The following is a 115,343-nucleotide window of genomic DNA, read 5'->3' on the forward strand; positions in this document are numbered from 1 at the left end:
CCATCCTGAACCGCAAGGACGGTGAAGCTTCGTTCCGCACCACGCGCCTGCAACTGGTATGCTTCGACCAGGATCGCTTCGAGCTCGATGTCGAGCGCAAGGCTGGGACCGGTGCGACGCTGGCGATGGTGAGCGGCGATCTCAGGCTCAACTTCCTCTCGCCGCCGCGCCGCGCCGGTGATCTCGAACGATGGGGTCTCTTTCTCAACGGCAGCCAGATGAAAGCATTGGCGTCGGCGCCCGGAGCGGGTCTGAGCGATGCGCCGCCGAATACGGTGGGTCCCGGCGTGTCGACGTTTCCGGTCGGGAGCGAGGGCCTGCAGAATGCGCTGAAGAAGCTGATGGAGAGCTGTCCACCATCGAAGGCCGTCGTCTATCCGTCCGGGCTTCCGGTTCCATGGACTCAGTCCTCCTCGCCGCAGGCGTCGGCGCGCTGAGCCTTCACGAGGAACAGAATCTCATCCGCGACATGAGAGATTTTCATGCAGATGCATGAAAATCTCTGCTAATCATCGGGCATGACATCCGCTCCCTCGACATCCGGCCAGACCCCGCCGCCCCTGGCTCCGACCGCACTGATGCTCGGCAACATCATCACCGGCTGCTCGGTGCTGGCGCCTGCCGGGATGCTGCCCGAGCTCGCTGCCAGCCTAGGCGTCGGCGTTCACACCGCAGGTCTGCTGATCACTTTCGGCGCGGTGGTGCTGTGCATCGGCTCGCCCCTGACGGCCTGGCTGACCAGCCGCTTCGACCGCCGCCACCTGCTTGCGGCGACCCTGCTGGTGCTCACGCTCGGCAATCTCGCCTCCGCCTTCGCGCCGGATTATGGGAGCCTGCTCGCGATTCGGCTGGTGATGCTCGCGGTCGGGGCCCTGTACACGCCGCAGGCCGCCGGCACCGCTGCCTTGATCAGCCCCGTGGACAAGCGCGGCAGCACCATCGCCTATGTGTTCCTCGGCTGGTCGCTGGCCGCCGCCGTCGGCCTGCCCCTGATCACCTTCATCGGCAGCCATTCGGGCTGGCGGGCGGCCTATCTTGCGGTCGGTGCCGCCGGGGTGGTCAGCTTCGTGCTGCTGACCTGGCGGCTGCCGTCGGGCCTGAAGGGGGCGCCGGTTGAGCTGAAGACCTGGATCGCGCTCGGCCGCAACCGGGTGGTGGTGCTGCTGCTGATGGTCACGATGTTGCAGATGTCGGGGCAGTTCGTGATCTTCACCTTCATGGGCCCGCTCCTGAACAAGCTGACCGGCGCGGACGCCAACGCGGTGGGACTGGTGTTTGCGATCTACGGCGCCTGCGGCTTCCTCGGCGTCGTGATCGCCACCCGCATCGTCGACGGCTGGGGCGCTTATCGCACCTCGCTGCTGTTCACCTGCCTGCTGCTCGCAGGGATCGCGGTCTGGACGGTCGGCGCAGGCGTCTACCCGGTGATGGCCGTCGCGGTGGCAATCTGGGGGTTGGGGTTTGCGTCCACCAACTCGATGCAGCAGGTCCGCCTGGTTGCTGCCGCTCCGCCGCTCGCGTCGGCCTCGGTCTCGCTCAACACCTCCGTGCTCTACGTCGGCCAGGCCGTCGGTTCCGCGGTTGGTGGCAGCCTGTTCGCGCGCGATGCTCTGGGCGCCACGGGCTACGTGGCCATCGGGTTCGTGATGCTGGCGCTGCTGACCATTCTGGTGAGCCGGCCGCGGGCGCCGGTCGCCGCGCTGGCGTGAGGTCCACCGCAAACCGCGGCTTGACGCTTGGCAAAACCGGTCCGACCGGATTAAAGCCGCTGGGGTGGGTGGCTGTCGGGCGAAAGATCCATCGCGGCGCGCGGTCTAGGCCGCGCGCGGTCCCGAGAGGTTGATCTTTCTCGCCCGCGGTTTGGATGAAAGAGACATGGCATGAAAAAAACGATGTTGAGCGTTGCCGCAGTGCTGTTTTGCACCTCTGCGCTGGCCCAGAGCGGCGCGCCGATGGTCGGAGACCGCCCGCTGGTGCAGGTCAAGCCGAAGGGGATGAAGACCGCAGCCGCCGCGCCGGCCAAGCCGCAGTCGATGGCCGTCAAGCTCCAGGCGTGCCTGGAGATCGACGACGGAACCAAGGAGCGGCTGAACTGCTACGACGCGGTCATCCCGCCCGCGGCCAAGCCCAAGGCGACGAAGGCCAAAGCGGTGGCCGACTGCAAGTTCACCAAGGAGGAGGACGAGCGGCTCGCCTGCTTCAACGGCTTCGTCGAGAACATGCCGAAGCTGCCGAAGAGCTGAGAACCCATTGGTCTCAGCGGCTCGATGAGCCGCCAAGCGCGCTCGGGGCACCGGCAGCAATCCGGATCGGCGGCTGGGCGGCGGCCATCTTCGTGAGGACGTCCCTGATAGGGTGGCGCGTCCAGGCTTGTGTGACGTAGTCCCGGTGAGTGATGCCCTCGTCGGTCTCGACGAAGACGACGCTGCCGGGGCGGAGCGGCCGGTCCATGTCGTCCGTGATCTCGATGCCGCGGCTCCGCAGCATCGTCATCAGCTCTCGATCGTGGCGCGCAGTGTAGCGCGTGTAGGAGCTGACGAAGAAGCCGGAGCGGTTGCGCTCGATCCAGCCGGCGAACTTGTCGAGTTGACCATAGACCGCATCGAGCAGCACCACGCCGCGCACGCGCTCGCTGATGCCGCCGACCTCGAGGCTCCACGCTGCGGGAAGAAAGCCACCGCTGTAGCCGACGATGACGATCGGCATGCTCGCGAACGTCCTCGCGCTTGCGGGATCGCCGGTCAGGCGGGCCAGATTCGTCGCCGCCTCATCCATGAAGCGCTTGAAGCCGCCCGGCTGCCAGAACTTGCCCGCGCTCGAATCGGCGGCATCGACCGCCATCTGCGGCGCGAGCAGCACGGCATTGACGCCGGAGGCGGTGATCTGCTGCGGCACCATCTGCCGGTCGCGCACGTCGCGCTCCAGCGTGGCGCCGTTGCCATGGAAGAACACCACGATCACGCCGGGCTTGCGGGCATCGAAGGCTTCCGGAACGTGCACCAGCACGCGGTTGTCATTGTAGGTCTGGTCCTGCCAGTAGACGCGGCCCGAGAAGCTGCGGTGGCCGCGGCGCTCGCCATCGGATACGTTGAGGAACGGCGCGTCCGACGCGGGATTGTCGCCGAAATACGGAAAGGCCGACGACTTCATGCTGACGAGCGTCGTGAGATCCTCGCGCGTCCGGCGTGCCGGCCCTTGCGGCTCCAGCGATGCGAGCCGAGGGGGCGGCGGCTTGGGCGCGAAGTCCGCAGGCGTGCGCAACGGCAGGCTCTCGCCGACGCTCGGAAAACGATCACGGAACTCCGGTGCAGGGAAACGCTCCTCGAAGGTCAGCCCCTGTGCCGGCGCCGCATTGGCGGCCAGTGCTGCCGGATCCGGTGTCTGGCCGCACTGAGCCAACGCCAACGAGAGCGTGGCCGCAGCCAGAGCATGGGCCGCGCGTCCAGATCCACGGGGCGGCCTCAGCGCGGGCCGATGCGGCCGCGGCCAACGGCGCAGCCCACGACAGCTCGACAATCTCAGACCGATCCCGATCATATGTCCCCAAGACGAGCAGGACCGCAGCGAAAGGTCCCACTTCACAAATCGGCTCGTTTCAAACTGCGCCACCGACGTTGAGGTCGCGTTAAGGATGGCGCCTGGCGAATTCCGGTGCAGCAGCGGACACAGCACGCGATCGTGTCGCGATTGTGAGACCCAGCATCGCCCGACGCAACGCTGCGGAGGCTAGATCGCATGAAAAAGGTCTCATATTACCATCTTTCCAAGGCCTTATTTAGCGCGCGTTAACTATGATTGAATGGTTCGGCCGGAACATGAGCCTGTGACGAAGGGAAGGGGTGGCGCGTGCCCCTCAACGGTATGGCTGCATCCGAGGCAGGCGACACGACCTGGGCGGGCGGGTCACGCAGTGCCGTGATCCCGTCCGTGTCGCTGCCGGTCGCGATCACCATCGTGATCGCCGACATGATCGGCGTCGGCGTGTTCACCAGCCTCGGCTTTCAGGTCAAGGACATTCCCTCCGGCTTCGCAATCCTGCTCCTGTGGGCGGTCGGCGGTCTCGTCTCGGTGTGCGGGGCGCTGTCCTATGCCGAGCTCGGCGCGATGTTCCCGCGTTCGAGCGGCGAGTACAATTTCCTCAACCGCGCGTTTCACCCGGCGATCGGCTTCATGGCCGGTTGGGTCTCCGCAACTGTCGGCTTCGCGGCGCCGGTGGCGCTCGCGGCAATGGCGTTCGGCGAATATGGCCGTGCGGTGCTGCCGGACGTTCCGCCGATGCTGCTTGCGGTCGGCGCGGTGTGGCTCGTGACCGTCGTGCAACTCGGTGGCATCCGGCAATCCAGCCGCTTCCAACTGCTGTCGACCGTGCTGAAGCTCAGCCTGATCGTCGCCTTCCTGGTTGCCGGCTGGGCCATCTCGGCGCCGCAACCGGTCAGGTTCCTGCCGGCCGTGTCCGACCTCGGCTATGTCACCAGCGCGGCCTTCGCGACCAGCCTCGTATTCGTGATGTACGCCTTCTCGGGCTGGAACGCGGCGACCTACATCATCGGTGAACTGCATGCGCCGGAGCGAACCCTACCGCGGGCGCTGCTGTTCGGGACGCTGATCGTGCTCGTGCTCTACATTGCCCTGAATGCGGTGTTCCTGCGGGCGGCGCCGACGAGCGAGCTGGCCGGTCAGCTGCAGGTCGCGAGCATTGCCGGCACGCACATCTTCGGCGAAACCGGCGGGCGCTTCGTCGCCGCGATGATCTGCGTCGGTCTGGTGCCTTCGATCGCCGCGATGATGTGGATCGGCCCGCGCGTGCTGATGACAATGGGGGAGGACATCCCGGCGCTCGCGGTGTTCGCCCGCCGCTCGCGCAATGGCGCCCCAGCCTATGCCGTGCTGTTTCAACTCACCGTGGCGACCTTGATGCTGTTCACGGAGAGCTTCGAGGCGGTGCTCGACGTCGTCCAGTTCTCGTTGCTGTCGTGCTCGTTCCTGACCGTGCTCGGCCTGTTCAGGCTGCGTCTCACCCAGCCGGACATCGAGCGGCCGTATCGCGCGTGGGGCTATCCGGTGACGCCCTTGATCTTCCTCAGCGTGACCGGGTTCATGATGTACTATCTGGTCGCTGCGCGGCCGTGGCAGGCCGCGGTCGGCGCCGTGGCGATGCTGTCCGGATTGCTGATCTATTGGTTCGCTCACGCGCGGTCGCGCCGGACCGCTGCAACAGCCATGTCGGGTTCGGAGTGAAATGCTGTTGGTGTCGAGACTTCTGCTGTCGAAAGTGTGGCTCGCCGTTGCCTGTCTCATCGTCGTGACGAGTTGCGAGGTCCGCGGACAGACCATTACGCCGGATGACACGGCGCGCGTGCTGGCGGGGATGACGCCGCAGCCCGGCTCGCCGCTGGCAGCGCTGACGCAGGATCCCGGCTGGCGGCGCCACGCGGCGTTCTTCGACAATGCCTTCAGTCAGCTCGAGCAGCGGCAATTGTCGAAGATCCGGACCTGGACAGACACCAATGTCGCGGCGCCGCGGCCCACGATGTTCTATTTTTTCTCGGGGCCCGACTTCCTCTATGCCGACGCGTTCGCCCCGAAAGCCACCACCTATGTGATGGCTGCGCTCGAGCCGACCGGACCGATCCCCGATCTTGGCCGGTTGCCGCGCGGCAGCATCGGGCCCGCGCTGGCCTATGTCGAACGTTCCCTGCAGTCGATCCTCAGCTTCTCGTTCTTCATCACCAAGAACATGAAGGTGGATCTGCGCGAGGGCGAGATCGAGGGAACGCTGCCGATCCTCTATGTCTTTCTGGCGCGCACCGGCAAGACCATCCACAGCGCGAGCCTGATCTGGTTGGATGACAATGGCGTGGTGCATGCGGCGAACGAGCCGCCGGCGCGCAACGCGACCAGGGGCGCCCGCATCGTGTTTGCCGGCGCCGACGGCGTCGAGAAGACGCTCTATTACTTTTCGACGGATCTGTCCGATTCCGGCGTGAAGGCCGGCGGCTTCCTCAGGTTCTGCGAACCGCTGGCTCCCGGCAACAGCCTGCTCAAGAGCGCATCCTATCTGCTGCACGAGAGCAGCTTCTCCCAGGTTCGCAGTTGGCTCTTGAAGAACAGCGCCACCATCGTGCAGGACGATTCCGGCATTCCGCTGGCGAGCTATGATGCGAGAGCGTGGCGCTTCTTTCCGTTCGGGCGATATGCCGGGCCGATCGACAAGTTTCCGGGCATGTACCAGATGAGCTACGCCAGATTGTTCGAGCGGGCACAGCCGCTGGAGTTCGGCATCGGCTATCGCTGGCGCACGCGGGAGTCGAACGTCCTGCTCTCGATGCGATCGCCCTCTGCCGATGCAACGATTTCAGCCGAAGCCACAGGACCCGGCGAGACCGCTCCGCCGCCCCGCGCGCGGCGCGCGCCGCGGGTGCCGGAGCCCATTCCGGTCTATCCGCCACCTCCGCGCCGCGACGAGTTCTTCCTGCTGCCGCGCTGGTAGGGACGTCGATCGTCCCGGTGAGAGAGCCGCGCTTGCGGCCGCGTTACCAATGCACGCTTTGGCTCGGCACGATGTAGGAGGTCGTCGTCGGGGGCAGGGTGGTGCTGTCGGCAAGATAGCGCCAAGCGCCGATGATTGCGATCAGCAGGGCGAGGATGCAGAGCAGATCGATCTGTCTGGCGTCGTGGCTGATGTGACGGTCGCCGCCCTGATCGGGGCCGATGCCTGTGCGGGATCGGCGCGATCTCGGGTTGATCGTCCAGCGCATGGTTGTTCCTCCCGAAACGGAAGTTTCAACATCAATGCAAGGTCCGCAGCACCGTTCCTTCGAACGACCCGCTCCACATGAGACTAATCCTAGCTCGAAACTCTTCCAGTCCGATTTGCTTCAAATCAAATGATGCATACGCTCGCTACGTTGCGCTGCATCAGCCCGGTCCGTTGACGCCGCGCCAGCGCGCGTAACGCCACGGCAGATACCAACGCGCCTGCGCAGGTATCTCGGCTGGGACGTTGTCGATGCCGGACGTGCCGAATGGCTGGCAGCGCAGCAGCCGCGCAAGCGTCATCCATCCGCCTGCCCAGAGTCCGTAGCGCGAGATGGCTTCATCGGCATAGACCGAGCAGGTCGGCAGATGCCGGCAATTATAGCCGACGAGGGGCGACAGCGTGTGGCGATACAGCCAGATCAGCGCGCGGGCAGCGCGTCGCGGCATAAGCGACAGCGACCCTGACGGGATGTGCGCAGAATGGCAGTTCTGATCGGAGCATGAGTGCTTCATGGGCGCAGTGCCGGACTGATGTGCGCCTTGTGATCGGTTCCTCGGCAGGAACAGCGATCTCGCGCGCTCGTGTGATGATGTGATGCAACAATGGCCGGTTTTCAGCGGCGCTGCGGTGCGGCACACCTGGACGCTCGGGGATTGCCCGGATACGTTTCCAGGCAAGGATGTGACAGACTCATAACGGATTTGAGGCTGATTTGTCAGGTCTTGCCGCGACGACGACGAGGGACTGCGTACCGAGCTTGACGGGGGGAACGGAGTGCAGGTGAAATTGCTGCGGTCGCGTGGATTGCGCTGGATGCTTCTCGGTGTTGGAGCGCTGGCTGTGGTGCTCGGGGGCACTGTCTCCATCATGTCCAATTCGGCGCGCGCCGGTGGCGCGCTCGAAGAGCGCAAGCTTCCGATGCGGTTCAGCTGGGTCGCCTGCGAGCCGAACTGCGGCTGGGTCAGCGCGGTCGGAATTGTCACCGGCGACAGTCCGAAGGATTTCGAGGAGTTCGCACGGGATCGCGACCTGGCCGGCGCGACCCTGGTCCTCGACTCCAGCGGCGGCTCGGTCAATGACGCGATCACCTTGGGCCGCCGGTTCCGCGCCCTGAAGATGCGCACCACCGTCGGCATGACGCAGCGCCCGAGCCGGGCGACCGAACGACCGAGGATCGTGCCCGAGGCCTATTGCGAGTCGATGTGCGTGTTCCTGCTGCTCGCGGGCACCACGCGCTATGTGCCCGACACGGCGCATGTCCGCGTTCACCAGATCTGGATGGGCGACCGCGCCGACGACGCCAAGGCGGCGAGCTACTCGGCGCAGGACCTGATGATCGTCGAGCGCGACATCGGCCGCCTTGCCAAATACACCTTCGACATGGGCGGCGCCGGCGACCTCCTGCTGCTCGCCCTCAACGTACCGCCGTGGGAGGACCTGCACGAGCTGTCCCGCGCCGAGCTTCGCACCACCAACGTCATGACCACCGAGCTGCTCGCCGACGTGCTGCCGCCGAAGGGCGCGATGCCCTTGGCCGAACTGGCGTCGAAGCGGACGGAGCCGGGCCAGGCCAAGCAGCAGGACCGCTTCTCGGTGTCCTACGAAAAGCCGCTGTCGCGCACCGCTGAAGCGCTTCCGCCGGCCACCGTTGCAGCGACGCCGCAGCAGTAGGCGGTGTCGTCGGGCAGATGCGTCGAGCGCAAGCGACCTCCTCGGCGTGTGGCCTGTCCAGTGGACCTGAAGAACGCTCGGACGTTCGCTGCTTGCTTGCGGGCCAATCTCATTCCAGCCGTGAGCCGGAATCACGTGCCCGACATGCCTTTGCGGATGCTGTTCGCCATGGTGGCCGTCAGCGCCACGACGTTGCAATCGGTCGTAGCCCTTGGGGCGTGTCATACGATTCTGCGCGGAGAATTGGTTCCGGACTCCCGGCCGCAAGATCCGCGCGTCCGAGTTGTCCCGCAAAAGCTTCTGTTCTTCTCGCTCGACGAAATCAGGAGGGACAGTGGCCACCCGGTCGCGACGGCGTTTCAGTCGTTCGCGATCCCGAACGACAGGACGAGCTTTCCTATCCCGTTCGAGCTGGCGGTGCATTCGTCGCGGGACTGCCCGCGAGAGCTGAGCTTGTACGTCTCCGGTTCCAATCGCGAAGGTTTTCACTACGAGTATCCATTGCGGGGCTGGGCGGAAATCAGCCCGGACAAACCGGAATTCCTCAAAGTGATCGTGTATCGGCTGACCTTCTGAGCGCCGGCAGCGCGAGGCTGGGCCGGCCTCAGCTCTGGGCTATGGCGGCCGCCGCGCCCTGCGTCTTGGCCCCCGTCCTGGCCTCGATCTGGCCGATGGCATCGACCACGGCGTCGAAGGTCAGCAGCGTGGAGGCATGGCGAGCCTTGTAGTCGCGGACCGGCTCGAGCAGGGCGACATCGGCCCATTTGCCGTCCGGAGGGGCGCCGTTTTCTTTCAGCATGCGGCGGACGGTGTCGCGCAATTCGCGCAGTTCGGCAGCAGTCGAGCCGACCACGTGGCGGGCCATGATCGAGGAGGAGGCCTGGCCCAACGCGCAGGCCTTCACGTCGTGGGCGAAATCGGTGACGACGGGGCCGTCCATCTTCAGATCGACCTTGACCGTGGAGCCGCACAGCTTGGAATGGGCCGTGGCAGTCGCATCCGGGTGCTCCAGCCGTCCGAGGCGCGGAATGTTGCCTGCGAGCTCGATGATGCGCTTGTTGTAGATGTCGTTCAGCATGTGGCTTCCGTTCCGGAATTCCCGGCGGGTCGGCCTTGGCGGCCGGGTTTCATCGCCCTATATTGCGACTATATGGAAACGATTGGCAGGAATTCCAGCCACATCCACAGGCGTGCGGTGCCAGAGACCTCAGGTCTGCTCGCGCTCCGTCTGGGGGAAACACCTGAGTTCGGGTGACGCTCTGCCGGTGACACTCCGGTCGGGACCGCCGACCGGTCGAACGGAGACGAGATGGACGCTTTGATCAAGACGCTGCGTGGCACCAAGCCGGACGGCAAGCCGTCCGATCCGAAGCTGGCTGGGGAGCGCCCCGCCGAGCTCGATCCAGCCGAATTCCTCGCTGCCGCCGTACGGCCCGACCGGCCGCGCCCGTCGCGGGCCGAGGCCGAAGCCGCGGTCTATACGTTGCTCAACTACATCGGGGAGGATCCGACCCGCGAGGGCCTGATCGATACGCCCCGCCGCGTCGTCGAGGCCTATGACGAGCTGTTCCAGGGTTACCACCAGTGCCCCGCCGAGGTGCTGGACCGCACCTTCGGCGAGACCGCCGGCTACGACGATTTCGTGCTGATTCGCGACATCGAGTTCACGTCGCAATGCGAGCATCACATGATGCCCTTCTACGGTCGCGCGCATATCGCCTATACGCCGGTCGAGCGTGTCGTCGGACTGTCCAAGCTGGCCCGCCTGACCGACATCTTCGCCCGCCGGCTGCAGACCCAGGAGCATCTCACCGCCCAGATCGCGGCTGCGATCGACGAGGTGTTGAAGCCGCGCGGTGTTGCCGTGATGATCGAGGCCGAGCACACCTGCATGTCCGTGCGCGGCGTCGCCAAGCACGGCGCCGTCACCTTCACCAGCCGCTTCACCGGCATGTTCCGGGACAATCCGGCGGAGCAGGGGCGCTTCCTGTCGATGGTGCGATCGCCGCAACGGTAAGCCCAGCAGCATCTTAGCGAGAGTTTCGTGTCCTCATCCTCAGTCGAGCGCGAGGAAGGCCTGGCCTTCCTGCCGAAATTCGACGCGGCCGGGCTGGTCACCTGCGTGACCACCGATGCCGCCAGTGGCGACGTGCTGATGGTCGCCCACATGAACGACGAAGCGCTACGGAAGACCGTCGCAACCGGCGAGGCCTGGTATTTCAGCCGTTCGCGCAATGCCTTGTGGCGCAAGGGTGAGAGTTCGGGTCAGACCCAGCGCGTGGTCGAGATGCGCACCGATTGCGACCAGGACGCGGTCTGGCTGCGCGTCGAGCAGCGAGGAGCGGCCTGTCACACCGGCCGCCGCTCCTGCTTCTATCGCAAGGTGGAGCAAGGCGAGGGCGGTGCCCGGCTGGTGTTCGTCGAGGCCGACCGGCTGTTCGATCCGGCTGCGGTCTATCGCAAGTAGGTCAGAGACCTGCCTCCGGGAATATCCGGGTCGTTCATTGGCCCTGCTCCGGGCGCCGAATTAACTCGCCATTAACCATACCCGCCGCACTTTGCCGGAGATTTCCGGCGCGTTCGTCTGCCAGCGAATCTGCAAACAGCGGGTCTTCACATGTCGGTCGACGCTTCCAACTCCTCACCTGCGGGGCTTCTCGACAACGTCCGGGCGAAGGTCGCCGGGGTCATCAAGCAGGCGGCCGATACCGTCGGCACCAGCTTCGAATATCTGTTGTCGACGGCAAAGATGGAGTCGGACTTCAACCCGACCGCTGGCGCATCAACGTCTTCGGCCCGGGGGCTCTACCAGTTCATCGACCAGACCTGGCTCGGCACGGTGAAGCAGGCCGGCGCCGATCTCGGCTATGGCCAATATGCCGACGCCATCACCCGGACATCGTCCGGCGACTACACCGTCGCTGACCCCGCGATGCGGCAGGCGATCATGAAGCTGCGCGATGATCCCAAGGCGTCCTCCGCGATGGCTGCGGCGCTGACGCAGTCCAACAGCTTCCAACTCACCGGCATGATCGGCCGGCGGCCGAGCGACGCCGAGCTCTATATGGCGCATTTCATGGGGGCGGGCGGCGCGGCCAAGCTGATCACCAGCGCCCAGGATACGCCGAATGCTTCGGCCGCCCGGCTGTTTCCGAGCGCGGCCGCCGCCAACCGCCCGATATTCTACGATCGCGACGGCCAGGCCCGCAGCGTCTCCCAGGTCTATTCGGTCCTGAGCACGCGCTATTCCGGCGCAGCCAATTCTTCGACCACGCGCGGGGCGCTCGCGCTCTATGGCGGGGCAACGACCAATGTCGCTGCCAACGCCGCCGGCGGAAGTGCGTTGCCGACGACGGACACCGCGACCTTTCTCTCGATGTTCCCGGACGCGCGCGGCTCGACCCAAGCGGCAGCCGTGACCGCCACGGCATCGACCGCCAGCCGCCCGGCCGATCCGATGTTCCGCTCGCTGTTCCAGGTCGACGGCCAGTCGGAGTCCACCGTGTCGCCGACGGTGCGCGAATTGTGGGGGCGCTCCTCGGTGGCAAGCGCCGGGTCTGCCGACGTCAGCAGCAACAATGCCGGCAGCAACAACAATGGCAGCGGCACTGGTCAGCGCAGGCTCGACCTGTTCAGCGACCCCCACGGCACCTTCTCGGGCTGACGCCCCAGCGGAGCCAGGTCCGAGTCATTGATCCAAAAGATCTATTTCGAGCGTTCGGCCGCGGCTCTTGCGGCCGGACGTCGCCATGTTTTGTCCGTTGGACTACGGCGAATTGGATAGGGTAGAGGTATCATAGTATGTTTTTCATTTCCGACCTTAACAAAACATCAACAAAACCAGCGACTTATGGTGAACGCTTTGTTAAGCGTCGTGGTTTATTTTCGGTGCTGTTGAGGCCCTCGTGGCCTTGTTTGCAAGTTGCGTAAGCCGGAAAGACCATGATCGTTCGGCAGTTTCTCAGTTGGGTCAGAACCGCGCCCGCCGGTGAGCGGGCAGAGGCCACCAGGGCTCTCGCGCGGGCGTGGTTGTTGTCGGATCTCTGCGATGAGGATCGCGGCGCCGCCGAGGGCGCGCTCCTCATGCTGCTGGATGATCCGTCGCCGCTGGTGCGGCAGGCCATGGCGGAGGTGTTTGCCCGCTCGGAGGAGGCGCCCGCCGCCATCGTCCAGGCGCTGGCCACCGACCAGCCATCCGTCGCAGCCATCATCCTCGAACATTCGCCGCTGCTGATCGATGCCGACCTCGTCGACATCGTCGCGACCGGCAACTCCGAGACGCAATGCGCCATTGCCCGCCGCATCGGCCTGCCGGCGCCGGTCTGCGCCGCGATCGCCGAGGTCGGCAGCGCGGCGGCTGCGCTCGAGCTGATCGAGAATGCCTATGCCGAGCTTGCGCCATTCTCCTGGGATCGCATCGTCGAGCGGCACGGCCATCTCGCCGCGATCCGCGAAGCCATGCTGGTGCTGGACGATCTGCCGGCAGCGACGCGGGCGGCGCTGGTTGACAAGCTCTCCGAGACGCTGGCGCAGTTCGTGGTCGCCCGGAACTGGCTCAGCGCCGACCGGGCAGGGCGCATCACCAGCGAGGCGCGCGACCGCTCGACCATCAACATCGCATCGCGCTCGCGCGGCGAGGAGTTGCGCGGGCTCGTCGCGCATCTGCGCGCGACCTCGCAACTGACTGCCGGTCTGATCCTGCGGGCGCTGCTCTCGGGCAATGTCGAATTGTTCGAGATCGCGCTGTCGGAGCTTGCCGACATGCCGCGGGCGCGGGTGTCCGCGCTGCTCAACGATCGCGGTCGCGCCAGCCTGCAGGGATTGCTGCGCAAGGCCGGCATTCCCGACACCACGTTCGATGCATTTGCCGTCGCGCTCGAGGTCTGCCGCGAGAACGGTTTTGCCGACACGCTCAGCGGCGCGGCCATCCTGCGCCGCAAGATGGTGGAGCGCGTGCTCACCCATTGCGCGACCGACCGCGATGCTGCCGCACCGTTGCTGATCCTGCTCCGAAGGTTCGCTACCGAGTCGGCCCGCGACGAGGCCCGCGAATTCTGCGACGAGGTGATGGCCGAGGATTTCGTGGCGGGGCTGGAGTTCGGGCTGATCGCAGCGTGACGCGCGATCCGCGGCCCCGCGGCGACTACGTCAGGAGGGCGGGCCCCTATCTCAGGGTCATTCCGGGGCGCGCGTAGCGCGAGCCCGGAATCCATCACCCCGAGCGGGCGGGTGGCGAACACACGCGCGACCGCCACCTCGTATCACACATCCTCCTGTAGCTATGGATTCCGGGCTCGCGCTACGCGCGCCCCGGAATGACGCGGAGAGAGTGCGCTCGAAGTTTGCGGTGGGGTTCGCAGTCAACGCTATTGAAGAGCGTCCGTTGTTTCGCCGCGTCTTGAGCGCCAACCCTTCGCGATTACGGCTGGTCGCTCGGCACCAGGCTCGGCGCCAGGATCGCTTCGAGATGCTCCGGGCGGTTGCGGTTGACCTGAACCAGGTAGTCGTCGGCGACGCGGCGCAGGCGCCGGCTCAATTCGCTCGCCACCGTCGCACTGTCATATTTCGTATGATCGTGCACGATGGCCTGGATGGCGTTGACGTGATGCTCGAACAGCTCGGCCGGGACCTTGTCGAGATCGGGAGCATGCTCGATGATCCGGCACAGGCTGTCGGCCACGGCCGCGGCCGCGGGATAGCCGAAGGTCGCGGCATCGCCCTTGATGTCATGGGCGGCGCGGAACATCTCCTCGCAGGCGTCGTCGTCGAAGCCATCCTTCAGGACGGCCGCGTAGGCCTTCGACAGGCGCTCGGCCTCGGTGTCCATCCACGACTTGAACTCGCCGGACAGCCCGGCGAGGGCTGCTTCCGCCCGTGCGATGGGATCGTCGAGATCCTTCTCCTCGGCGCGGCGCAGCACCTTCTTCAGCGGATTGGGTTGCGTGATCACATGGTGCGAGGCGTAGGTCTTGACCTGGATTGCCGGGGCCTTGTCTTTCGCCATCTCGATATCCTCAGGTGATGCCGACCAACGCAAACTTGTGGACGTGAAGACTCATAGCCGAGGAGCCGGCCGTGCTGCTCGGCGATTCCAGGACGACGTTAACAACGGCTCACTGCTGCGCGCCTAAACTGCGGAGCGCGCTTTATCCAGAAGTGACGGCTGCTGGAAAATCTCGGCCTCGCCGCCGATGCGGCGCTCGGGGCCGATATAGGCGGTGTTGGTGTTGCGGCGCCGGTCCGGGCCGAAATAGGTTTTCGTCTTGATGAAGGGCCGGGGATTGGCGACCACGTTGAGAATGCGCTGATAGAGGCCCTTCGCCGAGATCGGCTTGGCGAGAAATTCGGTCACGCCGGCGTCGCGCGCCACGGTCACGCGGCGCTTCTCGGAATGACCGGTCAGCATGATGATCGGCGCGTAGGGATTGCCCTTGGCTTCCGGCTGCCGGATCATCTGCGCCAGCTCGAGGCCGTCGAAGATCGGCATCGCCCAGTCGGTGATGACGATGTCCGGCGAGAAGTGGGTGTACATTTCGAGCGCGGTGGCGCCGTCCTCGGCCTCGTTGACCTCGCGGGCGCCGAACGAATGCAGCAGCGTCCGCAGGATGCGGCGCATGTGCGGATTGTCGTCGCAGACGAGGAAGCGCAGCTTGTTGAAGTCGATGCGATACATTGGGCCGGCCTGAAGGCATCACCGGTGATGGTGGTCAACGCGCATTAACCATACGGAGCGCCGGGTTAACAAAGCGTTGCGGAGTATGGTGTTTCGAGCGGACGTGCCGCTGTCTCCGCATGTCATTCCGGGGCGCGTCGCGCAGCGGCGCGAGCCCGGAATCCATAACCCCGAGCGGGGGGTGGCGAAGGCAAGCGCCACGACCTGTGCCTCACACCATCCTGTGGCTGTGGATTCCGGGCTCGCTCGCCGCCTTCGGCGGCGCGCGCCCCGGAATGACGTCGGAGAGAGCGGGGCATCGTCCCGCGACACACTGGCGGCGGTTAGAAGAAAAGTTCTAATACCCGAACTGCTCGCTCAGGATCCGCTCTTCCAGGCTGTGGCCGGCGTCGAACAGCATCCGCATCGAGATCGTCTTGTCGGAGAGCACCTCGACGCGCCTGACGTTGCGGACCTCGTCATGGTCGGCGACCGCCGCGACGGGCCGCTTGTCGCCTTCGAGCACCTCGACGATCACATAGGCGGTGTTCGGCAGCAGGGCGCCGCGCCAGCGCCGCGGCCGGAACGCGCTGATCGGCGTCAGCGCCAGCAGCGCCGCGTTGATCGGCAGGATCGGGCCCTGCACCGAGAGATTATAGGCGGTGGAGCCGGCCGGCGTCGCCACCAGCACGCCGTCGGCAATCAGCTCGGGCATGCGCTCGCGCTCGTCGATCAGGATGCGCAGACGCGCGGTCTGCGCGGTCTGGCGGAACAGGTAGACCTCGTTGATGGCGTGGTGAATGTGGACCACGCCGTCGGCGTCGGTTGCCCGCATCAGGAGCGGATGGATGACCGACTCCTGCGCCGCCTCGAGCCGGCCGTGCAGATCGATCGTGCTGAACTCGTTCATCAGGAAGCCGACGGTGCCGCGATGCATGCCGTAGATCGGCTTTCCCGACCGCATGTGATCGTGCAGCGTCTGCAGCATCAGTCCGTCACCGCCGAGGGCGACCACGACGTCCGCGAGGTCCGGATCGGCGTTGCCGTACAGGGCGCTCAGCTGCGTCAGCGCCGCCTGCGCTTCGGCACTCGGACTCGCGACGAAGGCGATCCGCTCGTATCGCTTGGGCGTGGTCATGCGTCGCTCGGGCTCGCTGGTCGGTTGAAGCGCCGTGTCGTCTAGCCGACCTTGGCCGTGCTTGTCCATCGCGGCCGGTATGGTGGGGCAATGGGGCCGGGATGAGGGCCGATCTCGCTCGGAAATGGGCTGAGGATGCGGCATTCGTGACGGATGATGTCTGGCGCAAGCAGCCATTGCCTTGGCCCGGATGAGCGCAGCGATGTCCGGGTTCTCCAGAGGGACTGAGATGACCCCGCATGTCGCTTGCGCTCATGCGGGCGGCGAGACCGTCATCGTCAGGTCATTTTTCCTGCAAGCTGCGGATGGGATCCCAGTCGACGGTGCCCCCTTTGAGGGCGGCGGCGACGCGTTGGGCAAACAGCGCGCTGGGGGTGTCGCGCGCAACTGCCGGCGCGAAGCAATCGGCGGCCTGCGGCAGCTCGCCGGCCCGCCAATGCGCGAGGCCAGCCGCGTAGCCAGCGAGCAGAGCGTGCTCCGGCGCGGAGAGCTCGGCAGCACGGCCATGCAGCTCGTAGATCCTCAGCGACTGCTCGCGGCCCTTGACGCGGATGGTGTCGAGCTCGCGCCAGGCAAACTCGTCGCCGGCGCGCGCGACCGTGCTGTGGGAGCCGATGATCGTGGTGCCGTAGAACTTGTTGGCGCCTTCGAGACGCGAGGCCACGTTCACGGCGTCGCTCATGACGGAATAGTTGAAGCGGCGTTGCGAGCCGAAATTGCCGACCAGCGCCGCGCCGCTGTTGATGCCGATGCGTTGCGCCACCTTGATGCCCTGGAAGGCCGTCGACGTCAGGTTGAGCTCGGCGAGCTTTGCCTTGCAATCGAGCGCCGCGCGCGCGGCGCTGCGCGCATGGTCGGGATCGTCGAGGGGAGCGCCGAACACGGCGACGACGGAGTCGCCGATATATTTGTCGACATAGCCGTCATGGCTCTCGATTACGTCGGTCATCGCTGACAGATATTCGTTGGTCAGTGCCATCAGCTGCTCCGGCGACATCTGCTCCGCGATGCGCGAGAAGCCTTCGATGTCGGAGAAGAACACGGTGACCTCGCGGGTCTCGCCGCCGAGTTGCGGCAGCCGGCGCGAGGCCAGCATGCGGTCGATCTCGCGCGGTGCGAGATAATAGGCAAAGCTCTTCTGCAGCAGCCGGCGGTCCTTGTCCGTCACCATGAAGCGATAGAAGGTGGTGGCCGCCAGCGCGAGCACGCCGGCGGCCAGAGGTTCTGCAATGGGCAGCACATGGGACTGGTTGAAGAGGGCGGTCGCGATCGCTGTGTAGAGCACGGCCAGCGCGGCCAGGATGGCTGCTGCAAAGGTCGGCCGCAGCAGGCGCGCGAGCAGCGCGGCGGCGAGCCCAAGTGAGGCCGTGATGGCGAAGATGGCGGGCCGGCTCAGCTCGATCGCGGCGTCCTGCCGCACCAGGTTGTTCACCGCTGTCGCATGGATGTAGACGCCGGCGATCGTGCTGCGCGCGAACGTCTTGGCGACCTCGCGCGGTTCCAGCACGCAGCGCGGGCGGCGCGCGCCCTCGGCGCGGGTCGCGAAGCGCTTCGAGGTCAGCCGCCGGTCCTCGATGCCGACGGTGCCGACCAGGACGACCTTGCCGGCGAACTCGCGGCGGAAATAATCCTTGTCGCCCTTGAGGGCGCAGGCGCGCAGATCGGCGAAGGAGTAGGTCGGAATGTCCTGGGCGCCACCGGCGAAGTTCAGCGTCATCGTGCCGGGTACGCTGCCGGGAACGCGGTAGTCGCCGAGCGTCACGCCATCGGCGGCGATCACCGGGGATCGACCGGTCGCCCGCGCGGCCAGCTCGAGCGCCATGCTCGGGATCGTCTTGTTCTCGGCCGACAGGGTCAGCGGATGGCGCCTGACGACATCGTCGTTGTCGGTGTAGGTGTTGAGCGGCCGCAGATTCTGCTGCTGTCGCACGGCGATGCGTTGGCCGGGGGCGGGAAGGATGGGTGGCTCGCCGAAGATCTCGCCCAGCACCACCTTGCCGCCGGCGGCCGCTGCCGCCAGTGCGCGCAGAAACTCGCGGTCGAAGCCGCGCGTCTTCTCGCCCAGCGTCGAATCGCCGAGCGGAATCTCCGACTGCTCGATCGAGGTCTGAAACACGATGTCGAAGCCGACGGCCTTGGCGCCACCCTCGAGCGTGGCCGTCAGCACCCGGCCGATCTCGCCGGTCCAGGTCAGGAGCGGCGCGCCTTTGAAGGGCGCGGCCTGGTAGCTCTCCTCGTCGATCGCGATCACGACGGCCGGACTGGTGACGGCGTCGTGGCGGTTACCGAATGTCTCGAAGCGCAGCCATGTCAGCGCATCCAGCGACAGGCCGCGGCCGCGCTCGAACGCCGGCGACGCGAGCAGGCCGGCGCAGGCCAGCGCAATGGCGATGACGGCAAGCGCGTCGCGCGTCCGGCGTCCGATCGCCACCGCAAGCTGCTTTCGGTCTCAGTTGAGCCGGATCAATCGACCGACCGCGGGGCCGGGGCCCGCTTTGGCCTGTGCGTCGACCTTGAAGACGAGGCGTGCTGCGCCGAAGCTCGCGACGTAGATGCCGCCCGGCGTCAGTGGATGGCTGGTGCCGGCGAAATCATAGAATCGTCCCTTGTATTGCCGCCCCGTCAGCTCGATCTGCTGGCGCTCGCCGGGCTGGTCGAGCCGCTCGACGATCAGCGTGCCGCGCCCCTTGGCCTCGACGATCGGCGAGGCGCCGTAGATGACGGCCTGCGCCACCGGCGCCGAGTCCGGCCCGATGCTGCGCACGATGGTCGCTGCCACCTCACTGGTCTCGCGGGTGGTCGCCTGAGCATGGCTGGCGTCGCAATTGACGATGTCACTCTTGAGCGCCGCGCCATCCACCTTGCTCTCGCCGGGCCCCACCGTGACGCTGCCGGAGCCGCTGACGGTCTCGCGACGGCAGGACTTGAGGTAGCTCATGACGACGGCCCCATCGGGACCGAGCTTGATCACCTGGCCAGGCGCGACATAGTCCATCAGCTCGGCGCCGGCGACCTCGCCCTGAACGTCCTCGACCAGCGCAGCGGGCGGTCCCGCCAAAGCCGCCGACGGCCCGACGAGCGCCAGGGCGGCGAGCCCGGTCAGGGCTGCGGCGAAGAACGTCCGGTATGTCATGATGAACTCCGTGATCGCACCCGGCGGCGCGCCTTCTGTCCCATGGATAGGACGTCGGACCGGATCGAGAGGTTCGAGCCCATAGCACAACTGGCCGCACCTCGCACCCGCTCCTCAGTGATCTGGATCACGGAAGAGTTGGTTGAGCTTGCGGGTGCGCCGCGGTTCATGCCCTACAGAGGGGTGCTTTCGACCGAGCGGGTCCGGCGCGGGCAGAGGAGTGGGTGTTGATGGCAGGTCTGAAGTCGTTCGTTGCGAGGCGGAGTCTGGCGGCCCTGGTCCTGACCGCACTGGTCGCCGGTCAGCCCGTCCGCGCCCAGGACGCGCCGCCAGCGGCGCAGGATGCCGTGCCGCCCGGCTCGTCCCGCACCAATGCTGCCGGCACGCGCCCGTCCAGCCCTGCGGCGTCGCCGTCGACGGCCGAGCAGCATCGGCTGCCGGCCGATGCCACCACCGCGCAGACGCTCGAGCTGCCCGGCCGCAAGCTGTCGTTCAGCGCCACCGCCGGCTCCATCCGCCTGTTCGATGGCAAGGGCGAGCCCCAGGCCGACATCGCCTATACCTCGTATCAGCTCGACGGCGCTGAGCGCGGCAGCCGTCCGGTGACCTTCTTCTTCAATGGCGGGCCGGGCGCGTCCTCCGCCTATCTGCAGCTCGGCAATGCCGGGCCGTGGCGGATCGGAATCGATGCCGCCCGAGTGACGCCGTCGTCGCAACCGGAGCTGTTGCCCAACGCTGACACCTGGCTCGACTTCACCGATCTCGTGTTCGTCGATCCCGTCGGCACCGGCTACAGCCGCTTCGTGGCGTCGGGCGACGAGGTCCGCAAGCGGTTCTTTTCGGTCGACGGCGATGTGCGGTCACTGTCGCTGGTGGTGCGGCGCTGGCTGGAAAAGCACGATCGCCTGGCGTCACCCAAATACATCGCGGCCGAAAGCTATGGCGGCATCCGTGGGCCGAAGATCATCCGCAATCTGCAGCACGACCAGGGCATCGGCGTGAGCGGCCTGATCCTGCTGTCGCCGCTGATGGACTTCCGCGACTATTCCGGCTCGAGCCTGGTGCAATATGTCGCGAGCCTGCCGAGCTATGCCGCCGTCGCCAGGCAGACGAAGGGGCCGGTGACGCGGGCCGACCTCGCGGACGTCGAGCGCTACGCGAGCGGCGACTTCCTGCTCGATCTGGTGAAGGGCGAGGCCGATGTGGAAGCGACCAACCGGCTGGCCGACAAGGTCGCCAGCCTGACCGGGATCGATCAGGCGGTCAGCCGGCGACTCGCCGGCCGCTTCGACGTCTCCGAGTTTCGTCGCGAGTTCGACCGCAAGAACGGCCGCGTCACCGGCCGCTACGACGGCTCGGTGCTCGGGATCGATCCCTATCCGGATTCGAGCCATTCACGCAGCTCCGATCCGTCAGGCGAGGTGCTGAATGCGCCGCTCACCAGCGCCGCGGTCGAGCTCACGACGCGCAAGCTGAACTGGCGCCCCGACGGCTCCTATCAGTTGCTGAGCGGGACCGTGAACATGAGCTGGGATTTCGGCCGCGGCATTACTCCACCGGAATCGGCCAGCGACATCCGCCAAATCCTCGCGCTCGATCCCAAGCTGAAGCTGCTGGTCGGGCACGGCCTGTTCGATCTCGCCACGCCGTATTACGGCTCGAAGATCCTGCTCGACCAGTTGCCGGCTTTCGCGCGGCCGCCGCGGGTGAAGCTGGTGGTCTATCCGGGCGGGCACATGTTCTATTCCCGCGATGATGCCCGCAAGGCGTTCCGCAGCGAGGCTGAGGCGCTGATGAAGTAGGGCCGCGCGGCGCGATTTTCTGCACGCGTCGTTGCGATCAGGTCGCGGCTACTCACTGTCTATGCGTCCTTCCTCCGGCGCCCCTTCGGATATTTCCGTTCCATCTCCGCCCTGACCACGCGTTCCGGGCGCACGCGTGCTCCGGCGAGCCAGATCTCGCTGACACCGGATTTGGTGCGGACGCGCCTGACGGCTTCGCCATGACTGGCGTAGCCGGCTGCCTGCACGATGTTGCCGGTGTCGCGCCCGGTCACCTCGATGCGAGCGGCATCGATGAAGGGGTTGAGGAAGACGGGATTGGCGACCATGACCTGCTCGCCGAACGGGACGAGATCGATGGCGCCCCACAGCGTCCACCAACGCCCGGTCCAGTCACGCGTCCGGCGTGACGGCGCGCCGTGGGTGGCGAAGGCCTGCAGGATGAACTTGATGCCGTTGGCCCAGCCCGGCGCCCAGCCATCGACGGCGTTGGTCAGCACGGTGATGGTGATCTCGCGAGCCGGAATCACCGACGTCCGCGAGATGTAGCCCTGGAAGCCGCCGCCGTGGCCGAACCAGTCGAAGCCGGCGGTCGTGCCGCTCATCAGCGCCAGACCGTAATGGGCTTCTTCGACGTCCTGGGGGACGCGCCACTGCCGGCGGATCATCTCGCGTCGGCTCGCGACCGTCAGCAGACTCTTTTTGGAATTGGGCGCGAGCTGCGCGAAGAACCGCGCGGTGTCGGCTGCGGTCGCGACCATGCCGGCCGCAGCCATGATGGCGTTGGTCGGGTTGTCGCCGGGAATCACGACGCGGCGTCCCACCGGCACGACGCGGGAATGGCCGCGCGCGAACGGCACCGACTTGCCGAGCAGCGTCATGTCCGGCGCACTCTCGCGCAGGGACAGCGGCGTCATGATCTCGCGCTGCAGCCAGGACGGGTAGGGCTCACCGGTAATGGACTCGATGACCAGGCCGAGCAGGCCGTAGCCGTGGTTGGAGTATTTGAAGCGGCTGTTCGGCGTGATCGCCGGCGGCAGCTTCAATTCGGCCAGCAACTCGTCCTTCCCCAGATAGGGCCGGCCATCGGTGAACTGGCCGGAATCCTTGCCGTCGCGGATCAGGCCCGCCGTGTGCGAGAGCAATTGCCCGAGGGTGGCCGCGGCGACGTCCGGATGCAAATCCGCGACATGATCGCCGACGGGATCGTCGAGCTTCAACCGCTTCTGCTCGCGCAGACGCATGATGCCGGCGGCCGTGAATGCCTTGGTGTGAGAGGCGATGCGGAAGCGATGCCGCGGCGTCAGCTTCTCGCCGCTGTCGAGATTGGCATGACCATAGGCCGCCTCCAGGACGATCTCGCCGCGATGGGCGATCGCGACGATGCAGCCGGGCTGTCCGGAGACCTCGACCTGGAATGCCAGCCAGTCCTTGATGTAACCAATCGCTGCGCCAAGCCAGGGCTCCACGACGCCGTCTCCATCTGGTGGCGCGAACGGTCGTGCGCCGATGCATCATCATGACCGGAGCACCGGCGCTGGACAAGGAGGGCAACGAGATCAACGAGATCGGCGCAACGAAAATGGCGCAACCCTTTCGGGTTGCGCCACTGTCGAGATCGGATCTGATCCGATCGCGCGTCAGTAGACGAGGCCGGTGCCCGGCTGCTTCTCGAGCGCGTCGGCCAGCGAGCGATATTCGGCGCTGTTGGTGCCGGCGAGCTGCGCCACCTTGTCGAGGTGGTACTTGGCCTGCTCGCGGTTGCCCTGCTCGAGCTGCCACAGGCCGTAATACTGCCAGGTGCGCACGTGGTTCGGATCATCCGCCAGGGCCTGCTCGTAGTACTGCTTCGAGGCCTGGTAGTTGCCGAGCTTGCGGTAGGAGTAGCCGATCAGGTTGGCAACGTCGGCAACGTCCTCGCGGTTCAGCGCCTTCAACTGCTGGATCGCAGTGGCATAGTCGCCGCGATCATAGATCGAGGTGTAGGCCGTGCGATAGGCGGCGAGGAACTTCGGATCTTCGATGCTCGAGCTCTTGTCCTTCTTCTTCTTCGAATCCGAGGCGGGCGGCGCTGACGGGGTCTCGCTGCCAGCCGCGTAGGCCTTCGACAGAAGCAGCGGCCCGGAGGCCACGGCCATGGAGAACAGTGCCAGCGTGGCGATCCTGAGCGCAGACTTTTTCATTCGTATCTCCCGAGTTGTCGATCCAACAGGTGACTGCATGCGGAGAAGAACTTCCGCAGCTGCGAAATATTCCCGGCCCTTTGCGCGGATTTTGCGCCGCGATCGGTGCATTATACTGGCCACATAATGACAGGCTAGTCATCTCGATGACTATCCCTTCATCTCAATGAACCGAAAGCCCCGCTTTACTTCAGAGGGGGTTCAGTCCCGGTTCCTTATGGTCGTCGTCATGATCACGAGCCCATCCACTCTGGATGGTGCCTCGCAGATCCTCTCACCACGGAGACGACCATGCTGAAGTCAATGTCCGTTGCGCTGCTCGCCGCGTCGATCCTGGCTGCGCCCGCTTTCGCCGCGGGCCCTGCGAAAACCGAGACGCCGGCGAAGCCGAACCAGATCACCGGCTCGACCACGGGGACCGGGAAGGCTGATGCGACGAAGACCGATGCGACCAAGACCGATGCGACCAAGTCGGATGCGACGAAGCCGGGCGGCATGCAGTCGGGCAACAAGGCCAACGAGATGAAGCCGGCCGACGGCAAGGGGAAGGGCAAGCCCCACGCCTCGCTGCGCCGCCACACGCACCGGCATACCGCGCATCTCCGCCATCACGACAAGGTGAAGGTCTCGCATGCGATCAGCCACAAGAAGGTGAGCTTCAAGCGCGTCACTCCGGCGACCCGCCGCGGGTGAGCTCGCGTCGCCTGCGATCGCCGACGCCTCGGCGCGTCGGCGATCGCGACACGCTGTCCCTTGCCGCAGTCACCGGTCGTCGCATCCGCCATTGTCCTTCGCAGCTTCCACGTCCGCTCCTGCGGGCCGATTTCCCTCATTGGCCGCTTTGAGCTAGAAGCCGGGTGACGCGAGAGGGATCGGGCGAGACGGGCGCGTGGCGATGGGGACGAAGAGCTGGTGGCCGGCAGTTGCGCTGGTGCTGTTGCTGGCAGGTTGTGCCAGCGGAGGGCCGGCGGCCTTCGTGAGCGAGGACAATCGCAGCATTTCCTACACGGGTGATCGCGGAGTGTCGGGCCAGCCGTTCCCCGCGAACTACCGCAGCGAGGTCTTGGCCTATCTGCGCACCTACCTGAACAATCCGGTCGGCGTGCGCGACGGCGTCATGGCCGAGCCGGTGCAGCGGACGGTCGGCGGCCGGCTGCGCTATGTCAGCTGCCTGCGCTACGCGGCCCGTGACTCTGACGGCAGCTACCCACCGGCAAAGGACCGTGCGGCGATCTATGTCGACGGCCGGTTTGACCGGCTCATCGAGGACGCCGGCGAGCTGTGCGCCGGCTCGACCTATGCGCCGTTTCCCGAGCTGGCCAGCCTGACGCGGTAGGTGTCGGGCCCTGCTTTCCGCACACCTGCCACGACGTCGCAGCGGGTTGCGGAGGCGTCGCGGCGATCACAAGTCAGGGATGGGTTCAAACGCTTTGCCGCCTCACTGCGACCAAATGTCGGGCGATGCGTGCAGCTTCACGAAATCTTCGGGAAGCCTATGGAACAAAAGGCCTTTGTTGCTCGCTGGTGACACGCATTGGTTAATCACAGCTGCGTCACCGCCATCGGGCAACCCAAATGCGGCCACGATGTTCGATAGATGTCGCAAATGAATAACGGGGACGTCCCATGAAACGCGTTTTCTCGAGTGCAGTCGCTTTGAGCGCTCTCGCTTTGACGGCGGGCGCCGTTCCGGCTTTCGCCGCCGACATGCCCGCGCGCACCTACACCAAGGCGCCGCCCATGACGCCGCCGCAGGCGATCTACAACTGGACCGGCTTCTATGTCGGTGGCCATCTCGGCGGCGCCTTTGCCGGCGGCAACGGTCTCGAAGGCAACGACGGCCGATTCCTCGGCGGCGTTCAGGGCGGTTTCGACTACCAGTTCGCGCCGAACTGGGTGTTGGGCATCGAGGCCCAGTACAGCTGGATGGACCGCAACACGACCAATTTCGGCTTCCCTGGCGCGACGACCGTGACCTCGACCGGCGCCAACCAGCTCGGCTCGGTGACCGGCCGTCTCGGCTACACCTGGGGCCCGGCGATGGTCTATGCCAAGGGCGGTTATGCTTGGCGCGACGGCAACGCGCTGGGCGTGAACGTCGCAGGCGTTCCGGCTGGCTTCACCACATCGGGCAATGCCAAGGACGGCTATACTGTCGGTGCCGGCCTTGAATACATGTTCGCGCCCAACTGGTCGGCCAAGGCCGAGTACCAGTACTACAATTTCGGCAACACCACCTTCACGGGTGGCCCGGCTCCGGTCGTGGGCAGCCGCTTCAACAACGAAGACCATACGGTCAAGGTCGGTGTGAACTACCGCTTCGGCTGGGGTGGTCCCGTCGCCAGCAAGTACTGAGCAGTCGGCCGGTCTGGCCGGCGAACGACAGTTTGTCACACGCCCGCGCCTCGGTGCGGGCGTTTTGCTTTGAGCGCGGTGAGGACGGAGTGGTTTCGAGACCGCTCACGCAGTGCAAAAAAATTTTCAAACCTTCGTGAAACTTTCGCCATCAGTCGTTATTATGAGTCCGCCGGTTTGATGGATCATCCCACATGCGTATCTTGTTGTCCGTGCTGTTGTTGTCGGCGGCTGTTTTGCCGTGCTCCGCCCAGACCGTCCTGAAGTCCGAACCGTTGATGCTTGCCCCTTACGAGGTTGCGCTGGTGCAGACCGCGTCCTGCCCGTCGGGAAAGGTGCTGAAGGTGACCGGTGCGATCCGCGGCGTCAGCCGCAAGCGCGCTTGTGTCGCACTTCCGTCCGAAACCGCCTCGCTGGCGACGGCAACGCCGTAAGTCAACTCGGACTTCATGACAACGCGACAGCGAGCAGCCTCCGGCTGCCCGCTGAGCGCCGTCCGTCGCTAGATCATGTCGTCAAGAGCCTGCCGCAGGGGCCTGCCTTGGGCCATGGCAAGGCCTCGGTCGCAGTTGCGCAGACAGACAGCGAGTCTGGTGATCGACCGCATCCCGGATGACCTCGCCCTCCAATTGAAGCGATCGCCCACGGTTTTTCGATCGCGACCGCTGCGCGAAATCCCCAGGTAAGGGCCCGCGGCCTGCTTCTGCGATCACGACGCGAACGGGATGTTGAACTCCTGCTCGGCTTCCGCACGGTTCCGCCAGGGATCTTCCTCAGGCTCGGCGGCGCAGGGGCGAATCTCATAGTCGTTGTCGAGCTGTAGATACCCGGCCGAGCGCCGCGCATTGATCATCACGTCCACCACCAGCCCGCTTTGCCGCGCCAAGCGCCAGACATCACCCTCGGTCGGATAGGCCTTGCTCAACTTGGCCTCATTGCAAAACAGGGCATAGGGCATTCCAAGCAGCTCCAGAGAAGCGAAGGATGAACCGACGATGAACAGGGGTTGTAGCGAGACACAGGCGGGTTCGCGGCCGGAAAGCGGCCTTTTCGGATCGGTCGAGTCGTAAACGAGTCCTAAATTTTTGGAAAAAGAATCCGTGGGACTCCGGGGCTAGAATCGCCAGATGGTTAAGTCATGGGAACCGATCTCCACATCTTTTGCGGGCGGATCCAGCTGACACTCACCTGTGGATTGCTGCTCGCTTTCGTCGCCAATGTGGCGCTGCTGTGCGCCTGGCTGTGAGCCGGCATGTCGACTTGCCAAGACACTCGACCATCCGCGGTGGCGCTCCGGCGCTCAGTCCTCGGGGAGCACCGTACCCTCGGCAGAGGCCTTCAGACGGGCCAGCGTTGCGCTGAAATATTCCTGGCGCTCACGGTTGAAGCGCTCCTGATGGGCGCGGAAGCGGGCGACGCGGGCGCGAATCTCGGCCTGCATGTCGCGCTGCAGATCAAGCTGGGAGGCGATGCTGGTGAAGCGCTCAGGGGCGACCGGGCCGGCTCCGGCGACAGCGGTTTCTGGCATTGCAGGCGCTCGCGGTCTGTCGGCCACGGTCGGGGACGCGATTGCCGGTGGCGCCGTTCCTCCGCGCGCGAACGCCGTTTGCTGGGCCGGAGTCACGGCCGGAACGGCAGGCAGCTCGAACTGGGAGAAATCCGCCGGCTTCCCGGTGACCGACTGCACGAAGGCCATGGTCTGCGCGATCAGCGCATCACGCTCTTCCTTCCACGTCATGGCCAGCATCCCCCAGAAGCCGCAATTGCAACAAATGCTCGTTGTGAAATCAAGCTGTAAGACCAGTGACTTCTGGGGATAAGTGAGAGTCCTGGTTGAGATGTGGCAACAATATTGCCACAGTCTGGGCCTGTTTCGTCCCGCCCCCGGAAATCGATACCGTCAATCCGCAGCCGCGGAGAACGTTCCCAGGGCAGGTCGACCGAGCCCGGCTTGACAGCGCGGGGTAGCTCCCGCCTATGACGCCACGGCAGCGTCGGCGTCCGGCCTTCACTGCTTGCAGCCCCTGTACCGCCCCGCGAGATCTCGCAGCTTCTGATGGACAATCCCTCGCGCTCCGAGCGGTCCCGCAAGGCCGCCCTCACTGCCGCCCTTGCGATCATTGCCAGGGATGGTCCGGGGCGGTTGACACTCGACGCCATCGCGCGCGAGAGCGGACTCAGCAAGGGCGGGCTGATGCACCAGTTTCCCAACAAGGAAGCGGTGCTCAAGGCTCTGCTCGAGCAGCAATTCACGCATTTCGACGAATTCGCCAGCAGCTTCAGGGTCGAGGCGGGCAGGGCGACAAGCCAGCCTGAGCTCGCCACCCAGATTGCGATCTCGCGCGAGCTGATTGCGCAGCAGAATTCGGTCGCGCAGGCGATGCTCGGCGCACTCGCTCAGGAGCCTGGCCTGCTGGCCGATGCCCGCGCCAAGGACGCCGAACGGGTGCTCGAGATTCGTGATGAAGCCGTCGACGCCGATCTCGCCGTCTTGCGCTGGGCCGCCGCGCGCGGATTGGCGCTGATGACTCTGCTGCGCGTCTCGCCGCTGGAGCAGGGTGAGATGGATCGCCTGTTCGCGCGCCTGCTCGACGATCGCCAGTGGACCGGGTTCGAGCACAAGACCTGAGCCCGAAATTGGCCCGGGGCCGCCGTCCCTTTCTCGAGCCGCGCTCGCCCATCGTCTCGTCTGAAGCTCTCGCCTGAAGCGCCACTCCCGCGGCGCCGCTCGGCGTTAACCGCACCTTCATCAAACCTATTTACAAACCGTCCGGTCGGTTTTATTTAGGGCTGCTTGTGGCTCGCAACAACCAAGGACAAGCGAGGAGAAGGTGATGACGGTCCGATTTCGGGCGGTAGGCTGTTTGGTGATCGTTGCGGCCGGGCTTTGCGCCGGCTGCAACACGGTGACGCCTGTCGCCTATTCCGAGGTGGCCTCGGCGCGCTATCTGGCCCCCAACACGTCCGACGCGTCCGGACGGATGCCCTACCGTTATGCTGCCGTCGCGGAGTGGCGCAGCTACGACAGGATCATGCTCGATCCGGTCGTGGTCTACCGTGGCAGGGATCACCAGTTCGCCGACATGTCCGATCAGGACAAGGCAAGGCTCGCGCTCTACATGCGCTCGCGCTTTCTGGAAAGCCTGTCGGCGCGCTTTCAGATCGTCAATCAGCGCGGGCCGAACACCTTGCGCGTGCGGCTTACGTTGACGGGGGCCGTCGCCAACACCCCGGTGCTCGGCACCGCCTCGCGCTTCGATCTTGCCGGGGCCGTCTACAACGGCGTGCAGACTGCGCGCGACGGCGAGGGGCTGCTGACGGGCTCGGTGTTCTATGCCGCAGAGATATTCGATGCCGCCAGCGGCCGGCTGCTGAAGGCCTTCGTCAGCAAGCAATATCCCGCGCCCTACGACATCAAGGCCAGCGTCGGTGCGCTCGCGGCTGCCGAAGCGGGGATCGACAAGGGCGCCGACGCCCTGGTCGCACAACTCCAGTGAGCAGGCGGTGCGGATTCCCGCGCCGGGGGCGCGGACGCCACGGTGGGACACCGCCCTTGCTCGCTCGCTTCGGAATCGAGGGCACCGGCGAGCGCCGGGCTGCCGTCAGCGTCGTCATCCCCGCCGCGCGAGCGCCTGGCTCGAGGCCGTCGAGACAACGAGGTCCCTGGACATGACAATGAGATTCGTTCTGCGCGTCGGCTTGCGCATCGTGGTCAGCCTGGTGCTGACGATCACCGAAGGCCGCGGTCACGCCGCTCCCCTCGGCGATCCGCTCGGCACCTGGCTGACCGAGGACGGCCGCGCCCGCATCCGGATCGAGCGCTGCGGCGCGACCCCCGACCGCATCTGCGGCTACGTCGTGTGGATGAAGGAGGCCGCCGATGCCAAGGGGCAGCCGTTCCGCGACCGGCTCAACCCCGACGCAAGCAAGCGTGGCCGCCTCCTGCTCGGACATCAGATGCTGCTTGGTCTGAAGCTGAACACCGACGGCCGCCATGCGGGCGAGGTCTACAATGCCGAGGACGGCAAGACCTATGGCGTCTCGATCTGGCGCGACGGACCGAGGATGCTCGCCGTCAAAGGCTGCCTGATGGGATTGTTCTGCGCCACCCAGGGCTGGGTGCAGGTCACGGATCTGTTGCCCGGCCAGCTCGTGGGGGCAACCGGCCAGGGGGGTGGGCCGGTGCCGGATCCCGAATGGGCCGCGCCCAAGCCGGCAGCCGGGGCCGAGGCGCCGGCGGCAGGAATCAAGACGAGGGCAAGATGAGCAGCTATGCGCGCCGCCGCGACGGCTCGAAGCGCTGCGATCGAGAAAGAGAAACTTGACGGTCGATGGTGCCGGCTGAGGGGATTGAACCCCCGACCTTCGGTTTACAAAACCGCTGCTCTACCGCTGAGCTAAGCCGGCGAATGCCCCGCGAGTGGCGGCGGAGCGCGGCGAGTTGCTCCGAGGCGCGGTGTTCCTACCAGAGTTGATGCGGTGAGGCTACTACCGTCGCAGCTCCCGGCCGACAACTCTGCAGGCGCAAAAAGGGCGGCCGTGGGGCCGCCCTTGTCGACGAGATCGAGGTCCGAGCTTACTGGCAGATGTGCATTGCGCCGTCGCTGCCCTTGAACATGGTGCCGGGGCGGCAGACCAGGCCGTTACGGGTGGCGTAGCTGTTCCAGTCGCCGTAGTAGCCGAGCTGACCACGATCATAGGTCGGCTGGCCATAGCGGTAGGGACCGGGATCGTAGGCATAAGCATCGGCCGTGCGGAACGGTGCGGTCGCGATCGCGCCGGCGGTGCCGATCGCGGCGCCAGCGACGCCCGCGGCAGCGCCGACCGCGCCGGCGGCAACGTCGGCTGGCCAGAAGCCGGTGCCGCGGCGGTTCCAATCATTGTTCCAGCCGTTGTTGTTCCAGCCGCCGTCCGCGCGGTGCTGCATCATCGCGGCGTCCTGGCGGGCCATGTGGTGGCGGTGGTGCATGTCGCGCGCCATGGCCGGGCCGGCCAGCGCGGTTGCGAGCACGGCAGCCCCGAGAATTGCAGATCTGATCATGAATCACTCCGTCGTTGCGCCCCGAACCTTAAGTTCATCCAGCCCGTGCCGTTCCGCCGCGCCGCGGATGTTTTTCCGCGCGCATGGGCTTGGGCAGCTCATCTGGCCTGCGGCTTGCTGTGACCGCGAAGACTGGTAGGCTCGCGAGCAGGGCAGGCGGGGTTGATGCTGGCAATATTGTCTCTGGGTTTTCTGTTGGGCTTGCAGCATGCGCTGGAGGCCGATCACATCGCAGCGGTGTCGAGCATCGCAGCCCGCCGCAGCAAGGTGGGTGACATCGTCAGGCACGGTCTCACCTGGGGCCTCGGCCACACGCTGACGCTGTTCGGCTTCGCCGGTGCCGCATTGCTGCTCGGTCATGTCATCCCGGAGGAGCTGTCGCGCCGGTTCGAGGGCGCGGTCGGCGTGATGCTGGTCGGGCTCGGCGCTCACCTGCTGTGGCGGTTGTGGCGTGAGCGCATCCATTTTCACCGCCACAGCCATCGCGACGGCTCGGCTCACTTCCACGCCCACAGCCATGCCGGCGAGCGGGGATCGCATGGGCGTGCGCCGCACGACCATGTCCACGGGTTTCGCTGGCGCAGCCTGCTGGTCGGCCTGATGCATGGCATGGCCGGCTCTGCGGCACTGCTGCTGCTGGTTGTCGCAGAGGCGCCGACGCCAGCCGCGGGTCTCGCCTATATCCTCCTGTTCGGCATCGGCTCGATGATCGGCATGGGTGCGCTCTCGACCCTGATCGCAGTGCCGATTGCGATCTCCGCGCGGGGGCTGACGATGGCCAATCGCGCACTGCAGGGCGGCGTTGGACTCGTCACCGTCGCGATCGGGCTGCGCACCATCGCTGCCACCACGCTCGGATGATGAGCAGGCGTTAACTGTCCCGTGTGAACCCGTCCGGCGTCTTAACCCGAACGAACGACCTGCGCGTTAGCCTTACCGTCAGATTGACCCGCGCGCTTAACCCATGGCGGGACGCGTTGCGGTATTAGTAGGTTGGCAACCGGGGCGTGAATTCATGCGTTTTGCAACAGCTCTCGCGATTCTGATCGGGTCGACGTCGGCCGCGCTGGCTGCCGAAGGCTTCGAAATCGTGATCCCGCAGCGGCCCGGCGTGCCCGTCGTCATCAACGGCATCGATGCCTCCTATGCCGTCGTGGAGGGCCAGTACGGACTCGGCAAGGGGCACCATATCCAGCCCAGGGTCTATGGCGGTCGCCCGGTCGAGCCCGAGCTCTATGTCGGTCACTACTATCCCACGCTCGGCGCCAAGCCCGGCTATGGCCGCATGGAGATCGAGCCGCCGCCCGATCGCAAGCTGCCGAAGCCTGCCGAGAGCTTTTCCCGTTCTTGGGGCGCTCAGTCCATGATGCAGCCAGCCGAACCCGAGGTGCCGATGTATCCGCCGGCGGTGATCGTCGCACCGCGGGACGGCGGTCCCCGCAACTATGTCAGTCCGCCGCCGGCCTATCGCTAGCGGCCATCCTCGCCAACGAGACCACAATAAAAAACCAGATCATCAGGAGAGAGTAATGCGTGGAGTGATTTCAGGACTTGTCGCCATTGCCGGCCTCGCCGTCGCGGGCAGTGCGCCCGCCGCGGCCTGTGGCGCGACGGCCTGCGCGCCTTGCGGCTATGCCAGCCCATGCGCGCCGACCGTGACCTATCAGCCGGCCTATACCTATCAGCCCGGCTACAGCTACGGTCACGCCGGATGCGGCGGCTGCAGCGCCCATTATGAGCGGCTGCCCGAGCCGACCCGGCAGTACTACTACGTCAACCAGGGCCCGACCTACAGCGGTCCCGGCGCGTTCGCACCGTACCCGGCCTATGAGGAGCGCGCGCTCCCGGTCTATCGCTATCACCATCGCCACCACGCCTATGAGGCGACCCGTGTCGCCCCCGAAGTGGTCTACGCCCAGCCGCACGGCGGCTATCGCTGGGGCGCTTCGTCCTATTATCACGGCCGCCGCGTGCTGCGCCGCTACTACTGATCGATCGAGCCAGCCTTCGTCGCGAACGCCCGTGCGCATCAGCGCGCGGGCGTTTCGTCATCTGGACATCAGCCCGAGCCGGCTCGCGCCGACATAGAGCGCGAGCACTGCGGCGTTGGAGACGTTGAGGCTCTTGATCGCGCCGGGCATGTCGAGCCGGGCCACCACGCTGCAGGTCTCCCGGGTCAGCTGGCGCAGACCCTTGCCCTCGGCGCCGAGCACGAGCGCCAGCGGCTCGCGGAGGGTGACGGCGGCGATGTCCTCAGCACCGGCGCTGTCGAGTCCGACCGTCTGGAAACCGCGCTCGTCGAGCCGGGTCAGCGCGCGGGCGAGGTTCTGCACCGTGATGATCGGCACCAGCTCCAGCGCGCCCGAGGCGGACTTGGCCAGCACGCCGGTGGCCTCCGGGCTGTGGCGGGCCGTGGTCACGATCGCCTTGACGTCGAACGCGGCCGCCGAGCGCAGGATGGCGCCGACATTGTGCGGATCGGTGATCTGGTCGAGGACCAGGATCATGCCCTCCGGTTCGAGCGTGTCGATGTCCGGTGAGGGCAGGGGATCAGCCTCCGCCAGCAGGCCCTGATGCACCGCATCGGGACCGAGCCGCTGGTCGATCTGGCCAGGGCGGACGATCTCCGGTGTCACCTTGGTTTCGATCCGCTCGTCAGCGAGCCGGCGCGCGGCGTTCTCGGTGACGTAGAGCTTGCGAATCCTGCGCTTCGGATTGGCGAGCGCCAGGGTGACCGTATGCCAGCCATAGAGAATGACGGGACCGTCGGGACCGGACTCGCGCTCGCGCCAAGCCTGCTGCCGCTCGAAGCCGCGCGGCTTGCCGGAGAATTTGCCGGGAGATTTGCCGCCTTGGCGGCGAAAAGGGGGCTTACGGTCGCGTTCGCTCATGCACGAGCTTCTGTCACGCCTTCCGGATTCTGGCAATTTGGCACCGCCGAGAGGGGAAAATTCGTCGTCCCTTGGTTGACTTTGAGGGGCCGGTTCGATCATAAGGGCCCCGGTCGCGCGCGCCCCTTCATCCGGGCCCCCGCGGTCTTACCGTCTCAATGGCGCCGCTGGTCGCTCAACCGCTGTTCTCGCGGCCGATCGTCGACTGCCATCGATACGGGGGAGTGTCCCGAGTGGCAAAGGGAGCTGACTGTAAATCAGCCGCCTCATGGCTTCGCAGGTTCGAGTCCTGCCTCCCCCACCATCGGCTTCCCGCGATCTTCTCCCTACTTTCTTGATCGAGTTTATGAATTTTCCGGAATGTGGCAGGGAGTCGCCATTCTGCAACATCGGGTCGATTTTTCGCCGGAAGTGTGGCGAGCTCCATTGCGAGCTGATCGCGGCTTTGTTACCGATACTGTATGTTGAAGATCATACATTCACTCGGTTTCATTTGTGTCGTGGGAATGGGCTTTAGCCCGGCGTTTGCGGCGGAACCCTTCACGATTCAGGACGCCATCAATCAGGCGGTGAAAACCAATCCGGGCGTCGGCGAGGCGGCAGCCAACCGTCGCGCGACGGAATCGGAGCTTCGCCAGCAGCAGGGAACCCTGCTCCCGCAGGTCCGTCTCGATGCGAGCGCCGGCCCTGAAATGCTCAAGCAATATGTCACGCCTGCGCCGAACAATAATGGCCGGTACCTGCGCGGCCGTGAGGCCAGCGTGGTCGTGCGCCAGCTGCTGTTCGATGGATTTTCCTCCATCAACGAGGTGTGGAGACAGGCTGCGCGCGTGGATGCGGCTGCGTTCCGCGTGCTCGAGCGCACCGAGCTGATCGGGCTCGATGCCGCCGAGGCCTATGTGGACGTGGTGCGCTACACGACGCTGGTCGGCCTCGCCGAGAAGAATCTCAAGGTCCATCTCGAGCTGCGCAAGAACGTGCTGGCGCGCTTCCAGGGCGGCCGGGCCGGCGAGGGTGATACCCAGCAGGCGGAAGAGCGCGTCGCTGCAGCCCAGGCCGTGCTCGAGGAATTCCGCCTCAGCCTGGAAGTCGCGCGGGCGAAATATCGCAAGGTCGTCGGCGTCGAGCCGTACAACCTGCGTTTCCCTGGCCGTCTGCCGGACCTGCCGCGTGACAAGGCGGAATCGCTCGACATCGCCTACAAGTTCAATCCGACGCTGCGTGCGGCCGCGGCGGACGTGACCGCCGCCAAGCGCGGCTTCGACGCCACCACCGGCACCTTCCTGCCGACGGTCTCGCTCGAAGGCCGCGCGACCACCGGCAAGGAGTCGATCACCTACAACAACCGCTACGACGAGGTGAGCGGCAAGGTCGTGGCCTCCTGGGATATTTTCAACGGCGGCCAGAATTCGTGGCGCCGTGAAGAAGCCGCGCAGCGGATGATCCAGGAGCAGCAGAAGCACGCGCGGTTGCAGCGCGATGCGCTGGAGTCGATCGACAAGGCCTGGGCGGCCCGCATCATCACCGCCGATCGGGTTGCGGCCCTGGTGCGCGACGTCGAGGCGGCACGCCGCACCTTCATCGCCTACAACAAGGAATATGAGCTCGGCCAGCGCACGCTGATCGACCTGCTGAACTCGCAGAACCAGTACTTCAATGCCAACGTGTCGCTGGTGTCGGCGCGCGGAGTCGTGGTGTTCGCGGACTATCAGCTGCTCGCCGCGATGGGGCAGATGCTGGCCTATCTGAAGACCGGCCATCCGCCGGAGACCGTACCGCTCGACGTCTCTGGCGGCTTCGTCGGGTACCGTCTGCCGCCGCTGCGGCTGAGCGCACCCTCGCCAGGTCCGGCACCGCTGAGCGCCGCAGGTCCGGTGCCGCTGTTCGGCCTGGAAGACGGTGGATCTAAGCAACCTACGCCGATCACCTTCGGTGATCGCTGGGCCTCGAGCGATCCGGCTGATACGTCGCTGTTCGTCGTGTCCGGAAAGTATGGCGGCATCGGATCGGGCGGGCCGGCACCGAAATGAACCTCGCGAAAAGCTGGCGCATACCGCGCCAGCTTTTTCGCATTTACTCTGCGACGATATTGTCACCCTGCTACCGGCAAAGACCCCGAAAAATACGGGTCCTGGCCACAGAATTGGGCTAAACGAAAATCATTAGCAGAATGCGCTGGGTGCAGCCCCGTGTTGCCTGGTTGGCCCGCTGGATTTCCGAGGCATCGTTGAATATTCGTCCGACCAGGTTCGAGCTGGAAGAGGCGCCCGTGCTGCCACAGGCGAGCGCGGCTCCCCCGGCATCCGATCCGCTCAGCGACAGTCTGCTCTACCTTGCAGCTCATCATGGCCGCGCCCTCAGTCGCAGCGCGCTCTTGTCGGGTCTGCCGCTGGAAAGCGGCGTGCTCAGCATCGGCCTGTATGATCGGGCCGCGCGCCGGGCAGGGCTCGAGGCGCAACTGGTCGAACGACCGCTGAGCGAGATTCCCGCGCTGGTGCTGCCCTGCGTGCTGATGTTTCACGACGGCACCACGCGCATCCTGCTGACGATCGACGAGGCGGCCGGCCGTCTCACCATCGTCGATCCATCGCACCGCGAAGCGCCGGCGATCGAGCGCATCGAGACGGTCGCGGCGCAATATGTCGGCTTTGCCTATCTGGTGCGGCCGGCTGCGATCGCCGATGCCCGTGTCGATGCGGCGGGCGAGCTGCCGAAGACGCACTGGTTCTGGTCCGTCGTCAGCCGCTTCGGCGCCAATTACAGCCATGTCGCGATCGCAGCCTTCATCGTCAACATCCTGGCGCTGGCGGCGCCCTTGTTCACGATGAGCGTCTACGACCGTGTCATTCCGAACGGCGCCATCCCGTCGCTGGTTGCGCTCGGCGTCGGCCTGGCGCTGGCAATCGGATTCGACTTCCTGCTCAAGGTGGTCCGAAGCCGCATCATCGACATGACCGGCAAGAAGATCGACGTGGTGCTCGCCGCCAACATCTTCGAGCACGTCATGGCGCTGAAGATGGACAAGCGGCCGCCGTCGGTCGGCATCCTCGCCAACCAGCTTCGCGATTTCGATTCGGTGCGCGAGTTCTTCACCTCGGGCACCGTGGTGTCGGCGACGGACATGCTCTTCGCCGTCGTGTTCATCATCGTGCTGTTCATCATTGCCGGTCCCATCGCCTGGATTCCGCTTCTGATGCTACCCGTCATGATCGCAGTCGGGTTGTTGATCCAGCGCCCGCTCGATCGCGCGATGCGCAAGATGCAGGCGCAATCGGCCGCCCGGCACGGCATTCTGGTGGAATCGCTGAATGGGATGGAGACGGTCCGCGCGGTGGCCGGCGAGAGCCGGGTGCAGACGGTGTGGGAACGCTCGGTGGCGGCGCAGGCGCGCTCCAGCGAGGACGTGCAGTTCTGGGCGTCGATGGCGATGACCGCGGCGAGCGTCGCAAGCCAGTTCTGCAGCCTGCTGCTGGTGGTGGTCGGCGTGTTCCTGATCCTCGACGGCAAGCTCTCGGTCGGCGCGCTGGTCGCGGCCAACATGCTGTCCGGCCGCGTGCTCGGTCCGATCGCCGGCATCGCGGGCCTGATGACGCGCTTCACCCAGACGACATCGGCGCTGCGTTCGATCGACCGGCTGATGTCGCTGGATCGTGAGCGCCCGCCGGAAAAGATCTACGTCGCGCGCGAGATCAAGCAGGGCCGGATTCAGTTCAAGAATGTAAGCTTCGCCTATCCGGGAAGCCAGGCCAAGGCGCTCGACAACGTCTCCTTCGACATCAAGCCGGGCGAGAAGATCGGCATCATCGGGCGCGTCGGCTCTGGCAAGACGACGGTCGGCCGCCTCGCCACCGCGTTCTATCCGCCGACTGAAGGCAGCATCCTGATCGACGGCATCGACATCGCGCAATACGACCCGGCGGATTTGCGCGCCGGCATCGGCTTCGTGCTGCAGGACACCGACCTGTTCTACGGCAAGCTGCGCGACAACATCACGCTCGGCCGTCCGGCCGCGACCGACGAGGAGGTGCTGGAAGCGGCGCGGCTCGCCGGCGTCGAGACCTTCATCGCCGGCCATCCGCAGGGCTACGAGATGATGATCGCCGAGGGCGGCCGCAGCCTGTCGGGCGGACAGAAGCAGGCGATCGGGCTCGCCCGCGTCCTGATCCGCAAGCCGCGCGTGCTGTTCCTCGACGAGCCGACCGCGCATTTCGACGTGCGCAGCGAGGGCGAATTCCTCGAGCGGCTGAAGGTCCTGGCCAAGGGCGACAGGGCCGGCGAGATGTCCATCATCGTCTCGACCCACCGGCCCTCGCTGTTGTCGCTGGTCGATCGCATCCTGGTGTTCGATTCCGGCAAGATCGTCGCCGACGGTCCGACCGCGCAGATCCTCACCATGCTGCGTCCGCAGCCGCCGGCGGCGGCACCGGCCACGAGCCCCGCCGTGAAGCCGGTCCAAGGGACGAGGTGACATGGCGCAGAGTGATTTCGCATTCTCCAACGACATCCGCGCGGCGGTCGAATTGCGCACGCCGAAGACGGCGCGCATGCTGCTGTTCGCCTCGCTGGGCCTGTTCTTCACCTTCCTGATCTGGGCGCATTTCGCCGTGCTCGATGAGGTCAAGCGCGGCAATGGCAAGGTGGTGCCGTCCAGGCAGACCCAGGTGGTGCAATCGCTGGAGGGCGGCATCATCGCCGATCTCCTGGTTCAGGAAGGCGCGATCGTCGAGAAGGATCAGCCGCTGGCGCGCATCGAGGACACGACGTTTGCCTCTCAGTTCGGCGAGATTCGCGAGCGCCGTGGCGCGATGGCGGCGCGGGTGATCCGGCTGGCGGCGGAGACCGAAGGCCGCAGCAAGGTCGAATTTCCCGACGAACTCGTCGCCGATGCGCCGCGCGCGGTGCAGAGCGAGCGCGCGGTGTTCGACGCCCATGCCCGCAAGCTGGCGCAGGACGTCGACGTCGTGCAGCAGCAGGAGCAGCAAAAGAGCAAGGAGATCGACGAGCTCCGGGCGAGCGAGAAGCGGTTCTCGGAGACGCTGGCGCTGCTCAATCGCGAACTGGGGCTGACCCGCAAGCTCTACGAGCAGAAGGTGGTGCCTGAAATCGAGATGCTGCGCGCCGATCGCCAGGCCACCGACATGCGCGGGCAGCTCGCGGTCGTGCAGGCGAGCATCGTGAAGACCGAGTCCGCCGTGCAGGAGGCGCGCGCGCGCCGGCTCAACATCGTCACCGCCTTTCGGGCCCAGGCCGAGGACGATCTCGCCAAGTCCCGCGGCGATCTCGCCGTGCTCGACGAGAACATCAAGTCGGCTCAGGATCGCGTTCGGCGCACCGAGCTGCGTTCGCCCGTGCGTGGCATCGTCAACCGGCTCAACGTCACCACCATCGGCGCGGTCGTCGCGCCCGGCGCCAGCCTGATGGAGATCACTCCGCTCGACGATACGCTGCTGGTCGAGGGCCGCATCCGTCCGCAGGACATTGCCTTCATCCGTCCGAACCACGAGGCGGTGGTCAAGCTCAGCGCCTATGATTCCTCAGTGTACGGCTCGCTGCACGGCCGCGTCGAGCGGATCAGCGCCGACACCATCACCGACGAAAAGGGCGACAAGAACGAGCGCGGCGAGACCTTCTATCGCGTGATGGTTCGCACCGAGAAGAACCACCTCGGGACGGCCGAGCAGCCGCTCCCGATCATCCCCGGCATGGTGGCGACCGTCGAGATCCTCACCGGCAAGAAGTCCGTGCTGGACTATCTGGTCAGGCCCGCCCGGATGCTGCGCGACGAGGCCCTGCGCGAGCGCTGAGCGCGCAGCACCTCGCTCGGGTGAGCGCAAGCGCGGCTGGCTTCTCCTGGAAGGCTCATGCGATCCCGGATGTACGCTGCGCCGATCGAGGCAGCAGCCGGGACGCGCAGCGTTACCAAACCCTGAATCGATCAAATGCAACGCGATCCGGTGGGCTGCGATTAGTTGCGTTGCCAGCTTGGCCGCGGGTTTGACCGCGCCTTAACCGGCCCGAAGCGGCGCCGGCTCTATCCCTGATCCCATAACAACCGGGACGGGGACCGACACGATGATGTCGGCCGATGCCCCGGAGCATACGGGGCGTCAGTGATGTTGCGGATCGATCGGCCGCGGGGAATCCCGCGTGCGCTGGGGCTTGCGCTTGCCTTCTCGGTGGCGGCCGGTTGCGCTGGGGCCGCCTTCGCCGAGACGTCGAGCCGCAGATCCCAGCGGGACAATGCTGATAGTGCACTGTCGGTGCCGCCGCCCGTTCGTTTCTTCACCATCAATGCCGTGCTCGCCAAGCATGATGGCCTGCGCCGCGCCGCTTCAGGCCCGATCGAGGTCGCATCCAACGGCACCGCTGTGCGCGCTGGAATCGGCAGCGATGCGCCACAGGGGCCTGCGGTCCCGGCGCCCAGCGACGAGCCGTTCGGGCTGATGACGTTCCGCGCGCCCGAGGGCCTGCTGTGGATCAAATGGCGGGGAATCCAGGGCGCGATGAGCAGCGAGCGGCTGTCGATCGAGCGCTGCAATGCAGATGATGCGCGATGCTCGGCGTCGGAGCGCATCTTCATCGCGCTCAAGCGCTCGGCCGTGGCGGCCGGCGACGAGCGGGCGCGCGCGGAAATCGTCAATCGCGGCGTCAATCAGGCCGTGCGTTATGTCAGCGACGATCAGCAGCACGGCCTGCCGGACGTCTGGAGCGCGCCGCTGCAGACCCTGCGGAGCGGGCTCGGCGACTGCGAGGACTACGCGATCGCCAAATACGCCTTGTTGCTGGCGGCAGGTACACCCGAATCCGATCTGCGGCTGCTTTTGGTGCGTGACCTCGCCGTGCGGCAGGATCACGCGGTTCTCGCCGTGCGAATCGACGGCAAGTGGCTCGTCCTCGACAATCGGCGGGCCACGCTGATGGAAGGTCGTGATCTGCAATCCTTCATGCCGCTGTTTGCGATCGACCAGCGCGGCGTCAGCCTGTTCGCGGCGCCCTATGCGGAACGCCTGCACCACGAGAGCGAGAGCGATCTCGCGCCGGCGGCCGAGGCGGAGACCGGCGGCGGCTGGCAGCCGGGCGCGCCGCTGCTGCTTTGACTTGCGTCGCCACGACGACTTGTCGTCGCGGCGATTTGCGGTCTTAATGCGCGCGGGAAGCTGGCGAGCGGAGGATTGCAGTGAAGATCAAGCAGGTCATGATGTACGGGGCGTTGGCCCTCGCGGCAGTCGGTGGGTCTGTCGGCAGCGCAGCGGCGCATGATCTCATGTTGCCCGGCGCAGCGTTCGCGATCTCTTGCGACAACGGCGGCAACTATGTGCTGCGTTCTCGTCCCGTGCTCGCGCCCGGGCAAATCGTCACAGGCGAGCTGCGTCTCAGCGCGCATCACGCCATCCCTGTTCGTCTGATCCCAATGGGCAATGGCTACCGCTATGCGGGCCGCGGTGTGTGGCTCGACGGCATCAATGACCAGGCGATGTTGTACCTGCGCAAGTACGAGCCGATCCCCTGCGTCGTCAGCCGGATCTGACCGCTCCGGTCTTTTTCAATCTTTCAGAAGAATAACCCCCGTCTCCCGCAAATAATTCGCGGGAGGCGGTTCCATTTCGTCGATTTTGAGGCGTTCCTGCCTTATTCGCACGCCGCGCGCGGTGCCCTTCGACAAGTATAGCCGGCCCGAATACCTGAGAGCCCGGCCCAGATTAATAGAATAGACCCGTTCTATTCTTGAGTCCGATCCCGGACGTCCCGCAGTCCCCAAGCATTTCCGCCGGCCCGTTGACCTTGGTAAACGCGGCTGCACTTGACTGCATTTACCCAAAGTCCCTAAAGTCCGGTTAAGAGACGCTGGTAATATTGACCCGAATTAAACTTTAATAATAGTTTAATCGCAGAAATGGGAGCGCCACCAAGGCGCCCCGACTTTGGAGATTTTGGCGCATGAACGCTCCTGTCTTGCTGGCCCAGTTGACCGGCACGTCCTCGCAGCCCACCAGCGCCTCTGCAAAGCACATCAAGATTGGCAAGCCGCAGGGCAGCCAGTCCGTTACGGTCCAGCTGAACGGCCAGAACCAGATCGATCTCAGCGAGATCGCCAGCGAGCGGCTGACATTCGTCAAGATCGGTAGCCGCCTGATCATTCTGTTCGACAATCAGTCGACGGTGGCGATCGAGCCTGTCTTCGACAACAACGGCGCGCCGTTGAAGGACGTCAGCTTCGAAGTCGGCCCTGACCGAATCATCAACGGCGATCAGTTCGCCGAGCTGTTTCCGATCACGACCGACCAATCGGTGTTGCCGGCGGCCGGAACGGCGGGTGCGCCGGGCGTGCCGGCCGGCGCGAATTTCGGCGCCTTCACCATCGATCAGCTGACGGGCGGCACGCCGCTGGCTCTGTTGGCCGGCGAGTCCACCGGGACCAATTTCGGCGACACTCCGACCACGCCGAACCCGACGCCGATCCCCGGCGGCGTCCAACCCGCGCTGCTGAACGAAGATGGCTTGTCCGAGGGGCAGCCCGGCGGCAACGGCGACGTCGGTGGCGTAGCCACGAGCTTCACCGGCTCGCTGAACGTCGATTTCGGCACCGACGTGATCGGCCGCGCCTTCGCGTTTGCGGCCTCGCAGCCGGGGCTGGCGGGGCTGACATCCGGCGGCGAGGAGGTGCATTTTGCGATCACCACCATCAACGGCCAGCCGGAGCTGATCGGCTATATCGGCAGCGATCCGTCGATCACGGCCAACCAGGTCTTCACCATCACGCTCGACGCCAATTCGACGATCGCGGGGACCTATACCGTTACGCTGCTGCGCCCGCTCGACCATCCGGTGTTCGGGACCGAAGACACGCTGAACCTCACCGTCGATGTCATCGCGATCGATGGCAGCGGCGACACGGCGCCGGTGACGATCGTGATCGGCGTGAACGACGATTCTCCGGTCGCGTCGACCATTGAGACCACGGCACTGGCCGAGCAGACCAACGGCGAAGGCGGGTTCGTCCAGACCACCGAGACGGTGGACCTCGGCATCTCCTGGGGCGCCGACAGCGGCAACAACAAGGTCGACGGCGGTTCGACCGGCACGGTGGTCGACGGCGACCGCTCGCTGGTGTTCGCGTCGTCCGAGATCGCGACGCTTCAGGCGCTCGGTCTGACCTCCAACGGCGAGGCCATTTCGTACAGCCTCTCGGCCGACGGCACCGAAATCATCGCCACCGCCGGCAGCGGTGAGGGCGAGCGCACCATCTTCACGGTCACGCTGTCCGACACGGGATCCGGCAGCTACACCTTCACGCTGTCCGACAACATCGACCACAACGGCGCCAATGGCGCGTCGCAGCCGCTGACGTTCAATGTAGTCGCGACCGACGCCGACGGCGACCCGGTCGACAGCGCCTTCACGGTCAATATCGGCGACGACGGCCCGAGCTTCGGCGAACGGCCGAGCTACTCGGTCGTCGATGAGGACGGCCTCGGCAATCCCGGCGACAGCTACCATTCCGGAGGCGAGGAGGGCGGCGAGGGCGACAGCTTCAAGCTCGCCGTCATCAAGAGCGGCGATGCCGATGGCGAGGACCTCACGGTCACCGAGACGCTCGGAATCCGCTGGGGCTCCGACGATGCGAACATCAACGTCGACGGCGGCATCGACGGTGCGCCGGTCAACGGCGACCGCGCCGTCACCTTCTCTGCGGACGTGGTGTCGACGCTCGAGGCGCAGAATCTCACCTCCGACGGCTTCACGCTGCGCTACGAGCTGTCGTCAAACGGCACGGTGCTGACCGCCTATCGCTACGACGCCGAACACGAAACCTATGTCGGCGCCGACGGCAAGCCGCTGAACGTCGAGGGGAGCGAGGGGCTTTCGGGCGCCGTGGTGTTCACGGTGTCGCTGTCCGACGTGGACCGCGGCTCCTACACCTTCACGCTGTCGGGCAATCTCGATCATCCCGAGCATGGCGCCGAAGACGACATCACGCTCGATCTCGGCTTCGTTGCCACCGATTCCGACGGCGACCAGATCACCGACACCTTCACGGTGAAGGTCAACGACGACGCGCCTGTCTTCGGCGAGAAGCCGAGCTATTCGGTGGTCGACGAGGACGGCCTCGGCAATGCCGGAGACAGCTATAAGGGCGGCACCGACGCCTTCGGCGAAGACCTGACCGTGACCGACACGCTCGGCATCCGCTGGGGCGCCGACAGCGCCAACAGCCATGTCGACGGCGGTATCACCGGCGCGTCCGTCAACGGCGACCGCGCCGTCACCTTCGCGCCCGACGTCGTCGCGACGCTCGAGGCGCAGAATCTGACCTCGGACGGCTTCGCGCTGCGTTACGAGCTGTCGGCGGACGGCACCACGCTGATCGCCTATCGCGCCGACGCTCTCAGCGAGGGCAGTGAAGGGGGCTCGGGCACGCTGGTGTTCACGGTGTCGCTGTCCGATCAGGGCTACGGCTCCTACACCTTCACGCTGTCGGCCAATCTCGATCATCCGCAGCATGGCAGCGAAGATGATCTGACGCTGCATCTCGGCTTCGTTGCCACCGATTCCGACGGCGACGCGATCACCGACACCTTCACGGTCAAGATCAACGACGACGCGCCCGTCATCGGTGCGGAGCAGAGCTCCGGCCAGGTCGACGAGGATGGCCTCGGCAATGTCGGCGACAGCTATGCGGAGGGCAACGACGCGGCCGGTGCCGATCTGACGGTGACCAAGTCGCTCGGCATCCTCTGGGGGGCTGACGGCGCCAACAGCCATGTCGATGGCGGCATCGACGGCTCGCCGGTCAACGGCGACCGTGCCGTCACTTTCGATTCCATGGCGATCCCCTCGCTCGCCGAGCTCGGGCTGACGTCGAACGGCGTTGCGCTGACCTATGCTGTGACCGAGAACGGCACGCTGCTGACCGCGTACCGGTTTGACGGCGAGCACTACATCGACGCCAACGGCCAGCCGACGGAGGATCTCGCCGGCGCCGCGGTATTCACCGTGTCGCTGTCGGACCAGAATGCCGGGTCCTACACTTTCACGCTGGCCGGCAACCTCGATCATCCGGTCCATGGCAGCGAAGACAATCAGGCGCTGTTCTTCAGCTACACCGCCACCGACTCCGACGGGGATGCGATCAACGGCAGCTTCGTCGTCGAGGTCAATGACGACGCGCCTGTGCTCGACGGCAAGCCGAGCCACACGGTCGTCGACGAGGATGGCCTCGGCAATGACGGCAACAGCTATGAGGATGGCGGCGATGCGGCCGGCGCCGAACTGACGGCGACCGGCACGCTCGGCATCGTCTGGGGCGCTGATAGCGCCAACGGCAATGTGGATGGCGGCATCAACGGCTCCCCCGTCAACGGCGATCGCGCCGTCACTTTCGCCGCGAACGTGGTGGCCTCGCTCGAGGCCCAGAACTTCACCTCGGACGGCTTCGTGCTGCACTACGAGGTGTCGTCGAACGGCACGGTGCTGACCGCCTATCGTTACGACGCGGCGAACGAAACCTATATCGGCGCCGACGGCAAGCCGACGGAGCAGGCCGGCGCCGCGGTGTTCACGGTCTCGCTGTCCGACATGGACGCCGGCTCCTACACGTTCGAGCTGACCGGCAATCTCGATCATCCGGTGCATGGCACCGAGGACGACATCACCCTCAATCTCGGCTTCGTCGCCACCGATTCCGACGGCGATGCGATCACCGGCAGCTTCACTGTCGACGTCAACGACGACGCGCCGACCTTCGGCGAGCGCGTCTCCTATTCGGTGGTCGACGAGGACGGGCTCGGCAATCCCGGCAATTCCTATGCGGACGGTAAGGATGCCGCCGGCGTCAATCTGACCGTGACTGATTTCCTCGGCATCCAGTGGGGTGCCGACAGCGCCAACGGCAAGGTCGACGGCGGCATCAGCGGTTCGCCGGTCAACGGTGATCGCGCCGTCACCTTTGCCGCGGACGTGATCGCGACGCTCGACGCCAAGAATCTGACGTCGAATGGCTTTGGGCTGACCTATGTCGTGTCCGAGAACGGAACGCTGCTGTCGGCCTATCGCTACGATGCCGCGCACGAGACCTATGTCGACGCGAATGGCAAGCCGACGGACGATCCGGCGAGCGCCGCGGTGTTCACGGTGTCGCTGTCCGATCAAGGGCAGGGGGCCTACACCTTCACCCTGATCGACAATATTGATCATCCCGTCCGCAACACCGAGGACGACGTCACGCTGACGCTGGGCTTCGTCGCCACCGATTCCGACGGAGACGCGGTCACCGACACCTTCACCGTGAAGGTCAATGACGACGCGCCGGTGCTGAACCGGGAGATCGCGACCGGTGTGGTCGACGAGGACGGACTGGCGACCGGCATCGCCGGCGGTCCGAACGACGTGCCCGGCCAGAACACGGTCGCGACTGGAAATCTCGGCATCTCCTGGGGTGCCGACAGTGCCAACAATCTCGGCAATGTCGGGATCACCGGCGCCTCGCCGGTCGCGGGCGATCGCGCGGTCACCTTCGCGTCTGACGCCACCACCACGCTCGCAGGTCAGCATCTGACCTCGAACGGCATTGCGCTGACCTACGCCGTCAGCGAAGGCGGCACGCTGATCACGGCCTACCGCTTCGACGGCCAGCACTATATCGACGGCAACGGCAACTGGACCAACAGCAAGGCCAACGCCGCTGTCTTCACGGTCAAGCTGTCCGACGTGGATTCCGGCTCCTACACCTTCACGCTGCTGGACAATCTCGACCACCCCGTTCCGAATACCGAGGACAACATCGGGCTGACGCTGAAGTACGTCGTCACCGATTCCGACGGCGACCAGGTCAGCGGCACGTTCAAGGTCAGCGTCAACGACGACAGCCCGGTGGCGCAGGCCGGCACTGCCAAGAGCATCAGCGAAGCCGCTCTCGGCGCCGGCGGTGATTGCGACTTCGGCGGACACGACGATGATGGGCACCACGGTGATGGGCATGGCGGCGGCAGCGATCCGCAGGTCACCGGCGCGCTCAACATCAATTGGGGTGCCGACAACAACGACCGCGGCGCGGCCGATCGATCGGTCAGTTTCGCCAACACCTCCAACGCCGCGGCCGATGTCCATGTGACCAACGGCAGCGATGTTGCGCTCAGCGGCCTGACATCGGACGGCCAGACCGTGAAATACGCCTTCGATCATGGCGTGCTGGTCGGCTACACCGGCAGCAACCTGGCCTTCGGCCAGCGCGTGTTCGAGGTCTCGCTGGATGACGACGGCACCGGCACCTACACCTTCAAGCTGCTCGGCAATCTCGATCATCCGGCCGGGCAGGGCAGCAACGTCGTCAAGCTGACGTTCGACTATACCGCGACCGATTCCGACGGCGATTCGAGCAGCAGCACCTTCACCGTCACCGTCGTCGACGATGTCCCGACGATCGGGCATGCCGACAATGAGACGGTCAGCGAATCCAACCTGCCGACCGATCTCTACGATGTCGCCTTCCCGGATTCGCCATATTCGACCGTCCAGACCGGCGGGCTCGCCATCTCCTGGGGAGCCGACGACAACGACTCCGGCGCGACCAACAACCGCTCGGTGGCGTTCTTCAACACGACCGCACCGGATGGCCTGACCTCGAATGGCTATGCGGTCAGCTACGTGATCTCGGCCGACGGCACCACGCTCACCGCCGTCACCACCGACCATCGCACGGTCTTCACCGTCACGCTGAGCGACGACGGCGATGGCAGCTACAAGTTCACGCTGCTCGACAACATCGACCACAGCGGCGCGGGCAGCGACAGCCGAGCGCTGAACTTCGGCTTCAAGGCGACCGATTCCGACGGCGACAGCGCCACCAGCAGCTTCACGGTGCAGGTCACCGACGATGTGCCGACGATCGGCTGCGCCGACGACGAGACCGTCAGCGAAGCAAGCCTACCGACGACCAGCTACGACACCAGCCATCCCGATGCGTCGAACTCGACGGTGCAGACCGGTGATCTCGACATCTCCTGGGGCGCCGACGACAACAACAGCGGCGTCGGCCACAACCGGTCGGTGGTGTTCACCACCGCCGCCGGTGCAACAGGCCTCACCTCCGACGGTTCGGCAATCAGCTACACGGTGTCCAGCGACGGCACGCTGCTGACGGCCGTCAGCGCCGACAACCGTACGATCTTCACCATCCAGCTGTCCGATAGCGGCGACGGCAGCTACAAGTTCACGCTTTACGACAACCTCGATCACCCTGCTTCGGGCGCGAACGACGACGGCCTGCCGCTGACCTTCGGCTTCAAGGCGACGGATTCCGACGGCGACGGCGTCACGAGCACCTTCAAGGTCAACGTGATCGACACTGCGCCGGTCGCGGCGGCCGGCGATTCCCGGACCGTCGACGAGGACGATCTGTCGAACGGCACCGATTCCTCCAAGGAATCGACGACCGTCAGCGGCGACCTCAACATCAGCTGGGGCAGCGACGACAACAACAAGACGGCCGGCGGCGGCCTCGGCGACCGGTCGGTCTCGTTCCGCTATTCGAGCGCCAGCGCCAACGTCGACGCGGAGGACAGCTCTGGCCGCAATCTGACGCTGACCTCGGACGGACAGACCGTCAAATATGCCTTCGAGAACGGCGTGCTGGTCGGCTACACCGGCACCGATCTTGCTCACGGCGCCCGTGTGTTCGAAGTGTCACTGAGCGATCAGAACGACGGCTCCTACAGCTTCAAGCTGCTCGGCAACATCGATCATCCCGCCGGCTCCGGCGAGAACCTCGTCAATCTCTCTTTCAGCTTCACGGCGACCGACGGCGACGGCGACACGTCGAGCAACAGCTTCACCGTTTCGGTGAATGACGATGTGCCGGTGGTGGGGACGCCGAGCGGCGCGACGCTGACCGAGAATACCACGGGTGCCGCGGGTGCGGAGGCGTTCGAGACGCAAACGGCGTCGAATGTCGCGCTCAACATCAACTGGGGCGCCGACGACGGCAATGCGGGCACGGCCAACCGCGCCATCGCGTTCGATCCGACGATCGACAGCGGCGACATCGTGCGCACGACCGGTTCGGGCAGCCCGGCGCTGACCTCGAACGGCGTGACCGTGCAGTTCATCCGCGTCTCGGATACGGAGATCTGGGGCGTCGCCAATGACAATGGCGGCTCGCTGAGCCTGAGCGACCGCAAGGTGTTCCACGTCACCCTGTCTGACAACGGCTCGGGGAACTACACTTTCGAGCTCCTGGACAATGTCGATCACATCGGCTCCGGCCAGACCAACGCGCTCGCGCTGAAGCTCGGCTTCACCGCGACCGACGCCGACGGCGATTCAGCCACAGGCAACTTCACCGTCACCATCAATGACGACAACGGCCGTCCGGCGATCGGTACGCCGGTGGCTGGCACCGTCGATGAGGACGGTCTGTCCGGCGGCAACACGGCAGCGGCAACCGGCGACGTCGCCGGCGCCAATATCGCCGCAACAGGCTCGCTGGCGATCTCCTGGGGCGCCGACGACAACAACAGCGGCTCGGCCAATCGCGCGGTGGCCTTCTCCGGCTTCACCAACGGCGCGAACGCGTCGTCGGATGCAGGCCTGCTCAAGGTCAATGGCGAGCAGGTCAAGTACTGGGTGGTCGGCAACACCCTCTACGGCTACACCGGCTCCAATCCGGTTAATGCCAACACCGCGCCGGCGGCCTCCAACCAGGTCTTCAAGGTCAGCCTCGATGATTCCGGTTCGGGCAGCTACAGCTTCACGCTGCTGAAGCATGTCGATCATCCGGCGGGCCAGAGCGAGAACGACATCAAGCTGACCTTCGGCTTCACCGCCACCGATGCCGATGGCGACAGCACCAGCTCGTCCTTCGCCGTCACGATCAACGACGACAGCCCAGTGGCGACCGCGACCGTGCAGTCTGTTGCCGTCTATGAGAGCGAGCTGCCGAACGGAACGGTGACCGTCGCTAACGGCGGCTTGCATGGCGGCGACCTCAACGGCGATGCCAATGGTAACGATTCCTACTATACGGGTAATCTGACCTCGCTGGTGTCGTTCGGCGCCGACAAGCCCGGCACCTACAGGGTCGAGAAGACCAACCTCGCGCCTGAGCTGCTGTCGCTGACCTCGGGCGGCGTGGCGCTGACCTACAGCATCGATACCGCCAACAACATGCTGGTGGCGAAGGCCGGCAGCGTGACGATCTTCGAATTCCAGGTCGACGCCAACACCGGCCAATATTCGTTCCGCCTGAAGGGGGCGCTCGACCACGTCGGCACCGGCCATGACAACGCGCTGACGCTCGACATGTCGACGGCCGTGACCGCCGTCGATTCCGACGGCGACTCGCTTGCGCTGCACGGCCAGATCATCATCACCGTCAACGACGACAGCGCGCAGTCGCAGGACGTCGAGACGGTCGGCATCTCGGAGGCGGCCGGCAGCGTTTCGACGGGCGCGGTCGATCTGCAGATCACCTATGGCGCCGACGGTGACAGCTCGGGCCCGTCGGTGACGTTCCCCGGCGCCTCGCCGGTGCGCGTCTACGACGCCGCTCATCACCAGATGTCGGGGCTGACCTCGCTCGGCTTCGGGCTGAGCTACGTGCTCTCGGCGGATCACACCACGCTGACCGCCTACCGCATGAGCGGCATCGACTATATCGGCCAGAACGGCCAGGTCACCGGCAACGCCGCTGACGCCGCCGTGTTCACGGTGACGCTGTCGGAGGCCGGCAGCGGCTCCTACAATTTCACCCTGCTGCAGCCGCTCGATCATCCGGCTCCGATCGGAACGGCCAGCGCAGCCGACCAGTATCTCGACCTCAACTTCGCGTTCGAGGTGGAGGACCGCGATCACGACGTCTTCGCCAACAATTTCACGGTCCGGGTCGATGCCGCCGGCACGGTGACGACGACGCGCTACGATGCTGCGAACTCGCCGGTGTTCATCAATCTCGGCGACAGCTCGGCAACGATCCTCGGCGAGACCGTCGGGGCTCACAGCGTGACCGACCGTGCCTCGGTGACCGACAAGGTGGTCGGCATCGACAAGCTCGGCGGCGTGACCGAGGCGCACGGCTCCGGCGGCGACGACATCCTGGTCGGCGGCAGCGGGGTCGACAAGCTGTTCGGCGGTGCGGGAAACGACGTCATCAAGGGCGGGGCAGGTGCGGACCAGCTGTTCGGCGGGGCTGGGAACGACACCTTCCTCCACACGGTCGGTGACGGCGACGACGTCGTCGATGGCGGCTCGGAGTCCGGCTCGGCCTTCCCGGACTACGACGTGCTCGCGATCTCTGGCGATGCGAATGCGCGGAACTTCACCATCGGCAAGACCTCGTCCGGTACGGCCATCGATCCGACGCTGAATGACGCAGCGGCGAGCAACGCCACTGACATCCTGGTGCGCTATGACGGCCCGAACGGCGCGACCATCCGCGCCGACGAGATCGAGCGCGTCACCATCGCAGGCGGCGGCGCCAGCGATACGGTGACGATCACCGACATCAGCGGCACCGCGATCGCGCCCTCGACCATCGTATTCAACGGCGGCTCCGGCAACGACACGCTCGACCTGACCCGGTTCGCCGGCAACACCAGCGTGGTCTCGGACGGCGGCTCCGATAGCGACACCGTGAAGTTCGGCTTCAAGCTCGCCGACGCGACCTACACCAAGGTGTTCGGCTCGGATGGTGTGACGCTGATCGGCGTGCAGGTCACCCATGGCGGACTGACCGACACCTTCACAAACTACGAAAGCTTCACGTTCACCGACGGCACGCGAACCCTGACGGGCATCTTCAACACCCCGCCGGTCGCGCATGACGACAGGGTGGAGGCGTCGGAGGATTCGCCGCTCACGATCAACGCGCTGTTGAATCTGCTCAACAACGACACCGACGTCGACAACGACACGCTCACCGTCACCGGCGTCGGCAATGCCACGCACGGCACGGTTTCGCTGAACAACGGCAATCCGCTGTTCACGCCGGACAGGAACTTCTCCGGCGTCGCCGGCTTCGACTACACGATCAGCGATGGCGATGGCGGCACCGCGACCGCGCATGTCACGGTCGATGTTGCGCCGAAGGCGGATTCGCCGACAATAGGCTTCTTCGAGGTCGGGCCGGCCACGGGCGCCGAGGACAGCGCGATCGCCCTCAAGGTGATGACGGCCGGGGTCAGCGATCACGACGGCTCCGAAAACCTGCGGATGCTGATCACGGGATATCCGGACGGTGCGACCTTCTCGGTCGGCCATGCCGGCACCGGTGCCGATGCCGGCAAGTGGGTGATCGACGACCAGACCGCGATCGTCAACTTCAACAGCCAGCCGCTCAAGGTGACGCCGCCGGCAAACTACAACGGCACCTTCACGCTGTCGGTCTCCGTGGAGGTCACCGACCAGGCGACGCTGTCGGACGGCCAGGTTCACAGGGACGTGGCGATCACTGATCTGCAGACCATCGACGTCACCGTTACTCCGGTCAATGACGCGCCCGAGATCCACGCGCCGACGCAGGTGACCACGAACGAGGACACGTCGTTCCAGTTCACCGGTGCCAACGCGTTCAACTTCTCCGACGCAGACGGCGATGTCGTTGCGTTCGTGAGGTTGGACATCGTCGGCGGGACGCTCTCGATCCCGTCTCTCGGCGTCTTCGACGCCAGCCAGACGCTCACGATGAGCGGGTTCAAGATCAGCGATCTGAACAACTATCTCGCGTCCGCCGTATTCACGCCGGCCGCCAACAATGACGTGGCGGGATCGGTCACGATCACCATCAACGACAACGGCAATGTCGGCAGCGGCGGCAGTCTGAGCGCGACGCAGACGATCACGATCAACATCAACCCGATCGAGGATGCTCCGATTGCCGGCGATGACACGGCGACGGCGACCGAAGATGCGACGCTGACCGTGTCCAACCCGGTGCAGGGCGTCCTGCACAACGACCGCGATCCGGACACCGGCGACACCTTGAGCGTCGTCGCGGGCGACTTCACGACGGCCAAGGGCGGCACGATCCACTTCAACGCCGACGGCACCTATGTCTACAAGCCGAAGGCCGACTTCTACGGCGCCGATACGATCGACTACACCGTGCGCGATGCGGCCGGGCAGACGGACACCGGTACGCTGACGATCAACGTGACCCCGGTGAACGATGCGCCCGAGGTCCATGCACCGACGCAGGTGACCGCCAATCAAGGCGTGGCGTTCGCTTTCAGCGGCGCGAACGCGATCACGTTCTCGGACGCGGACGGGGATGTCGTGGCGTTCGTGAGGTTGGACATCGTTGGCGGCATGATCTCGATCCCGTCGCTCGGCGTGTTCGACGCCAGCCAGACGCTCACCATGAGCGGGTTCAAGATCAGCGATCTGAACCACTATCTGGAATCGGCCGTGTTCACGCCGAACAGCGACCAGCCGGGCTCGGTCACGATCACCATCAACGACAATGGCAATGTCGGCGGCGGCAGCCTGAGCGACTCCCAGACCGTCAATATCGCGGTCATCCCGGCCAACGATCCGCCGGTCGCAAACTCCGATACCAATGCGGTGCTCGAGGACGGCACGATCAACATTGCGGCGGCCAATGGCGTCGTCCGCGGCTCGACGGGCGGCTCGGTCGCCGACACCGATGCCGACACCGGCGTCTCGTCGCTCGTGGTGTCCGGCGTCGTCGCCGGCACCGGCAGCGTGACGCAGGGGGCGGGTGTGGGTACCTCGATCGAGGGCGCCTACGGCCATCTGACCTTGAACGCCGACGGCTCCTACACCTACGTCGCCGACAAGGCCGCTGCGTTGGCCGCCGGCGTCAATGCGATCGATACCTTCACCTACACCGACAAGGATCCGTCGGGCGCGGTGTCGAACACCGCGACCCTGAAGATCACCGTCACCGGCGTGAACGACGCGGCCGTGATCACCGGCGATTCCACCGGCACGATCGCGGAGGAGGGAGGCGTGGGCAACAGCCAGAGCAGCCCGCTCTATGCCATCGCCCGCGGCGACCTCAATGCGACCGACGTCGACGGCCACAACGACGTGTGGCAGGCGGCCGCTTCCAACACGGCCAACGGCTATGGCTGGTTCGACATCGGCAGCGACGGCAAGTGGACCTACGGCCTCTACAACAACAATCCGACGATCCAGGCGCTGAAGGAAAACCAGACCACGCTGACCGACAGCTTCACGGTCTACACCGAGGACGGCACTCCCAAGACGGTGACGATCCAGATTATCGGCAACAATGATGCGCCGACCCTGCAGAACGCGATCGTCGACCACAATTCGGCGGAGGACCAGCCGTTCAGCTTCACCATTCCGGCGAACACCTTCGCGGACATCGATGGTCGTTTCGACGGCACCAACGGTCCGCTGACGCTGGAGGCGGTTCAGCAGGACGGTAGTGCGCTGCCAGCCTGGCTGCACTTCGATGCGGCGACGGGCACCTTCAGCGGGACACCGCCGGTGAACTTTGCCGGCGCGGTCAACGTCACCGTGTATGCCGGCGATGGCGAATATGCCGCCTCGGACACCTTCACGCTGACGATCACGCCGGTCAATGACGGCGCCGCAACGGTGACGGTGACGGGCACCGCGAACCAGGGCCAGACGCTGACGGCCAATCTCGGCAGCGATCCGGACGGCGCGGCATCCAACGTGGTCTATCACTGGCTGCGGGATGGTGCCGTCATCAACGGTGCGTCCGGGACGACCTATACGCTCGGCGCCAACGACGTCGGCCACAAGATCTCGGCCAACGTCACCTACATCGACGGCCAGGGCTTCAGCGAGAACGTGACCAGCAGCCAGACCGGCACTGTCACGGTCCCGAACCACGCCCCGACGTTCGGATCGGGCACCACTGCGGGAAGCGTCACGGAGGATGCCTCCTATGCCGCGAACACCGGCAATCTGATCCAGAACGACTCGTTCTTCTACTACAATGGCAGCTTCTACACGCTGTCGGCCTGGACCGTCGGCGGTGCCCAGGAAGTGATGGTGATGGGCGGCCACACCGATGGCGGTTCGGCCTATTTCTATGACGACCCGACCTCGCTGAGCCAGACCATCACCACGGTCGTCGGTGCGACCTATGTCGTCGACTACTACACGTTGAATGGCGGCAGCCTGAGCCTGAGCGTCAACGGCTCAACCGTGCAGACGAGCGGTTCCAACTTCGGCTGGACGGAGCACTCCTACCAGTTCACGGCGACCTCGACGTCGACGGTGATCAAGTTCACAGGCTCCGGTGACGTTTCGCTGGACGACGTCTCCGTGCAGATCGCTGGCGTGACGCCCGGCGTCGAAAAGGCGTCCGGCGCGATCGCCTTCACCGACGTGGACGGCGACGTCCAGACCGTGACGTACAGCACGCCGAACGGCAGCAATTACTACGGTTCGTTCAACGCCACGGTCGACAACGCCAATCACAAGGTGAACTGGACGTTCAGCGTCAACGATGCCGACATCCAGTCGCTGCGCGCCAGCGACCACATCGATCAGACCTACACGGTGAAGATCGACGACGGCCATGGTGGGACCACGACCCAGACCGTCACCATCACCGTGAACGGCGTCAACGATGCCGCGTCGATCTCGGGCACCGCGGCAGGTACGGTGAAGGAGGACGGCACGCTGACCGCCGGTGGCACGCTGACGGTCTCCGACGTCGACAGCGGCGAGAACCAGTTCCAGACCCCGGCCTCGCTGGCCGGCACCTATGGCACCTTCACCTTCAACGCCGTGACCGGTGCGTGGGGCTACACGCTCAACAATTCGGCCGCCAACGTTCAGGCGCTCAACGACGGCGACGTCAAGCACGACACGCTGACGGTGAAGTCGGTCGACGGCACCGCGAGCCAGGTCATCGACGTCACCATCAACGGCACCAACGAGCCGGCGCCGCTGGCTGTCGTCGACACCACGAGCGTGGACGGACGCTATGCGCTGTCCCAGAATACCGATTCGCCGAACACGATCAGCCTGAATGCTGCCTCGCTGTTCTCCGGAGGCTACGGGACGGTCACCTACACCTATGCCCTGGTCTACAGCTCGACCGGCGACGATGGCTGGATTCAGCGCAGCGGCAGCCAGTTCACCGGCAATCCGGACAACAACGATGCCGGCCTGTACGTCTACAAGGTGACGGCGACCGACTCGGTGTCGTCGGTGTCGACCTATCTCGCCTTCAACGCGCTCGACAACGGAGCGTTGAATCTCACCATCAACTCGCTGTCGCCCAATTCGAACGTCGTCGGCTCGGCCCCATGGCTGTCCGGCTACAGCGCGAACGACGGCGACGCGATCACCGCGACGGTGGACAACCCGCTCGAAGCCAACGCCAACAACGGCTACGACGTGATGATCGGGTCGAGCGGCGGCAACAACTTCAACGGCGGCGCCGACGATGACGGCATCTACGGTCTCGGCGGCAACGACACGCTGCTCGGTGGTGCCAACACCGACTACATCAGTGGCGGCGCCGGCAACGACTCGATCCGGGGCGGCAGCGGCAACGATTTCACGATCGGTGGTTCCGGAAATGATACCTTCTATTGGGGTGTGAACGACGGCGTCGACATCGTCGACGGCGGCATCGGTACCGACACCTTCACGATTGAGGGCACCTCGTCCCAGGATCTGGTGTGGGTCACGCTTGCCGGCGGCGTCATCACCGACGTCAACGGGACCAAGCTCAGCAACATCGAGGCGGTGACGGCCGATCTCGGCAGCAGCAGCAGCGATACGCTGACCTACGTCACCAGCGAGGACGTGACGGTCAATCTCGGAGCCGGAACGGCGACCGGCTTCAGCTCGATTGCCAATATCGAGCGCGTGACCGGCGGTTCGGGCGACGATACGTTGATCGGCAGCGGTGCCAACAACACGATCAATGGCGGCGATGGTGACGACATCATCCGCGGTGGTGGCGGCAGCGACACCATTGACGGCGGCGTCGGCATCGACCTGCTCGACTTCTCCGATGCGACGGCCGGCATCACCTTCACGCTGGCGCAGAGCAGCTCCAACACGACCGGACCGACGTTGGCCGGGATCGGCCAGGACACCTACAAGAACATGGAAGGCGTGATCGGCTCGAACTTCAACGATACGATCATCGGCTCGAGCAGCGCGGACGTTCTGATCGGCGGCCGTGGCAGCGATCAGCTGACCGGCAATGGCGGCTCTGACACCTTCAAGTGGCAGGCCGGCGATCTCACCGGCGGTGGTCTCGACAGCATCCTCGACTTCCAGTCGGGCAGCGGCGGCGATGTCATCGATCTGTCCGGCCTGCTGTCCGGCGTCTCCGGCAACCACGCCGATGCGGTCCGCTTTGTCGATGGCGGTGGGCACTCCAGCCTCGCATCGGCGAACGGCAGCGGCGTGCTGAACAATGGCGATCTGACGCTGCAGGTCAATCTCGGTTCCGGCTGGACCAATGTCGCGACGATCAAGGACACCGGCACCAACTTCACGGGAGGTGACGACGTGATCAAGATGATCCTCGACAACAGTCACGCTCAGACCCAGGTCCACGTCTGATCCGAACTGGACAGGCGAGACGAGAATCGAAAGGGCCGCCCAAGGGGCGGCCCTTTTTCATGGTCGGAACCATCGCCGAGCCATGGTGTGGACGATCAGATTTTCTGCCCGGCGGGCCCGACGCCGACGCTGACCGTGATCCGCTGCAGTTCGGTGCGGCCCTGCGGGAACTTCACCTCCAGCGTGACCGTGTCGGTGCCTGCGAAGTCGGCCTTGGACTGGTAGAAGGCGATGAATCCGGGCACTTCCAGGGCCAGACACTGCTTGTAGTTGGTTGCGGAGATCTTGCCGCGCTTGATCGTCACGGTTCCGTTGCCGGGTGGCGTCACCAGCCGGATCGAGGGAAGCGGACCGGACGAGCAGTCCGGCTGCACGTTGAGATACACCCCAACCTGGATCGCCTTGCCGGCGACACCTTTGGCGCTGCGCTCGACCGTGGTCTGGGCAGGAGAGGGTGTGGTCGGCGCAACCGGCGCTTGTGCCAGGGCTGCGGGGGCCGAGACGAGCAGCCCTGCGATGGCAAGCCCGAGCAAGCTGCACCATCCTTGCCCCGATCGAATTGTCGCCTGCATCAGTCCATCGCTCCCTGCGTCGTCGCCAGATTGCCGCATTCGGCCGGATCGTTCAACGGATGGCCGAATTCCGACGGACCGTCGGCATGAGCTTTCCAGAGCCTCCATCGCGCAGTCCTCAGCCCGTTTCTGAAACCCCGATGTCGTGCGTCGCCGTCAGCCTTCAGCGGCGGATCGCTATCCCGCCGCCATGACTGTTTCTGATTGCTGCCATTCATGTCTGTCCGTATCGTGCGGCGCGAACAGGCGTAGGGTGGATGGAGTTGGAAGGTCGTTATCGGGCGGATATCGATGGCCTCAGGGCGATCGCCGTCTGCATTGTCGTTTTGTTCCACCTGAGAGTTGGTGGCTTTGGTGGTGGCTTCGCCGGAGTCGATATCTTCTTCGTCATCTCCGGCTACCTGATCACCGGGCACATCCTCCGCGATATCGAGCTCGGCACGTTTTCGTTCGCCGGATTCTATGCGCGCCGGGCCCGGCGCATCCTGCCCGCGCTCATCGTCACCATCATGCTGACCGTGGCGGCTGGCTGGCTGTGGCTGCCTCCGGACGAGTTGCGCCAGCTTGCCAAGGAGGCGACGCACGGGCTGCTGTCGATCGCCAACGTTCAATATTGGCGTGAGGCGAACCAGTATTTCGCACCGAGTGCGGACAGACTCGGGCTGTTGCACCTGTGGTCACTGTCGGCGGAGGAGCAGTTCTATCTCGTCACGCCGTTGATCCTGGTGCTCCTCAGCCGTACGCGTCACGTGTTCACGGGCATTGCGCTGGCGGGGCTTGCGTCGCTCGTGGCGGCCATCATCTGGCTTCCCAGAGATCCCGAGGCGGTTTTCTTCCTGACGCCGTTTCGTGCATTCGAGTTCGTCCTCGGTGCATTGACCATCGTGTTGGAGCGACGCGTTACGGCTTGGCAGGCGGCTCGGACGGCCGCAGCGTGGATCGGGTATGCCGGGCTTTTCTCGAGCCTTCTGGTGATCGAGCGCTTCCAGCATGACGCCGGGCTCGGCGCACTGCCGCCCAGCCTCGCGACGGCTGTGATCATTGCGGCGAACCGACCGCTGCGCCTGTTCGCAAATCGGGCGGTCCTGGCGATCGGACGCTCGTCTTACTCGCTCTATCTCGTGCACTGGCCGGTGATCTACTTCGCGAGCTTCATTTTTGGCGAGCGGGCCGGCGGCACGGCGGGTCTGGCCGGGCAATTGCTGGTCATGGCGGCGCTGACCGCCGCGATGTTCTTTCTCATCGAGCAGCCCATCCGCCGGGTCCGCCATGCGCAGTGGAAGCAGGCAACCGCGTTCGCGACGGTGCTCGGCCTCTGCATCGTCGTCACCCACGGAATGTTCAAGGCAGACGGTGTCGCGTGGCGGCTTCCGGCGGAGCAACGTGCCCGGCTGGAGCTGCAGCGGTTTGGTATGAGCCCCTGTATTCGCTCGGGGGATCATTGCGAGTTCGGCGCTCCGGCCGGCTCTCGCATGCTGGAGCTGCTCGGCGATTCCTACGTTCAACAATACGTCGCCGTGTTGGACGACCAGCTCAAGGCGCATGGCATTCGAGGCAAGACGTCGACAGTCGGCGGTTGTCCGATGCTTGTGGGTGTTGCCCCGCGCCCGCCGCGCGTGGCCGAATGCATTGCCCTTCGCGAGCGCGAGCTGGCGCGTGTCCAGGCGTCGGCGGCCGATCTCGTCGTGATCGGGCAAGCGTGGCACCTCTATCTGACTGGGGACGGCGAGCCAGACGAGCGAACGGCCGCTGACATCCGCGATGGCCTGAACGCGCTGCTTCGTCTGCTCGATCGGCCGGGCCGCCGTTTCCTGATCATCGGCGGCCAGGTGAGACCGGTGACGTGCAGCTTCGATCACATGCGGATGCAGCCCGGTCCGTTGTGGCATGCGCCGCCTCCGCAATGTACCGCGCTGGACTCGGCCAAGGCGCGCGCAGATGCGCGCGAAATCGATCGTCTGCTGGACTCCGCATTGACGGGGATGCGCAACGCCGTGCTGCTGCGGCCGACCGATGTGTATTGCGACCAGGATTGCCCGGTCGTGCGCGACGACGGCGTCTGGCTGTTTCTCGATCCGGGCCATTTCACGGTGGCGGGCGCCAAGTGGATGGGGCAGCGCGCCGCCCCGCTCATCTCCCAATTCCTTTCCGAACAGTCCAAGCCTTAGCGAAGCGAGAGCTGGCAGCGAAATTGGCCTTTCCTGGGCGCCGCCACGCCGCCGCCTGCCGGAGGTCATCGGATGGGTCCGATGGCGTCATGACTGTTTCCCGCTGTTGCCATTGGTGTCTGCGCATCTCGTTTGCCTCGAAGCATGCGCGGGGTGACCACATTGGAACGCAGTCATCGTGCTGACATCGATGCCCTCAGGGCGATCGCCGTCGTCATCGTCATTCTGTTCCACCTCAAGATCGGGGGCTTCGAGGCCGGTTTTGCCGGCGTCGACATCTTCTTCGTCATCTCCGGCTATCTCATCACCGGCCAGATCCTGCGTGACGTCAGGGCAGGGCGGTTCTCGCTCTCCGAGTTCTATCTGCGGCGGGCGCGGCGCATCTTGCCCGCGCTGGTGACGACGATCGTCCTGACCTTCGCCGTCGGCTGGCTGTTCCTGTCGCCGGAGGCCTTGCGCCAGCTGGCCAAGGAGGCGACGCACGGGCTGCTCTCGATTTCCAACATCCAGTATTGGCGCGAGGCGAGCGCCTATTTTGCGCCGACGGCGGATCAGCTGCCGCTGCTGCATCTGTGGTCGTTGTCGCTTGAGGTCCAGTTCTATGCACTGGCGCCGCTGCTTTTGATGTGGACGGGCGCCGGCCGGCACGTCTTCCGCCTCATCGCGGCCCTCGGCCTGCTGTCGCTGGCCGCCGCTGCGCTCTGGCTGCCGCATGATGCGGAAGCCGTGTTCTTCCTGACGCCGTTCCGGGTGTTCGAATTTGCGCTGGGCGCGCTTGCCATTCCACTCGAGGCGCGCCTCGCATCGTCGCCGCGCGCGCGGTCGCTCGCGGCTGCCTGTGGCGACGTCGTCCTGGTCGGCAGCCTCCTCGTCATCGGCCGCATCCAGGCCTATGCGGGTGTGGCGGCGCTCGTGCCCTGCGTTGCCGCGGCCGTCATCATCGCCGCGAATGCGCCGACCTCGCTGCTGATGGCCCGTCCGGTGCGTGCGGTCGGGATCGTCTCCTATTCGCTCTATCTCGTGCATTGGCCGCTGATCTTCTTCGCCGGCTTCCTCTTCGGTGATGCCGCGCAGACGGTTGCGGGGCTGGTGTCCCAGCTTGCGCTGATGGGCGCGTTGGCGGCGCTCATGTTCGTGACGGTCGAGCAACCGCTGCGACGGCTGCCCTGGCCGCGTTTCGCGCAGGTGGCAAGCTTCGCGACCGTGCTCCTCGTCGGTGCTGGCCTGACCCATGTGACGTTCCGCGCCAACGGCGTGGTGTCGCGGCTGCCGGACGATCAGCTCGCGCTGTTCCAGCTGCAGGGCTTCGGCCTCAACAAATGCGGCCGGACGATCGGGCGCCTGTGCGCTTTCGGCGATCTCCAGGGCACGCGCGGCGTCGAGCTGCTCGGCGATTCCTACGTCCAGCAATATGTCGCCGCGCTCGATGAGTCCCTGAAGACGCGCGGCATGATCGGGCATGTCTCGACGATGAGCGGCTGCCCGACGCTCGTCGGCCTGACCGCGGAAGGCCCGCGCGCGCGCGTCTGTGCGGAGCTGCGCGACAGCGAGTTGCCGCGCATCCGGCAGTCGCAGGCCGATTTCGTCGTGATCGGGCAGGCGTGGCAGAACTATCTCGATCTCGGCGACGGGCCGGCGGCCCGGGCCCGGAACGCCGAGGTGGCCCATCATCTGGCCGAGACGATCCGCCTGCTCGACCGGCCCGGCCGCCATTTCCTCGTCATCGGCGGTCAGGTTCGGCCCGTGAACTGCGCGTTCGATCCGTTGCGCATGCTGCCGGGTCCGCGCTGGCACGCGCCGGCGAAGCCCTGCGATCCCGTGCCGAAGGGCGAGGCCGTCGCGGCCAACCACACCATCGACGTCGTCCTGAGCGAGGCGATCAGGCCCTTGCAGAAGGCGACGCTGCTGCGGCCCTCGGAGGTTTATTGCGACCAGGATTGTCCGGTCGTGGAGGACGGCGTCTGGCTGTTCCAGGACGCCGGCCATTTCACGGTGGCCGGCGCGCAACGCATGGGCGAGCGGGCAGCGCCGATCTTTGCGACATTTCTCGCCGACGATTAGGGCAAAGCGCGGGACTCAGTCGCGCTCGTCCGGAAGCGATGCCGCCAGTGTCGGCGATTCCCGGACGATGCCGGTGGCCGCGAACTCCGAGCCTTGTGCGGTGAAATGGCCCTGATCCCAGGCGATCGGCGCGCCATCGGGCGCCTGCAGGATGCACGCGCCGCCAGGGCAGAGCAGCGCGAGCAGCGACACGTAGTCCGTTCGTGGCCGGTCCTTCAGCTGCGCCCGCAGAAAGCCGTCGACCTCGCCGAAAAGATTCGGCATGTGTCCCTCGGTGGTGACGCCGAAGCGCATCGCTGCGATCAGGAGGTGCGGCAGAGCGCGGTCGAATTGCGGGCTCGGTCCGACGACAACGACCCTGCTGCCGGCGTCCGCGATCGTCCGGATGGTTGCCAGCAGGCTGGTGCGCGCCGACGGTGCCATCGCAGTGTGCGTCCAATTGCCGGAGAGAATCACCGCGTCGGGCGCGAGATTGCGGACGAGGCCGGGCAGCTGGCGATTGAAGGCTGTGCAGGCCGCCGATTGACCCGGCTCATCATAGGGCACGCATTGCGCCATCGTCGCGCGCAGCAGCGTGGCCTGCGGCAGCGCCAGCTTCAGACCGTGAGCCAGATGTGCGGCATGGCTGTCGCCCCACAGCAGGATGTTGGGACGCGGGCCCTTGGCGAGACAGGCGGGCTGCAGCGCCTCGACTGTTTGACCCGGGGCGAGGAAGCAGCGGCCTTCCTCGTAGATGTCCCTGTGGTCGTAGCCGAGGAAATCGGCCATGGCTCGTTGCTGCGGGGAGAACCGGTTGGGAAAGCCGGACGCGGAGATCATGACGACGCTGGCGGCGAGCGCAGCTGCGCCGGTTGCCGCGAGGGCGCGCGCCGTTCCCGGCCAATCGGCGCGGCGGGCCGGCTGCTCGATCAGATAGAAGCTCGCCAGCGCCAGGATCGTGCAGCCACCGAGCAGCGCGAGCTTGTCCATCGCGGTGCCGGGCGGCCCCCAGATGGCGGTTGCGAACGAGACCACCGGCCAGTGCCAGAGATACAGCGAGTAGGACCACAGGCCGACGGCCATCATGGGCCGCGCTAGTATCAGGACGGTCCTCGGCAGGGCCGGCTTGCCCCAGATCACCGCGGCGGTGCCGAGGCAGGGCAGCAGCGCCGCCGTGCCCGGGTAGAGCGTGCGCGGTGAGAAGATGTTGACCGAGGCGCCGAGCGCGATCCACCCCAGCGTGGTGGCCGCGATCCTGAGCCGCTCGCTCCGCAGCGCCGGCAGCGCCTCCACCGCCAGCAATGCGCCGAGCGCAAGCTGCCAGGCCCGCGCCGGCAGCAGATAGAACGCCGCCGCCGGCTGCATCCGGGTCTGGACGACGCAGAGCAGGAACGAGACGGCGCAGGCTGCGATGAGGATCGCCAGCATCTGTGCGCGCCGCAGCGCAAAGACGGCCAGCGCCAGCGCCGGAAACAGCACGTAGTACTGCTCTTCGACGCCGAGCGACCAGGTGTGCAGCAACGGCTTGGCGATGGCGGCGCTATCGAAATAGCCCTGTTGCGACCAGAACAGGATGTTGGAGCTGAAGGTCAGCACGGCCACCGCCTGCTGCGCCACCGATACCGTCTCCTGCGGCAGCAGGATCAGGCTGGCGCCGACCAGGGTCGCGCACAGCATGGCGAACGCCGCGGGTAGGATACGCCGGGCGCGGCGGCGGTAGAATGCCGCGAACGAGAACGTGCCCGCGCTAGCCTCGTCGTGGATGATCCGGGTGATCAGAAAGCCAGAGATGACGAAGAACACGTCCACGCCGACATAGCCGCTGCGGAATGGCGGAATGTCGTAGTGGAAGGCGATGACCGAGATGACCGCGAAGGCGCGCAGGCAGTCGATGTCGGGACGATAGTCGGTTGAGCTCAAGGTCCAGGTCCGAACGGCGCGCGCGGCTGGCGTCTTCTCGAGCGATCAGCGCGGGCGGAGCGACCTGAGTAAGCGCCGATTGCAACTGCATTGAGGGATTCCTGTGGTGCAACCGGTCGTGCAGACATGACACAACGCCACTGAATTGACATCGCTGGGGCTCAGCGCGGCTTTCCTTCACAGACTTGCCTCAATGGCGTGTTGGCTTCGCAAGTAGTTCATGCGTTGAGCGAGCGTGTCATGCGTACATTGGGGCGGAAGACCGGCCGGGCCGGCTTGTTGTGCGGCGTTGTTCTATTACAGGTTGCGTCGATGGCTCCCGTTGCGCAGGGGGCAGAGGCGGGGGGAGCGAGTGCGGCGCCTGCCACCGATGTCGCCAGGGACGTGCAGAAGGAGAGCGGTCCCTTTGGCGGATGCGAGCCGATCGGGCTTACTGCATCCGGCGAGCTGGTATTTCCGCTCGACTGCAAGAAGCTGATCAAGAAGCCGGCCGAGGCTCCGGTCGCGGCTGTCGACAAGACCGCCGACGACAGGACCGCATCTACAGACGCCAAGGCGGACCCCAAGTCGGCACAATCGAGCCCATCGGCCACTGCCGAGGCCAAGCCGGCGGCCAATGACGCGGCTGCGGCCGCCCAGCCCGTGCCTGCCGCAGAGGAGAAGCAGGCGACTGCCGGGGACAAGGCGGAGGCGGTCTCCAAGGCTGCTGCCCTCGATCCCGCGGCGGCTGCCAAGCCTGCGTCGAGCAACCCGGCAACCGGCAAGGCCACCCCGGCCAAGCCTGCGGCAGCGAAGACCATCTCCGGCCGAGCATTGTCCGTGACCGCGGCGGCAGGTGGTGCGGCGCCGAGCAGAACGGCCTCAGGCAACGCACCCGGCAAGCCTTCGACCGACAAGCCTTCGACCGACAAGCCTTCGACCGACAAGCCTTCGGCCGGCAAGGCGACATCCGCCAAAGCCGTGGTCGTTGCCGTCAAGGATGCGGCGCCCAAGGGGGGACAGACCGAGCAGCCGAAACCCGCCGGCAAGGAGACCGGCAAGCCCACGACGATGTCGGCGATCCGATCGATGATCGTGATGGCGAAGCCGGCCAACACCGGAACGCCGGTTGCGGCCCGCTCCCAAGCCGAGGAGCGGCCACGGCGTACCGCCGGCTTGCCGCCCTGCGTGCAGTTCCGCAGCTACAATCCGGCTACACGGAGCTATCGCGGCTTCGACGGTCACACCTACGCCTGCCGCTGAGGCTGGGAGAGGGGGCTGCAATGGGCGGCCGCCCCCGTCGCGTGCGGCTCGGACAATGCCGTCCGAGACCTGCTATAGATCGGAGCTGACTTGTCCCGCACGCGTGCCGATGCCTCCGATCTGAAATGACCGAGCCCCAATCCGACCTGTTCGAAATGCGCCGCCTCGAATCGCTCTCCAACACCATCTTCGGTGTGGCGATGACGCTTCTGGCCTATGACCTGCCGAAGCCCCATTTCGCGCAACTGCCGGACTGGGTGGATCTGGCACACACCTATTCCGGCAGGCTCGCCGGGCTGGCGCTGAGCTTCATCATCGCCGGCGTGTTCTGGATCAGCCATCACCGTCGGCTGGCGCGGCAGCCGTTCGGCAGCCGTCCCGTCGTGCTGCTCAACCTGTTCTTCCTGCTGTCGATCGTGCTGCTGCCGGTCACCAACGGTCTGTACGGCGGCTACCGGCTGTCGAGCGCGGTGGCCGTGCTGTACGGCCTGCATCTGACGGTGATCGCCGCTCTCAACGCCGCGCTGTGGTGGCTCGCACTGCCGAGCGGCCGCCATGCCGAGATCGCCGGCGCGGTCTTCCCGGTGGTCGTGTTCGTGCCGGGCATGGTGATTGCCGCCTACGCGCCGGAATATGTCCAATATTTCTGGATGCTGGGCTTCGGCGGAATGTTGGTGCGGCGCTTCGTGCGCTCGGCGCCGGTGCAAGCCGCAGGCGACCGTCCTTGAGACAAAAAAACGCGGCGGGCCATCAGACCCGCCGCGCCTTCCGATCTTGAACTCGCTGGTCCAGGGCCGAGACCGCCCCGTTGCCGAGCCGCGATAGCGCGATCGCTGACGAATCACGCGCTCATCGAACGTCGCTCATGAAGAGCTGCTCAGCGGGCGATCCCAGCGAGGTGACAGCGCTTGGTGAAAGACACTGGATCACCTCCTTTCGTTGTTGATGGAAATGTCAATATAGGCCGGGGCGGGCCGGGATGGTAGGGGGGCCGAATACGGAACTTCCCGTCGTGATCCATGCTGCATTGCGGTTCGGAACGGACGGATCCTTTGAACGCGCCGTTCGACGGCGGCCTCAACCAGCTCCGGTGCCCGGACTTGGCCTGAAGCGGTCCTGAGCCCGAAGAGGTTGAGACCGGCGCCGGACCATGTTAGGGAACGCGGCGATGCGGGTGTAGCTCAATGGTAGAGCAGCAGCCTTCCAAGCTGAATACGAGGGTTCGATTCCCTTCACCCGCTCCAGCCTTCACCCGTTCCAGACCGTCCAGCCAACAGATGGCGCCGACTCTGCTGGAGACCGGTCAATCGCAATAGATCTGATTGCCGATCCGCCGGCATGACCTGCCATCGCTGAAGGTGGTGGTGTTCCCGATCGTCTGCGAGGATGTGCCGTCGCTGTAGTAAGTGTGACTGCCGATCTGCTGCGAGCTTGTCCCGTCACTGTTGTAGGTGAAGCGTCCGACCTGCTGCGACGAGGTGCCATCGCTCCAATAGGTGTTGTTGCCGATGCGCTGCCCGGACATGCCACTGTCGCACACGACCTGATTGCCGATGACTTGGCAGGTCTCAGCCTGGACTGCGGTCGCTGCCAGCAGGAAGGCGATCGTGAGGACGTGGCGCATGACGGTGTCTCCTGGCGTTGCGATATCCAAGCGCAACCAAGGCGCGAGTGCAATAGAGAGCAATCGGGAGTGTCAGGCCGTCATCGCGCGGCGGCGCCGATGCCGGGCCTGCGTGCTGCTTCGCCGCCCTTGAACGCCTTCATCTGACCGCTGAGGAAGCGCAGCAGATGGCTTGCCGCGTGTGGCAGCTCGCGGCCGCGCCGGGTGATGACGCAGGCCTCGCTCGAGGACAGCAGGCGGCTGTCGACCGGCATCGCAGCGAGCGAGCCGTCGGCGAGATCGGCGGCAATGGAGAACGCGGGGAGCAGCGTCAGGCCGAGGCCACTCTTGACGAAGTGACGGAGCACGTTGATCGAGCTGGTCGTGAGCTTCGGCGCCAGGGCGATGTGCTCGGCGGCTTCTGCCAGCGCGACGATCTGGCGGGTGCCGTAGCTTGGATGCATCAGGCCGAGCGGATGGTCGGCAAGCTCGCGCAGGCGCAAGGGACGGCCCAGCCGCACCAGCGGATGATCCGGCGGCGTGATCGCGCACAGCGGCTGGCGGCTCGCGGTGGCGATCCGGATGCGCGGATCGGCTGAGGGGTTGAACACCAGGCCGATGTGATAGCGGTCCTCGGCCACCGCGTTGACGACCTCGTTGGTGCCGGCGAGATCGAACGCCATGCTCAGATCGGGATGGCGCTGCCAGAACCGGCCGAGCGGGCCGGACATCAGGTCGCTCACGAAGCCTTCGCCAAGCACGATGTCGACATGGCCGCGCTTGAGGCCCACAAGCTCGCGCAGTTTCGCAACCGTGTCGGCCTGGTCGGCCTGCCAGTGCCGGAAGCGCTCGACCAGCAGCGCGCCGGCTTCGGTGGCGCGGATGCCGCGGCTCAGCCGCTCCACCAAGGTCAGCCCGAGCTCCTTTTCCAGCAGCGCGATCTGGCGGCTGATCACCGAGGCGTTGATGTCGAGCGCTTCGGCGGCGGCGCGAACGGAGCCGAGCCGGAGGGCTTCGTAGAGGTAGTGCAGTCGGTGGTGGTCGAGCAGGGCGGCCGTCACGGCGGGATCCGGAGTGTTGACTTCAAGTCAACACTAGCGTGGCAGGCCGCTGATGTCTGCCGCAAAACGCGGCTGTTACGTTTCCGGGGCAATCGGAACAGGAGGCGACGTGACCGCGGTCGGCATCATCGGACTTGGCAACATGGGACGCGGCATGGCGCTGACGCTCAAGGGCGCGGGCTTTGCCGTCACCGGCTACGACGCAGCCGAGGCGACGCGCACGGCGCTGGCCGCCGAGGGAATTGCGATCGCGGACGGCATCGGCGCGATCGTCGCCGCCGCCGAGATCGTCATTCTGTCGCTGCCCACCGCCGAGATCGTGGAGCGCGTCGTGGAGGGGGCTGGCGGCATCCTCACGCATGGCCGCGCCGGTGTGGTCATCGTCGATACGTCCACCTCTCATCCCGAGACCTCGCGCCGGCTGGCGGAGCTGCTCAAGGCGCGCGGCATGGGCTTCGTCGATGCGCCCGTCAGCGGCGGACCGAAGGGCGCCGCGACCGGCACCATGACCATGGTGATCGGCGCCGAAGACGAGGATCTCGCGCGCGTGCTGCCGGTGCTGGAGCGCATGAGCGCCAAGCGCGTGCATGTCGGCGGCGTCGGCGCTGGCAATGTCGCCAAGATCGTCAACAATCTGCTGTGCGCCGCGCATCTGCTGACTGCAGCCGAGGCGCTGCGTATCGCCGAGGCCGCCGGCGTCGATGCCTTCAGGCTGCTCGAAGGGGTGAATGCCGGCTCGGGCCGCTCGGGTGTCACGCTGGTCAACGTGCCCAATTGGATCCTCAACGGCGCGTTCGATTCCGGCTTCACCATGCAGCTGATGCGCAAGGACGTCAGGCTCGCCGCGCAGTTCATCGGCGAGCTCGGCCTCGCGCTGCCCATCGCCACCGACACCGCGCGGATCTGGGCCGACAGCGCCGCCCGTATCGCCGATGGCGAGGACTTCAACCGCATCGTCGAGCTGCAGCTCGGCCCGATCTCGAAGCCGTGAGAGTGCAGCCATGACCCATTTCATCGATCCCCGCCTGCGCACAGCCGCGCTGCCTTTCTGGCCGCAGTTCGAGATCATCGGGTCGCATGTCGGCGGCACGTTCGTCATCGGCACCGGCGCGACCGTTACCGTGAACGATCCCGCGACCGGCAAGGTGCTGTTCAGCTATGCCGACGCCGGCGCCGATGTCGCAGCCATGGCGGCGCAGGCCGCGGTGCCCGGGCAGGCGGAGTGGGCGAAGTTCACGGCCGCGGGCCGCGGCCGCATCATGCAGGCCATCGCGCGGGCGATCCTCGCTCACGCCGAACAGCTGGCGCAGCTGGAATCGCTCGCCGCCGGCAAACCGATCCGCGACACAAGGGGCGAGGTCGCCAAGGTCGCGGAGATGTTCGAGTACTATGCGGGGTGGGCCGACAAATTCCACGGCGACGTCATCCCGGTGCCGTCGAGCCATCTCAACTACACGCGCCGCGAGCCGATGGGCGTCGTGCTGCAGATCACGCCGTGGAATGCGCCGATCTTCACCGCCGGCTGGCAGATCGCGCCCGCGATCAGCATGGGCAATGCAGTGCTGCTCAAGCCGTCCGAGCTGACGCCGCTGACGTCCCTGGCGCTCGCGGTGATCGCCGAGGGCGCGGGGCTGCCGAACGGCGTCGTCAACGTGCTCGCCGGCTTCGGCCACACCACGGGGCAGGCGGCGCTGGAGCAGCCCGCGGTAAAGAAGGTCGTGTTCGTCGGCTCGGTGCCGACGGGCCGCCTGATCGGCGAGGCCGCGGCGCGGCGGCTGGTGCCGTCGGTGCTCGAGCTCGGCGGCAAGTCCGCCAACATCGTGTTCGCCGATGCGGATCTCGAACGCGCTGCGATCGGCGCGCAGGCCGCGATCTTCGGCGGCGCCGGCCAGAGCTGCGTCGCCGGTTCGCGTCTCCTGGTGCAGAGCGCAGTGTATGACCGCTTCGTCGATCTCGTGGCCCAGGGCGCAGCGAAGATCAAATGCGGCGATCCGCTGTCGGCGGAGACCGAGATTGGCCCGATCAACAACGCCAGGCAATATGATCACGTGCTGTCGCTCATCCGTGAGGGGGCGGCGGAGGGCGCCGAGATCGTCGCCGGCAGCAATGGTGAGCGCGCAGACAGCGGCTATTACGTCAAGCCGACCGTGCTCAAGAACGTCACCAACGCCATGGGCATCGCGCGCAAGGAGGTGTTCGGCCCCGTGGTCGCGGCGATCCGCTTCGAGACCGAGGCGGAGGCGATTGCGATCGCCAATGACAGCGAGTTCGGTCTTGCCGGCGCGGTGTGGACGAAGGACGTCGCGCGCGCGCATCGCGTTGCAGCGAGCGTGAAGGCCGGCACGTTCTGGATCAACTCCTACAAGACGATCAACGTCGCCTCGCCCTTCGGTGGCTACAACAACAGCGGCCATGGCCGCTCCTCCGGCGTCGAAGCGCTGTACGAATATACGCAGGTGAAGAGCGTGTGGGTCGAGACCGCGGCCGAGCCGGCGGTCGCTTTCGGCTACGCGCCGGGCCTTCGTGAATGAGACGATGTCGTGAATGAGGTGCTTGCGCCGACGAGGCTGCATGGCATGATCGGTGCAAGAACTGCGCGCCCACGGAACGACGAGCTAGTTCCGAAATAAGGAACATAATGATGCCGCGCTTCGTCAACGTCGCCATTGGTCAACTCGGCCCGATCGCCCGGAGCGAGTCACGGACCGCGGTGGTTGCGCGGTTGATCGCCCTGATGCGCCAGGCCCACGCCAATGGCTGCGATCTCATCGTCTATCCCGAGCTCGCGCTCACGACCTTCTTCCCGCGCTGGTACATGGCCGATCAGGCGGAGATCGATTGCTATTTCGAGCGCGAGATGCCGGGGCCGGAAACGCAGGCCTTGTTCGCGCTCGCGAAGGAGCTGCGCATCGGATTTTGCCTCGGCTATGCGGAGCTGACCGTCGAAGACGGCATCGTGCACCGCTACAACACCGCCATCCTCGTCGACAAGGACGCGCGCATCGTCTCGAAATACCGCAAGGTGCATCTGCCGGGTCATGCCGAGCACGAGCCGTGGCGCAAGTTCCAGCATCTGGAAAAGCGCTACTTCGAGCCCGGCAAGAGTTTCGGCGTGGCCGATGCGTTCGGCGGCGTCCTCGGCATGGCGATCTGCAACGATCGGCGCTGGCCGGAGACCTATCGCGTGATGGGGCTGCAGGGCGTCGAGATGGTGCTGATCGGCTACAACACGCCGGTGCACAATCCGCCGGCGCCGGAGCATGACGACCTCTCCCTGTTCCACAACCGCCTCGTGATGCAGTCCGGTGCCTATCAGAACGGCACCTGGGTGATCGGCGTCGCCAAGGGCGGCATCGAGGAGGGCATCGACCACATCGCCGGGAGCTGCATCATCGCGCCGTCGGGCGAGATCGTCGCGGCCTGCGCCACCAAGGGCGACGAGATCGCTTTGGCGCGCTGCGACCTCGATCTGTGCAAGTCCTATAAGCAGACGATCTTCAATTTCGACGTCCATCGCCAGCCGCAGGCCTATGGGATGATCGTCGAACGCAAAGGCGAAAGGCTGATGGCCGATGGATCGCCGGTGAAGAAGCAGTGATGCAAGGCCGAGACCCCTCCACGAGTCATTCCGGGGCATCGCGCAGCGATGAGCCCGGAATCCATAGCCACAGGCAGATGTGCGGGGCACGCAGGCAGTGACATCTCGCTCCTCCAACGCCCGCCTGTGGCTATGGATTCCGGGCTCGCGCGGCCGCGCGGCCCGCCCCGGAATGACGGGAGGAGAGAGTGGGCCTTGCGTCCCATGCCTCATTTGCGTTCAAATGAATGCACGCGACGCGCATGGCATGGGCCTTGCTTACAATTTCGGCAATTGAACTCAGGCACGTTGCATCAGGAGAGAACATGGATCGCAGAACGGTATTGAAGGGATTGGCGGGCGCCGGTGGTCTGGCGCTGACCGGTGGGTTTGCGGCGCCGGCGATTGCGCAGGGCGCATCCGCGCGCACCTTGCGCTTCGTTCCGCAGGCCAATCTTGCCAATTTCGATCCGATCTGGGGCACGCAATATGTCGTGCGCAACGCAGCGGCGATGGTGTGGGACACGCTGTACGGCATCGACGATCAGTTCGTGCCGCAGCGCCAGATGGTGGAGTCCGAAGAGGTCTCGTCCGACGGCCTGACCTGGACCTTCAAGCTGCGCTCCGGCCTGAAATTCCATGACGGCGAGCCGGTGCTCGCCAAGGACGTCGTGGCCAGCCTCACGCGCTGGTCGGCGCGCGACCCGATGGGCCTGATGCTCAAGGCGATCCAGAACGAGCTGACCGCGGTCGACGACAAGACCTTCAAATGGGTGCTCAAGCAGCCCTATCCGAAGATGCTGTTTGCGCTCGGCAAGGGCAACGCGCCCTGCGCCTTCATCATGCCCGAGCGCATCGCGCAGACCGATCCGTTCAAGCAGATGTCCGAATACATCGGCTCCGGCCCGTTCAAATTCGCCAAGGGCGAATGGGTGCCGGGCGCCAAGGCCGTGTTCGAGAAGTTCACCGACTACGTGCCGCGCCAGGAGAAGCCGGTGTGGCTTGCCGGCGGCAAGCAGGTGCTGGTCGATCGCGTCGAATGGGTGATCATGCCGGACCCCGCGACCGCGGCCGCCGCGCTGCAGAACGGCGAGGTCGACTGGTGGGAGAACCCGATCACCGATCTCGTGCCGGTGCTGAAGGGCAACAAGAACATCGGCGTCGACATCGGCGATCCCCTGGGCAATGTCGGCGCGTTCCGCATCAACCATCTGCATGCGCCGTTCAACAATGTGAAGGCGCGGCAGGCCATCCTGATGGCGATGAGCCAGGAAGACTACATGCGCGCGCTCGTCGGCGACGACAATTCGCTGTGGAAGCCGCTGCCTGGCGTGTTCACGCCCGGCACGCCGCTCTACACCGAGGAAGGCGGCGACATCCTCAAGGGCAAGCGCGACATCGCCGCCGCTAAGAAGCTCTTGGAAGAGGCCGGTTACAAGGGCGAGCCGATCACCTGCGTGGTGGCTCAGGACCAGCCGATCACCAAGGCGTTCGGCGACGTCACCGCGGATCTCTTGAAGAAGCTCGGCATGAATGTCGATTTCGTCGCCACCGATTGGGGCACGGTCGGTGCTCGCCGCGCGCTGAAGACGCCGCCTGCGCAGGGCGGCTGGCACATGTTCCACACCTGGCATGCCGGTGCTGATTGCATCAACCCGGCCGCCTACAACGCGCTGCGTGCCAACGGCGACAAGGCGTGGTTCGGCTGGCCGACCAGCGAGAAGGTCGAGACGGAGATCACCAACTGGTTCAACGCCAAGTCGCTCGACGAGGAGAAGGTGATCGCCGGCAAGATCAACAAGGCGGCGATCGATGACGTGGTGTTCGCGCCGACCGGCTTCTTCCTCGGCTACACCGCGTGGCGCAAGAACGTCTCCGGCGTGACCAAGGGGCCGATCCCGCTGTTCTGGGGCGTGTCGAAGACCGCATAAGGCGCTGAACTCACATGCTCGCTTATGCGCTCCGACGCGTGCTGTCGACCTTGCCAGTGATGGCGATCGTCGCGCTGTTCGTCTTCAGCCTGCTGTACATCGCGCCGGGCGATCCGGCCGTTGTCATCGCCGGTGATCAGGCGAGCCCGGCCGACGTCGAGCGCATCCGCGCCAATCTCGGACTGGACCAGCCCTTCCTGGTCCAGTTCGGCAGCTGGGTGTGGCGCCTGCTGCATTTCGATCTGGGCACATCGATCTTCACCAATCTTCCGGTGTCGGCGATGATCGCCCAGCGCATCGAGCCGACTTTGTCGCTGATGATGGTGACCCTGGTGCTCACCATCCTCATTGCGGTGCCGCTCGGCGTGATCGCGGCGTGGAAGGCCGGCACGTGGATCGATCGCGTGATCATGGCCTTCGCGGTGTTCGGCTTCTCGGTGCCGGTGTTCGTGGTCGGCTACATCCTCGCTTATGTGTTCGCGCTCAAGTTCGACCTGTTGCCGGTGCAGGGCTACACGCCGTTGTCGCAAGGCTTCTGGCCGTGGCTGCAGAACCTGATCCTGCCGGCGGTGGCGCTCGGCTGCGTCTATATCGCGCTGATCGCGCGCATCACCCGCGCCGCGATGCTCGAGGTGCTGCAGCAGGACTACATCCGCACCGCGCGCGCCAAGGGCCTGGGGCAGGGCGGCATCCTGTTCATCCACGCGCTGAAGAATGCGGCGGTGCCGATCGTCACCGTGGTCGGCATCGGCATTGCGCTGCTGATCGGCGGCGCCGTCGTCACCGAGAGCGTGTTCGCCATTCCCGGCCTCGGCCGGCTCACCATCGACGCCATCCTGCGCCGTGACTATCCGGTGATTCAGGGCATCGTGCTGCTGTTCAGCTTCGTCTACGTGCTCGTCAATCTCCTGATCGACATCACCTACACGCTGGTCGACCCGAGGATCCGCTATTGACCGCCACGACCACAACCTCTCCACCGCCGGGCCTCGTCGTCGCGCCTCGTCTGCCCGATCTGATGGCGGCGCCGAAGATCCGGCGCGGCGCCGTCGGCTTCCTGCGCAACCATCCGACGGTCGCAATCGGCGGCGCGCTGCTGCTCGTGCTCGTCATCATCGGTGTGTTCGCGCCGTTCCTCTTCACCGTCGATCCGACCGCGATCGCGCCGGCCAAGCGGACGCGGCTGCCGTCGGCGGATTTCTGGTTCGGCACCGATGCGCTGGGCCGCGACATCTATTCGCGCGTGCTCTACGGCACCCGCGTCTCGCTCACGGTCGGCCTCTCGGTCGCTCTGGCGGCCTCGCTGATCGGGCTCGCAATCGGCCTCGTCGCCGGCTTCCTGCGTTGGGCCGACGGCGTGCTGATGCGCTGCATGGACGGGCTGATGTCGATTCCGCCGATCCTGCTCGCGGTGGCGCTGATGGCGCTGACCCGCGGCAGCGTCGGCAACGTCATCCTCGCCATCACCATCGCCGAGATCCCGCGCGTCGCGCGCCTCGTGCGCGGCGTGGTGCTGAGCTTGCGCGAGCAGCCTTACGTCGATGGCGCCGTCGCGTCGGGCACGCGCACGCCGATGGTGATCCTGCGCCACATCCTACCGAACACCACGGCGCCGATGCTGGTGCAGGCCACCTACATCTGCGCCAGCGCCATGATCACCGAGGCGATCCTGTCCTTCATCGGCGCCGGCACGCCGCCGACCATTCCGTCTTGGGGCAACATCATGGCCGAGGGCCGCGCGCTGTGGCAGGTCAAGCCCTACATCGTGTTCTTCCCGGCCGCGTTCCTCTCGGTCACGGTGCTGGCCGTGAACCTCGTCGGCGACGGCCTCCGCGACGCGCTCGATCCGCGCATGGCGAAATCACCATGAGCGGGGTGATGTCAAAATTTGACGGCCGAGTTGGGGCCTCGCCCTTCGAGACGCTCGCCTCCGGCGAGCTCCTCAGGGTGAGGGGTGGGAGCGTGCGCTGTGGGGACCCTGATCATGACAACGCTGCAGCGCCGATCTCGGACCCCGACCCTCATGGTGAGGAGCGCCGCGCCGAGTTGCCCTTGATCGCGGGCAGTTGCAATGCGCGGCGCGTCTCGAACCATGAGGCCCCACTGTCACCGCATGCGGCCTCACGCCACGGCCCGGAGCTGAACTGATGCCGCTGCTCGAGGTCGAGAATCTCCAGGTCCATTTCCGCACGCCGACCGGCATCAATCGCGCCGTCGACGGCGTGTCGTTCCACGTCAACCCCGGCGAGACGCTGGCCATCGTCGGCGAGTCCGGCTGCGGCAAGTCCGTCACCTCGATGTCGATGATGCGACTGATCCCGGAGCCGCCCGGCAAGATCGCGGGCTCGATCAAGCTCGAGGGCAGGGACATCCTCACGCTCTCCGACCGCGAGATGCGCGCGCTGCGCGGCAACGACATCTCGATGATCTTCCAGGAGCCGATGACGAGCCTCAATCCGGTGCTGACGGTCGGCCGACAGATCGGCGAGACGCTGCGGCTGCATCAGGGGCTCGACCAGGCGCAGGCGGAGGCGCGCGCGGTCGAGATGCTGACGCTGGTCGGCATCCCCGAGCCGGCACGGCGCGTGCGCGAATATCCGCACCAGCTGTCGGGAGGCATGCGCCAGCGCGTGATGATCGCGATGGCGCTGGCGTGCAATCCAAAGCTCCTGATCGCGGACGAGCCGACGACGGCGCTTGACGTCACCATCCAGGCGCAGATCCTCAAGCTGATGCTCGAATTGAAACAGCGTGTCGGCGCCGCGATCATCCTGATCACCCACGATCTCGGCGTCGTCGCCGAGGTCGCCGAGCGCGTGATGGTGATGTATGCCGGACGCAAGGTCGAGGAAGCGCCGGTGAAGGAGCTGTTCCGCAACCCGCGTCATCCCTATACGCAAGGCCTGCTCGGCGCGCTGCCCAAGCTCGGCTCCTCGCTGTCGGGCGAAACCAAGCGTCTGGCGGAAATCCCCGGCCAGGTGCCGGACCTCAAGCAGCGCATCGAGGGCTGCGTTTTCGCCGGCCGCTGCGCGCTCGCGACCGACCTTTGCCGCCAATACGCGCCGGGGCTGGAGCAGAAGGCCGCGCATCACATCGCCGCCTGTCATTTCGCCTTGAAGGAGCAGGCTGCCGCATGACCATGCCGCTGCTCCAGGTCAACGACCTCAAGAAGCACTTCCCGATCTCGGGCGGCCTGTTCGGCCGCACCAAGAGCAAGGTGCATGCGGTCGACGGCGTGTCGTTCGAGATCGCGCGCGGCGAGACGTTGTCGCTGGTCGGCGAGTCCGGCTGCGGCAAGTCCACCGTCGGCCGCGCGATTCTGCGGCTGTTCGACATCACCGGCGGCCAGATCGTGCTCGACGGCCAACGTATCGACGATCTCGGCCCGCACCGCCTGCGCGAGATGCGCCGCCGCGTCCAGGTCGTGTTCCAGGACCCGTTCTCCAGCCTCAATCCGCGCATGCGGATTCGCGACATCCTCGCCGAGCCGATCAACAATTTCGGTCTCGCCAAGGACAAGGCCGAGCTCGACGCGCGCATCAAGGAGCTGATGGAGATCGTCCGCCTGCCGCGCGATGCCGTGAACCGTCGCCCGCACGAATTCTCCGGCGGCCAGCGCCAGCGCATCGGCATTGCGCGCGCGCTCGCCGCCAAGCCCGAGCTGATCGTCTGCGACGAGGCGGTGTCCGCCCTCGACGTCTCCGTCAAGGCGCAGATCGTCAATTTGCTGCAAGATTTGCAGCGCGAGTTCGGCCTGGCGCTGCTGTTCATCAGCCACGACCTCGCCATCGTCGAGCACATGACGCACCGCGTCGCCGTGATGTATCTCGGCAAGATCGTCGAGATGGCGCCGAGGCGGCAGATCTTTGCCTCGCCCGGCCATCCCTACACTAAGGCGCTGCTGTCAGCCGTGCCCGTCCCGGAGCCCGGTGCCGAGCGCACGCCCATCATCCTCAAGGGCGACGTGCCGAGCCCGGTCAACCCGCCCAAAGGCTGCCGCTTCAACACGCGCTGCCCCCTGGCCTTCGACCGCTGCCGCAGCGAAGTGCCGGAGCTCAGGCTCAAGGGCGAGGACCAGTGGGTGGCGTGTCATTTGGAGAATCCCGCTTAGTTAGCGCGGGCTGCGGCGCGGACCCTCGCTCTGGCATCACCCTCTGCTGTCGTCCCGGGCAAGCCTGCCGCCGCGAAGCGGGGGCGGGCGCCGACCCGGGATCCATACTCCGTGTCGGTTGTTGGCTTGCGCAAGCCCGGCCGTCTCGTGTCACGACAACGGCCTGTGGTTATGGGTCCCGGCGTTCGCCGGGACGACGGCGGGGTTCGTGGAGGGGGCGAGACGCTGCCGAGGTGGAAGCGTTGGCGCGGCGCTGTTTGCTGCTCATCGGCCACACCGGCCTGCCCAATCGCCGGTGTGGAGGCGCCATCCCCAGGCCGGTGCATTGTCACCGCCCGACCCGGCGACTAGAAATTGATCTGGTTGAGGAATCTCAAGTCCACCGCCGCCCCGGAACTCCGTCCGGTGCAGCATGTCCCGCGTTCGAAGAGGCCGCCATGCATCTCGCCCATGATCCGACAGCACCCGCGGCCGCCCAGATCAGCTTCGACCAGTTCCTCGCCGTCGATATCCGCGTCGGTACCATCGTCGCGGCCGAGCCCTATCCGGAGGCGCGCAAGCCGTCGCTGAAGCTGACGATCGATTTCGGCCCGGCCATCGGTACCAGGCGTTCCAGCGCGCAGATCGCCTCGCTCTATGATCCGGGCACGCTCGTCGGCCGCCAGGTCGCTGGTGTCGTCAACTTCCCGCCGCGGCAGATCGGCAAGTTCATGTCGGAGGTGCTGACGCTCGGCTTTCCCGACGAGGCCGGCAATGTCGTGCTGTTCAAGCCCGACAAGGTCGTGCCGAACGGGGCGCGGTTGTTCTGAGCGGGGAGCGCCGGCAATGGATATGCTGCTCGAACCTGTTACGCTGCCGCCATTCCCCGAAGGCTTGAGGATTTCGCTGCGGCAGATGCATCTTCTCCAGGCTCCCATGGGCGGCACCCTGGTGACCGGCGGCGCCACCTTCCGCGTGTTCGCGCCGCATGCCAAGGCGGTCTACGTGTCCGGCCCGTTCAACGACTGGGCGCAGGATGCGAGCTGCCGCCTGGCGCCGATCGGCAATGGCCATTGGACGATCTTCATCCCCGGCCTGAAGGACGGCGACGCCTACATGTACTTCGTCGAGGGTGAGGGCAATTCGGGCTACAAGCGCGATCCCCACGCGCGGCTGCTCACCGTCGATCCACCGTTCCCGCAAGCGCATTCGGTGCTGCGCAATCCGCAAGCGTTTCCCTGGCATGACATCGACTTCACGCCGCCGCCTAACAATGAATTCGTGATCTATCAGCTCCATGTCGGCACCTTCGACATGAAGGCCGGCAATCCCGACGGCTGCTTCTTCGACGTCATCGAACGCGTGCCGCACCTCGCCAAGCTCGGAATCAACGCCATCGAGCTGCTGCCGGTGCAGGAATTCCCGACCATGTTCAGCATGGGCTACAACGGCACCGATCTGTTCAGCCCGGAGACTGACTATGGCGAGGTGGAGCAGGCGCATCTCGCGGCCTATTTCGCGCGGACCAACGAGATCCTGATGGCCGCGGGCGCCGTGCCTTACGCCGATATCGGCGTCGTCAGGCATTGCGACGACCAGCTGCGCGCGCTGATCGACGTCTGCCATATCCATGGCATCGCCGTGTTGTTCGACGTCGTCTACAACCATGCCGGCGGCGGCTTCGACGAGAACAGCATCTGGTTCTTCGACCGCCAGCCTTACGGCGATCCCAACCGCAGCCTGTATTTCACCGACCAGGGTTGGGCCGGCGGGCAGGTGTTCGCATATTGGAATGCCGACGTGCGGCAGTATCTCGTCGACAACGCCATCATGTTCTATCGCGAGTACCACGCCGACGGCCTGCGCTTCGACGAGGTCAGCGTGATGGACCGCTTCGGCGGCTGGGCGACCTGCCAGCAGCTCACCGAGGCGCTGCGCGCGGAGAAGCCGGACGCGATCCAGATCGCGGAATTCTGGCCGGTCAATCCGTGGGTGGTGAAGGACATCGCGCAAGGTGGCGCCGGCTTCGATGCGACCTGGAGCGATGGCCTGCGGCTTGCGGTACGCGGTGCCATTGCCAGCGCGGCGGGCGGAGCAGGGGCTTCGGTGGCGATGCAGCCCATCGCCGCGGCCATTGCCGATATCAGCCTCGGCAATCGCTGGCGCATGGTCAACTCGATCGAGAACCACGACATCGTCTATGCCGGCCGCGAGCCGCGCATCTCGCGTCTCGCCGATCCCGTCGACAGCCGCTGCTGGTACGCGCGCAGCCGCTGCCGCGTCGCCACCGGCCTGCTGCTGACCGCGCCGGGCATCCCGATGCTGTTCATGGGCCAGGAGCTGTTCGAGGACCGGCCGTGGAGCGACACGCCCAGCCTGGACACCACGATCCAATGGGCGCTGCTCGACGGCGAGGACAAGATCACCGCCGACGCGATGCGCTTCACATCGGAGCTGATCGCCATCCGCCGCACCCATCCGGCGCTGACCTCCGAGGGCTGCGCCGTCGTCCACGTCCACGACGCCAACCGCGTCCTCGCCTTCCACCGCTGGGACGGCCAGGGCGACGACGTCATGGTGATCGTCAGCCTGAGCGAAACGCCGTGGCGCGACTACGCCATCGGCTTCCCGGCCGGCGGCGCGTGGCACGAGGTGTTCAACAGCGACGTCTACGACAATTGGGTCAATCCGGGCGTGGTCGGCAACAACGGCGCGGTGAATGCGAACGGCCCCGCGCTGCATGGCCAGCCGAATTCGGCGATGGTGACGATTCCCGCGAATGGGCTGCTGGTGTTTGCGCGAGCGTAGCGGAAGGAAACTGACTTGATGCGGGCGTCATCGGCGATCAAGGCACTGTTCACTGCGATCGCCCGGACTCATCAGGCCAATCGAGCGCGCCGGGAGGCTGACCGCGATCCGCCCCCTCATCGCATCGATCTGGCGCCTGGGCTGATGATGCAGATCCCGCATCTTAAGATAACACTAGACGCGCGCTTTTCCGATGGCGAGCCCCTCGATCTGACGTTCGAGCAGGCAAGTGAAATCATCGGATCGATAAGAACGGCCTGTCAACGCAGGGACCGAACCAGCGTCAGTTACCCCTACAGGCATTTCGAATGGACGACAGACGCACGGCCACGGCCTGACGACCCGGACGGCGTGTGGATCACATGCAGATCCGGCGGTGATCTATCAAATCGGCGAGCCCGCCGGGATGAACTATTTACTGCGTGCTGCGAGTTCGGCGGCATGTTTGAATGGATCTATAAGCGAGCTACCGGAGCTGACGCGTAGGCCGTAGGGTGGGCAAAGGCGATGCCGTGCTCTCCCGACGAATGAGATCGCAGAGGCGCCGTGCCCACCGTCTTGCCGGCGTGCTCGTTGATCAATGGTGGGCACGCCGCCGCCTTCGGCGTCCGCTTTGCCCACCCTACAGCACCGTGCTCAGAAGCGGCGATATGCGAGCGAGGACCTCCGGTCTCTCCGCCGTCATTGCGAGCGCAGCGAAGCAATCCAGGGTGGTGGGCGGGACTCTGGATTGCTTCGCTGCGCTCGCAATGACGCGGTGAGGACGGGGCACGCCCATCGGCGAAGCGATCTGCAGGGGCGAACTATACAATCAATCGCCCCTGCCGCTCCGCAATCCCGATCACGGCCTCGGTCCCGGCATTGAAATCGAGATGATCCGACTCGATGCCATCCGAGAAGATCACGCCGTTCTCCGGCATCAGCGAGCGCAGGCGCAATGTCTCGCCGCCGTCGAGGCCGCCGCACACCAGCGACGTCTGCGACGTCTTGCTCGGGAACGGCTCGCGGACGGCAAAGCGAAGCGCGCGGGCGTCCCAGGGCAGGGCGGTGTAGCCGCCGTCGCCGTGACTGCCATAGCGGCCCGCGATCGCCAGAGCACCGGTGACGATGCTCTTGAACCAGGCGGTCGAGCCGAGGCCGGTTGCCACGATCAGCCCGCTCGACGACTGCCGCTCCTGCCGCTCACGCGTCGCGATCTCGTAGCGCGCCGACACATGCGTGCGCGCGCCGATGAAGAGGTCGTTGACGGCGTACAGCACCTGGCCGTCGGCGAGGCTCGCGCGCGCCATGGTCACCGCCTTGGCGGCGCGCTTGTCGGCGGCGACCTCCGGCAGCAGGTTCGCGAGATCATCCGGCGCGAACGGCAGCAGCACGCCGTCATGGCGCAGCGAGTCCGGGTTGAGACCGAGCAGCGGCTGGCCGTCGAGATATTTCATGGTGTTGGCGACCAGCCCGTCGGGGCCGAGGGCTGCGACGATGTCGGCGGGGCCGAAGATGAAGTTCGGCAGGAAGCCGCGGTCGACGATCTGGTAGCGGCCCCAGCGCTCCAGGGTCTGCGTGGCCGTGGCGCGCGCGGCCTGGTAGGCCGCGTGCTCGCGTTCGTAGTCGGAGAAGTCGGCGCCGAGATGCTCGACGTAGAAGCGGGCCTGGTCCGCGGTGAGGAACTTTGCGATCAGCTCCTCGAGCCGCGTCCTCCTGGTGACCAGGATCACCTTGCGGTCATTGCCGGACACGGGGGGCCTCCGCGGGCTTCTGCATCAGGCTGTTCAGCAGCTCCGGCGAGACGTTCAGCTGCCCGATCTTCTCGGCCTTTTCGGCGAGGCCAGAGAACGCCTGCGCGATCAGCTGGCCCGGCTGCATGCCGGTCGCCGCCAGCGCCTGGATCACGCGGGTGTCGACACCCTCGAAGATCTTCATCAGCGCGCCGACGCGGTAGGCTTCGGCGTCCGCCAGCGTGCGGGTGTTCGCCGCGTTCAGCGACACGAAATCCTTGCGCTTGGCCTCCAGCCCGATGTCGGCGACCATGCCGGCCTCGCGCAGCTCGTTCTTCTTCGCTGCGACGCTGGCCTCCGCATCCATCTGCGTCTCGCGGATCGAACGCTTCTTCTGTTCGACCGCGATCTCGGTGTCGAGCTCGCTCTCGCGGATGGCCCGCTCGCGCTCGACTGCGAAATTGCGCCGGGCGAAGATGGCCTCGTCCGCGGTCTTCAGGATCGCCTCGCGCGCCTCGGCTTCAAGCGCCTTCGCCGTTTCCGGCGTCGGCTTCACCGCCCGCACGGCGACGCCGAGGATTTCAAGACCCAGCGCATCGATGTCGGCCCGTTGCTTCAATCCGGCTGCGATCGCCTCAGCGATGCGGTCGGAAGCGCGCAGCGCTTCCCGGAGGGTCATGTCCTTGACCGCCTGCTGCGCCAGCACCTCGACCGCGCCGAGCACGCGCTGCGGCAGTTCCTCCGGGTCGTCGGACTCGTAGGTCTTGCCGTCGCGCTTGAGCGTGAAATTCAGCATCGCCGCCGCCTTCTTCGGCTCGCCGATGCGGTAGGTGACCTGGCCCTGGATGGTCAGTGTCTGAAAGTCGCGGGCGATCTGCTGGAAGATGAAGGCGGCGTCGCGGCTGCCGATCGGGATCGCGACCAGCGAGGTCGCGGGCCCGTAATAGAAGGTGGAGAGCCCGGCGCCTTCCTCGACGATCGTGCCGGCGCGGTACTTGAGCAGGTAGGTGGTGGGCTGGGCCTTGATGAAGCGTAAGCCGAACATGGCGGCCTCCTGACGTGTGACGGCGTAAGTGTGTCACGCCAACTAAGTAAGTTGGATAGTACAACTAAGTATGCTAGTGTCAAGCGGCAAAATCGAAGGGGACGGCGGTATGGCAGGACGGCAGGGACCGGGGACCGGGGCGGGGGAGCCGGTGCAGAGCGGGGCCAAGAGGCGCGCGCTGGATTTCCCACGGCCGCTGACCACGGTCGACATCGTCATCTTCACGATCCGGCAGGAGGCGCTGCATGTGCTGCTGGTGCGCCGCGGCCATGGCGAGGGCGAGCCGTTCCCGGATGCGCAGGCGCTGCCGGGGGGATTCGTCGATGTTGCGAGGGATCGCGACCTCGAGGCCTGTGCGCGGCGTAAGCTCGCCGAGAAGACCGGCGTGGTCAGTCCGTATCTCGAGCAGCTCGGCAGCTGGGGCAGCGCCACGCGCGATCCGCGCGGCTGGTCGGCGACCCATGCCTATTTCGCGCTGATCCCGGCCTCAGCCGCGGAGACGGCGCTCGCGGCCGATGCGCAATGGTCTCCGCTTCAAGGCGCGAGCGTGAAACCGAAGCTCGCCTTCGATCATCAGGAGATCCTGCAGGCCGCCGTGCAGCGGCTGCGCAACAAGGTCGAATACACCTCGCTGCCGGCCTATCTGATGCCGGAGGAGTTCACCTTGCCCGAGCTGCAGCGGACCTACGAGATCGTGCTTGATCGTCCCTTGGAAAAGAGCGCCTTCCGCACCCGCATGCTCTCAGCCGACCTGATCGAGCCGATCGACAAGATGCGCAAGGGGCCGAACCGGCCGGCGCAGCTGTATCGCCTGAAGAAGGCCGCCGCGCCGGTGTACTTTGCGCGGACGTTCAACGCGCCGGAGTGAAGCTCTTGTAGCCCGCATGAGCGAAGCGACATGCGGGGTCCCACGCGCTGCGAGGGGGGGGGCCGCCCGCTTCGCCACCGTCATTGCGAGCGCAGCGAAGCAATCCAGGGTGGTGTGCGGGACTCTGGATTGCTTCGCTGCGCTCGCAATGACGGGATGAGAGGGTCGTGCGCCACGCGACCGCTCGCGCCGCGTGGCGCAAGGCTTGGTCAGGCCGAGAAGTCCACCACCAGCGACTTGCTGGTCGAGCTCGACGAGCTGCTGCCGTTGGCGCTGTAGGACGAGGTCTTGCTGCTGTTCGAGCTCTGCAGCGCCTCCAGCAGCTTCTTCAGGAGCTCCTCGACCTGGGACGAGGAGTCCGACGACGTCGATGACGAGGTGCTCGACGTGGTGTCGGTGCTGGACTCATCGTCGCTCGGAGGCGGACCGGGCGGCGGACCACCGGCGCCACCTGCGCCGCCCGGACCGCCGGAGAAGGCGTTGGCAAATACGTTCTTCAGCTCGGTCGCCTGGTCCGAGGTCAGCTTGCCGCTGTCGACCTCGCTCTGGATGAGATCGTCGATCTTCGACTGCATCTCCTCGGGCGATGGCGGTTTGCTGGAACTGGTCGACGCCGACGAGCTGCCGCTCTGCAACGCGGAGTCGATGTCGTCGAGCGCCGACGACAGCGCGGTCTGGTCGGCGGAGCTGACCTTGCCGGCCGAGACTTCCTTGGTGAGCTCCTGTTTGAGCAGGTCGAGCGGCGAAAAGCCGGTCATGGAGGAGGCGGAGATCGACGTCATGGCATGCTCCGAGGGTTGCGACATCAAACCTGCCTCCAGGTGGGGCTCGAACGATTAACGGCTGCTTGTTCCATGTGTACGGATGTGTCTGGACCCGCCGCGCACACAAAACGAAGCAAGAAAGTCAGCCGACTGGCGCGAATTCCGGATGTGTGCACCAGAGCTTGCCCCGCGCCCGCCGTCATTCCGGGGCGCGCGAAGCGCGAGCCCGGAATCCATCGGGCGGCAGAACGTGCGGATAAATGGATTCCGGGCTCGTGCTGCGCACGCCCCGGAATGACGACCTCTCCTGGAGGGGCGGCTCACCTCCTGTCCCGGGCAAGGCCGCATGCCGAGAGCGCAGTGCTCGGACGGCCGAAATGGTGTATCCGCGAGTGACTGGCGGCGCCCCGCGGGGCATGTCCGCCACAAGGAATAAATTCCCGGAGGAACATCCATGTCGGCCTTGCCGCTGTCTGGCATCAAGATTCTCGATTTGACCCGCGTGCTGGCGGGGCCGCTCTCCGCCCAGATGCTGGCGGATCTCGGCGCCGAGGTGATCAAGATCGAGCGTCCGGGCACCGGCGACGACGCGCGTGCGTTCGGGCCGCCCTACCTGAAAGACCCCGAGGGCAAGGCCAACAACAACAATTCGTTCTACATCTGCGCCAACCGCAACAAGAAATCGGTCACCGTCAACATCGCCTCGCCCGAGGGCCAGGAGATCATCCGCGCGCTCGCCAAGGACTGCGACGTGTTCATGGAGAACTACAAGGTCGGCGACCTCAAGCGCTACGGCCTCGACTACGACGCCATCAAGGCGGTCAATCCCGACGTGATCTACTGTTCCGTCACCGGCTTCGGCCAGACCGGGCCGTACGCGCCGCGCGCCGGCTATGACGCGATCTTCCAGGCCATGGGCGGGCTGATGAGCGTCACCGGGCACATGGACGGCGAGCCGGGGGCGGGGCCGATGAAGGTCGGACCGTCGATCGTCGACTACATGACCGGCATGAACACCTCGATCGGCATCCTCTCGGCGCTGTACCACCGCGACGTCAATGGCGGCGGCGGCCAGCACGTCGACGTCTGCCTGTTCGACACCGTGATCGCCTCGCTGTCGCACTACGCGCAGATCTTCCTGATCAACGGGAAGTCGCCGCCGCGGCGCGGCACCTGGGGCAATGGCGGCATGCCGGCCGGCGTGTTCCGCTGCACCGACGGCGAGTTGATGCTGGTGGTCGGCAACGACGCCCAGTTCGCGCGCACCTGCGCAGTGCTCGGGGCGCCGGAGCTCGCCACCGATCCGAAGTTCGTCAGGAACAACGACCGCGTCGTCAACGGCAAGGAGATCATGGCGATCTTCGCCGGCCTGTTCCTGAAGAACTCGGTCGCGCATTGGCTGGAGGACTTGGAGAAGGCGGGCGTGCCCTGCGGCCCCGTCAACGACTTCGCCCATGTCTTCGCCGATCCGCATGTCCGCTCGCGCGGCATGGAGGTGAAGGTCGATCACCCGTTCGAGCCGCAGCTGTCGGTGATCCGCAACGCGCTGACGTTCTCGGGCACGCCGATCACCGACTACCGCGCCCCGCCGCTGCTCGGCGAGCATACGCAGGACGTGCTGGCGGGGCTCGGCTACGACGCGGCGAAGATCGCGGCGTTGAAGCAGCAGGGCGTGGTGTAGGGCGCGACAATCGCGGCATTCCCCGACGTCGTCCCGGCGAACGCCGGGACCCATAACCACCGGCCGCGGTGCTGATCCTCGATCTCTCCCCGCGTGCCTCAAGACGGATCACGCGGTATGGGTCCCGGCGTTCGCCGGGACGAACCGTGGAGAGAGTGTGCCTCAGTTGTGGCGGTGGTGACGGTAGCGCTTCGCCTTGTGCCTGGGCGCGTGATAGCGCGGCTCTGACACATACGGAGCCGGCGGCGGCGCGCCGAGCTGTTGCCGCGATTCCTGCAGGCGGCGCTGATAGCCGGGGGAGTTCATGATGTTGGCGGCGGCGCCGCGCGCCAGCACCGGCTCGCTGGCCGAGACCATCGCGATCGCCGTGGCGGCGACGGCCATGATCAATCGCAGGCGCTGCGTCATCCGGCTTGCTCCATTCTGGCTAGCGCGCCTCGCGCGCCGCAACCTTCTGCGTTGACTTTGCCGCCGGCACGCGCGTGGTCAAGCCGAGCACGGCGCCGCGCACGACGCGGTCGATCACATCCTCGACATCGTCGAGGTCGCATTGTCCGTCGGACAGCTTGGTGAGGCGCTCGCTCTCGCGGATGGTGTGATGCGCCATGGCGAGCGCGAAATGCAGGCCCCAGAACAGGTCGACTTCGGAGCTCTCCGGCAGCGCGCGCTTCATCGCTGCGGCGAATTTCCGCAGATGGTCGATTTCCTTGTTCTTGATGCGGCGAATTGGCGGCACCGATTCGATCGAGGCGCGGATCATGAAGCGCGCCACCGGCGAACGCTGGTTCTCCGGCCCCAGGCAGCCGCGCAGGATCGGGCCGACGAGGGCGCGCAGGATGGCGCCGATCTCGGCGCGGCCGCCGCCGGCGTCTTCCGCCGCCCGCAATTCGCGCAGCCGCTCGCGGTTGAGCGCGATCGAGCGCGTCACGAACAGCTCGGCGATCAATTCGTCCTTGGAGCCGAAATGATAGTTCACCGCGGCGAGGTTGACGTTGGCCTCCGCGACGATGTCGCGCAGAGTCACGTCGGAGAAGCCGCGCTCGGCATAGAGCCGCTCGGCGGCGACGAGGATCGCAGTCCGGGTCTGGTCGGTCGCCATATGGTCCCCGTTGCGTTTCAAACGATTGTATGAAACTATTGTTTGAGACGGCCGGAATGTCAATCGCGGTGCTTCCGCGCGGCGAGATTTCGGCACTGCGGCGACGATCCCGGTGAAACCGTGCCGCGCAAGATCGCTCTTGCGCTGACGCGGCCAGCGGATCGACACTGCGGCAAAACGCGGCCAGGAAACACCCAAGGAGAGTCCCATGGACTTCACGATGTCGGCGAAGCAGCAGGAATGGCTGGAGCGCGTGCGCAGCTTCATGACCAAGCATGTCCGCCCGGCGGTGCCGATCTACAAGCAGCAGGACGCCGAGGGCGATCGCTGGAAGGTGATCCCGATCCTGGAGGATTTGAAGGCCAAGGCAAAGGCCGAGGGCCTCTGGAACATGTTCATGCCGCCGTCGCCGCACGAGGACGACGAGTTCCGCGGTGCCGGCCTGACCAATCTCGAATACGCGCTGCTGTCGGAGGAGATGGGCCGCATCTCCTGGGCCTCCGAGGTCTTCAACTGCTCGGCGCCGGACACCGGCAACATGGAAGTGTTCATCCGCTACGGCACCAAGGAGCAGAAGCGCAAATGGCTGCGCCCGCTGATGGACGGCGAGATCCGCTCGGCGTTCCTGATGACCGAGCCTGCCGTGGCCTCGTCCGACGCCACCAACATCGAGACCCGCATCGTGCGCGACGGCGATCACTACGTCATCAACGGCCGTAAATGGTGGTCGTCGGGCGTCGGCGATCCCCGCTGCAAGATCGCGATCCTGATGGGCAAGACCGATCCGTCCGCCGCCAAGCATCAGCAGCAGAGCCAGATCCTGGTGCCGCTCGACACCCCCGGCATCAAGGTCGAGAAGATGCTGCCGGTGTTCGGCTTCGACGACGCGCCGCATGGCCATGCCCAGGTGCTGCTCGAGAACGTGCGCGTGCCGGCGGAGAACATCCTGCTCGGCGAGGGCCGCGGCTTCGAGATCGCGCAGGGCCGTCTCGGCCCGGGCCGCATCCATCACTGCATGCGCACCATCGGCAAGGCCGAGGAGTCGCTGGAGAAGATGGTGCGCCGGCTGATGACGCGCACGGCGTTCGGCAAGAAGATCATCGAGCATTCGGTGTGGGAGCAGCGCATCGGCGAGGCGCGCACCAACATCGAGATGTGCCGGCTGCTGTGCCTCAAGGCCGCCGACATGATGGACAAGGTCGGCAACAAGACCGCGCAGGGCGAGATCGCCATGATCAAGGTCGCCGCCCCGAACATGGCGCTGAAGATCATCGACGACGCCATCCAGGCGTTCGGCGGCGCCGGCGTGTCCGATGATGCGGGTCTTGCCAAGGACTACGCCAACATCCGCACGCTGCGCCTGGCCGACGGCCCGGACGAGGTGCACAACCGCGCCATCGCCCGGCTCGAGATGAAGAAATACGCCAACGAGCCGCGCCACTAAGTGTAGACTCGTAGGGTGGGCAAAGCCTCCGTCGTCGCGCGAAGCGCGATGATGGAGGCGTGCCCACCATTTTCGAGTATGAGGGAAGACGGTGGGCACGCTTCGCTTTGCCCACCCTACCAATGTCAATGTGCAGCGGTGACTCACCACTTGCGTCATTCCGGGGCGACGCGCAGCGTCGAACCCGGAATCCAGAGATGAGTTTGACAAGATCGAGATTCCGGGTTCAGCCCTCGCGGGCTGCCCCGGAATGACGAACAAGCGAGAACAGGGAGCCTCGTCGTGGCCGACGGCGTCAAGAAGGACGAAGAATTCTCCGGCACCAAGCCGGTCGAGGAGCGGCATCGGTTCGACGAGGCCAGGCTCGCGGCCTGGATGGCCGAGCATGTCGAGGGCTATGCCGGCCCGCTGACCGTGCTGCAGTTCAAGGGTGGCCAGTCGAATCCGACCTACCGGCTGAACACGCCGTCACGCTCCTACGTGCTCCGCCGAAAGCCGTTCGGCAAGCTGCTGCCGTCGGCGCATGCGGTCGATCGTGAATTCCGCGTCATCGCGGCGCTCGGCAAGCAGGGCTTTCCGGTCGCCAAGGCCTATGCGCTCTGCAACGACGACAGCGTGATCGGCTCGGCCTTCTACATCATGTCGATGGAGGAGGGCCGGGTGTTCTGGGATCCGACCCTGCCGCATGTCGGGGCTCCCGAGCGCCGCGCGATCTTCACCAGCAAGATCGAGACGCTGGCGAAGCTGCACACCTACGATCCCGCCGCGATCGGGCTGGCCGATTTCGGCAAGCCCGGCAACTATTTTGCCCGCCAGGTCGACCGCTGGACCAAGCAGTACCGGGCGTCCGAGACCGAGCATCTGCCGGAGATGGAGAAGCTGATCGAATGGCTGCCGCGCACCTTGCCGGTGCAGCAGCGCGTCTCGATCGTGCATGGCGATTATCGCCTCGACAATATGATCTTCCACGCCTCGGAGCCGCGTGTCATCGCGGTGCTCGACTGGGAGCTGTCGACGCTGGGCGATCCCATGGCCGACTTCACTTATCTGCTGATGCAGTGGATCATGCCCGGTCTCGCCGGCGTCGACCTCAAGGCGCTGAACATTCCGACCATGGAGGAGGCGGCGGAGATCTATCGCGGCGTCACCGGCACCGAGCTGCCCGACCTCAACTGGTACTTCGCCTACAATCTGTTCCGCCTCGCCGGCATTCTCCAGGGCATCATCGGCCGCATCCGCGACGGCACCGCCGCCAACGACAAGGCCATCGAGTCGGTCAAGCGCATGGTGCCGATGACCAAGCAGGCCTGGGAGTACGCGCAGAAGGCGGGTGCGGTGTAGCCTCTTGGAGCCCGGATGAGCGTCAGCGACATCCGGGTTCTCACTTGCTGCTGCGGTGAACCCGGATGTCGCTTCGCTCATCCGGGATACGCGCGACACACCCTCTCAGCGGCCACCGCCGCCACCTCCACCGCCGCCGCCCCCACCGGCCGTCGTCATCGCACTGCTGTAGCGCGGATCGGTCTGCTTCATGTAGATCGGCGACGTGTCGGTGCTCTTGCGGCGCGGGCCCTCTTGCACGTGTTGGTATGTGCCGCAGGAGCCCCATGAGCTCAGCTCGCACGGCGGCAGGCTGGGCTGGCGCGCCTGGGCGCTGGTTGCAGCCGCCCCGGCCGCGAGGGCGCCGATCAGGGTGAGCAGTCGCAGTTTCGATAGTCTCGACATCTGATTCCATCCTTCGGTTTGGCGAAGCCGGAAATGGTCCGCTTGCGAAGTTCGACGGAGCCTGGAAGCGGGCGGTTCGAAGAGGCGCGCTGAAAAAACCCCGCCAGTGCCGATGTCTGCGGTTGAACCGGACTGCTGCTCGCTGCGACATGACGCGGTCGCGCCGTCAAAGAAAGTTTGCGAGCGCGATCAAGACGATCGTCTCGATCAGTCCGGGCGGACGAAAGATTTTGCTTTCGCTTTTTCGGAATTTGTGCTTTGCTGTGGTCATCCCGCCTCACTCGGAGGGGCGTTGCGCGCGATCGTCACGACACGCGAGGCGGGGAGGCGATGGCCGCGATGGAGCCGCAGCGTGTCCTTGCGATGCGCGGACGAACGGCTCGGCGCGGACGTGAAGTCGCAGGGTCCTGATACCCCGACGCTGGTATCAAGTCGCGTTGGCCTGAGCGCCGCGCGGTGATGGTGGCCAACGAGCCCGGCGCACCAGGGAGACTGCGTATAAGCGTTAAGACCGTCGCGCAGGGAAGGCCGGGTGTTCTCGGCTGCACCTGTGGTACCTGCCGCCTGCATTTTTTTCGCAGGCGGGCCGCAGGCGTCAGCCGACGCCTGGCCTTCCCTGCGCCCTTCGATTGGAGGGCGGCGACGATCGGATCACTCGGGCGTGGATGCGCCGCGGGAATAAATCTGCATGATTGCACTCCGTCATTGCGAGCCACCCGGTGCGCACGAAGCGCGGCCGGATGACAGGCTCCGCGACGCAATCCGGGGCTCAGGTGGCGACTCTGGATCGCGTCGCTGCGCTCGCGATGACGTTCACGACACACACCGTCATCCCGGCCAAGCGCCGGCCGCGCGAATGCGCTGGCGGTGCGCAGAGCCGGGATCCATACGCCGCAGCAGAACTGTTGGGCAAAAAGCCAATGGCCAGCTGGCCTCAAACCACTCCCTGGGGGTATGGGTCCCGGCTTTCGCCGGGACGACGGCGGAGAGTGAAGCGGCAGCTCACCTAGATCGGCTTGCCCGCATACGGCATCGACGCGGTGAGGCCGCCGTCGACCGGGAACGCCTGGCCGTTGACGTAGGAGGCTTCGTCGCTGGCGAGGAACAGGGCCATGGCGGCGATCTCGTGCGGCTGGCCGGCGCGCTTCAGCGGATTGAGCTGGCCGATCTTGCCTTCGGTGCCGCGCTCCTTGGCGCCGTCGAAGATCGGCTTGGTCATGCCGGTCTCGATCAGTCCGGGGCAGACCGCGTTGATGCGCACGCCGGTGCCGGACAGCGAGTAGGCGGTGGTCTGCACCAGGCTGATCACGCCGGCCTTGCTGGCCGCATAAGGATGTCCGGAGGCGCCGGACTTCAGGCCTGCGACGGAGGCCGTGCAGACGATCGCGCCGCGCTGCTGCCGCACCATGTGCGGCATGGCGTATTTGACTGCGAGGAACGGGCCGATCAGATTGATGCGCAGGATCTCCTGCCAGTGCTCGACGGTCTGCTCGGCGATCGGCTTCAGCCCGCCAGAGATGCCGGCATTGGCCCAGATTACGTCGAGCTTGCCGTAGGTCGCGACCGCGCGATCGATGAAGCCCGAGACATCCGCCTCGGAGCCGGCGTCGGCGAGCACGGCCTCCGCAATGCCGCCCTGCTGCTTGACCATCTCGACCGTCTCCTTGACGGCCTCGCTGCGATCGACCGCGATCAGCCGCGCGCCTTCCTCGGTGAACATCAGCGATGCGGCGCGGCCGATGCCGCTGCCGGCGCCGGTGATGATGACGGATTTGCCTTCGAGGCGGCCCATGTTTCCTCCTGCTTCATTGTTGATCAGTTGCGTACCGCGCAACGGAATTCAAACGCCGTTTCAAACGTACCGGGATCGCCAAGCGGCTTGAGACGACTGAGGCCTTCACGTACAGCGAGAGACCGGCAGAGGGAAGGGTGACGCGATGACAGCTGATGGAACGAGGCCTTCTGTTGTCACCACGCGCTGGTGGTGGGTGCGCCACGCGCCGGTGCGCAGCGACGGCGGCAACATCTACGGCCAGTCCGACATCGCCTGCGACACGGGGGACCGTGAGGTGTTCGAAGCCGTGGCCAAGATCCTGCCGCGCAGCGCCGTCTGGTATGCGAGCAACCTGATGCGCACGCATCAGACGGCGGAGGCGATCTGGGAGGCCGGCTTCCCGCGCCCGGCGGATATGATCAAGGAGGCCGCCTTTGCCGAGCAGCATCTCGGGCAATGGCAAGGCATGAACCGCGCCGCCTTTCTGGCGAGCCGTCCCGCCGGCAGCCATTGGTTCGCCGCCATCGACGAGCCCGCGCCGGGCGGCGAGAGCTACATGGATCTGTATACCCGCGTCACCGCGGCGATCGCGCGCATCACGGTGGCGGAAGCCGGTCGCGATGTCATTGCGGTCGGCCATGGCGGTACCATCAAGGCCGCAGTCGGCCTGGCGCTTGGCGGTCTCGTCGAGAAGGGGCTCGCGTTCGACATCGACAATTGCTCGGTGACGCGACTCGATCACATCGAGGCCGGCGACGTCAGCACGTGGCGCCTGCCGATGGTCAATCAGCAGCCCTGGATCGCCGATGCCGCGCACCGCGCGATGCATCAGCCGGCCGGGCCGGAGGTCACGACGAGCAAGCTGGCGTGAGGAGACGCGTGGGTGTTCGACAGGTCGTATATGGGTGGTGAGCCTCTCAGTGCACCCGCACATTCAACTGTCATCGTCCGCGGAGGCGGACGATCCAGTACACGCCGGCCTCTCGGGTCTCACGACCGCCGCAGCGTACTGGATGCTCCGCCTGCGCGGAGCATGACGGCGGTGGGTGGAACGGATTCCATCCGCCTCACGACAAATGTCGACCCGATAACGACCTAACAACAACCTAGGAGGACCTCCCCATGACCCTGTTCGACATGACCGGCAAGGTGGCCGTCATCACCGGCTCCACCCGCGGCATCGGTCTCGCCATCGCCGAGCGCATGGCCGAGCACGGCGCCAAGGTGGTGATCTCCTCCCGCAAGGCCGATGTCTGCGAGGCCGTCGCCAAGGAGATCAACGAGCGCTTCGGTGCCGGCACGGCGGCTGCGGTCGCCGCCAACATCTCCAGCAAGGAGAATTTGCAGAACCTCGTCGACGAGGCCAACCGCATCTACGGCCAGATCGACGTTCTCGTCTGCAACGCCGCGTCGAACCCATACTACGGGCCGCTGGCCGGCATCTCCGACGATCAGTTCCGCAAGATCCTCGACAACAACATCGTCGCCAACAACTGGCTGATCAGCATGGTCGTGCCGCAGATGATCGCGCGCAAGGACGGCTCGATCATCATCGTCTCCTCGATCGGCGGCCTGAAGGGCTCGACCATCCTCGGCGCCTACGCGATCTCGAAAGCCGCCGACATGCAGCTCGCGCGCAACCTCGCCTGCGAATACGGCCCGCACAATGTGCGCGTGAACTGCATCGCGCCGGGCCTGATCAAGACCGATTTCGCCAAGGCGCTGTGGGACAATCCGGACAATCTGAAAGCGTCGACCGCCCGCTCGCCGCTGCTGCGCATCGGCATCCCGGACGAGATCGCCGGCGCGGCGGTGTTCCTGGGCTCGGCCGCCGGCAACTTCATGACCGGCCAGACCATGGTGATCGACGGCGGCGCGACGATCAGTTGAGGTCGACGCTGTCTCTGCGCTCTCCGTCATGGCCGGGCTTGTCCCGGCCATCCACGTCGAGCGGCGGGTGTCGATGCGCGTGGATGGCCGGGTCAAGCCCGGGCATGACGACGGAGAGAGCATACGTCCCTCACTCCACAGACACTCACAACTGTCGTCCCGGCGAACGCCGGGACCCATAACCACCGGCCATCATGAGGCAGGCAACTGGCAGTGACATCCCTCGACAGATCACGCGGTATGGATCCCGGCGTTCGCCGGGATGACGGTGGTGGGTGTCGCCAGATCCGGGCATACGACGCAGCCGGCTCACTCCACCGCCGCGTAGACGACGTCGCGGACCAGCGTGCGCAGATAGTCCCGCTGCCCGGGAGCCTGCGCCATGAACACGCAGAACAGCTCCTCCTTCGGGTCGATCCAGAAGAACGTGCCGGCGATGCCGCTCCAGAAGAAGGTGCCCACCGAGCCGGGGAAGGGGGCGATGCCGGCGTCGCGGCGGACGGCGAAGCCGAGGCCGAAGCCGTGACCCGGCGACAGCAGGGTGCCGACCGTCTTCACGTCGGGGCCGAGATGATCGGAGGCCATCAGCTCGAGCGTCTTGCGGCCGACCAGCCTGACACCGTCCAAGCTGCCCTTGTTGAGCAGCATCGCGCAGAACCGGGCGTAGTCCATGGTGGTCGCCACCAGCCCGCCGCCGCCGGATTCCATCACCGGTTGCTCGGTCATCTTGAACAGGTTCACGGCCTCGCCGGTCCACGGGTCCTTGGCAAACGGCTCGGCCAGCCGGCCGGCATTGGCCTCGCTGGTAAAGAAGCCGGTCTCGTTCATGCCGAGCGGCTTCAGGATGCGCTCGGCCAGGAACGCGCCGAGCGATTGCCCGGAGACGACCTCGATGATCCGGCCGAGAATGTCGGTCGAGCGGCTGTAGTTGAACTCCGCGCCCGGCTGGCAGATCAGCGGCAGGCCGGCGACGATCGAAGCGTGCTCGGCGTTGGTGATCTTGCGGCTGCGGACCCGCGACTGCTGGTAGAGCTGGTGCACCGGCCCGGTGCCGGTGTGCTCATAGGCGAGACCCGACGTGTGGCGCAGCAGGTCCTGCACCGTCATCGGCTGCGCCACCGGCACCAGTTCCAGCTTGCCGCCCTTGTCGATCCCGACCTTCTGGTCGCCGAATTCGGGGATGAACTTGGCGACGGGGTCCGACAGCAGCAGGTCGCCGTCCTCGGCCAGCATCATGATGCCCAGCGAGACGATCGGCTTGGTCATCGAGAAGATGCGGAACAGCGAATCGGGCCGCATCGGCGTGTCCTGGTCCGGCGCCTGCCGGCCGATGGCGTCGAACCAGCCGATCCGGCCGCGGCGGCCGACCAGCAGCGTCGCGCCGGGGATCGTGCCCTTGTCCGCCTCGCGCTTGAACGCGTCCGAGGCCCGCTGCAGCCGCGCCGCGGACAGTCCGAGCGCCTCAGGCCGGTCATCCGGCAATGGCAGGCTCAGGGAGCGGAGCGCGGACAGCGGCATGCTGGGGGCGGGGGACGGGGTCATGGGCTCTCCCTCGAGCAGTGTTGTTCTGGGCGATGTTGTCGGTTTGCATCAAGTCTGGCGCGGAAGTTGTGGTCTGACCAGTCGATTTGCCCGATTGCACCCTTGCATTCGGGGGGAGGTCTATGCTTCAAAGCGGCCGAACCGGCGACGCTGTCCCGGCTCGCTAGGAGTGTAGCTCAATTGGTAGAGCACCGGTCTCCAAAACCGGGGGTTGGGAGTTCGAGCCTCTCCACTCCTGCCAGCGAGATAGCCGCCAGCGAGATCAAGCACTTAACACCGAAATCGACGAAGACAGTTTGCCCGGGGCCCGCGATGCGCGAGCCCCGAACGCGTTTTGGCGGGTCCTTATTGTTTCACGTAAGGACAATTGCCGTCCTTCAGCGGCCGGAACGCCTGGTCGCCGGGCACCTCCGCCAGCACCTTGTAATAGTCCCACGGGCCCTTCGATTCCTCCGGCTTCTTGACCTCGAACAGGAACATCGAGTGCACCATGCGGCCGTCCTCGCGGACGATGCCGTTGTCGGTGAAGGCGTCGCGGACAGGAGTCTCGCGCATCTTGGCGAGCACCGGCTTGGTGTCGCGCGTGCCGGCCGCCTTCACTGCGTTGAGGTAATGCAGCGTGGCGCTGTAGGTCGCTGCCTGGTTCATCGTCGGCATCCGCTTCATCTTGTCGAAGAACCTCTTGCCGAAGGCGCGGGTGCGGTCGTTGAGGTCCCAATAATAGGCCTCGGTGATGATCAGCCCCTGCGCCAGCTTCAGGCCGAGGCTGTGGATGTCCGAGATGAACATCACGATGCCGGCGAGGTTCTGGCCGCCGGCGACGATGCCGAACTCGGCCGCCTGCTTGATGGTGTTGATGGTGTCGCCGCCGCCATTGGCCATGCCGATGATCTTGGCCTTGCTGGCCTGCGCCTGCAGCAGGAAGGACGAGAAGTCCTGGTTGTTGAGAGGATGGCGGGCGCTGCCGAACACGGTGCCGCCGGCTGCGCGCACGACGTCGCCGGTGTCGCGCTCGATCGAATGGCCGAACAGATAGTCCGCGGTGATGAAGAACCAGGTCTTGCCGCCGTTCTTGACGATGGCCTGGCCGACCGTGTGCGCATTGCCATAGGTGTCGTAGGTCCAGTGCACGGTGTAGGGCGAGCAGGATTTTCCGGTGATGTCGGAGCTCGCCGCGTCCGTCACGATCATCAGCTTCTCGAACTGCTTCGACATCTCCATGCCGGCCAGCGCAGTGGCCGAGGTCGGCATGTCGATGATCATGTCGACGCCTTCGTTCTCGTACCATTTGCGGGAGATGGTGGCGGCGATGTCGGCCTTGTTCTGGGCGTCGGCGCTGATGATCTCGATCGGCTTGCCGAACATGGTGCCGCCGAACTCCTCGACCGCGAGCTTGGTCGCCTCCAGATTGCCCTGGCCGCCGATGTCCGAATAGACCGACGAGAAGTCGCCGAGCACGCCGATCTTGAGCGGCGCCTGGGCGAGGGCAGGGATGGCGGTAAGGGTGAGGGCGGCAAGGCCGGCAACGAGACCGACGGCGGCAAGTCGCGTCCGTCCCTTGCCCGTGGCAAAGGTCATGGGGTTCCTCCTGATTATTCTTGTGCCGGTGAGAATGAGCGGGCGCCGCAGGCCCGGCAAGAGCAGGAAACCCTCCGCAACGGGCATTTCGTCGCGGCACCTGCTCAACCTGCCGTGGTGTGGAAATGGCCTGCCGCGGCACGAAAAACCGGCGTGAGGCGGGTCCAGCGGACCTCTGCCAAGCGAATGACCGGGGACACCCGGCCTGCCCTTATCTTGACCTTTGACCGCTCCGACAGTAGATATCGACAACCTGCAGCCGGCCCGCGGACAGCGGATATCCGGCGCGGCTTTTCACTCCCCGAACAAGCGAGCCCGTGGTTTCCGGCTCATCTCTCCGACAAGAGGGTGGGCAGCGGTCGGCTGTTCGGTTTTCCCAGTCAACTCTTCAATCGTCCGATGACGGACGAGGACCCCTGACGATGGCTACAAGCCCGTTCAAATTCCTGCAGGAAGTGCGCTCGGAGACCGCCAAGGTCTCGTGGCCGAGCCGTCGCGAGGTCACCATCACCACGATCATGGTGTTCGTGATGGTGGCGCTGGCCTCGGTGTTCTTCTTCGCCGCCGATCAGATCATCCGTTATCTCATCACCCTCGTGCTGGGCATCCACTGATGGCAATCGCAACGCAAAGCTCCGACAAGCGCTGGTACATCGTCCACGCCTATTCGAACTTCGAGAAGAAGGTCGCGGAGTCGATCCGCGAGCAGGCCAAGCAGCGTAATCTCGAGGATCTGTTCGAGCAGGTGCTGGTGCCGATCGAGAATGTCACCGAGGTGCGCCGCGGTCGAAAGATCAACGCCGAGCGCAAGTTCTTCCCCGGCTACGTGCTGGTGAAGATGAAGCTGACCGACGAGGCGTTTCATCTGATCAAGAACACGCCCAAGGTGACCGGCTTCCTCGGTGCCGAGAACAAGCCGATGCCGATCTCCGAAGGTGAGGCGATGCGCATCCTGAACCAGATGCAGGAAGGCGTGGAGCGGCCGAAATCCTCGGTGTCGTTCGAGATCGGCGAGAACGTCCGCGTCGCCGACGGCCCGTTCGCGTCGTTCTCCGGCGTGGTCGAGGAAATCGACGAGGCCCGTTCGCGCGTCAAGGTCGCGGTGTCGATCTTCGGCCGCGCCACCCCGGTCGAGCTGGAGTTCAACCAGGTCGAGAAGGTGGTGGGTTAAGGCCGGCGGCTTCGCCCTCTCCGCCGTCATTCCGGGGCAGCCCGAAAGGGCTGAGCCCGGAATCCATAACCCCAAGCGGGTTTGGGACGGCGAACTGCCACTTCTGAGGTGCCCAACACAGCGCCCTGTGGCTATGGATTCCGGGCTCGCCCTGACGGGCGCCCCGGAATGATGGGAGGAGGGAGCTCGCGTGCTCCACCCTTTCCTTTTCGTCCGATCTCGTGTATCGGGCGCCCTTCGCTCCCCAAACGGGGGGCGATTTCGTTCGTGGGAGGCGCGGCCGGCTTTGCCAGCCGGACAAAGCGCGCCGGACCACGGTCCCAAACCTCGCCTGACGGGTTTTGTCGCCCCGAAGGCGTTGCGTTCGCTTCAGGCAAGATCGCGAGCGCATTGGAGAATCCCAATGGCAAAGAAAGTAACCGGTTACCTGAAGCTTCAGGTGCCGGCCGGCGCGGCCAACCCGTCGCCGCCGATCGGCCCCGCGCTCGGTCAGCGCGGTCTCAACATCATGGAGTTCTGCAAGGCGTTCAACGCGCAGACCCAGAAGGAAGAGAAGAACACCCCGATCCCGGTGGTCATCACCATTTACGCGGACCGGTCCTTCACCTTCGAGATGAAGACCCCGCCGATGTCCTTCTTCCTCAAGCAGGCCGCCAAGATCCAGTCGGGCTCCAAGGCCCCGGGTCGCGACAAGGCCGGCAAGGTGACCAAGGCGCAGGTGCGCGAGATCGCCGAGAAGAAGATGAAGGACCTGAATTGCGACTCGATCGAGTCGGCCATGAAGATGGTCGAGGGCTCTGCCCGCTCGATGGGTCTGGAAGTTGCGGGGTAAGCGGCCATGGCGATCGGAAAGCGTTTGAAGAAGGCCCGCGAGGGCATCGACCGCACCAAGCTCTACCCGCTTGCTGATGCGATCAAGATGATCAAGGAGCGGGCCGTCTCGAAGTTCGACGAGACCATCGAGGTCTCGATCAACCTCGGCGTCGATCCGCGTCACGCCGACCAGATGGTCCGTGGCGTCGTGATGCTGCCGAACGGCACCGGCCGTACGCTGCGCGTCGGCGTGTTTGCCCGCGGCGCCAAGGCCGACGAGGCCAAGGCCGCCGGTGCCGACGTGGTCGGCGCGGAGGACCTGGTCGAGAAGGTTCAGAACGGCAACATCGACTTCGACCGTTGTATCGCCACCCCCGACATGATGCCGCTGGTCGGCCGTCTCGGTAAGGTGCTCGGTCCGCGCGGCATGATGCCGAACCCGAAGATCGGCACCGTGACCATGGACGTCGCCGGCGCCGTCAAGGGTGCCAAGGGCGGCTCGGTCGAGTTCCGCGTCGAGAAGGCTGGCATCATCCAGGCCGGCGTCGGCAAGGCCTCGTTCGCCGAGGACAAGCTGGTCGAGAACATCAAGGCGCTGGCGGACGCGGTCGTGAAGGCCAAGCCGGCGGGCGCCAAGGGCACCTACGTCCAGCGCGTCGCGGTGTCGTCGACGATGGGCCCGGGCGTCAAGGTCGAGCCGGGCACCGTGCTCGCGTAAGCGGCCTCGCATAGGTTAGACAGCAAGGGCGGGATCGTCGAACGATCCCGCCCTTCGCATTTTGGAGTGCTCGCCGCGATGCCCGACAAGGTCCTGATCTATTCCCGTTTCCCCAAATCCCTGACCCAGCGCTTCGCCGACCGCTTCGACCTGCTCGACACCGGCGGCAAGCCGGCCCACGAGGTGTTTGCGGCGGAGGAGGTGGCGCAGGTCCGGGCGCTGATCACGGCCGGCGCCACGCGGCTGGGCGCGGAAGAGATGGACCGGCTGCCGGCGCTGGGCGCGATCGTCTGCTACGGCACCGGCTATGACGGCGTCGACCTGAAGGCGGCGGCGGCGCGCAGCATCGCCGTCGGCCACAGTCCAGGGGCCAATGCCGCGGCGGTCGCCGATGTCGCGGTGATGCTGATGCTGGCGAGCACGCGGCGGCTGATGGTCGCCGACGCCTACGTCCGCGACGGCGGCTGGGCTGGGTCCAAGCCGTCGCCGCTGATGAAGCCGCCGCCGAGCCTTGCGGGCTGCAAGGTCGGCATCTACGGCATGGGCGAGATCGGCCGCAAGATCGCTTCCCGCCTCGCCGCGTTCGAGACCGAAATCGGCTATTTCAACCGAACCCGCTACGACGACCTGCCATACCAATACTTCCCGAGCTTCGATGCGCTCGCCGAATGGTGCACCGTATTGATGATCGCTGTCCGGGCCAGCGCCGAGACGACCCATGTCGTCAATGCTGAACTCCTGAAGAAGCTTGGGCCCGACGGCCATGTCGTCAACATCTCACGCGGCTCGGTCATCGACGAGCGCGCGCTGCTGGCGGCGCTGAAGGACGGTGTCATCGCCGGCGCCGGGCTCGACGTGTTCGAAACCGAGCCGCATACACCGGATGAACTGACGGCGCTTCCGAATGTCGTGGTGACGCCCCATATCGGCGGCAACACGCGGGAGTCGCATGTCGCGATGCAGGCCTGCGTTGTCGCCAATCTCACCGCCTTCTTCGCCGGCGAGACATTGCCTTACCAAGTCAAGTGATCAGCTCGCGGCGGTGTTCTTCTGCCTCCGAAATAGTTCCGCGCAGTCGGAGAAATATTCTGACGCACTGCACATCTCTGTGAGTTGCGAGTCGTTCTCGAACGCTTCTAATCATTGCTATTCGTGGATGAAGAGCGAGGGCGGCAATGGCGGCGTTCACCTTGAAGATCAACGGGCGGGAGCATCAGGTTGATGTCGATCCTGGGACGCCCTTGCTTTGGGCCATTCGCGACAATGTCGGGTTGACCGGCACGAAGTATGGCTGCGGCGTCGCGCAGTGCGGCGCCTGCACCGTCTATGTCGATGGCCAGACCGTCCGCTCATGCTCGTTGCCCGTCTCGGCGGTCGGAAAGAGCGAGGTGACCACGATCGAGGGGCTGGCATCCAAGGAAGCCGTCGCCGTGCAGAAGGCATGGGCCGCGCATGACGTGCCGCAATGCGGCTACTGCCAGTCGGGACAGGTGATGAGCGCGGCCGCGCTGCTCGGGCTCAATCCCAAACCCACCGACCAGGACATCGACCTGGCGATGAACGGCAACATCTGCCGCTGCGCGACCTATGTCCGCATCCGCGCCGCGATCCATTCCGCCGCCAAGTCGCTGGAGGGCTGACCATGAATGCACATGTGAAGCCTGCTGCCCCGACCGCATTGTCACGCCGTTCGCTGCTGAAAGCAGGGGCAGGCCTGGTGCTCGCCACCTATGTCGCCCGCAACGGTGTGGCTTTCGCGCAGGACGGCGCCGCGGCCAAGTCGGTCAACATCGCGCCGAACACGTTCCTGGTGATCGGCCAGGACGACACTGTCACGGTGTTGTGCAAGCACATTGAGTTTGGGCAGGGGCCGTTCACGGGCATGGCCACGCTGGTGGCCGAGGAGCTCGACGCGGATTGGGCGCAGATGCGCGCCGATCACGCCCCTTCCAACCCTGTGCTCTACAAGAACCTGTTGTTCGGGGTGCAGGGCACCGGCGGCTCCAGCGCGATCGCCAACTCCTACGAGCAGATGCGCAAGGTCGGCGCCGCCGCCCGCGCGATGCTGGTGGCCGCGGCCGCCGACGAATGGAAGGTGCCGGCCGAGGAGATCACGGTCGAGAAGGGCGTCATCAAGCACGCTTCGGGCAAGCAGAGCGGTTTCGGCGCCCTGGCCGCCAAGGCGATGCAGCAGCCGGTGCCGGCGAACCCGCAGCTCAAGGATCCCTCCGCGTTCAAGCTGATCGGCAAGGAAGGCGCCGTGACCCGGCTCGACAGCGTGGCGAAGTCGAACGGCACGGCCGAGTACACGCTCGATATCAAGGATCCGGGCACGTTGACCGTGCTGGTGGCGCGCTCGCCGCGATTCGGCGGCAAGGTCGCCTCGTTCGACGCGGCGGCAGCGAAGGCCGTGCCCGGTGTTGTCGACATCAAGGAGGTGCCGAACGGCGTTGCCGTTTATGCCGATGGATTCTGGCCGGCCAAGACAGCTCGCGAGCTGCTCAAGATCAGCTGGGACGACAGCAAGGCAGAGACCCGCGGCACAGCGCAACTGCTGGAGGAGTTTCGCGCGCGTGCGAAGAAGCAGGGCGCACTGGTGAAGCAGGAGGGCGACGTCGACGCCGAGATCGCCAAGGGCGGCAAGCTGATCGAGACCGAGTTTGTCTTTCCGTATCTGGCCCATGCGCCGATGGAGCCGATCAACGCGTTCATCCATTGGAAGGGCGAGACCGCCTCGGCGCGCTATGGCAGCCAGTTTCCGACGCCCGATCATGCCGCGATTGCCCAGGTGCTCGGGCTGGACATTTCCAAGGTCGAGCTCAAGACGATCCTGGCCGGCGGCAGCTTCGGCCGGCGGGCACAGCAATCGACCCATGTCGCGCTGGAACTGGCGCAGGTCGCCAAGGCGGTCGGGCCGGGACGGCCGGTCAAGCTGGTATGGACTCGCGAGGACGACATGCGTGGCGGCTACTACCGGCCGTTCAGCCTGCATCGCATGCGCGGCGTGGTCCGCGACGGCAAGATCGTGGCGTGGTCGGACACGATCGTCGGCCAGTCGATCATGAAGGGCTCGCCGTTCGAGGCGATGACCATGAAGAATGGTCTCGATTCGACCGCTTATGAAGGCTCGAACGAGATCCCGTACCAGGTGCCGAACTTCCGCTGCGACCTGCATCAGGTCGATGTCGGCGTCCCCGTGCTGTGGTGGCGCTCGGTTGGCCACACCCACACCGGCTACGCCGTCGAGGCGTTCGTCGATCAACTGCTCGAAGCCGCCGGTCAGGACCCGGTCGAGGGCCGGCTTGCCATGATGGCTGACAAGCCGCGCCATGCTGGCGTGCTCAAGGCGGTTGCGCAGCTCGCCGACTGGAAAGGCGCCAAGCTCGAAGCCGGCCGCGCCCGCGGCGTCGCCGTCGTCGAGAGCTTCAATACCTATGTGGCGCAAGTGGTCGAACTGTCGATGGGCCAGGAGGGACCGGTGGTTCACAAGGTCTGGTGCGCCGTCGACTGCGGCGTTGCCGTCAACCCGGACATCATCCGGGCCCAGATGGAGGGGGGCATCGGCTTTGCGCTCGGCCACATCCTGTATGCGCAGCAGCCGCTCGAGGAGGGCCGGCCAGTGGCAGGCAATTTCGACAGCTACCGCTCGCTGCGGATCAACGAGATGCCGCAGATCGAGGTGACCATCGTGCCGTCGACAGAGAAGCCCACGGGTGTGGGCGAGCCCGGCGTGCCGCCGCTCGGACCGGCCGTCGCCAATGCCATGGCGAAACTCGGCCTGCCGCGACCCACGCAATTGCCGATCCGGCCGGGAGATACCGCATGAGACTGGTCGGAACGGGAACGCTGGCGCTGCTCGCCGGCAGCTTGGCCGCGGTTGCGATCGCCGCTTATCCGGGGCTGCAGCGCGCCGACGCCGCGCCGGAGGCGGTCCGCTTGGCCGCCGGGCTGAAGCCGGTGACGGATTTCGCCAAGATCAAGAACAAGGACGAGCGCGCGGTGGCGCTGTTCGAGGAAGCCGGCAAGGTGCTCCAGTCGCCGCGCTGCATGAACTGTCATCCGGCCGGCGATCGCCCGACGCAGACCGACAAGATGCTTCCGCACCAGCCGCTGGTGGTCCGCGGCGAAGCCGGCATGGGAGCGCCAGGCGGACTGGCCTGCACCACCTGTCACCACGAGGCCAATTTCGACGCGGCACGTGTGCCCGGCAATCCAAAGTGGCAGCTGGCGCCGATCGAGATGGCCTGGCAAGGCCGCTCCCTCGGTCAGATCTGCGCGCAGATCAAGGATTCGAAGCTCAACGGCGGCAAGACCATGGCTCAGCTGGTTCACCATATGGCTGAGGATGAGCTGGTCGGCTGGGGCTGGAATCCGGGCGCGGGGCGGACGCCGGCGCCGGGAACCCAGAAGCAGTTTGGTGAGCTGATCAAGGCCTGGGCCGACGCCGGAGCAGCCTGTCCGAAAGGGTGAGGCGGGATCGCGCCACTGCGCGTGCTTCCCGGTAGCCTCGGATGCGCTCAGCGACATCCGGATTCTCCGGCCGGCACGTGAGGTTCGCATGTCGCTATGACCGACGGGCGTCCCGCGCGCCGGCTGTCGCGCATGCGAGCCTATGGGCTTTCCGGCATGGCCAATTGGTGCGATTTTTGCTCCTGGGGGTCTTGGCAAGTCGCCGCTGACCCGTTAAAGAACCGGCTTCCGGGCGGGCTGGCTGTTGCTGGCGCGCCCGTGCGCGCATTCCGACAGCCTAGGGAGCCAGCATTCCTTTGAGGATATCCGTTTGGATTTCTCGGAAGGAAGAAGGATCTTTCTGCTCTCGAATGCCGCAGGGGAGGTCGGTCCGCCGATCCCCTCGAATCCTGTCCGAGACTGCAGGCGCCGGCGCGGAAGTCAAATTTCCTCAATGGCTTAATCATTCAGCCTGCATAGACGGGTGAAGACCGGATTTCGGCATGTCCTCTGCGCTCGTCGCGGTGGCATGCAGGTTTGGTTCGAACCTCGACACTCCCAGGGCCGGTCAGGCCCTCGGGAAGGGCAGGCTATTCATCGTCGTGCTGCCTGACGTGTCCTTTGGGGTTCTAGCGTCCAGAGGTCGGGTTTGGTGGGCGGCGGGTTTAACCCGGCGGTCCCGCTTTCGGGCGAAGGCCGCCAACCGGAGAGAGCTTGCTGTGGAACGAGCGGCAAAGAAAGAGGCGGTCGAGCAGCTGCACGAGGTCTTCAAGACCACGGGCGTTGCCGTCGTCGCTCACTATTCCGGCCTTACCGTGGCTCAGATGCAGAACCTGCGCAAGCAGATGAAGCAGGCTGGCGCATCGGTGAAGGTCTCGAAGAACCGTCTCGCCAAAATTGCTCTTGAAGGCACGGACGTCGTCGGCATCGGTTCCCTGTTGAAGGGGCCGACCGTGATCGCAACTTCAAACGATCCTGTCGCGGCGCCCAAGGTTGCCATCGAATTCGCCAAGGCGAACGAAAAGTTCGTCATCCTCGGCGGCTCGATGGGCTCAACCGTCCTGAATGTCGACAGCGTCAAGGCTCTCGCCTCGCTGCCGTCGCTGGACGAACTGCGCGGCAAGCTCGTCGGCCTGATCCAGGCTCCGGCGACCAAGCTGGCCCAGCTCGCCAACGCTCCCGCGGCCAAGGTCGCGCGCGTCATTCAGGCTCATGCCTCAAAGGGCGAAGCGGCCTGACGCCCTTCGCAAACACTCACAACCTGGTTTCGAACCGAACCACATTAAGGGACTACATCAATGGCTGACCTGCAGAAGATCGTCGACGACCTCTCGGCCCTCACCGTTCTCGAGGCCGCTGAGCTCGCCAAGCTCCTGGAAGAGAAGTGGGGCGTGTCCGCCGCGGCCGCCGTGGCCGTCGCCGCTCCGGGCGCTGGTGGCGCCGCTGCCGCTCCGGCGGAAGAGAAGACCGAGTTCACCGTTGTCCTGGCTTCGGCCGGCGACAAGAAGATCGAGGTCATCAAGGAAGTCCGCGCCATCACCGGCCTGGGCCTGAAGGAAGCCAAGGACCTCGTCGAGGGCGCTCCGAAGCCGGTCAAGGAAGGCGTCAACAAGGACGAGGCCGAGAAGATCAAGGCTCAGCTCGAGAAGGCTGGCGCCAAGATCGAGCTCAAGTAAGCGACGGCTTCTTGCGGAGCGCCGGGCCGCCTTACGGCAGGGCGCGGCGCTTCCAAACAGATTTGGTGACCGGGTGGTAACATCGCCCGGTCATCATAAAGACAAAGACGATTGCGGGGGTATCCGGATCGGCTGGAATCGTTGCAAAAGGCGTGCAACGAGGAAGTCCGCTGCGGGCCGAACACGGAAAAGTGTGGAGATTTGGGGACGTCGCTCTCGAATCTCGACTAGTGTCAACCCATATTGGGTCGGCAGCACGAAAAGCCGGTTTTGACGATGGAGTGGCGTTTCCGTCGTAAGCCGTTGGGAGATAGGCAATTTCGGGCTTTTGCAGTCCGTGACGAGATGGTTCTGACGAGCGGGTGCGTCCTCGCGCCTCGCGCGTCGTTTTGCGTTTTGGCGGTCTGAAGAACAGATCTGGGACGTTTCCGTTCCGCGTTCTGTCCCTCAGACCTTCGAAATGGATCGAAATTCAACCCGGGATGGCGGTGGCAGCCGCTGTTTCGGAAGGATCGCCCCTCCGGGCGACGACATGAGAGGCCACGATGGCGCAGCAGACATTCACCGGTCGCAAACGCGTTCGCAAGTTCTTTGGACACATCAAGGAAGTCGCGGAGATGCCGAACCTCATCGAGGTTCAGAAGGCATCCTACGACCAGTTCCTGATGGTCGACGAGCCCACGGGCGGCCGGCCGGACGAGGGCCTGCAGGCGGTGTTCCGTTCGGTGTTCCCGATCTCCGACTTCTCCGGCACCTCGATGCTCGAGTTCGTCCGCTATGAATTCGAGCCGCCGAAATACGACGTGGACGAGTGCCGCCAGCGCGGCATGACCTTCGCTGCGCCGCTCAAGGTGACGCTGCGCCTCATCGTGTTCGATATCGACGAGGAAACCGGCGCCAAGTCGGTCAAGGACATCAAGGAGCAGGACGTGTACATGGGCGACATCCCGCTCATGACCATGAACGGCACCTTCATCGTCAACGGCACCGAGCGCGTCATCGTCTCGCAGATGCACCGTTCGCCCGGCGTGTTCTTCGACCACGACAAGGGCAAGACCCATTCGTCGGGCAAGCTCTTGTTCGCCGCCCGCGTCATCCCGTATCGCGGCTCCTGGCTCGACATCGAGTTCGACGCCAAGGATATCGTGTTCGCGCGCATCGACCGTCGCCGCAAGCTGCCGGTGACGTCGCTGATGTTCGCGCTCGGCCTCGATGGCGAGCAGATCCTGTCGACCTTCTACAAGAAGCTGATCTACAAGCGCATCAAGGAAGGCTGGCGCGTTCCGTTCGACGCCAACCGCTTCCGCGGCTACTCGACCGTCAACGACCTGATCGATGCCGACACCGGCAAGGTCGTGCTCGAGGCCGGCAAGAAGCTCACCGTCCGCGCCGCCCGCCAGCTTCAGGAGAAGGGGCTGAAGGCGCTGCGCATGTCGGACGAGGAGCTGCTCGGCAACTACATCGCCGAGGATCTCGTCAACCCGAAGACCGGCGAGATCTACGCCGAGGCCGGCGACGAGATCACCGACAAGCTGTTCAAGGTGCTGAACGAGCAGGGCTACAAGGACCTGCCGCTGCTCGACATCGACCACGTCAATGTCGGCCCCTACATCCGCAACACGCTCTCCGCCGACAAGAACATGACGCGTGAGGACGCGCTGTTCGACATCTACCGCGTGATGCGTCCGGGCGAGCCGCCGACGCTGGATTCGGCGCAGGCGATGTTCCAGTCGCTGTTCTTCGATGCCGAGCGCTACGACCTCTCCGCGGTCGGCCGCGTCAAGATGAACATGCGCCTCGAGCTCGATGCGCCGGACACCCAGCGCACCCTCCGCAAGGAAGACATCCTGGCGGTCATCAAGACCCTGGTCGACCTGCGCGACGGCAAGGGCGAGATCGACGACATCGACCATCTCGGCAACCGCCGCGTCCGCTCGGTCGGCGAGCTGATGGAGAACCAGTACCGCATCGGTCTGCTGCGCATGGAGCGCGCCATCAAGGAGCGCATGTCGAGCGTCGACATCGACACCGTGATGCCGCAGGATCTGATCAACGCCAAGCCGGCCGCGGCCGCGGTGCGCGAGTTCTTCGGCTCGTCGCAGCTGTCGCAGTTCATGGACCAGACCAACCCGCTGTCGGAGATCACCCACAAGCGCCGCCTGTCCGCGCTTGGACCGGGCGGTCTGACCCGCGAGCGCGCCGGCTTCGAGGTGCGCGACGTGCATCCGACGCATTACGGCCGCATCTGCCCGATCGAGACGCCGGAAGGTCCGAACATCGGCCTGATCAACTCGCTGGCGACGTTCGCCCGCGTCAACAAGTATGGCTTCGTCGAGACGCCGTACCGCAAGGTCAAGGACGGCCGCGTCACCGACGAGGTGGTGTACCTGTCCGCCATGGAGGAGGGGCGCTACCGCGTCGCGCAGGCCAACGTGCCGCTCGATGCCAAGGGCCGCTTCACCGAGGACCTGGTGGTCTGCCGTCACGCCGGCGAAGTCGTGCCGATGACGCCGGACAAGGTCGACTACATGGACGTGTCGCCGAAGCAGCTCGTTTCGGTCGCTGCGGCGCTGATCCCGTTCCTCGAGAACGACGACGCCAACCGCGCGCTGATGGGCTCGAACATGCAGCGCCAGGCGGTGCCGCTGGTTCGCGCCGAGGCGCCGTTCGTCGGCACCGGCATGGAAGGCGTGGTGGCCCGTGACTCGGGCGCCGCGATCGCGGCCCGCCGCTCGGGCGTGATCGACCAGATCGACGCGACCCGCGTCGTCATCCGCGCCACCGAGGATCTCGATCCCACCAAGTCGGGCGTCGATATCTACCGGCTGATGAAGTACCAGCGCTCGAACCAGTCGACCTGCATCAACCAGCGTCCGCTGGTGAAGGTCGGCGACATCGTCAAGAAGGGCGACATCATCGCCGACGGTCCGTCGACCGATCTCGGTGAGCTCGCGCTCGGCCGCAACGTGCTGGTCGCGTTCATGCCGTGGAACGGCTACAACTTCGAGGACTCCATCCTGCTCTCCGAGCGGATCGTGAAGGAGGACGTCTTCACCTCGATCCACATCGAGGAATTCGAGGTGATGGCCCGCGACACCAAGCTCGGTCCGGAGGAAATCACGCGCGACATTCCGAACGTGTCGGAAGAGGCGCTGAAGAACCTCGACGAAGCCGGTATCGTCTATATCGGCGCGGAAGTGCGCGCCGGCGACATCCTGGTCGGCAAGATCACGCCGAAGGGCGAGAGCCCGATGACGCCGGAAGAAAAGCTCTTGCGCGCGATCTTCGGCGAGAAGGCCTCCGACGTTCGCGACACCTCTCTTCGTGTTCCCCCCGGTGTGCAGGGCACGATCGTCGAGGTCCGCGTGTTCAACCGTCACGGCGTCGACAAGGACGAGCGTGCGCTGGCGATCGAGCGGGAAGAGATCGAGCGTCTGGCCAAGGACCGCGACGACGAGCAGGCGATCCTGGACCGCAACGTCTACAGCCGTCTCGCCGACATGCTGGACGGCCGCCAGGGCATCTCGGGGCCGAAGGGCTTCAAGAAGGACACCAAGATCACGCGTGCGGTGCTCGACGAGTATCCGAAGTCGCAGTGGTGGCTGTTCGCCTCGCCGAACGACAAGCTGATGGCCGAGATCGAGGCCATGCGGAAGCAGTACGACGAGTCGAAGAAGGGGCTGGAACAGCGCTTCCTCGACAAGGTCGAGAAGCTGCAGCGTGGCGACGAACTGCCGCCGGGCGTGATGAAGATGGTCAAGGTCTTCGTCGCCGTGAAGCGCAAGATCCAGCCGGGCGACAAGATGGCCGGCCGTCACGGCAACAAGGGTGTCGTGTCCAAGATCGTGCCGATCGAGGACATGCCGTTCCTGGAGGACGGCACCCATGCGGACATCGTGCTGAACCCGCTGGGCGTGCCCTCGCGCATGAACGTCGGCCAGATCCTCGAGACGCATCTCGGCTGGGCCTGCGCGGGCCTGGGCCGGCGCATCGCGCAGACGGTGGATGCGTATCTGTCGAAACAGGACGTCAAGCCGCTGAAGGAGACCCTGAAGCGCATCTACGGCGAGGACGAGACCATCAAGTCGCTCAACGACAACGAGTTGATCGAGCTTGGTCACAATCTGAGCCGCGGCGTGCCGATCGCCACGCCGGTGTTCGACGGCGCCAAGGAGGCCGACATCGAGGAGATGTTGAAGCTCGCCGGGCTCGACGCCTCGGGTCAGTCGACCGTCTATGATGGCCGCACTGGCGATGCCTTCGACCGCAAGGTCACCGTTGGCTACATCTACATGCTGAAGCTGCACCACCTGGTCGACGACAAGATCCATGCGCGTTCGATCGGTCCGTACTCGCTGGTCACCCAGCAGCCGCTGGGCGGCAAGGCCCAGTTCGGCGGCCAGCGCTTCGGCGAGATGGAGGTGTGGGCGCTCGAAGCTTACGGCGCGGCCTACACGCTGCAGGAGATGCTGACGGTGAAGTCGGACGACGTCGCCGGCCGTACCAAGGTCTACGAGGCGATCGTGCGCGGCGACGACACGTTCGAGGCCGGTATTCCGGAATCGTTCAACGTGCTGGTCAAGGAAATGCGCTCGCTCGGCCTCAACGTCGACCTGCACAACTCCAAGCTCGGACCGGCGCCGACGTCGGAAGCCGCCGAGTAGTTCAAGACATCCGGCTCGGCCGTCCCTGACGGCCGGGTGCCGGCGCCTTCTTCCCGCGGGTCGGGGCAGGGCGCCGTCTGCCAAGAGATTTTCGAATTTGCGGCTGACCCCCGATCGGTCCGCGAGGAGAATACGATGAACCAAGAAATTATGAATCTCTTCAATCCGACGACGCCGGCTCAGGTCTTCGACCAGATCCGGATCTCGATTGCGTCTCCGGAGAAGATTCTGTCCTGGTCCTACGGCGAGATCAAGAAGCCGGAAACGATCAACTACCGTACCTTCAAGCCGGAGCGCGACGGTCTGTTCTGCGCCCGCATCTTCGGGCCGATCAAGGACTACGAGTGCTTGTGCGGCAAGTACAAGCGGATGAAGTACAAGGGCATCATCTGCGAGAAGTGCTCGGTCGAGGTGACGTTGTCGCGCGTCCGGCGCGAGCGCATGGGCCACATCGAGCTCGCCGCTCCCGTCGCGCACATCTGGTTCCTGAAGTCGCTGCCGTCGCGCATCGGCCTGCTGCTCGACATGACGCTGAAGGATCTCGAGCGGATCCTGTACTTCGAATACTACGTCGTCCTCGAGCCGGGTCTCACCGCGCTCAAGGACCGTCAGCTGCTGTCCGAGGACGAGTATCTCAAGGCGCAGGACGAGTACGGCCAGGACAGCTTCACCGCCATGATCGGCGCCGAGGCCATCCGTGAGCTGCTGCGCGGCCTCGAGCTGGAGAAGCTCGAGCAGACGCTGCGTGCCGAGATGCAGGAGACCGACTCCGACATCAAGCACAAGAAGCTCGCCAAGCGCCTGAAGATCGTCGAGGCGTTCCGCCACTCCGGCAATAAGCCGGAATGGATGATCATGACCGTGGTTCCGGTGATCCCGCCGGATCTGCGGCCGCTGGTGCCGCTCGACGGTGGCCGCTTCGCGACCTCGGACCTCAACGACCTCTACCGCCGCGTCATCAACCGCAACAACCGGCTGAAGCGGCTGATGGAGCTGCGCGCGCCTGACATCATCATCCGCAACGAGAAGCGCATGCTTCAGGAAGCGGTGGATGCGCTGTTCGACAACGGCCGCCGCGGCCGCGTCATCACCGGCGCCAACAAGCGTCCGCTGAAGTCGCTCGCCGACATGCTCAAGGGCAAGCAGGGCCGCTTCCGTCAGAACCTGCTCGGCAAGCGCGTCGACTATTCCGGCCGTTCGGTCATCGTCGTCGGTCCCGAGCTGCGCCTGCATCAGTGCGGCCTGCCGAAGAAGATGGCGCTCGAGCTGTTCAAGCCGTTCATCTACTCGCGGCTCGACGCCAAGGGCCTGTCGACGACGGTCAAGCAGGCCAAGAAGCTGGTCGAGAAGGAGCGCCCCGAGGTCTGGGACATCCTGGACGAGGTCATTCGCGAGCATCCGGTGCTGCTGAACCGCGCACCGACCCTGCATCGCCTCGGCATTCAGGCGTTCGAGCCGGTGCTGATCGAGGGCAAGGCGATCCAGCTGCATCCGCTGGTCTGCTCGGCCTTCAACGCCGACTTCGACGGCGACCAGATGGCCGTGCACGTTCCGCTGTCGCTCGAAGCGCAGCTGGAAGCGCGCGTCCTGATGATGTCGACCAACAACATCCTGCACCCGGCGAACGGCCAGCCGATCATCGTGCCGTCGCAGGACATCGTGCTCGGTCTCTACTACGTCTCGATCATGCGCGAGGGCATGCCCGGCCAGAGCATGGCGTTCGGCAACATGGCCGAGCTCGAGCATGCGCTGCACGCCAAGGCCATCCATCTCCACAGCAAGATCAAGTACCGCTGGGAGGGGATGAACGAGGAAGGCAAGATCGCCAAGCGCTGGATCGAGACCACCGCTGGCCGGGTCATGCTCGGCAACCTGCTGCCGAAGCATCCGCGCGTGACGTTCGAGGTCATCAACAAGCTGATGACCAAGCGCGAGATCTCGGGCGTGATCGATCAGGTCTACCGTCACTGCGGTCAGAAGGAGACGGTGATCTTCTGCGACCGCATCATGGCGCTCGGCTTCTACAACGCCTTCAAGGCGGGCATCTCGTTCGGCAAGGACGACATGGTCGTGCCGGCCGGCAAGTGGAAGATCGTCGACACGACGCGTACGCTGGCGAAGGATTTCGAGCAGCAGTACAATGACGGTCTGATCACCCATGGCGAGAAGTACAACAAGGTCGTCGACGCCTGGTCGAAGGCCTCGGAAGAGATCGCCAAGGAGATGATGAAGGAGATCTCCGTCACCAAGAAGACGGCGACGGGGGCGGATGCCGACATCAACTCGATCTACATGATGTCGCACTCCGGTGCCCGCGGTTCGCCGGCCCAGATGCGTCAGCTCGCCGGCATGCGCGGCCTGATGGCCAAGCCGTCGGGGGAGATCATCGAGACGCCGATCATCTCGAACTTCAAGGAAGGTCTCTCGGTTCTCGAGTACTTCAACTCGACCCACGGCGCCCGCAAGGGCCTCGCGGACACCGCGTTGAAGACCGCGAACTCGGGCTACCTGACCCGTCGTCTGGTGGACGTCGCGCAGGACTGCATCATCACGCAGGACGATTGCGGCACCCATCTCGGCATCAAGATGCGCGCCATCGTCGACGCGGGCACCATCGTGGCCTCGCTCGGCTCGCGCATCCTCGGCCGCGTGCCTTGCGATGACGTGCGTGATCCGGCCACCGGCAATGTGCTGATCAAGGCCGGCACCTTGATGGAGGAGAGCCACATCGACGCCATCCAGCAGGCTGGCGTGCAGGAGGTGAAGATCCGTTCGGCGCTCACCTGCGAGCTCGTCAACGGCATCTGCAAGATGTGCTACGGTCGCGACCTGGCCCGCGGTACTCCGGTCAACCATGGTGAAGCTGTCGGCGTCATCGCCGCGCAGTCGATCGGTGAGCCGGGCACGCAGCTGACGATGCGCACGTTCCACATCGGCGGCGCCGCGCAGCTCAACGAGCAGTCCTTCGTCGAATCGAACTTCGAAGGCAAGGTCGTGATCCGCAACAAGGCGATCGCTCGCAACAGCGAGGGTCACCTGATCGCGATGGTCCGCAACATGGTCGTTGCGATCGTCGATTCCGACGGCACCGAGCGTGCGACGCATCGTATCCAGTACGGCGCGCGCATGCATGTCGACGACGGCGACACGATCAAGCGCGGCCAGCGCATCGCCGAGTGGGATCCGTACACCCGTCCGATCCTCACGGAAGCGGAGGGTACGATCGGGTTCGAGGATCTGACCGAAGGCCTGTCGATCTCGGAAACGCTCGACGAATCCACCGGTATCGCCAAGCGCGTGGTCATCGACTGGCGCGGAACGCGCGGTGGCGCGGATCTGCGTCCGGCGATCGTGATCAAGGGCAAGGACGGCAAGGTGCTCAAGCTCGCCCGCGGTGGCGATGCCCGCTACATGCTGTCGGTCGACGCGATTCTGTCGGTCGACGTCGGCTCGACGGTCAAGCCGGGCGACATCCTGGCACGTATCTCGACCGAGAGCGCCAAGACGCGCGACATCACCGGCGGTCTGCCGCGGGTGGCGGAGCTGTTCGAAGCGCGCAAGCCGAAGGATGCCGCGATCATCGCCGAGATCGCCGGCACCATCCGGTTCGGCCGCGACTACAAGAACAAGCGTCGCATCTCGATCGAGCCGGTGGACAAGACCGAGGAGCCGCGCGAGTACCTGATCCCGAAGGGCAAGCACATCCATCTGCAGGATGGCGACATCGTCGAGAAGGGTGACTTCATCGTCGAAGGCAACCCGGCGCCGCATGACATCCTGGCGATCAAGGGCATCGAGGAGCTCGCGGCCTATCTGGTCAACGAGATCCAGGAGGTCTACCGGCTCCAGGGCGTGCTCATCAACGACAAGCACATCGAGGTGATTGTCCGTCAGATGCTGCAGAAGATCGAGGTCACCGACCAGGGCGACACCGACATGATCGCCGGCGAGCAGGTCGACAAGATCGAGTTCGACGCGCTGAACGCGAAGGCCGTGGAGGAGGCGAAGAAGCCTGCGACCGGCAATCCGGTTCTGCTCGGCATCACCAAGGCGAGCCTGCAGACCCGGTCGTTCTTCTCGGCGGCTTCGTTCCAGGAGACCACCCGCGTCCTCACCGAGGCGGCCGTCAACGGCAAGATCGATCCGCTCGAGGGTCTGAAGGAGAACGTCATCGTCGGCCGTCTGATCCCGGCCGGCACCGGCGCCTCGATGGCCCGCATCCGCGAAGTCGCTCTCAAGCGCGACAAGCTGATTCTGGACGAGCGCGAGAAGCAGGCGGCGATCGTGCCGTCGCAGCCCGAGCCGCAGCCGCTGGCGTTGCCCCCGGCGGAGTAAGCGAACGAGCGGCGAGCCGGCCAGCGGTGCCTGGTTCTGCCGCGCGTTCATCGAGCATAGAAAAAGGCCGGCTTTTGCCGGCCTTTTTTAACATTATCTTCTCCTGTTGCAGCGCTGCACCTTCCTTGTTCATCTTCCCTTCAGGGAAAAAGGCGCTTCTGGGAGCGTCTGATCCGCCGGCGTGATGTCCGTCGACCGCGATGCGATGCGCTGATTTGCTCAGGCGCAAAC

General features: G+C 65.6%; 89 protein-coding genes and 4 tRNA genes (1 of these 93 only partly in view). 64 read left to right on the plus strand and 29 right to left on the minus strand.

Annotation, left to right across the window (positions count from 1 at the left end; all coding sequences use genetic code 11):
• From QXZ94_RS05015 to QXZ94_RS05025, 3 genes are all read left to right on the plus strand, one after another.
• A protein-coding gene (locus QXZ94_RS05015; protein WP_315719498.1) for a hypothetical protein crosses the window boundary here: on the plus strand, nucleotides 1–437 show its final stretch. It extends 931 nt beyond the left edge of the window; only the last 437 of its 1,368 coding nucleotides appear in the window; its start codon lies off the left edge, out of view; it ends in the stop codon at nucleotides 435–437.
• A gap of 81 nt (nucleotides 438–518) precedes the next feature.
• The gene (locus QXZ94_RS05020) at nucleotides 519–1,709 is read left to right on the plus strand and encodes an MFS transporter (RefSeq protein WP_315719499.1); all 1,191 of its coding nucleotides are present in this window, start codon (nucleotides 519–521) and stop codon (nucleotides 1,707–1,709) included.
• Nucleotides 1,710–1,880: 171 nt separating this feature from the next.
• A complete protein-coding gene (locus QXZ94_RS05025) occupies nucleotides 1,881–2,243 on the plus strand; it encodes a hypothetical protein (RefSeq protein WP_315719500.1) in 363 nt (120 codons plus the stop codon).
• Between the two features lie 13 nt (nucleotides 2,244–2,256).
• Here QXZ94_RS05025 and QXZ94_RS05030 read toward each other — a convergent pair whose 3' ends face one another.
• Nucleotides 2,257–3,537 carry an alpha/beta hydrolase gene (locus QXZ94_RS05030; RefSeq protein WP_409998729.1) on the minus strand — a complete coding sequence of 427 codons (1,281 nt, stop codon included), beginning with the start codon at nucleotides 3,535–3,537 and terminating at the stop codon, nucleotides 2,257–2,259.
• Between the two features lie 324 nt (nucleotides 3,538–3,861).
• Here QXZ94_RS05030 and QXZ94_RS05035 point away from each other — a divergent pair, with 324 nt between their 5' ends.
• A complete protein-coding gene (locus QXZ94_RS05035) occupies nucleotides 3,862–5,238 on the plus strand; it encodes an APC family permease (RefSeq protein ID WP_315726108.1) in 1,377 nt (458 codons plus the stop codon).
• A gap of 10 nt (nucleotides 5,239–5,248) precedes the next feature.
• A complete protein-coding gene (locus tag QXZ94_RS05040; protein WP_409998730.1) occupies nucleotides 5,249–6,490 on the plus strand; it encodes a hypothetical protein in 1,242 nt (413 codons plus the stop codon).
• A gap of 43 nt (nucleotides 6,491–6,533) precedes the next feature.
• Here the strand turns inward: QXZ94_RS05040 and QXZ94_RS05045 are convergent, their stop codons facing one another.
• Both QXZ94_RS05045 and yidD read right to left on the minus strand, forming a co-directional pair.
• The gene (locus QXZ94_RS05045) at nucleotides 6,534–6,758 is read right to left on the minus strand and encodes a hypothetical protein (protein WP_315719502.1); all 225 of its coding nucleotides are present in this window, start codon (nucleotides 6,756–6,758) and stop codon (nucleotides 6,534–6,536) included.
• Between the two features lie 160 nt (nucleotides 6,759–6,918).
• Entirely contained in the window at nucleotides 6,919–7,272 is a 354-nt protein-coding gene (gene yidD / locus QXZ94_RS05050; protein WP_409998579.1) for a membrane protein insertion efficiency factor YidD, read from the minus strand.
• Between the two features lie 262 nt (nucleotides 7,273–7,534).
• On the opposite strand from yidD, the gene QXZ94_RS05055 reads away from it, so the two are divergent.
• Together QXZ94_RS05055 and QXZ94_RS05060 are read left to right on the plus strand one after the other, a co-directional pair.
• Complete coding sequence (locus tag QXZ94_RS05055; protein WP_315719504.1) at nucleotides 7,535–8,431, plus strand: hypothetical protein; 897 nt, start codon at nucleotides 7,535–7,537, stop codon at nucleotides 8,429–8,431.
• Between the two features lie 60 nt (nucleotides 8,432–8,491).
• Nucleotides 8,492–9,007, plus strand: coding sequence for a hypothetical protein (locus QXZ94_RS05060; protein ID WP_315719505.1), 516 nt, complete (start codon nucleotides 8,492–8,494; stop codon nucleotides 9,005–9,007).
• A gap of 28 nt (nucleotides 9,008–9,035) precedes the next feature.
• On the opposite strand, the gene QXZ94_RS05065 is transcribed toward QXZ94_RS05060, so the two are convergent.
• The gene (locus tag QXZ94_RS05065; RefSeq protein WP_315719506.1) at nucleotides 9,036–9,509 is read right to left on the minus strand and encodes an iron-sulfur cluster assembly scaffold protein; all 474 of its coding nucleotides are present in this window, start codon (nucleotides 9,507–9,509) and stop codon (nucleotides 9,036–9,038) included.
• 231 nt (nucleotides 9,510–9,740) lie between these two features.
• Here QXZ94_RS05065 and folE point away from each other — a divergent pair, with 231 nt between their 5' ends.
• From folE to QXZ94_RS05085, 4 genes are all read left to right on the plus strand, one after another.
• On the plus strand, nucleotides 9,741–10,448 hold the full coding sequence (gene folE / locus QXZ94_RS05070; RefSeq protein WP_172180345.1) for a GTP cyclohydrolase I FolE: 708 nt from the start codon (nucleotides 9,741–9,743) through the stop codon (nucleotides 10,446–10,448).
• 27 nt (nucleotides 10,449–10,475) lie between these two features.
• Complete coding sequence (hisI, locus tag QXZ94_RS05075; protein ID WP_172107926.1) at nucleotides 10,476–10,898, plus strand: phosphoribosyl-AMP cyclohydrolase; 423 nt, start codon at nucleotides 10,476–10,478, stop codon at nucleotides 10,896–10,898.
• A gap of 150 nt (nucleotides 10,899–11,048) precedes the next feature.
• Entirely contained in the window at nucleotides 11,049–12,095 is a 1,047-nt protein-coding gene (locus QXZ94_RS05080; RefSeq protein ID WP_315719507.1) for a transglycosylase SLT domain-containing protein, read from the plus strand.
• A gap of 278 nt (nucleotides 12,096–12,373) precedes the next feature.
• The gene (locus tag QXZ94_RS05085; RefSeq protein WP_172180341.1) at nucleotides 12,374–13,549 is read left to right on the plus strand and encodes a DUF2336 domain-containing protein; all 1,176 of its coding nucleotides are present in this window, start codon (nucleotides 12,374–12,376) and stop codon (nucleotides 13,547–13,549) included.
• A gap of 301 nt (nucleotides 13,550–13,850) precedes the next feature.
• Here QXZ94_RS05085 and QXZ94_RS05090 read toward each other — a convergent pair whose 3' ends face one another.
• From QXZ94_RS05090 to QXZ94_RS05110, 5 genes are all read right to left on the minus strand, one after another.
• Nucleotides 13,851–14,435, minus strand: a complete 585-nt coding sequence (locus QXZ94_RS05090) for an Hpt domain-containing protein (RefSeq protein ID WP_315719508.1) — start codon at nucleotides 14,433–14,435, stop codon at nucleotides 13,851–13,853.
• 123 nt (nucleotides 14,436–14,558) lie between these two features.
• A complete protein-coding gene (locus QXZ94_RS05095) occupies nucleotides 14,559–15,104 on the minus strand; it encodes a response regulator (protein WP_172107934.1) in 546 nt (181 codons plus the stop codon).
• 337 nt (nucleotides 15,105–15,441) lie between these two features.
• Nucleotides 15,442–16,221 carry an NAD kinase gene (locus QXZ94_RS05100; protein WP_172107936.1) on the minus strand — a complete coding sequence of 260 codons (780 nt, stop codon included), beginning with the start codon at nucleotides 16,219–16,221 and terminating at the stop codon, nucleotides 15,442–15,444.
• A gap of 283 nt (nucleotides 16,222–16,504) precedes the next feature.
• Nucleotides 16,505–18,652 (minus strand): adenylate/guanylate cyclase domain-containing protein, encoded by a 2,148-nt coding sequence (locus tag QXZ94_RS05105; RefSeq protein WP_315719509.1) that lies wholly within the window; start codon nucleotides 18,650–18,652, stop codon nucleotides 16,505–16,507.
• 18 nt (nucleotides 18,653–18,670) lie between these two features.
• Nucleotides 18,671–19,354, minus strand: a complete 684-nt coding sequence (locus QXZ94_RS05110; RefSeq protein ID WP_172107940.1) for a hypothetical protein — start codon at nucleotides 19,352–19,354, stop codon at nucleotides 18,671–18,673.
• Between the two features lie 230 nt (nucleotides 19,355–19,584).
• Between QXZ94_RS05110 and QXZ94_RS05115 the strand changes: the two genes are divergently transcribed.
• Nucleotides 19,585–21,156 carry a S10 family serine carboxypeptidase-like protein gene (locus QXZ94_RS05115; protein ID WP_315719510.1) on the plus strand — a complete coding sequence of 524 codons (1,572 nt, stop codon included), beginning with the start codon at nucleotides 19,585–19,587 and terminating at the stop codon, nucleotides 21,154–21,156.
• A 59-nt stretch (nucleotides 21,157–21,215) separates the two neighbouring features.
• Here QXZ94_RS05115 and QXZ94_RS05120 read toward each other — a convergent pair whose 3' ends face one another.
• Together QXZ94_RS05120 and QXZ94_RS05125 are read right to left on the minus strand one after the other, a co-directional pair.
• Complete coding sequence (locus tag QXZ94_RS05120) at nucleotides 21,216–22,604, minus strand: serine hydrolase domain-containing protein (RefSeq protein WP_315719511.1); 1,389 nt, start codon at nucleotides 22,602–22,604, stop codon at nucleotides 21,216–21,218.
• A gap of 171 nt (nucleotides 22,605–22,775) precedes the next feature.
• Nucleotides 22,776–23,318: a tetratricopeptide repeat protein gene (locus tag QXZ94_RS05125; RefSeq protein WP_172107946.1), complete on the minus strand. Its 543-nt coding sequence runs from the start codon at nucleotides 23,316–23,318 to the stop codon at nucleotides 22,776–22,778.
• A 291-nt stretch (nucleotides 23,319–23,609) separates the two neighbouring features.
• Between QXZ94_RS05125 and QXZ94_RS05130 the strand changes: the two genes are divergently transcribed.
• From QXZ94_RS05130 to QXZ94_RS05145, 4 genes are all read left to right on the plus strand, one after another.
• Complete coding sequence (locus QXZ94_RS05130) at nucleotides 23,610–24,011, plus strand: hypothetical protein (RefSeq protein ID WP_315719512.1); 402 nt, start codon at nucleotides 23,610–23,612, stop codon at nucleotides 24,009–24,011.
• 202 nt (nucleotides 24,012–24,213) lie between these two features.
• A complete protein-coding gene (locus tag QXZ94_RS05135) occupies nucleotides 24,214–24,654 on the plus strand; it encodes a hypothetical protein (RefSeq protein WP_315726110.1) in 441 nt (146 codons plus the stop codon).
• Nucleotides 24,655–24,944: 290 nt separating this feature from the next.
• Nucleotides 24,945–25,673, plus strand: coding sequence for a porin family protein (locus QXZ94_RS05140; RefSeq protein WP_315719513.1), 729 nt, complete (start codon nucleotides 24,945–24,947; stop codon nucleotides 25,671–25,673).
• Between the two features lie 194 nt (nucleotides 25,674–25,867).
• Entirely contained in the window at nucleotides 25,868–26,107 is a 240-nt protein-coding gene (locus QXZ94_RS05145; protein ID WP_172107952.1) for a DUF6719 family protein, read from the plus strand.
• Nucleotides 26,108–26,382: 275 nt separating this feature from the next.
• Here the strand turns inward: QXZ94_RS05145 and QXZ94_RS05150 are convergent, their stop codons facing one another.
• Nucleotides 26,383–26,631: a hypothetical protein gene (locus tag QXZ94_RS05150; protein ID WP_315719514.1), complete on the minus strand. Its 249-nt coding sequence runs from the start codon at nucleotides 26,629–26,631 to the stop codon at nucleotides 26,383–26,385.
• Nucleotides 26,632–26,811: 180 nt separating this feature from the next.
• Here QXZ94_RS05150 and QXZ94_RS05155 point away from each other — a divergent pair, with 180 nt between their 5' ends.
• On the plus strand, nucleotides 26,812–26,919 hold the full coding sequence (locus QXZ94_RS05155; protein ID WP_009031230.1) for a hypothetical protein: 108 nt from the start codon (nucleotides 26,812–26,814) through the stop codon (nucleotides 26,917–26,919).
• Nucleotides 26,920–26,973: 54 nt separating this feature from the next.
• Here the strand turns inward: QXZ94_RS05155 and QXZ94_RS05160 are convergent, their stop codons facing one another.
• Nucleotides 26,974–27,411, minus strand: a complete 438-nt coding sequence (locus tag QXZ94_RS05160) for a hypothetical protein (RefSeq protein ID WP_409998791.1) — start codon at nucleotides 27,409–27,411, stop codon at nucleotides 26,974–26,976.
• A gap of 318 nt (nucleotides 27,412–27,729) precedes the next feature.
• Between QXZ94_RS05160 and QXZ94_RS05165 the strand changes: the two genes are divergently transcribed.
• From QXZ94_RS05165 to QXZ94_RS05175, 3 genes are all read left to right on the plus strand, one after another.
• A complete protein-coding gene (locus QXZ94_RS05165; RefSeq protein WP_315719516.1) occupies nucleotides 27,730–28,302 on the plus strand; it encodes a TetR/AcrR family transcriptional regulator in 573 nt (190 codons plus the stop codon).
• A gap of 205 nt (nucleotides 28,303–28,507) precedes the next feature.
• Nucleotides 28,508–29,170: a DUF3313 domain-containing protein gene (locus tag QXZ94_RS05170; RefSeq protein ID WP_315719517.1), complete on the plus strand. Its 663-nt coding sequence runs from the start codon at nucleotides 28,508–28,510 to the stop codon at nucleotides 29,168–29,170.
• 178 nt (nucleotides 29,171–29,348) lie between these two features.
• On the plus strand, nucleotides 29,349–29,939 hold the full coding sequence (locus QXZ94_RS05175; RefSeq protein WP_315719518.1) for a DUF2147 domain-containing protein: 591 nt from the start codon (nucleotides 29,349–29,351) through the stop codon (nucleotides 29,937–29,939).
• A 66-nt stretch (nucleotides 29,940–30,005) separates the two neighbouring features.
• On the opposite strand, the gene QXZ94_RS05180 is transcribed toward QXZ94_RS05175, so the two are convergent.
• Both QXZ94_RS05180 and QXZ94_RS05185 read right to left on the minus strand, forming a co-directional pair.
• Nucleotides 30,006–30,080, minus strand: a tRNA-Thr gene (locus tag QXZ94_RS05180).
• 169 nt (nucleotides 30,081–30,249) lie between these two features.
• On the minus strand, nucleotides 30,250–30,714 hold the full coding sequence (locus QXZ94_RS05185) for a hypothetical protein (RefSeq protein ID WP_315719519.1): 465 nt from the start codon (nucleotides 30,712–30,714) through the stop codon (nucleotides 30,250–30,252).
• 165 nt (nucleotides 30,715–30,879) lie between these two features.
• On the opposite strand from QXZ94_RS05185, the gene QXZ94_RS05190 reads away from it, so the two are divergent.
• The 3 genes from QXZ94_RS05190 to QXZ94_RS05200 all read left to right on the plus strand — a co-directional run bounded on the left by QXZ94_RS05190 (nucleotide 30,880) and on the right by QXZ94_RS05200 (nucleotide 32,705).
• Entirely contained in the window at nucleotides 30,880–31,575 is a 696-nt protein-coding gene (locus tag QXZ94_RS05190; protein ID WP_315719520.1) for an urease accessory protein, read from the plus strand.
• Nucleotides 31,576–31,729: 154 nt separating this feature from the next.
• Nucleotides 31,730–32,188 (plus strand): hypothetical protein, encoded by a 459-nt coding sequence (locus QXZ94_RS05195; RefSeq protein WP_315719521.1) that lies wholly within the window; start codon nucleotides 31,730–31,732, stop codon nucleotides 32,186–32,188.
• A gap of 55 nt (nucleotides 32,189–32,243) precedes the next feature.
• Nucleotides 32,244–32,705 (plus strand): hypothetical protein, encoded by a 462-nt coding sequence (locus QXZ94_RS05200; protein ID WP_315719522.1) that lies wholly within the window; start codon nucleotides 32,244–32,246, stop codon nucleotides 32,703–32,705.
• 57 nt (nucleotides 32,706–32,762) lie between these two features.
• Here the strand turns inward: QXZ94_RS05200 and rlmB are convergent, their stop codons facing one another.
• The gene (gene rlmB, locus QXZ94_RS05205) at nucleotides 32,763–33,605 is read right to left on the minus strand and encodes a 23S rRNA (guanosine(2251)-2'-O)-methyltransferase RlmB (RefSeq protein WP_315719523.1); all 843 of its coding nucleotides are present in this window, start codon (nucleotides 33,603–33,605) and stop codon (nucleotides 32,763–32,765) included.
• 218 nt (nucleotides 33,606–33,823) lie between these two features.
• Here rlmB and QXZ94_RS05210 point away from each other — a divergent pair.
• The 7 genes from QXZ94_RS05210 to QXZ94_RS05240 all read left to right on the plus strand — a co-directional run bounded on the left by QXZ94_RS05210 (nucleotide 33,824) and on the right by QXZ94_RS05240 (nucleotide 57,152).
• Nucleotides 33,824–33,909: transfer RNA gene (locus tag QXZ94_RS05210), tRNA-Tyr, on the plus strand.
• Nucleotides 33,910–34,111: 202 nt separating this feature from the next.
• On the plus strand, nucleotides 34,112–35,635 hold the full coding sequence (locus tag QXZ94_RS05215) for a TolC family outer membrane protein (protein ID WP_315719524.1): 1,524 nt from the start codon (nucleotides 34,112–34,114) through the stop codon (nucleotides 35,633–35,635).
• A 140-nt stretch (nucleotides 35,636–35,775) separates the two neighbouring features.
• Nucleotides 35,776–38,073 (plus strand): type I secretion system permease/ATPase, encoded by a 2,298-nt coding sequence (locus tag QXZ94_RS05220; RefSeq protein ID WP_315719525.1) that lies wholly within the window; start codon nucleotides 35,776–35,778, stop codon nucleotides 38,071–38,073.
• Between the two features lies 1 nt (nucleotide 38,074).
• Nucleotides 38,075–39,409 carry an HlyD family type I secretion periplasmic adaptor subunit gene (locus tag QXZ94_RS05225; RefSeq protein ID WP_172130871.1) on the plus strand — a complete coding sequence of 445 codons (1,335 nt, stop codon included), beginning with the start codon at nucleotides 38,075–38,077 and terminating at the stop codon, nucleotides 39,407–39,409.
• Nucleotides 39,410–39,718: 309 nt separating this feature from the next.
• Nucleotides 39,719–40,702 carry a transglutaminase-like cysteine peptidase gene (locus QXZ94_RS05230; RefSeq protein WP_315719526.1) on the plus strand — a complete coding sequence of 328 codons (984 nt, stop codon included), beginning with the start codon at nucleotides 39,719–39,721 and terminating at the stop codon, nucleotides 40,700–40,702.
• An 80-nt stretch (nucleotides 40,703–40,782) separates the two neighbouring features.
• Nucleotides 40,783–41,133: a hypothetical protein gene (locus tag QXZ94_RS05235; RefSeq protein ID WP_315719527.1), complete on the plus strand. Its 351-nt coding sequence runs from the start codon at nucleotides 40,783–40,785 to the stop codon at nucleotides 41,131–41,133.
• 410 nt (nucleotides 41,134–41,543) lie between these two features.
• Complete coding sequence (locus tag QXZ94_RS05240) at nucleotides 41,544–57,152, plus strand: VCBS domain-containing protein (protein ID WP_315719528.1); 15,609 nt, start codon at nucleotides 41,544–41,546, stop codon at nucleotides 57,150–57,152.
• A gap of 95 nt (nucleotides 57,153–57,247) precedes the next feature.
• Here QXZ94_RS05240 and QXZ94_RS05245 read toward each other — a convergent pair whose 3' ends face one another.
• Entirely contained in the window at nucleotides 57,248–57,724 is a 477-nt protein-coding gene (locus tag QXZ94_RS05245) for a hypothetical protein (RefSeq protein ID WP_409998731.1), read from the minus strand.
• Between the two features lie 263 nt (nucleotides 57,725–57,987).
• Here QXZ94_RS05245 and QXZ94_RS05250 point away from each other — a divergent pair, with 263 nt between their 5' ends.
• Together QXZ94_RS05250 and QXZ94_RS05255 are read left to right on the plus strand one after the other, a co-directional pair.
• Nucleotides 57,988–59,892 carry an acyltransferase family protein gene (locus QXZ94_RS05250; protein WP_315726114.1) on the plus strand — a complete coding sequence of 635 codons (1,905 nt, stop codon included), beginning with the start codon at nucleotides 57,988–57,990 and terminating at the stop codon, nucleotides 59,890–59,892.
• A gap of 162 nt (nucleotides 59,893–60,054) precedes the next feature.
• Entirely contained in the window at nucleotides 60,055–61,953 is a 1,899-nt protein-coding gene (locus QXZ94_RS05255) for an acyltransferase family protein (protein ID WP_315726116.1), read from the plus strand.
• Between the two features lie 15 nt (nucleotides 61,954–61,968).
• Here QXZ94_RS05255 and QXZ94_RS05260 read toward each other — a convergent pair whose 3' ends face one another.
• On the minus strand, nucleotides 61,969–63,852 hold the full coding sequence (locus tag QXZ94_RS05260; RefSeq protein ID WP_315719529.1) for an acyltransferase family protein: 1,884 nt from the start codon (nucleotides 63,850–63,852) through the stop codon (nucleotides 61,969–61,971).
• Nucleotides 63,853–64,164: 312 nt separating this feature from the next.
• Between QXZ94_RS05260 and QXZ94_RS05265 the strand changes: the two genes are divergently transcribed.
• The 3 genes from QXZ94_RS05265 (at nucleotide 64,165) to QXZ94_RS05275 (ending at nucleotide 66,338) form a co-directional block, all read left to right on the plus strand.
• A complete protein-coding gene (locus QXZ94_RS05265; protein WP_315719530.1) occupies nucleotides 64,165–65,094 on the plus strand; it encodes a hypothetical protein in 930 nt (309 codons plus the stop codon).
• A 125-nt stretch (nucleotides 65,095–65,219) separates the two neighbouring features.
• Nucleotides 65,220–65,822, plus strand: a complete 603-nt coding sequence (locus QXZ94_RS05270; RefSeq protein ID WP_172107985.1) for a TMEM175 family protein — start codon at nucleotides 65,220–65,222, stop codon at nucleotides 65,820–65,822.
• 442 nt (nucleotides 65,823–66,264) lie between these two features.
• Nucleotides 66,265–66,338 (plus strand) — tRNA-Gly (locus tag QXZ94_RS05275).
• A 59-nt stretch (nucleotides 66,339–66,397) separates the two neighbouring features.
• On the opposite strand, the gene QXZ94_RS05280 is transcribed toward QXZ94_RS05275, so the two are convergent.
• A complete protein-coding gene (locus tag QXZ94_RS05280; RefSeq protein ID WP_315719531.1) occupies nucleotides 66,398–66,718 on the minus strand; it encodes a hypothetical protein in 321 nt (106 codons plus the stop codon).
• Nucleotides 66,719–66,798: 80 nt separating this feature from the next.
• Nucleotides 66,799–67,758, minus strand: a complete 960-nt coding sequence (locus tag QXZ94_RS05285) for a LysR family transcriptional regulator (RefSeq protein ID WP_315719532.1) — start codon at nucleotides 67,756–67,758, stop codon at nucleotides 66,799–66,801.
• A 109-nt stretch (nucleotides 67,759–67,867) separates the two neighbouring features.
• On the opposite strand from QXZ94_RS05285, the gene QXZ94_RS05290 reads away from it, so the two are divergent.
• The 10 genes from QXZ94_RS05290 to QXZ94_RS05335 all read left to right on the plus strand — a co-directional run bounded on the left by QXZ94_RS05290 (nucleotide 67,868) and on the right by QXZ94_RS05335 (nucleotide 80,164).
• Nucleotides 67,868–68,749 carry an NAD(P)-dependent oxidoreductase gene (locus QXZ94_RS05290; protein WP_315719533.1) on the plus strand — a complete coding sequence of 294 codons (882 nt, stop codon included), beginning with the start codon at nucleotides 67,868–67,870 and terminating at the stop codon, nucleotides 68,747–68,749.
• Nucleotides 68,750–68,759: 10 nt separating this feature from the next.
• Nucleotides 68,760–70,289 carry an aldehyde dehydrogenase family protein gene (locus tag QXZ94_RS05295; protein ID WP_315719534.1) on the plus strand — a complete coding sequence of 510 codons (1,530 nt, stop codon included), beginning with the start codon at nucleotides 68,760–68,762 and terminating at the stop codon, nucleotides 70,287–70,289.
• A gap of 110 nt (nucleotides 70,290–70,399) precedes the next feature.
• Nucleotides 70,400–71,356, plus strand: a complete 957-nt coding sequence (locus QXZ94_RS05300) for an N-carbamoyl-D-amino-acid hydrolase (protein ID WP_315719535.1) — start codon at nucleotides 70,400–70,402, stop codon at nucleotides 71,354–71,356.
• Between the two features lie 305 nt (nucleotides 71,357–71,661).
• Nucleotides 71,662–73,266, plus strand: coding sequence for an ABC transporter substrate-binding protein (locus QXZ94_RS05305; protein WP_315719536.1), 1,605 nt, complete (start codon nucleotides 71,662–71,664; stop codon nucleotides 73,264–73,266).
• Nucleotides 73,267–73,280: 14 nt separating this feature from the next.
• Nucleotides 73,281–74,222 (plus strand): ABC transporter permease, encoded by a 942-nt coding sequence (locus QXZ94_RS05310; protein WP_315719537.1) that lies wholly within the window; start codon nucleotides 73,281–73,283, stop codon nucleotides 74,220–74,222.
• Entirely contained in the window at nucleotides 74,219–75,136 is a 918-nt protein-coding gene (locus QXZ94_RS05315; RefSeq protein ID WP_315719538.1) for an ABC transporter permease, read from the plus strand. The genes QXZ94_RS05310 and QXZ94_RS05315 overlap by 4 nt, the downstream gene beginning before the upstream one ends.
• Nucleotides 75,137–75,413: 277 nt before the next feature.
• Nucleotides 75,414–76,403, plus strand: coding sequence for an ABC transporter ATP-binding protein (locus QXZ94_RS05320; RefSeq protein WP_315719539.1), 990 nt, complete (start codon nucleotides 75,414–75,416; stop codon nucleotides 76,401–76,403).
• A complete protein-coding gene (locus tag QXZ94_RS05325; protein WP_315719540.1) occupies nucleotides 76,400–77,377 on the plus strand; it encodes an oligopeptide/dipeptide ABC transporter ATP-binding protein in 978 nt (325 codons plus the stop codon). Before QXZ94_RS05320 ends, QXZ94_RS05325 begins: the two co-directional genes overlap by 4 nt.
• Before the next feature lie 437 nt (nucleotides 77,378–77,814).
• The gene (locus tag QXZ94_RS05330; protein WP_315719541.1) at nucleotides 77,815–78,186 is read left to right on the plus strand and encodes a tRNA-binding protein; all 372 of its coding nucleotides are present in this window, start codon (nucleotides 77,815–77,817) and stop codon (nucleotides 78,184–78,186) included.
• Nucleotides 78,187–78,202: 16 nt separating this feature from the next.
• A complete protein-coding gene (locus QXZ94_RS05335; protein ID WP_315719542.1) occupies nucleotides 78,203–80,164 on the plus strand; it encodes an alpha amylase C-terminal domain-containing protein in 1,962 nt (653 codons plus the stop codon).
• A gap of 803 nt (nucleotides 80,165–80,967) precedes the next feature.
• On the opposite strand, the gene QXZ94_RS05340 is transcribed toward QXZ94_RS05335, so the two are convergent.
• Together QXZ94_RS05340 and QXZ94_RS05345 are read right to left on the minus strand one after the other, a co-directional pair.
• The gene (locus tag QXZ94_RS05340) at nucleotides 80,968–81,897 is read right to left on the minus strand and encodes a sugar kinase (RefSeq protein WP_315719543.1); all 930 of its coding nucleotides are present in this window, start codon (nucleotides 81,895–81,897) and stop codon (nucleotides 80,968–80,970) included.
• Nucleotides 81,884–82,921, minus strand: a complete 1,038-nt coding sequence (locus QXZ94_RS05345; protein WP_315719544.1) for an SPFH domain-containing protein — start codon at nucleotides 82,919–82,921, stop codon at nucleotides 81,884–81,886. The genes QXZ94_RS05340 and QXZ94_RS05345 overlap by 14 nt, the downstream gene beginning before the upstream one ends.
• 109 nt (nucleotides 82,922–83,030) lie before the next feature.
• On the opposite strand from QXZ94_RS05345, the gene QXZ94_RS05350 reads away from it, so the two are divergent.
• Nucleotides 83,031–83,789, plus strand: coding sequence for an NUDIX hydrolase (locus QXZ94_RS05350; protein WP_315719545.1), 759 nt, complete (start codon nucleotides 83,031–83,033; stop codon nucleotides 83,787–83,789).
• A 209-nt stretch (nucleotides 83,790–83,998) separates the two neighbouring features.
• On the opposite strand, the gene QXZ94_RS05355 is transcribed toward QXZ94_RS05350, so the two are convergent.
• Nucleotides 83,999–84,571: a hypothetical protein gene (locus QXZ94_RS05355; RefSeq protein WP_315719546.1), complete on the minus strand. Its 573-nt coding sequence runs from the start codon at nucleotides 84,569–84,571 to the stop codon at nucleotides 83,999–84,001.
• A gap of 436 nt (nucleotides 84,572–85,007) precedes the next feature.
• Between QXZ94_RS05355 and QXZ94_RS05360 the strand changes: the two genes are divergently transcribed.
• A complete protein-coding gene (locus tag QXZ94_RS05360) occupies nucleotides 85,008–86,234 on the plus strand; it encodes a CaiB/BaiF CoA-transferase family protein (RefSeq protein ID WP_315719547.1) in 1,227 nt (408 codons plus the stop codon).
• A 162-nt stretch (nucleotides 86,235–86,396) separates the two neighbouring features.
• Here the strand turns inward: QXZ94_RS05360 and QXZ94_RS05365 are convergent, their stop codons facing one another.
• Nucleotides 86,397–86,642, minus strand: a complete 246-nt coding sequence (locus QXZ94_RS05365; protein WP_172108021.1) for a hypothetical protein — start codon at nucleotides 86,640–86,642, stop codon at nucleotides 86,397–86,399.
• A gap of 19 nt (nucleotides 86,643–86,661) precedes the next feature.
• On the minus strand, nucleotides 86,662–87,333 hold the full coding sequence (locus QXZ94_RS05370; protein WP_315719548.1) for a TetR/AcrR family transcriptional regulator: 672 nt from the start codon (nucleotides 87,331–87,333) through the stop codon (nucleotides 86,662–86,664).
• Between the two features lie 208 nt (nucleotides 87,334–87,541).
• Here QXZ94_RS05370 and QXZ94_RS05375 point away from each other — a divergent pair, with 208 nt between their 5' ends.
• Together QXZ94_RS05375 and QXZ94_RS05380 are read left to right on the plus strand one after the other, a co-directional pair.
• Entirely contained in the window at nucleotides 87,542–88,777 is a 1,236-nt protein-coding gene (locus QXZ94_RS05375; protein WP_250174032.1) for an acyl-CoA dehydrogenase family protein, read from the plus strand.
• A gap of 282 nt (nucleotides 88,778–89,059) precedes the next feature.
• Nucleotides 89,060–90,118 carry a phosphotransferase family protein gene (locus QXZ94_RS05380; RefSeq protein ID WP_315719549.1) on the plus strand — a complete coding sequence of 353 codons (1,059 nt, stop codon included), beginning with the start codon at nucleotides 89,060–89,062 and terminating at the stop codon, nucleotides 90,116–90,118.
• Nucleotides 90,119–90,223: 105 nt separating this feature from the next.
• On the opposite strand, the gene QXZ94_RS05385 is transcribed toward QXZ94_RS05380, so the two are convergent.
• Both QXZ94_RS05385 and QXZ94_RS05390 read right to left on the minus strand, forming a co-directional pair.
• The gene (locus QXZ94_RS05385; protein WP_172180303.1) at nucleotides 90,224–90,502 is read right to left on the minus strand and encodes a hypothetical protein; all 279 of its coding nucleotides are present in this window, start codon (nucleotides 90,500–90,502) and stop codon (nucleotides 90,224–90,226) included.
• Nucleotides 90,503–91,508: 1,006 nt separating this feature from the next.
• Nucleotides 91,509–92,294 carry an SDR family oxidoreductase gene (locus QXZ94_RS05390; protein WP_315719550.1) on the minus strand — a complete coding sequence of 262 codons (786 nt, stop codon included), beginning with the start codon at nucleotides 92,292–92,294 and terminating at the stop codon, nucleotides 91,509–91,511.
• Nucleotides 92,295–92,439: 145 nt separating this feature from the next.
• Here QXZ94_RS05390 and QXZ94_RS05395 point away from each other — a divergent pair, with 145 nt between their 5' ends.
• Together QXZ94_RS05395 and QXZ94_RS05400 are read left to right on the plus strand one after the other, a co-directional pair.
• Nucleotides 92,440–93,147, plus strand: coding sequence for a histidine phosphatase family protein (locus QXZ94_RS05395; RefSeq protein WP_315719551.1), 708 nt, complete (start codon nucleotides 92,440–92,442; stop codon nucleotides 93,145–93,147).
• 251 nt (nucleotides 93,148–93,398) lie between these two features.
• On the plus strand, nucleotides 93,399–94,166 hold the full coding sequence (locus tag QXZ94_RS05400; RefSeq protein ID WP_315719552.1) for an SDR family oxidoreductase: 768 nt from the start codon (nucleotides 93,399–93,401) through the stop codon (nucleotides 94,164–94,166).
• 309 nt (nucleotides 94,167–94,475) lie between these two features.
• On the opposite strand, the gene QXZ94_RS05405 is transcribed toward QXZ94_RS05400, so the two are convergent.
• Nucleotides 94,476–95,708, minus strand: a complete 1,233-nt coding sequence (locus tag QXZ94_RS05405) for a serine hydrolase domain-containing protein (protein ID WP_315719553.1) — start codon at nucleotides 95,706–95,708, stop codon at nucleotides 94,476–94,478.
• A 165-nt stretch (nucleotides 95,709–95,873) separates the two neighbouring features.
• On the opposite strand from QXZ94_RS05405, the gene QXZ94_RS05410 reads away from it, so the two are divergent.
• Nucleotides 95,874–95,949 (plus strand) — tRNA-Trp (locus tag QXZ94_RS05410).
• A gap of 104 nt (nucleotides 95,950–96,053) precedes the next feature.
• On the opposite strand, the gene QXZ94_RS05415 is transcribed toward QXZ94_RS05410, so the two are convergent.
• Nucleotides 96,054–97,286: an ABC transporter substrate-binding protein gene (locus tag QXZ94_RS05415; protein WP_315719554.1), complete on the minus strand. Its 1,233-nt coding sequence runs from the start codon at nucleotides 97,284–97,286 to the stop codon at nucleotides 96,054–96,056.
• Between the two features lie 422 nt (nucleotides 97,287–97,708).
• Here QXZ94_RS05415 and secE point away from each other — a divergent pair, with 422 nt between their 5' ends.
• The 12 genes from secE to rpoC all read left to right on the plus strand — a co-directional run bounded on the left by secE (nucleotide 97,709) and on the right by rpoC (nucleotide 115,112).
• Nucleotides 97,709–97,900 (plus strand): preprotein translocase subunit SecE, encoded by a 192-nt coding sequence (gene secE, locus QXZ94_RS05420; RefSeq protein ID WP_006611822.1) that lies wholly within the window; start codon nucleotides 97,709–97,711, stop codon nucleotides 97,898–97,900.
• Complete coding sequence (gene nusG / locus QXZ94_RS05425; RefSeq protein ID WP_008960377.1) at nucleotides 97,900–98,457, plus strand: transcription termination/antitermination protein NusG; 558 nt, start codon at nucleotides 97,900–97,902, stop codon at nucleotides 98,455–98,457. The genes secE and nusG overlap by 1 nt, the downstream gene beginning before the upstream one ends.
• 403 nt (nucleotides 98,458–98,860) lie before the next feature.
• A complete protein-coding gene (gene rplK, locus QXZ94_RS05430) occupies nucleotides 98,861–99,289 on the plus strand; it encodes a 50S ribosomal protein L11 (RefSeq protein ID WP_006611824.1) in 429 nt (142 codons plus the stop codon).
• Nucleotides 99,290–99,295: 6 nt separating this feature from the next.
• Entirely contained in the window at nucleotides 99,296–99,988 is a 693-nt protein-coding gene (gene rplA / locus QXZ94_RS05435) for a 50S ribosomal protein L1 (RefSeq protein WP_172108040.1), read from the plus strand.
• Nucleotides 99,989–100,066: 78 nt separating this feature from the next.
• Nucleotides 100,067–101,017, plus strand: coding sequence for a 2-hydroxyacid dehydrogenase (locus tag QXZ94_RS05440; protein ID WP_315719555.1), 951 nt, complete (start codon nucleotides 100,067–100,069; stop codon nucleotides 101,015–101,017).
• 146 nt (nucleotides 101,018–101,163) lie between these two features.
• A complete protein-coding gene (locus tag QXZ94_RS05445; protein ID WP_315719556.1) occupies nucleotides 101,164–101,628 on the plus strand; it encodes a (2Fe-2S)-binding protein in 465 nt (154 codons plus the stop codon).
• Nucleotides 101,629–101,630: 2 nt separating this feature from the next.
• Nucleotides 101,631–103,814, plus strand: a complete 2,184-nt coding sequence (locus tag QXZ94_RS05450; protein ID WP_315719557.1) for a xanthine dehydrogenase family protein molybdopterin-binding subunit — start codon at nucleotides 101,631–101,633, stop codon at nucleotides 103,812–103,814.
• Nucleotides 103,811–104,458 (plus strand): Isoquinoline 1-oxidoreductase subunit, encoded by a 648-nt coding sequence (locus QXZ94_RS05455; RefSeq protein WP_315719558.1) that lies wholly within the window; start codon nucleotides 103,811–103,813, stop codon nucleotides 104,456–104,458. The genes QXZ94_RS05450 and QXZ94_RS05455 overlap by 4 nt, the downstream gene beginning before the upstream one ends.
• Before the next feature lie 698 nt (nucleotides 104,459–105,156).
• Nucleotides 105,157–105,675, plus strand: coding sequence for a 50S ribosomal protein L10 (gene rplJ / locus QXZ94_RS05460; protein WP_172109746.1), 519 nt, complete (start codon nucleotides 105,157–105,159; stop codon nucleotides 105,673–105,675).
• A gap of 60 nt (nucleotides 105,676–105,735) precedes the next feature.
• Nucleotides 105,736–106,113: a 50S ribosomal protein L7/L12 gene (rplL, locus tag QXZ94_RS05465; RefSeq protein ID WP_172108050.1), complete on the plus strand. Its 378-nt coding sequence runs from the start codon at nucleotides 105,736–105,738 to the stop codon at nucleotides 106,111–106,113.
• 545 nt (nucleotides 106,114–106,658) lie between these two features.
• Nucleotides 106,659–110,777 (plus strand): DNA-directed RNA polymerase subunit beta, encoded by a 4,119-nt coding sequence (gene rpoB, locus QXZ94_RS05470; RefSeq protein WP_172108052.1) that lies wholly within the window; start codon nucleotides 106,659–106,661, stop codon nucleotides 110,775–110,777.
• Nucleotides 110,778–110,912: 135 nt separating this feature from the next.
• A complete protein-coding gene (rpoC, locus tag QXZ94_RS05475) occupies nucleotides 110,913–115,112 on the plus strand; it encodes a DNA-directed RNA polymerase subunit beta' (protein ID WP_315719559.1) in 4,200 nt (1,399 codons plus the stop codon).
• Nucleotides 115,113–115,343: the final 231 nt, after the last annotated feature.

The organism is Bradyrhizobium sp. SZCCHNS2022 (assembly GCF_032377575.1).
In the GTDB taxonomy this organism is placed as follows: domain Bacteria; phylum Pseudomonadota; class Alphaproteobacteria; order Rhizobiales; family Xanthobacteraceae; genus Bradyrhizobium; species Bradyrhizobium aeschynomenes.

Bases quoted from the DNA above. Each gene is read 5' to 3' on its own strand.
- QXZ94_RS05020 (WP_315719499.1), top strand. From the start codon at position 519: ATGACATCCGCTCCCTCGACATCCGGCCAGACCCCGCCGCCCCTGGCT.
- QXZ94_RS05025 (WP_315719500.1), top strand. From the start codon at position 1,881: ATGAAAAAAACGATGTTGAGCGTTGCCGCAGTGCTGTTTTGCACCTCT.
- QXZ94_RS05030 (WP_409998729.1), bottom strand. From the start codon at position 3,537: ATGATCGGGATCGGTCTGAGATTGTCGAGCTGTCGTGGGCTGCGCCGT.
- QXZ94_RS05035 (WP_315726108.1), top strand. From the start codon at position 3,862: ATGGCTGCATCCGAGGCAGGCGACACGACCTGGGCGGGCGGGTCACGC.
- QXZ94_RS05045 (WP_315719502.1), bottom strand. From the start codon at position 6,758: ATGCGCTGGACGATCAACCCGAGATCGCGCCGATCCCGCACAGGCATC.
- yidD (WP_409998579.1), bottom strand. From the start codon at position 7,272: ATGAAGCACTCATGCTCCGATCAGAACTGCCATTCTGCGCACATCCCG.
- QXZ94_RS05065 (WP_315719506.1), bottom strand. From the start codon at position 9,509: ATGCTGAACGACATCTACAACAAGCGCATCATCGAGCTCGCAGGCAAC.
- folE (WP_172180345.1), top strand. From the start codon at position 9,741: ATGGACGCTTTGATCAAGACGCTGCGTGGCACCAAGCCGGACGGCAAG.
- QXZ94_RS05080 (WP_315719507.1), top strand. From the start codon at position 11,049: ATGTCGGTCGACGCTTCCAACTCCTCACCTGCGGGGCTTCTCGACAAC.
- QXZ94_RS05085 (WP_172180341.1), top strand. From the start codon at position 12,374: ATGATCGTTCGGCAGTTTCTCAGTTGGGTCAGAACCGCGCCCGCCGGT.
- QXZ94_RS05090 (WP_315719508.1), bottom strand. From the start codon at position 14,435: ATGGCGAAAGACAAGGCCCCGGCAATCCAGGTCAAGACCTACGCCTCG.
- QXZ94_RS05095 (WP_172107934.1), bottom strand. From the start codon at position 15,104: ATGTATCGCATCGACTTCAACAAGCTGCGCTTCCTCGTCTGCGACGAC.
- QXZ94_RS05100 (WP_172107936.1), bottom strand. From the start codon at position 16,221: ATGACCACGCCCAAGCGATACGAGCGGATCGCCTTCGTCGCGAGTCCG.
- QXZ94_RS05110 (WP_172107940.1), bottom strand. From the start codon at position 19,354: ATGACATACCGGACGTTCTTCGCCGCAGCCCTGACCGGGCTCGCCGCC.
- QXZ94_RS05115 (WP_315719510.1), top strand. From the start codon at position 19,585: ATGGCAGGTCTGAAGTCGTTCGTTGCGAGGCGGAGTCTGGCGGCCCTG.
- QXZ94_RS05125 (WP_172107946.1), bottom strand. From the start codon at position 23,318: ATGAAAAAGTCTGCGCTCAGGATCGCCACGCTGGCACTGTTCTCCATG.
- QXZ94_RS05130 (WP_315719512.1), top strand. From the start codon at position 23,610: ATGCTGAAGTCAATGTCCGTTGCGCTGCTCGCCGCGTCGATCCTGGCT.
- QXZ94_RS05135 (WP_315726110.1), top strand. From the start codon at position 24,214: ATGGGGACGAAGAGCTGGTGGCCGGCAGTTGCGCTGGTGCTGTTGCTG.
- QXZ94_RS05140 (WP_315719513.1), top strand. From the start codon at position 24,945: ATGAAACGCGTTTTCTCGAGTGCAGTCGCTTTGAGCGCTCTCGCTTTG.
- QXZ94_RS05145 (WP_172107952.1), top strand. From the start codon at position 25,868: ATGCGTATCTTGTTGTCCGTGCTGTTGTTGTCGGCGGCTGTTTTGCCG.
- QXZ94_RS05150 (WP_315719514.1), bottom strand. From the start codon at position 26,631: ATGCCCTATGCCCTGTTTTGCAATGAGGCCAAGTTGAGCAAGGCCTAT.
- QXZ94_RS05155 (WP_009031230.1), top strand. From the start codon at position 26,812: ATGGGAACCGATCTCCACATCTTTTGCGGGCGGATCCAGCTGACACTC.
- QXZ94_RS05160 (WP_409998791.1), bottom strand. From the start codon at position 27,411: ATGACGTGGAAGGAAGAGCGTGATGCGCTGATCGCGCAGACCATGGCC.
- QXZ94_RS05165 (WP_315719516.1), top strand. From the start codon at position 27,730: ATGGACAATCCCTCGCGCTCCGAGCGGTCCCGCAAGGCCGCCCTCACT.
- QXZ94_RS05170 (WP_315719517.1), top strand. From the start codon at position 28,508: ATGACGGTCCGATTTCGGGCGGTAGGCTGTTTGGTGATCGTTGCGGCC.
- QXZ94_RS05175 (WP_315719518.1), top strand. From the start codon at position 29,349: ATGAGATTCGTTCTGCGCGTCGGCTTGCGCATCGTGGTCAGCCTGGTG.
- QXZ94_RS05185 (WP_315719519.1), bottom strand. From the start codon at position 30,714: ATGATCAGATCTGCAATTCTCGGGGCTGCCGTGCTCGCAACCGCGCTG.
- QXZ94_RS05190 (WP_315719520.1), top strand. From the start codon at position 30,880: ATGCTGGCAATATTGTCTCTGGGTTTTCTGTTGGGCTTGCAGCATGCG.
- QXZ94_RS05195 (WP_315719521.1), top strand. From the start codon at position 31,730: ATGCGTTTTGCAACAGCTCTCGCGATTCTGATCGGGTCGACGTCGGCC.
- QXZ94_RS05200 (WP_315719522.1), top strand. From the start codon at position 32,244: ATGCGTGGAGTGATTTCAGGACTTGTCGCCATTGCCGGCCTCGCCGTC.
- rlmB (WP_315719523.1), bottom strand. From the start codon at position 33,605: ATGAGCGAACGCGACCGTAAGCCCCCTTTTCGCCGCCAAGGCGGCAAA.
- QXZ94_RS05215 (WP_315719524.1), top strand. From the start codon at position 34,112: ATGGGCTTTAGCCCGGCGTTTGCGGCGGAACCCTTCACGATTCAGGAC.
- QXZ94_RS05220 (WP_315719525.1), top strand. From the start codon at position 35,776: ATGCGCTGGGTGCAGCCCCGTGTTGCCTGGTTGGCCCGCTGGATTTCC.
- QXZ94_RS05225 (WP_172130871.1), top strand. From the start codon at position 38,075: ATGGCGCAGAGTGATTTCGCATTCTCCAACGACATCCGCGCGGCGGTC.
- QXZ94_RS05230 (WP_315719526.1), top strand. From the start codon at position 39,719: ATGTTGCGGATCGATCGGCCGCGGGGAATCCCGCGTGCGCTGGGGCTT.
- QXZ94_RS05240 (WP_315719528.1), top strand. From the start codon at position 41,544: ATGAACGCTCCTGTCTTGCTGGCCCAGTTGACCGGCACGTCCTCGCAG.
- QXZ94_RS05245 (WP_409998731.1), bottom strand. From the start codon at position 57,724: ATGCAGGCGACAATTCGATCGGGGCAAGGATGGTGCAGCTTGCTCGGG.
- QXZ94_RS05265 (WP_315719530.1), top strand. From the start codon at position 64,165: ATGGCTCCCGTTGCGCAGGGGGCAGAGGCGGGGGGAGCGAGTGCGGCG.
- QXZ94_RS05270 (WP_172107985.1), top strand. From the start codon at position 65,220: ATGACCGAGCCCCAATCCGACCTGTTCGAAATGCGCCGCCTCGAATCG.
- QXZ94_RS05280 (WP_315719531.1), bottom strand. From the start codon at position 66,718: ATGCGCCACGTCCTCACGATCGCCTTCCTGCTGGCAGCGACCGCAGTC.
- QXZ94_RS05295 (WP_315719534.1), top strand. From the start codon at position 68,760: ATGACCCATTTCATCGATCCCCGCCTGCGCACAGCCGCGCTGCCTTTC.
- QXZ94_RS05300 (WP_315719535.1), top strand. From the start codon at position 70,400: ATGCCGCGCTTCGTCAACGTCGCCATTGGTCAACTCGGCCCGATCGCC.
- QXZ94_RS05305 (WP_315719536.1), top strand. From the start codon at position 71,662: ATGGATCGCAGAACGGTATTGAAGGGATTGGCGGGCGCCGGTGGTCTG.
- QXZ94_RS05310 (WP_315719537.1), top strand. From the start codon at position 73,281: ATGCTCGCTTATGCGCTCCGACGCGTGCTGTCGACCTTGCCAGTGATG.
- QXZ94_RS05320 (WP_315719539.1), top strand. From the start codon at position 75,414: ATGCCGCTGCTCGAGGTCGAGAATCTCCAGGTCCATTTCCGCACGCCG.
- QXZ94_RS05325 (WP_315719540.1), top strand. From the start codon at position 76,400: ATGACCATGCCGCTGCTCCAGGTCAACGACCTCAAGAAGCACTTCCCG.
- QXZ94_RS05330 (WP_315719541.1), top strand. From the start codon at position 77,815: ATGCATCTCGCCCATGATCCGACAGCACCCGCGGCCGCCCAGATCAGC.
- QXZ94_RS05335 (WP_315719542.1), top strand. From the start codon at position 78,203: ATGGATATGCTGCTCGAACCTGTTACGCTGCCGCCATTCCCCGAAGGC.
- QXZ94_RS05345 (WP_315719544.1), bottom strand. From the start codon at position 82,921: ATGTTCGGCTTACGCTTCATCAAGGCCCAGCCCACCACCTACCTGCTC.
- QXZ94_RS05350 (WP_315719545.1), top strand. From the start codon at position 83,031: ATGGCAGGACGGCAGGGACCGGGGACCGGGGCGGGGGAGCCGGTGCAG.
- QXZ94_RS05355 (WP_315719546.1), bottom strand. From the start codon at position 84,571: ATGACGTCGATCTCCGCCTCCTCCATGACCGGCTTTTCGCCGCTCGAC.
- QXZ94_RS05360 (WP_315719547.1), top strand. From the start codon at position 85,008: ATGTCGGCCTTGCCGCTGTCTGGCATCAAGATTCTCGATTTGACCCGC.
- QXZ94_RS05365 (WP_172108021.1), bottom strand. From the start codon at position 86,642: ATGACGCAGCGCCTGCGATTGATCATGGCCGTCGCCGCCACGGCGATC.
- QXZ94_RS05370 (WP_315719548.1), bottom strand. From the start codon at position 87,333: ATGGCGACCGACCAGACCCGGACTGCGATCCTCGTCGCCGCCGAGCGG.
- QXZ94_RS05375 (WP_250174032.1), top strand. From the start codon at position 87,542: ATGGACTTCACGATGTCGGCGAAGCAGCAGGAATGGCTGGAGCGCGTG.
- QXZ94_RS05385 (WP_172180303.1), bottom strand. From the start codon at position 90,502: ATGTCGAGACTATCGAAACTGCGACTGCTCACCCTGATCGGCGCCCTC.
- QXZ94_RS05390 (WP_315719550.1), bottom strand. From the start codon at position 92,294: ATGGGCCGCCTCGAAGGCAAATCCGTCATCATCACCGGCGCCGGCAGC.
- QXZ94_RS05395 (WP_315719551.1), top strand. From the start codon at position 92,440: ATGACAGCTGATGGAACGAGGCCTTCTGTTGTCACCACGCGCTGGTGG.
- QXZ94_RS05400 (WP_315719552.1), top strand. From the start codon at position 93,399: ATGACCCTGTTCGACATGACCGGCAAGGTGGCCGTCATCACCGGCTCC.
- QXZ94_RS05405 (WP_315719553.1), bottom strand. From the start codon at position 95,708: ATGACCCCGTCCCCCGCCCCCAGCATGCCGCTGTCCGCGCTCCGCTCC.
- QXZ94_RS05415 (WP_315719554.1), bottom strand. From the start codon at position 97,286: ATGACCTTTGCCACGGGCAAGGGACGGACGCGACTTGCCGCCGTCGGT.
- secE (WP_006611822.1), top strand. From the start codon at position 97,709: ATGGCTACAAGCCCGTTCAAATTCCTGCAGGAAGTGCGCTCGGAGACC.
- nusG (WP_008960377.1), top strand. From the start codon at position 97,900: ATGGCAATCGCAACGCAAAGCTCCGACAAGCGCTGGTACATCGTCCAC.
- rplK (WP_006611824.1), top strand. From the start codon at position 98,861: ATGGCAAAGAAAGTAACCGGTTACCTGAAGCTTCAGGTGCCGGCCGGC.
- rplA (WP_172108040.1), top strand. From the start codon at position 99,296: ATGGCGATCGGAAAGCGTTTGAAGAAGGCCCGCGAGGGCATCGACCGC.
- QXZ94_RS05440 (WP_315719555.1), top strand. From the start codon at position 100,067: ATGCCCGACAAGGTCCTGATCTATTCCCGTTTCCCCAAATCCCTGACC.
- QXZ94_RS05445 (WP_315719556.1), top strand. From the start codon at position 101,164: ATGGCGGCGTTCACCTTGAAGATCAACGGGCGGGAGCATCAGGTTGAT.
- QXZ94_RS05450 (WP_315719557.1), top strand. From the start codon at position 101,631: ATGAATGCACATGTGAAGCCTGCTGCCCCGACCGCATTGTCACGCCGT.
- QXZ94_RS05455 (WP_315719558.1), top strand. From the start codon at position 103,811: ATGAGACTGGTCGGAACGGGAACGCTGGCGCTGCTCGCCGGCAGCTTG.
- rplL (WP_172108050.1), top strand. From the start codon at position 105,736: ATGGCTGACCTGCAGAAGATCGTCGACGACCTCTCGGCCCTCACCGTT.
- rpoB (WP_172108052.1), top strand. From the start codon at position 106,659: ATGGCGCAGCAGACATTCACCGGTCGCAAACGCGTTCGCAAGTTCTTT.
- rpoC (WP_315719559.1), top strand. From the start codon at position 110,913: ATGAACCAAGAAATTATGAATCTCTTCAATCCGACGACGCCGGCTCAG.